Raw genomic sequence first — 115,343 nt, 5'->3', positions numbered from 1 at the left:
CTGCGCGATGTGATCCCGTTCCGCACCACCGAATTGTTGAAGAAGCTCAGCAGCTCAAAACACTAGGTTGTCCCCAGAACCCGCCACGCTCCGCGGGCCAGAAATCGTGCGAAACTTACTTTTCGACCCGTACTTTTCATCTACGTCCAAATCTTGACTTCAAATGAACGCCGGCGCAACACCATTTGTTAAAGGCCAGGCACCCAGGTGCCTGGCCATTATTCGCTGACGTACTTCAAAGTCCGCCCCGGAAGGTACTTGCGCGCCCGGAGTACCAGCAGGATCGATACCAGGCACAACACCGCGAGAAGACCGAGGAAAAGCGCTGGATGCGCCATCGGTCGCCAGAGGGCAAACAGGGTAGGAAACGTAAACCCAATAAAGCAGCACATGTAGAACCGCCCGGTCAGTTTCCCTAGGTCAGCCGGTCCTGCCAGATCCAAGACCTGGCTCAAGCCGGCAACCAGCAAGATGCCGTTCGCGGCCCCGGAGACCACCGACGTAATGGTGCCCACCACGGCAGATCCGGTCAGTGAGAGAACAATCATCAGCAGCAAACCAATCAACGCAACCACCAACCCGCAAATCAACAAGAAAGCGCGTTTCACATCATTAAACCGTCGGATCAACGGCTGAATCCCGGCGCCAACACCCATGGTGATCACCACCGCGACGGTTGAATACAGCAAGCTGGATTGCCCCGGTTGCGCGGTCAGCGCGGGAACCACGGCAAAACCGGTGGCGGCCATCCCGAAGACCCACGGGGCCGCCGGCAGCACCATCTGGTAGAAACGTTTGAGGTTCTGCTCGCTGGTGTGCGCATCCTGTTGAGCTGCACGTTTTGCGGCCTGTTCCCCCACCGGTGCTTCGGTTTGCTGCTCGGTGGTGGTGAACATCAGCACCAGCCAGGCCAGGGCAGCCAGGGCGTGGAGGGCGTAGGCCAGCTCGGGACTTTGGCTCAGCCCCACGATCACCCCGGAGATCGCCGGGCCAATGGCGAATCCCGCCGATGTACACAGCGCCGCCCTGGTCGCGCCCGCCGGCCCGGGACTGAGCAACTTGACCCAGCTGGTCACCGCCACCATGGCCAGACCCATTCCAAGCCCGGAGAAGACGCGCCCCAGATACAATCCCGGTTCAAAAATCCAGCCGTCAATCAGGGTCAGCGACCCGAGAAACGATGAGATCAAGGCCGCCAGGGTAAACGGTTTGCGACCGAACTTGTCTGTCAGCGGACCGCCGAACATCAAGGCGGGAATCATGCCAAGCAGGTAACTGCCCATCACCAGCATCGCTTCGAATTCGCTCAGCGCGCGATGCTGTTGGTACCAGCTGATCAATGACACATACTGATTGGCGCACCAACCGGTCAAAATCAGGCAGATTCCTGGAAGCCACCACGACGTTGTGCGGCGAGTAGTCGTACTGATACTGATTGTTACTTCTCCAGTTCGTGGAAGAGGCCGCGGACACGATCTGCGATTTCGTCGCGGATCATGTTCATCCGTTGCGACCCGGTAATACCGTCTTCGCTCGGCTCGTAGGTGACCCAGCGTTCGGTTTTCACCTGCGGTTCAAAGTGGGGGTTTGCATCCGTGCCAAGGATGATTACCCGGTCAACACTCGCCGCAATCGAGGCATCGATGGCCTTGGGTTCGCCAAGGGACATATCCGCCCCGGCCTCTGCCAGCGAGGCCACCGCTTCGTGGTTGATCGCCGCTCCCGGGTTGGTCCCGGCCGAGTAGCTGATCACTTGGCCCGCAGACACATAATCCATCAGCGCCGCGGCCATCTGCGATTTCCCGGCGTTGCGTGAGCAAATGAAGAGAACCGAAGGTTTAGTCATAAAACCAATTGAACCACCCAAAGCTCGCTTTGGGTGGTTCAATGTTCAACCGTGACGCCGAATGCTCGGTGTTCTCAGAGGCTCAGGTTCTTCCCCGTTTTGATCGTTTCGCCCTTGAAGAAGGCCGGGTGGCGGAAGCGGCTGTAGAGCATGATCAGCACCCCGAGCAGCAGCACACCCACCCCGAGGATGAACACCATGCCAACCCCGCCGATGTTGGATCCCGAACCGTAATCAGGTTGCGTGGATTCAACCGCGGTCACAAAAAACATGACCAGCAAGATGATGCCGCCGACCAGCGGGGCCAAGAACTTGAAGAAGAAGTTCCGGGCGTTGGTGAACAGTTCCGAGCGGAAGTACCAGACACAGGCCAAAGCGGTCAGACCGTAGTAGAAGCAGATCATCAGGCCAAGGGCGGTGATGGTGTCCCACAGCGCGTTTTCCGACAGCAGCCGGGTGATGACGTAAAACGCCGCGGCTGCGGCGGCCGAAACCACGGTGGCCACCGAGGGCGACATGAATCGTGGCGAGATTTTCGCAAAACTGCTTGGCAGGGCCTTGTAGTAGCCCATGGCCAGGAGCGTGCGAGCCGGGGAGACCATGGTGGACTGCAGCGAGGCCGCGGAGGAGGACATGATGGCCAGCGACATCAAGATGGCCAACGGACCCATCACCGGGCCGGCGAGCACCGCGAAAATCGATTCCTGGTTATCCGGGTTGCCAGCTCCCAGGCCGGTGGTTCCCACGCCGGCGAAGTACAGCACCGCGGTGGCCACTGCCAGGTACAGGGCGATGATGATCAGCACCGTCCAGGTCGCGCCGCGGCCCGGGACCTTGTTGGGGTCGGTGGTTTCCTCGTTCATGGTCAGGGTGACGTCCCAGCCCCAGAACACAAAAATCGACAGCGAGATACCGGCGGCGAAAGCCGTGAATGACTCGACACCGGCCGGGTTGAACATTTCCCAGGTGATGGGGGTGCGGTCGAAAGGGGCGTTGGAGGTGAAGGACATGATGGCGAACAGCAGCAGCACACCCACCTGGAATCCCACCAGCACGTACTGGAACACCTTGGTTGCGTTCATGCCGCGGTAGGAAATGTAGGCGGCAATGGCGATGAACACCAAGGTGGTGGGAATGTTGATCCACAGGTTTTTGGTCAGCTCGGCGATCCATTCCTGGCCGGTGAGCTGGGCGATGAGGATGTAGAAGAAGTCCACCGCCACCGCGGCCAGGTTGGAGAGCACAATCACCGTGGCCGCGATCAAGCCCCAGCCGCCCATCCAACCGATCATGGGCCCGAAGGCGCGGGTGGCCCAGGTGAAGGAAGTCCCCGAGTCCGGCATGGCGTTGTTCAGTTCCCGGTAGCCAAGGGCCACCAGCAGCATGGGGATGAAGCCGGCAATCAGGATGGCCGGCAGGCTGGTGCCGACCTCGGCAACGGTCGCGCCGAGCCCGGCGGTGAGTGTGTAGGCCGGGGCAATACAGGAAATACCGATGACGATCAGGCCCATGACACCAACGGTGCCCTTGGAGAGACCCTTTTCATGCAGTCCCGAATCGTTCATTTCGGGAGGGTTATCCCGCCTCAATTCTTGTGACATTGTCAAAAACCTTTGGGAGTGTGCGGCTCACCGTTGAGCCTTGGCGCCTGAGGCCACCCTGAACAACAAGTCAGGTCTGCGGAAGCGCCCTGGACGGTGATTGCGGTTTGGAGGAAATCCAAGGAATACGAATTTTTGATCGGCTTTCTACCGGGTAGATGGCAAGGTGGGAATGACTCCCATGGGCACGTTCAGGTGGCCGAGGATGCGGTGGGCTTTCGGTCCGATAAACAGGCGGCGGCTGGCCGCCAGCCGGGCCGAACCCAGCAGGGCCAGATCGCCGGGCTGCCACGACAACTTGTTGATGGCAGTGTCAATGCTGCCGCCGGCAATCACCTCGATGACTGCCTCGATGCCCAGCTCCTTGACCAGTTCATCAAGGTAGTCACGGATCTGCTGCACATAGGCATCGAGGCCCGCTGCCCCGTCGCCCACCTCGGTGTTCTCCACAAAGGTCGCCACCCGCAGCTTGACCCCGCGTGCGTCGGCAATCCGCGCAGCCAGATCGATCACGTCTCGCGCACCCGGGCGCCCGCCAACAAAGGCGGTCAGACGGGTGATCTGTCCCCCGGCTTCACGAAGGTTCGCCAGCGACGCCGGCGAGGTCATGAAAACCGGAAGCGGCGAGGAGTGCAGCAGCGCATTGGCAATGGCGCCGGGCATGAAGAACCCGCCCACGTGGCGTTTGCGTCCGCCGAGCACAATACCGTGGGCTCCGAACTCTTCTGCGAGTTCGATCAGCCCTTCAGCGATGGAGGACAGCGAGCGCGCCACAACGCTGGCACGGATTCCCTGGGGAACCAGTGCCAGCGCTTCGGCGGCCCAGCGGTCCACCTGGGCGGAGAGGATGGATTCATATCCATGATCCCCGCCCGGGTAGACGGCGCTGAAGGGTGCGGCGGCCGGAAGCACGATGGCGATCTGTACAGATGCCTGAGTAGTCCCGGCCACCACTGCGCTGGCCAATTCAATGGCCTCTGCGCCGCGTTCGTCGGCGGTGTAACCTACGAGCAGTTTCATCGTCTTAGACGGTGATCTTCGAGTCGGCCGAAGCGGTCAGGGTGGCCACTCCGTCGTAGGACTCGTCGTAGGAGGTGCCGTCGAGTTCCGCGAGAATACGGGCCGCGCTGCGTCGTCCCATGCGGACCGCGCCGTCAACGTGCTGGAATCCTTCTCCGGCCAGGTCAGAGGAGCTGAAGTAGATCGGGCCGACTGCATCGTTCTGGGTTGGGCCGAAGCGGTAAAGCCCACCCAGGTCGTAGCTGGTCGCGTACGCGCCGCGGGTCCATTCCTCGGAGCCGAAGTCCGAGAGGTAGAAGACCTTCGGGTCCAGGGTCTTTTCGCCCAGGAACTCGGCCATGGCCTTCAAAACCAGGTCCTTGCGCTCCGCATCGCTCTCAAGCGACCAGACCTTGTCCGCCTCGACATCGGAGATGAAGCCGACCAGGGTGCCGGTCTCTTCTCCGTCAAAGGTGTTGTCGTAGATTTCCTGAACCAGGTGGTTCGGGCCGAAGCAGGTGCCGGACAGGCCCTCTTCACGCCAGAACGGGGTGTCGTAGACCGCGTGAACCTTGATGACCAGGCCCATTGACTGGTGCTGGTGGGTGACCTGCTGCCAGCGTGGCAGCGGCGGGAAGTAGCTGATCCGGCTGTACAGGTTTGGCGGTACCGCCAGCACGACCTTCGCGGCCTTCACGGTGACATCCGCGCCGTGGGCCACCACGCCCTCCTCGCTCCATTCGAGCTTGAGCACCGGGTTGTTCAGGAACAACGAGTCTTCGGGCAGGCGCTTGGAGACCTCGATGGAAACGCCCTGCATGGAGGACTTCATGCGGCGGTCCAGGATGAAGTCCTCGTCCACCAGGTTATCGAAGGAACCGGCGGAGGAGGCCATCAGCACGGCCTGCAGGGCGGAGAAGGTGTGAGCTGGTTTGGTCAGCATGCCGCCGGCGATGAACAGGCCGATGTTGTTGCAGGCGACCTCGTCTGCTGAGTTCTCGCGCAGGAAGTGGTGGAAGGAGATCTTGTCCAGTTCCTCGGCCTGCGGGTGCTCCCACGGCTTGTCCGGATTCATGGCCGCGGCCAGGGTGTTCATGATCTCGATGAGCTTGTTCATCTCGGTGATGGTCGACTGCTCCACCGGGAAATCTTCACCCTCGTACACGATGGCTTCTCCGGCCTCGGTGCGGTAGACGCTCTTGCCCTGCTTGTAGCGCTCGAAGGTTTCAATGCCCAGTTCCTCGATCAGCGAGTACAGGCCGGTCTGATCCGGGCTGATCCACTGGCCGCCGATCTCGATGGTCGCCCCGTCCATGGTGTCGGTCCAGGTGCGGCCGCCCACGCGGTCGCGGGCTTCGAGCACCGCCACGGACTTTCCGGCTTTGGCCAGCTCGTAGGCCGCGGTCAGACCCGAGGGGCCGGCACCGATCACAACAACGTCGCGTTCGAGATGTTTCATGATTGCTCTCCTTGAACAATAAAATGAATTGAGTTCATTTATCTTTCCTATAGCATAGGGTACGAACACGATCTTGTGAAGTAACCCACGTCAACTAGGGGATCATTGATGAGCGAAGCGGCGCCTCGACGCGCGGGCAGGCCACGCAAGGCCATACTCGACCGGGAACGAATCACCCTTCACGCACTGGAGCTGGTCTCCGTCGACGGGTACGAGGCACTGACCATGCAGCGCCTGGCCAAGTCGCTGGGTGTGGCGGCCTCGGCCCTGTACAATCATGTCTCCTCCAAGCAGGACCTGTTGCAATGGATTCAGGAACTTGTCATGACCGAGGTGGACACCTCGGTGTTCGACCGGGAGCCGCTCAGCGAGGCGCTGATTCAGTGGGCTACCAGTTATCGGGACGTTTTCGCGCAACACATCCCGCTCATCCCGGTGATCGCGGTGCTTCCGGTCTCCGATTCGCCGCGCACCCTGAACATGTATGAGCGGGTGGCCCAGTCCTTGCGCACGGCAGAGCTGAGGGATGAAGCAATAGTCCCGACCATCGTCGCCCTTGAATCATTCATCTTCGGTTCCGCCATGGACACGGCCGCGCCGCACGACATCTTCGAGACCCGTAACCACAAGGACGCGACACCGAATTTCACCCAGGCCGTTTCCGACCAGCGTGCCACGGGTTTGAACACCAGCGACGACTCGTTCCAGCGCGGCCTGTATGCACTGGTGGCAGGGCTGCTTGCCACGGGGAGCAAAAATGAGTGAACCGCGCCAGGCCAATGAGCCACACAAAACTCCTTGGGTTAAGCGGGTCACCGGGAAACAGTGGGCCTCACTGGTACTGGTGATCATTGCGCTGGTTTTCATATTGCAGAATCTGCAAATGGCGCGTGTTGAGCTTTTCCTTTTCCACACGGTCGCACCGCTGTGGGCAATCTTGCTGATCACCCTCGCGGCAGGATATGTCATCGGACGGTTCTCCAAACGCCGGGACTAGCCGCCAGCCCTAGTCATCCAGGATCGCCCACTCCCCGACTTCCTCGTTATCCGAGTCGAAAACGTCCTCCTGGGCTCCTGGCACCAACGGATACATGGTGATCTTGGTTGACCAGTCGCGCAGGATCTTTTGCAGCTCCTCCAGCGGTTTCAGCTGCATGTTCTCGGTATCAAAATTAACTTCCAGCACAAAGCGCATGATGCACTCCCCTCAGTCGAGTTGCCGCCATCCTATGCCTTGTATCGCAGAAATACGAGACTTGACAAGGGATTGCAACAAGCTGCGCGACGAGGCCGCGGCGCCGGCGCTCGGAGCGTTAAAAGCAAAACGAGGCCCCTTGAAGGGACCTCGCATGGCACGGTGATGCGTGGGAAGCTACTGCATGGTGCTCATCGTCGCGATGGAATCAAAGGCTTCGGGGCCACCGACCTTGTACAGGGCCAGCAGCAGGCCGCCGAAAATGGTGCCCATCAGCGCGCTGAAACCCAATGAGATCTTGGCCAGCGAGCGGACTTCCTGACGGCTGATGGCGCTTTCGTTATTCAGGTAGCGGGCCGCGCCACGGCTGATGCTTGCGGCAGGCGATTCAGGAACCTGTGCCGCGGGGTACGCGGATTCGATCTGGGAGATGCTTCGAGCCGCGACCGGCACAGCATTCACGGTGTTTGGAGCGGTATCAATATCGCCTCCGCGCAGGAAGGCAACGGTTTCGCGGTGTTTGCGGTTCTGGCGAAACTTAACGATGTTGGAGCCATGTCGTGCCAACAAAATATCTTCGCCCAGTGGGATCGTGCCCATACGTAACCATCGCTCCTATGTAGATTCAAACACCGTACTTCCAGTAAACCCCACGAAATTTTGCCATCCGTTAAATACCCTGCGCTTTGTTCACAAACACACATGCCCCTGTGATGCAAACTGCATATTTTTTATGGTGTCCATCACTCGGCCGCCGCGGCTTCCGACCCCAGCAGACCTCCTGCCTCATGGGCCCCTGAAGCCAATCCGTTTCCCTGCGCCGAGCGGGCAGGGCGCAATCAGCCCGCACCAAAGGGTTGCCCGCATCACATTCAACTTTTCCGAATCGGATTCGGAATAGAACGGTCGCCCGGTGGGTTATGTTTACCGAATCCGATTCGGAAAGGAAATCATGCACACCCCTACCTCTCAAAAACAGCTCCTCGGCCAGCGTTATGGGCGCGCCGCGCAACCAGAGATCCTCTGGAATGACACCGTCGCTCATCTCATTGCGCATCGCTCCGAACGCTCCTTCTTGCCAACTGCAGTGTCAGGTGAAGAAGTAGCTACCCTAGTGGCCGCCGCACAATCGGCATCTTCGTCGTCAAATCAGCATTACTGGAGCGTGATTGCGGTTCGCGATGCCGGAACAAAAGCTAAGCTCGCCAGTTTCACCCAAGGTCCTTCCATGGAAGGCAAAGGGTACGACTTCGTTGCCGATGCACCCCTTGTTTTGCTATGGGTTGCAGATATGTCGCGGAACCTCCAGATCGCAGGCCTCGGCTCCGAAGAAGACCGCATCGTCGACTATTTGGATTCGCTCATCATGGCTTCCGTCGACACTGCACTTGCCGCGCAAAACGCAATGGTCGCCGCACAAGCCATCGGTCTCGGTGGAGTGTTCCTGGGATCGCTGAGGAATCGTTCACAAGAGATTGCAGAACTGATGAATCTGCCCAAACACAGCTACGTAGTCTTCGGGATGGCACTGGGCAGGCCAGATCCGGAGCACAAGGGTTCGATCCGGCCGCGTCCGCCACAACAGGTGGTGCTCCATCAAGAGCAATACATCTCCACTGCGACGGACGAATGGCTCAGTGGATATGAACAGGCTTTCCAAGATTTCCGCACCCATGCCGGATTATGTGAAAAAACTTGGAGCGATTCAGTTAAGACCGCAACGTCAGCACGGTATTTGGACGGTAGGGAAGACCTCCGTGAGACCATTGAATCCCAGGGTTATTCGTTGAAGTAGGCCCGGGATTTACCGCACGATTCTTGGAGTTTAGATGACTAGACCAGCAACACCGATTCTCTCAAAGGACATTATTGCCGATGCTGCTTTAGAGCTCGTGGAGAAAAGCGGTGACTTGCAAATGGTCGCGTTGGCTAAGCATCTAGGTGTTGCTCCCTCGTCCCTCTACACACACGTCCACGGTCGGGCGGAGGTCATCGATCTCGCCCGATCGAGGATTCTCGAAAACATTGACCCGATGCCGCCAGAAGACGACTGGCGTAGCGCAGTCGAGCGGCTGCTTCGCCAGCTCGCAACGCAGTATTCTCGTCACCTGCGGTTGCTTCCACTGATTTTCGCTACCTCGTTTTTTAACGAAAAGGCGATTTCCGTCTACGAGCCGGTGTTCAACTCGCTGCTCAGGGCAGGTTTCCGCCCGGATCAATTACGTCTCATTATCGCTTTGATTGATTTCCAAGCCTTGGGACTAGCACAGGGACTTCCTGAACCGGTCATGACCGAAAACATCAGGGCGAGCCTGCCGGGATACACGGCGTCAGTTGATCATTCCCAGTACTCGCCATCAACTTCTATTGATTTTTCCGTCGAGGTCATTTTGCAAGGACTCGAGGCACGCCTGAAGGCATCAGCCGCGCCCGAGCAAACGATGAAGTCCGTTGAATAACGGACAGCTCAATGCCAGAACCTTTCCCACTCAAAGTCCCCCCAGCCAAAGGGCGGCCCTGCCGCGCCATCTTCGTGATGGAGATCTGTGGTGAGAATCGAAATTTCATCAAGAATTCGTCGTTGAACAGCGATCAAGCGGAGACAGGATTCCTGTCTCCGCTTGATCGCTGTTCTATCGGTAGCTGCAGTTAGGCGGTTTTAATATTCCGCTGCTTGCGTGCGCGTTTGGCCGCACGAATCTGTAGCGTTAGTTCGCTGTTGGTGAGTTCATCGGGTGACGCGATACCGTAGTGTGCTGCTTGCTTCAGCAGTCCCTGACGAATCTCTTCATGGTGTTGACGGTTGTATTTGAGCACCATCACCACGGTGACGATTGCCAGCACTGTCAGGGTGACTAGGGCAGTGAGTATTGTGGCTTCTACGTTCATTGTCTTCTCAACCCCCTTATCTTCTAGTCGAGGACACTTCGCCCGGCGACACCGGCAACCTGCCGTGTTCATTTCGAACTTGTCGAACGATGACCCTCGTGGAGAGAAGAACATCAAGTTTAGCAGTTTTATTCGAATAATTGAATCTCCGCACCATCATGGCACGTAGCTACCAACCAATACTCGGTGGCGCAGCAGGCTAGAACTCGCCGGTTCCATGGCTGTGTTCAAACACCAACGATGTCTGGGTGGTTGCCACCGCGGGGTTGGCAGAGAGGTAGTCCAGCACAAATTGGCGCACGTCCGATGAGTTCCGCACCGCAACATGCAAGACAAAATCGTCCACACCACCGAGGAAAAACAGTTGCCGCACTCCTGGTTTGTCACGCATCTCGGTGGCGAAGTTCGCCATCAGATGCCGGGCGCCGGGGCGGATGCGAACGAAGATCAACGCTTCGAGCTCGCGTCCGAGCACTTGCGGGTCAACCTCGATGGTGAACCGGGAAATGACCCCCGAATCACGCAGGGTGTTCAGCCGTGCCAGGCAGGTCGAGGCGGCGATGCCCAACTCTTCGGCCAGCGAGTTATTGGTCCGGCGGGAGTTTTTGGAGAGCAGCTCAAGCAGCTTGCGGTCCAGCTCGTCAAGCTGTGCACCCTGGCGGCCCGAAGTGTTGGTGCCGTTAAGCATTTTTTGCACACCTGCTTTCAACGATGTGTGATCCTGTGTTGTTCTGCGGTAGGGGGCGGTGTGGCCCTATTCCCGAGCACCGGTTTCCGATGCCTCGATCCAGTTGCGGCGTTTGCGCACCCGGATCACGATCACTGCAACCACAATAATCAGCACAATCCCGGCAACCAGCCACGGCCAGTCCAACGCCAGCCAGGCGTAGAACACGGCCAGGCCGATCGTGGTGTAGAGCAGGGCCCACGCCAACGCGCCCAGTGCGACCGCCGGCAGATAGCGCCGCACCGGCATGCGGCTGATCCCGGCCGAGGCATTGACCGCCGATTGGATGCCTACGGTCAAGAAGCTCAGCGGAACCGCCAGCATTCCCCAACGGGCGATAAACCGTTGCGCCCGTTGATATACCGGGCCGTGCAGATGGCGTTCGAAGCGGGTGTGCTCCACGCCCTTGGCCACTCCGCGGCCAACCCAATAGGTCGCATTGCCGCGGGCAAAAGCCAAGCAGAAAAAGAACACGAAGGTGATCGCGAAGGGCGCATCATTGGTGAGCCATGAAATTGCATCGGACATGATTACGGGACACTCTTTATCTGACGAACCAGCGCGGCGCCAACCAAGCTGATGACGGCTGAAATGATGAATAGGGTTGGGTAGCCGCCGAACCAGGTCACCGACAACCAGGCGATCAAGGGTGCAACCACCTGGGGCAGCGAATTGGCAATGTTGATCATGCCCAGATCCTTGCCGCGCGAGTCGGCATGAGGCAGCACCTGGGTCAGCAAGGCGAAGTCCACGGCCAGGTAGGCGCCGAACCCGATGCCCAGCAACACCGCGGCAATGACGGCCACGGGGAAGGTGGATGCGAAGGTCAGCACCCCGGCGGCGGCTGCCACAATCACGGAGGAGATGATCACGTACTTTTTGCGTTTGCCGTCGCGATCCGAGAGCTTCCCGGACACCACAGAGGAGAAAATAACGCAGAAGGCGTAGACCGCCGTCAGCACCAGCACACCTTGTGCCGGGTCTGGATGGCCCAGCTCATCCTGGAGGAAAAACAGCAGATACACCAGGCACAGCTGGCAGCCCAGATACAGCATAAAGCGGGTCAGCCACGCCCAACCGAAGTCCTTGTATTTCACCGGGTTGATCCAGAAGCTCTTGACGAACTCCCCGAGTTTCAAGGGTTCCAGCGCTCCCTTGGGCAACGGAACATCCTGGCGCATCATGACGTACGGGATGGAACACAGGGCCACCGCGACAGCCACGATGGCGTAACCGAACACCAGGTTTTCGGCCGCATACATCCCGATGACCGCACCGATCAGCGAGCCGCAGGTTTGCCCCAGGGCCACCAACCCGCCAACCACACCACGCTGTTCAACCGGGACCTTGTCCGGAATGGCGGCGAAGATCGCCGCCAGGGCCGCGTTGCCGGCGGCCTGCATCAGCGCCCATCCAAGCACCAGCATGCTGACGGTTTGGGCGCTGGACATCAACAGCAGGGCCAGGGCACCGGTGATGGTGCCGCAGAAAACCCAGGGGATGCGCCGGCCGAATCTGGAGGTGCTCCGGTCGCTGAGCGCACCGAACAGCGGATTGGCCACCAGCGAGACCGCGGCCCCCACCCCGGTGACCAGGGAGAGGATGGCGTTTTTCTGGCTCGCATCAAGCTGCTGGGCATGCAGTCCCAACAACACCTGAATCGGTGCAAAAAAACCGACGTTGATCCCGATGTGCACAATCACCAACGCGGTGATCCACGCGACGCCTACCCGGCGGGTAGGAACCTGCAATGCTTCCGGGACACGGCCCTGGGCTCCGGTACTCATGGTGTTGGACGCCCTAACTCGCGTGGCCCGATCTGTGGATCTTCCATCTGATTAATACTCGGACTCACCCCGCGGCTGATGAGTTTGCGCACCGCCTTGGACATCAATCCCCCGTCAACCATGGACGCGGCAACCAGTGCGCCGGTAGCATCCAGGCCAAAAACGGTTTGAATTTTGCCCCGGCGGTTGTGCCGCTTGATCACACTGGACACGGCGGAAAAATCTCCCACGGTTTCCACATGGGAATCATGGCGGTCGGACCAGAACCAGGGAACCGAGCGGGCCGGTGCGGTGGTGCTCAGGATTGTTGCCGCGGCAATGGCCGCATCCTCCATGGCCGCTTCCCAATGGACCGCGCGCGCTTGTCCGTCGTGGCGTGCCGCGTCGCCCAGCGCCAGCACCTGCCGGTGGCTGAGTGAACGCTGGCCGGCGTCGACAAGGATTCCGTTCTCAACGGCCAGGCCTGCGTGTTCGGCGAGCGCCGTATCCGCATCCACACCGATGGCCGCAACGATGATTTCCGCTTCGATCCGTTGGCCGGAAACCACGGCGTGGTTGGGGCCAAGCTCGCTGACAGTACCGGTGAGGGTTCGCACTCCGTGGGCTGCGTGCTCGGCGTGCAGCTGGCGGGCCAGGTCATCGCCCAGAACGTGGGCCAAGGGGGCCTCGGAGGAGGCCACCAGGGTGACCTGGGCACCCTGCATGCGGGCTGTGGAGGCGAATTCGGCACCCACCAGTCCGGCGCCGATGATCAAAACCCGCTGCCCGAACATTCCCGAGTCCAGCTCGTTGGACAGGTACTGGGCGTCGGCGGCGGTGTGCAGGCTGCGCGCGTACTGCGCCCCGGGGCACTGGAGGGTGCGCGGGATGGTGCCGGTGGCAAGGACCACCCAGTCGTCCTCGGCCTGCGGGATCACCAGTTCGGTGAGGTGTTCTTGCACCAGGTTGATGCCGTGTTCGCGGTACCAGGACAGGGGTGCGAAGGGTTCGGCCTGCAGTGATTTGCTCAGCGGAGGGCGGTCGTAGGGAAGGCCCTGGGCATCGCTGATGCTGATGGTTCCCGAGTAGTTTTTGCTGACCAGTTCGCGGGCCAGGGTGTAACCGGCGACTCCGGCCCCGATGATGTGTACGGAAGGCATTTAGATATCGAGTTCCAGGTTTCCGTCAACCACCGTGACGGTGTAGGTGCGGGCGTCCTTGGTGGCTGGCATGCACAGCACCTTGCCGGTGCGCAGGTCGAAGCTGGAGGAATGCAGGGGGCACTCGACCTCGCAGCCGTCGATCCACCCGTCGGAGAGTGACGCGACCTCATGGGTGCATTCATCTTGCAACGCATAAAAGTTACCGTCTTCGGCGTGGAACACCGCAATATCTTCGGCTGCTCCGCTGTCTTTTGCCTCAACTAGCAGGGCTTCGCCCTCGGCCAACGTATCCGCCGGGCCAACTTGATAACTCACGGTAACTCCTCTAAAGCTTCACTACCTCTAGACCTATCTTGTCATTGATCGATACCGTGCGCATTTTCGGCCCCTGCCGCGGTAACCAGTTCCCACAGCGGATGATCCGGTTGCAGCGTGCTCAGGGCCTGGACCCCGTCAAGGCCGGTTCCCGCGGCCGGAACCGGTTCGGCTGCCGGGTGCAGACCTTTCAGTGAACGCGAGAACGCGGTGTGAAGCATCTGGTTTCCGAATACCCCGCCGAGGGCCGCGACCCGGTGCGGGCTGCCGTCCTGTGAAGCCACCCGTTGCAGGGCCGTGGACACCGAGTGCGCCAATTCTTCCCCGGCGGCCTGGCTGATCTGTGCCGCCACCTGGTCGCTCTGGGCCAGCCGGGCGACGGCCTGGGCAAAGGAGGCCACGGTTGCGACAGCGGTGGGAGATGACTGAAGCAGGATGTAGGCCTGTTCCAGATCCGGCCAGGTTCCCCGAACCACCTGGCTCAGAGCGGTGGCAGGTCCACGCCCGTCATGGGCACGCATGACCGCTTCCAGGGCGTGCCGCCCGATCCAATAACCGCTGCCGGCATCTCCCATGATGTGGCCCCAGCCATCCACCCGCGCCACCGTGCCGGTTCCCACGGCCAGTGTCACCACCCCGGTGCCGGCGGCAACCACCGCGCCCAGGCTCTGCCGCAAGGCGCCGAGATACGAGGTGACCGAATCGTGGGCCAGCACCACCCGATGCACACCTGTTCCTTGAAGGAGCCTGAGCAGTGCCTGCGGATCGTTTTCGGCTTGGGTGAGACCGGAGACCCCGCAGGCTACAACTCGCGCGGTGAATCCTGCGGATTCTTGGACTTCACGGATCACCGTATTCAGTTGGGGTAATAACGCTTGGTGGGTGCGCACTCCGGGTACGGCAATTTCCCGGGGGTCTTCTCCGGGAGTGATGAGTCGGATTTTGATTCCGCTCTGCCCACAGTCAAGAGCCATGGTGGGCATATTCATGAGGTTCCCCCGCAGTCCGTGTTGGTGATTTGTCCTTCATCACCCAGCGTACCGAGCTTCGGGCCGCCACTGACCAGCATGGGGTGCGGCTGCCTAGGAAATCAGCAGCCGGATGATCAGCACCAGCGAGCCGAGGATCGAGACCCCCAGCGCCGCGTAACGCAGGCGCCTGGCATCCATGAATTTGTTGATCCAGCGCGAGAGGAAAAATCCGGCCACTACCACCGGGCTCATCCACAGCAGGGTAGTTAGCATCTGGGCGGAAACCTGTCCGGCCAACGCCAGCAACAGGACCGAGATCACCGAACCCACCAGGAAAAAGGCGCTCATGGTGCCGCGTACCCGGGCTGGTTCCTGCCCCTGCCAGATGATCGCCATGGGCGCCCCACCGGTTGCGGTGGCGGTGCCCATGATTCCTGACAGGGCGCCGGCGGTCACCAAGGCCCGGCGGTGCGGAACCGGCCGCCACCCGATAAAGGAGGCGGCAATTCCGGCCAGCACGCTCAAGGCCACCGCCCAGGTCAACGCGGTCAGCGGCAGGAGCACCACTAGCCAGGTGCCGATCATGCTCCCGGGAATCCGGCCCAGCAACGCCCAGCTGGCGCCTTTGACATCCACGCTGGCCCGCTCCCGCAGGGTGACCAGCAATCCAATCAGCGCGCCCAGACAAATGATGAAGGCCGGCAGCAGGGAAGGTTCCAGGATTCCAACCACCGGCGCCGCCACCAGACCTGCACCGAATCCAATGGATCCTTGCAGCCCGGCGGCGGCGAACAGGGTGACCGCCAAGATCACGTACTCGGCGGGCCCCATATTACGAACCGGCCGGAACGAGTCCAGCTTCCTGCGGATTAGCCACCGGGAAGTGGCATTCGGCGACCTGCTGGCCCGGGGTCAACCCGATGCCCGGCATTCCGATATTGATCGCCCCGGAGGCTTCGCGGACATGTTTTTCGGGGCGTTGCGCCGAACAGATCGGTTGCGCCTTCCAGCAGCGGGTCCGGAACCGGCAGCCGGAGGGCGGATCCAACGGCGAGGGCAGTTCCCCGGCCAGCACAATCCGTTCGGCCGGGCGTTTGGAGGCATCCAGCTTCGGAGAGGCAGACATCAGCGACGCCGTGTACGGATGCAACGGCGAATCAAACACCTGTTCGGTGGTGCCGGTTTCGATGATCCGTCCCAGATACATCACCGCCACCTTGTCGGTCACGTGGCGCACCACGGACAGATCGTGGGAGATGAAGATGTAGGACACCCCCAGTTGCTGCTGCAGCTCGTTGAGCAGGTTCAGCACCTGGGCCTGGACCGAAAGGTCCAGCGCGGAGACCGGCTCGTCCAGGATGATCAAATCCGGGTTCAGCGCCAAGGCTCGGGCGATGCCGATACGCTGGCGCTGCCCGCCGGAGAATTCCTGCGGGGACTTGGCCGCATCCGTACGCCGCAACCCCACCAGGTCCATCAGTTCGCCCAGCCGCTGGTTGCGCGCGGCCGCCCCGGGATACAGATCCTTGTGGGTGGCGAACGGTTCGGTGATGATCTGCCCGGCGGTCATGCGGGCGTTCAGTGAGGCAAACGGGTCCTGGAACACCATCTGCACCCGGCGGCGCCATTTGAGCAGCTCCCGGCCCTTGAGTCCAAAGGGGTCCTGACCGTCAAAGGAAACGGTGCCGGAATCCGGGGTTTCAAGCATCATCAGGGTGCGGGCGAGGGTCGATTTGCCGCAACCTGACTCGCCAACCAGCCCCAGGGTCTGGCCGCGTTCAACGCTGAGGTTGATTCCGTCCAGGGCCTTGAGCTGCCGGCCGCCGGCCACGTGGAAGGTTTTGGAAACGTCCTTCACTTCCAGGACGTGATCCACCGGTGTTTCGGTATTCGTGAGGGTGCTCATCACCGTTTACGCTCCTTCCGAGAGTACGTGCGCGCCGGTGCGGGTTGTGTTGTCTGATTGTTGGGTGCCACCCGGGTTTTCGATCGAGGCGGCAAGGCTGGTCAGCGGGAAATGGCAGGCGGCTTGCTGCCCGTCGGCGGTGGTGCGCAGCGCCGGGCGTTCATCCCGGCACTTCTGCGCGGCGAATGGGCACCGTTCCTGGTACACGCAGCCAGCAGGGATCTTCGACAGCTCCGGCGGCGAGCCTGGAATCGAGGAGAGCTCGGTGCCGCGGTGCGCATCGGTGGGAACCGAGTCCAGCAACCCCTTGGTGTAGGGGTGGGTGGGGTTGGCGAAAACCTGTTCCACGGTGCCTTGCTCCACCACGTTGCCGGCATACATCACGCACACGTCATCGGATTCCTCGGCCACCACCGCCAGGTCGTGGGTAATGAGCACCACGGCCATGTCCGCTTCTTCACGCAGTTTGGCCAGCAGGTCCATGATCTGGGCCTGCACCGTGACGTCCAGTGCGGTAGTTGGTTCGTCGGCAATCAGCAGCCGCGGGGATAAGGCCACCGCCATGGCGATCAGGATACGCTGGCGCATGCCGCCGGAGAATTGGTGGGGGTAGGAATTCACGCGGGTCTCCGGTTCGGGGATCCCCACCCGGCGCATCAGGTCGATGGCCTGCGCCTTTGCCTGTTTTTTGTTCATGCCCCGGTGGATGCGGAATGCCTCACCGAGTTGGGTGCCGATCGTGTAGACCGGGTTCAGGGCGGTCAGCGCGTCCTGGAACACCATGCCCAGTCCCGGTCCGGCCACCGCACGGCGTTGTTTGTCAGACATCTGGTTCAGGTCCTGGCCCTGCAGGATTGCTTCTCCCCCGGCGACGTGCGCCACCGAATCCAGCAATCCGGCAATCGCCTTGGCGGTCATCGATTTGCCGCACCCCGACTCGCCCAACAGGGCCAGGGTGCGCCCGGCCCGCGCGGTGAATCCGACCTGGGAGACAACCCGCACCACACCGCGTGGGGTGCGGATGTCGACGTCGAGATTTTTGACTTCCAGCACCGGGGTTGCGGTGCTGGCGCTCTTTTCAATCGTTGACTGGCTCATGATCCTACTTCGCGTCCTTGATGCTGCTCTTCTTCATCGATTTCACGGCTTTTTTGTCCACCGTCAGGCGCCAGCGCTGGGCCGGGTCGGTGGCAATTCGCATCCAGGCGGCCAGCACGTTCGCGGCGACCGCGGTCAGCACAATGGCCAGGCCCGGAAGGATCGACAACCACCAGGCGGTCTGCAGGTACTGGCGCCCCTGGGCGACCATCAGGCCCCAGGAAACGTCTGGCGGCTGAATACCGATTCCCAAAAATGAGAGGGAAGACTCGGCCAGCATCACAAAACAGAATTCCAAGGTGGCCAGGGTCAGCAGTGTGGGAATCACCACCGGCACCACGTGCCGGGCAATGATCAGCGTCGGTTTGGTTCCGAAGGTGCGGGCCGCGTCGACAAAGGTGCGTGACTGCAGTTCGGCCGACTCGGCCCGGGCGGTACGCAGGTAGACCGGGATGCGGGTGATCGCCAGGATCAACACGATGTTCGCCGCGGATGGGGAGAACACAAACAGCACGACCACTGCCAGCAGCAGCGAGGGGAAGGACATGATGATGTCCGCAATGCGCATGGAGACCGTTTCGCGCCGGCCCCGGTGGTATCCGGCCCAGACACCCCACAGGGAGCCAATGACCATGGCGACCAGTACCGCGGGAACCGCCACCAGCAGCGTGGTCCGGGTGGCAACCACAATGCGGGCGAGCATCGAGCGGCCCAACGCGTCGGACCCCAGGATGTACTGCCAGCCGTTGGCCGGGTCGAACGGCGCCTTGTTCATGAACATCAGGTCTTGTTTCACCGCGACCTCGCCCATGAGCATCGGGCCGAAGATCGCCACCAGCACCACAAAACTCAGGAAAATCGCCGCCACGGTGGCGAACTTGTCGCGCAGCAGCATCTTGAACATCGATGGTTTGCCTGCCCGCAGCGCCTTGCGCGCCTCGGCCTTGGACGGCAGCTGCGTGCCCGTCGGAGCCTTGCTCAGTGTAGTTTCACTCATTCTTGCTCAGCCCCTTTCCTAGACCCCGGCCGGTGCGGTGGCGCCGGCCTGCTCGGTGGTTTCACCACTGGTGGTGTTGGTTTTCGTTTCTGCCCTGGCCTTGCGGCGCTTACGTTTGCCGGCCGAGGGACGCACCCGCGGATCGAGCAGTGCGTACAGCAGGTCGATGATGATGTTGAGGATGAAGATGGCGACCGCGGTGACAAAAACGCAGGCCTGCAGGACCGCGAAGTCCCGCTGCAGGATCGAGTCGATCATCAGCTTGCCGATGCCCGGCCACCCGAAGATCGATTCGACCACCACCGCGCCGTTGACCAGGCCCACGGTCAAATCGCCGGCCACGGTCAGCGCCGGGGCGGCCGCATTGCGCAGGGCGTGCTTGCTGATCACCCGGTACTGGGTGGCGCCCTTGGCCCGGGCCAGCTTGATGTACGGCTCGGACAGGGCCGAGACCATGGCACCGCGGATCACCTGGACCAGGGTGCCAAAGGGCCGCATCACCAGCGTGGCAATGGGCAAGACCCAGGCGCCAGCCCCCATCACGCCGGAGGTCGGAACCCAACCCAGGGTGATGGCGAAAACCCAGATTCCCACAATCGCCAGCCAGAAGTCCGGGATCGAGGCGGCAATCATTGAGACGAAGGAAGCGAACCGGTCCAGCAGGCCGTTGGGCTTCAGGGCCGCAATCGAACCGACAATAATGGCCAAGATGATCGCGATGATCATGGTGAAAGCGGCCAATTGGAGGGTGGCAGGGAAAGCACGCAGTGCCATGACTGCCGCATCTTCGCCGGTACGCATTGAGGTACCGAAGTCCAGATGCAGGATTCCGCCGAAGTAGTTGAACATCTGGACCCAGATCGGCTGGTCCAATCCATTACGCGCCGCGAAGTCGGCACGCATCTGCTCGGTGGCGTTCAGTGGAAGGTACAGGGATGAGGGGTCACCGGTCATTCGCGCCAGCGCGAATACCCCGATGATCACGACAAACAGCGGAATGGCAGAGGAGAGGATTCTCTTACGAAGATAAATCAGCATGGAACTACGTGCTTTCCTTGTGTGTGGTTGGTCAGCTCGGTTGCTGCTAACTACTGGCCGACAGGGGTGACTTCTGCCAGGCGAAGCTCATCGCCGGAGGAGGAGTTCGGCGCATAGTTCACGGCCTTGGAGATGCCCATCATGCCGGTCTGGTGGCTGATGTGGGCGAACTGAACGAGGTTCTCGTTCTGGTACGCGAAGATCTCTTCGTAGTCCTTCTGGCGTTCCTCACCGGTAGCGGCCCCGGCCTCCTCGATCTTCTTGTCCATCTCCTCGCTGCCGAAGGCCGACTGGGCACCGTTGGTGGTCATGTACTGATCCACGGTGAAGGCCGCATCACCGGCCTGGTTGCCGTGCTGGATCATCACCATCAGCGCGTTGTCGGTCTCCGGGAATGGGCGCACCTGGTACTTGAGCTGCTGGCTGGTTTCCAGCATTTTCAGATCCACGGTCAGCCCGATGTCGGTCAGGTTCTGCTGGATCACCTGGGCGAGTTCCTGGATGCGTGGGAACTGCGCGGTACGCACCACGAACTCGATGGGAGCTGAGACATCTGCGCCGTCGGCCTTGGCCTCTTCAACCAGCGCCTTGGCCTTGTCCATGTTGAATTCCCAGATCGGCAACGACTCGTTGTGGCCGACAACGCCTTCCGGGACCAGCTGCGAGGCAACCTTGTCGCGCCCGCCGTAGAGCGAATTGACGATGGTTTCCTGGTCGATGGCGTAGTTGACGGCCTGGCGGATGCGCACATCATCCAGTGGTGCCGCATTGTTGTGCATCCGCAGGGCAACGGTCTCATTGTTCGGGTAGGAGACACCGAGCTCGCCGATGTTGTCTTCCGGGCTCAGGCCGGTGGCGATGTCTGCCTCGCCGGCGGTGATCATCGAGGCACGGACACTTGCCTCCGAACGCCACTGGTAGTTGGCCTTCGGGAAGGCCGGCTGCTCATCCCAGTAGTCCGGGAAGGCGGCCAGGTCGATGGACTGGCCCGCGGTCCAGGTCTCGATCTTGTAGGGGCCGGTGCCGATTGGCTCGCGGACCTTTTCGGTGGCACTGGTCTCGGCCGGGACAACTTCGAGGAAGGACAGTCGCAGCGGGAGGATCGGGTCCTTCTTCACGGAGGTGACACTCACGGTGTGCTCGTCCACGACCTTGACATCCAGGTCGTCATCGCCGAAGACGTAGCCTTCGACGTCGCAGCCGATCTTCGAGTTCACTGCACGGTCAATGGTGACCTTGGCGTCCTCGGCGGTGAAGTCCGAGCCGTCGTGGAACTTCACGCCCTCGCGCAGCTTCAGGGTGTAGGTTTTCTCGTCCTCGGTGCTCCATTCGGTGGCCAGCTTGGGCTCCAGTTCGCCGCTGGTGGGGTTGCGCTCAATCAGCGGCTCGGTGATGGTGGAGCGGATGACGATGCCGGTGGAAGTCAGGTTGGAGTCGCAGGCTTCCAGCGTCGGCGGTTCCTGCTGCAGCACCAGCCGCAGGGTGTCACCGGCCACGGGGGTTCCGCCTTCTGCTTCACCGGAGTTGGCCACAGAACAGCCGGACAGTGCGGTGGTTCCCAGCAACGCGCCCGCTGCGACAGCAAGGGAGATTTTGCGGGCTGGTCGAGAAATTCGTGGTGTCTTGAACATCGTTGTTTCCTTCGCGTTGCGAGTGTGGTTGCGCGGCTTGTGTGATCGGCGCCACTGCCTTGTTCGTCTTCAAAATCATTGATCACCAGAATTTGAGGGTCAAGGCGAAAGCAGCCCATGACGCAACCGGCCAATCCGAGTGACACCGATCACACCCTATGGATTGCCTGTGACTCCCCCGACATTTCGCACCTAAATCAAAACCAATACTGAAACAGCATTGATCCATCTAATCTGCATGTTGGACTGGATCAGTGGGTTTTCCCTACGATGCACTTATGAGCATTGACACCCAGATCACCGGTGACCAGATCCTGCGCGTTGGACCGGTCAACCCAGCAGTCGCGGCCATCTTGGCCGACGAATTCCAGACGGCCATCCTCCCAGCGGCCGATGAACGCGATGCCTGGCTGGCAGAAAACGGAGCGGACATCCGCGTTGCGGTGTGTTCCGGCAAGATCGGCATCGATACCGAGCTGATGAAAAAACTGCCAAACCTTGAAGCCATCATCAACTTCGGGGTAGGCTACGACGCCACCGACGTCTCCCAGGCCACCGAGCGCAACATCCCGCTGAGCAACACCCCGGATGTGCTCACGGACTGTGTCGCTGATACCGCCTTGGGCCTCTACCTGGACACCCTGCGCGGCTTGAGCTCGGCCGAGCGCTTCGTCCGTGCCGGCACCTGGGCCAGCGGCCAGAACTTCCGTTTGGCCACCCGCGCCAGCGGCCGCAAGGTTGGCATCCTGGGCCTTGGCCGCATTGGCCAGGCTATAGCGGACCGCCTCGAAGGTTTCGGCTGCGAGATCCACTACCACTCGCGGAACCAAAAGGACGGGGTGGCCTACCAGTACCACGGCTCGGCCGCAGAGCTCGCCGAAGCTACCGAGGTGCTGATCGTCGCGGCGGCCGGCGGCCCGGAATCGGCTGGCCTGGTGAACGCCGAGGTCATCAAAGCGGTTGGTCCCAACGGGTTTATCATCAACATTGCCCGTGGTTCGGTCATCGACGAACCAGCCCTGGTCAAGGCCCTGCAGGAGGGACACATTGCGGGCGCTGGCCTGGACGTTTTCGCCAAGGAGCCGCAGGTTCCAGCCGAGCTGCTGGAGCTGGAGAACGTGGTCTTGCTGCCGCATCTGGGTTCGGGGACCGTGGAAACCCGCGCAGACATGACCGAGCTGACCATCAATAACCTGCGCTCCTACCTCAAGGACCGCACCCTGGTCACCCCCATTTCCTGACTTCACCAACAACTAATACACCGCAGTCCACCATGTTTGGCGGCCTGCGGTGTATTTGTTCGTGGCTCGTTGCCTGGATGACTTACCAGTGGAGTTTCAGTGCGGCTCCAGCCTCTCGGCGCACGGTGGCGAGGTCTTCTGGCGACTCATTGAGGGTGTCTGAAAAATGCGGCATCTGCTCACGCAGCGCCTGGAGCCATGAATCGATACGCCGCGGGAATGATTCGGCGAGCAAATCCAGAACCACACTGACGGATGCCGAGGCGCCCGGGGAGGCGCCGAGCACCGCGGCCAAGGTTTTCTCGGAATTCAGCACCACCTCGGTGCCGAACCCCGCGATCAGTCCGCGACCATCGACTTGTTTGGCCACTTGGACTCGTTGTCCCGCGGTGATCAGCTCCCAGTCATCCGGGTTGACCTCGGGCAGAAAAACCTTCAGATCCCTGATCCTGCTGGCCGGAGTACGCAGCAGTTCGCCAATGAAAAAACGGAGCATTTCGGTGCCGTTTTTAGCCGCGCCCAGCAAGGTGGTGAGGTTTTTGCTGGTCACCGACCCCGGCAGGTCCCAGAGTTTCCCGGACTTCATGAATCGCGGCGAGAACGCCCCAAACGGACCGAACATCAGATATTCCTTGCCATCCATGACCCTCAGATCAAGGTGCGGCACCGACAGCGGAGGCGCCCCCGGCGCCGGATGGCTGTAGGCCTTGGCGCGGTGCCGGGCAACCAGTTCGGGATTGGCGGTGCGCAGGAATTGGCCACTGATCGGGAAGCCGCCCATCTCACTGGTTTCGCAGATTCCCGCTTGCTGGAGCAGCGGCAGCGTTCCCCCGCCGGCTGCGGCAAAAACAAAACCCGCCGTGATCACCTGGCCGGTTGAAAGCAGCACACGCCAATGTCCGGAAGGCAGACGCTTTAGCTTTTTCACCTTCACCCCCAGGCGAACCGAGGCGCCATGATTCTGCGCATCGGCCAGCAGCCGTTGGCTCAGGATTCCGTAATCCACATCGGTGCCGAGTGCGCTTCGGGTTGCGGCGAGTCCGGTGAAGTCGGCACGCCCCTGAAACATTGCAGGCAGCCAGCTCTTCAAGGTGGCCGGGTCTGCGCTGAATTCCATGTCGGCAAACAACGCATGTGCACTGAGGGCCGTATGGCGCGCCTTGAGAAATTCCACCCATTCCTCGGTATGGGCGTAGGAGCAGTGCGGCACACTGCGAATGAAATCGCCGGGATTCCCCACCCGGCCGGAAGCGGCCATGCGAGCCCAGTACTGGGCGGAGACCAAAAACTGTTCGTGGATTTTCAGCGCCGAGGCCGGATCCACCGTGCCGTCGGCGGCTGCCGGGGTGTAGTTGAATTCGCACAGTCCCGCATGCCCGGTGCCGGCGTTGTTCCAGCCATAGGAACTTTCAAGGCCTGCCTCATCCAGTGCGTCCACCACCTGGATGTCCCAGTCCGGTTCCAGCTCTGCCAGCAGGGAGGCGGTGGTTGAGCCAATGATTCCGGCGCCAATCACCAGCACATCAACTAATCGTTCAGTACCGTTTGAGGGCATGGGAACAGCGGATCCTTTCGATAAGTTATCCGAATTTTTTCGGACTGGCCCCCGACTCGCGCTCCAGGCGCTTGATGGAGTTTGCCAGGTGCAGCCGCATGCAGGAGGAGGCCACCATTTGGTCCCCCGCGGCGATGGCTTCACGGATGGCTTCGTGCTCGTCGGCCACCTGTTGCAGACGCGGCGAAATCTCGGAGGAGTTCACGTCGAAACGCTGACGCGGCATGGTGATCATGGCCGGGCCGAGCATCTCGATGGCCTGCACAAAGTAGGGATTGCCCGTTGCCTTCGCGATGGCCAAGTGGAATTCATAGTCGCAGCTCATGGTCTGCGACGCGTTGCCCTCCGAGGCGCGAAAAGCCGCCAAGGCGAAGTCCATATCTGCCAGCGCCCCGGGAGGATTCACCCGGGCGGCGGTGGCGGCTGCTTGGGATTCGATGCCGATGCGGTATTCCAGCAGCTGGCGTCGTTCAAGCAGGGTCCGCGGAACCATGCCAGAGGGCGACTCGCTGGGATCTCGCGGTGGGGTTAATGCAAAACTTCCCGCGCCACGGCGGGTGTAGAGCAATCCTTCGGCCTGCAGCCGGAGGATCGCCTCGCGCACCACGGTACGCGAAACCCCATGCTGGGCAATCAGCGTATTCTCGCTGGGCAGCTTGTCCCCCGGCGCGATCTGTCCACTGGAGATCAACTCGCGAAGGAACTCAACCAGTTGTGTAGTCAAGTTCATCTTTGTCTTTTGCATAGCTATAAGAATAAGCGCGGGAACGTCTGCTGAACGTTCCCGCGCTTACTACCGGGGCCTTTAGGCCTTGCCGAACTCTACGGTTTCCAGGGTCCAGGCACGAGCCTGGTCGCTGAGCGTGAAGCCCAGACCCGGACGGTTTGGCAACAGCATGCGGCCGCCTTCGGTTTCCAGACGCTCGTTGAACAGCGGATCCAGCCAGTCGAAGTGCTCCACCCATGGCTCGCGTGGGTAGGTGGCGGCCAGGTGCAGGTGGATTTCCATGGCGAAGTGCGGGGCCAGGTCCAGACCAGCCTGGTCAGCCAGCGTGGCAAGGCGCATGAACTGGGTGATGCCGCCAACACGTGGCGCATCAGGCTGGATGATGTCGCAGGCACGGGCCTCGATCAGGCGTTCGTGCTCGGCAACCGAGGCGAGCATTTCACCGGTGGCGATCGGGGTATCCAGTGCGGCAGCCAGCTGGGCGTGCCCTTCGGCGTCATAGGCATCCAACGGCTCTTCGATCCAGACCAGGTCGAATTCCTCCAGGCGACGGCCCATCCGCAGCGCGGTGGCGCGGTCCCACTGCTGGTTGGCGTCGACCATCAGCGGCACATCCGGTCCGATGTGCTCGCGAACGGCGGCCACACGGCGCAGGTCTTCCTTGCTATCTGGCAGGCCGACCTTGATCTTGATGCCGCCGATTCCCTCTTCGATGGACTGGGTTGCGCGGTCCTTGACCTCTTCGATGGAGGCATTCAGGAAGCCGCCGGAGGTGTTGTAGGTGCGGACCGAGTCGCGGTGCGAGCCGAGCATCTTGGCCAGCGGCAGTCCGGCACGCTTGGCTTTGAGGTCATACAGCGCATTGTCAATGGAGGCCAACGCCTGGGTGGCGACACCCGAACGGCCTACCGAAGCACCGGCCCAGAGCATCTTGGTGTAGAGCTTGGCGATGTCGTTTGGGTCCTCGCCGATGATGGTTTCGCCGATTTCCTTCACGTGTGCGTACTGCGCCGGACCGCCGCCACGCTTGGAGTAGGAGAAGCCCAGGCCTTCGTGGCCCTGCTCGGTGGTGATCTCAGCGAAGAGGAACGCTACTTCGGTCATCGGCTTCTGGCGACCGGTGAAAACCTTCGCGTCCGAAATCGGGGTGGCGAGCGGAAGACGAGCGGTGGAGAACTTGACGTGGCGGATGGCATCCGGGGTGTAGCTCATGGAAGTAGCCCTTCGAGAATGTGATGTGGGTTATGCACTTGGCTTACAACTTATAGTACAAGCTGAATAGTTATCTAACAAGTAGTGTGGCAAAGAAAATAAGAAGTTCACCTCACCTGCCATGATCAGAGGGTAAAAACGCCGTAATATCAAGGAAGTACTGCCATAGGGGCAGAAAATAAGTTCTTCCCTCAAAGGCGCAACTTGTTCCATAAGTTGGCGTCATGGTTCCCAAACAACACCTGTGGCGAGCACCCACACTGATAGGTTGCGCATATGACCCAAACTTCACCAGGCCCTGTTCCGATCAACCGCTATGAAACAGCGGCTGCGTGGAATGAAGTTGATGAATACTTCTCGAATCTGCTGACACCGGAAGATCATGCGCTGGTTGCGGCCCGCGAATCCGGTGCCGAAACGACGATGCCAAACGCTGAAGTCGCACCGAACCAGGGCGCATTGCTCGGGCTGCTGGCACAGATCACCGGGGCACGCCGAGTCTTGGAGTTCGGCACCCAGGCCGGATACTCGACCATCTGGCTTGCCCGGGCCGTTGCCCCAAGGGCAGGTGGTGACCCTTGAACTTGAAAAACAGAATGCGACGTCGCGCGCGCAAACTTCGAGCGGGCCGGAGTCTCAGATCGTATTCAGACGCGTATCGGTCCAGCCATCCAGTCCGCCCGGCAGCTCATCTCAGAAGAGGTCGAGCCATTCGACCTGGTTTTCATCGACGCGGACAAACCCAGCAACCCCGCCTACCTTGACGCGGCATTGGACCTGACTAGATCCGGAGCGGTCATCATTATCGACAATGTTGTGCGCAACGGCGCGGTGACCCGGCAAGACAGCGATGACCCACGGGTGGTTGGCGTGCAAACCGTGACTCGCAACATCGCCGATCACCCGGATCTTGAGGCAACCGCGCTGCAAACCGTCAGGGTCAAGGGCTGGGACGGTTTGATCATCGCAAGGCGCCGCTGACCCTTTGGCCAGGTACGCTCATATACGAAGTAGTCATACCCGAATAAGGTGTTCCCACACGCAGCGCTCCGGGCGATACGCTAGTTGAACGTACACCCCGCCACACAGTAAGCACTTTACGCAAGGCCACCGTTGGTGAAAATGGTCTGCCCGTTGATCCACCGAGCCGGACCGGCGAGGAATGCGACGGTTTCGGCAATATCCTCCGGCGCCCCGATACGCTCCAGCGGTGTCGCTTTCTCAAGAGTGGCAATACTCTGCTCGTCCTTTCCCTCAAGAAATAGCGCGGTGGCGGTAGGGCCGGGCGCTACGGCATTCACCGTGACATCCCTCCCGCGTAGCTCACGGGCGAGAACCAGGGTAAGCCCTTCCACAGCTGCCTTGCTTGCCACGTACGGCCCATAGTTTGGAAATTGGGTACGGGTGACGGTCGTTGAGAAATTGATAATCGCACCACCGGAACGTACCCGACGGGCAGCTTGCTGGGAGACCAGAAACGTGCCTCGGACGTTTGTACGCATCAAGAGGTCGAATGCCTCAAGGTCGTAGTCAGCCACAGGACCGAGAATCATGATCCCCGCGGTATTCACAACGACATCGATGCCACCAAAAAACTGCTCCACGTCGTCAAATAGAGTAGTCATGGCTGTTTCGTCGGCAACATCGCCGCGTACCGCAATTGCGGAGCCACCGGCCACCACGATCTCGTCGGCGAGCTTTTGAGCACTTGCTTGGTTCTCAGAGTAGTGGACCGCCACTGCGAACCCTTCAGCCGCAAGCTTGTGGACAATGGATTTTCCGATACCTCCAGATCCTCCGATAACAAGGGCGACACGGGGTGTAGCGAGAATACTGGTCATGAAGTTTTCCTCAATGTTGTTCAGGCACCTAAATAGATGCGACAGCAGTTAGTTCGATTGGCCTGTTCAGGCATCGTGAATACGATCGAGCCACTCGGCGAAAAGGGCAGACTCTGCGCCAGTGAACAGCCCCATATCAGGAAGACCCGCCAGAAGTGTAGTCGCAGCTACCTGGAATGTGCGCCCTTCACCCATCTCTGCGTCCGCGACAATGCCACGCAAGGTCGCTTCCCGAATAATGTCCGAGACCCCCTGATCGGGGAACTGCGTTGGACGCAGAATCAGCCCCAATGCCAAACCGGTGTTTGCCGCCATGACAACCCTGGCAGCCTCGGACGGAGACACTCGAAGCCTTCCGCACTTGGCAACGCGTGACAGTACACTTTCCAGCAACGCCATTGCTTCTTGCGCTGCCTGCGGCGCAGCGCTCAGTCCGCTGGCAAAAACCAGTTTGTAGGCGTGGGGATGCGCAAGTGCGAACTTGAGGTGGTTGTCCCAACCATCCCGCAGATCCTGCAACGGGTCGCCCGAAGGCACCGCAGCTCGTTTCGGGGCAAGGTATTCCTCCCACACCTTGTCAGCAACGGCGGCCAACAGCCCGTCCTTGTCTCCGAAGTGCCGATAGAGCACCGGCTGCCCAATGCCGGCGGCTTCACAGATCGCTCGTGTGGAAATTTCCCCTGTCAAGGAAGATGCGAGCAACTCCGAGGCCCGCTGAAGGATCATTGATCTGGTTTCCATGTAATCAACGATAACACACACCCGTATCAGCGATACAACTCTTGAATATCATCGATAACATGTTTGTCCTTGGGAGAAAAGAGCCAATGCGGACAAATTCAGCATCATCCTTCACATGGCAGAAAATCTCGTCGAATGGCGCGGGGCCACCCATAGGAGTACAGACGGTCGCATTCAAGGTCCATCGCGACCCGCAAGTGCGATTCCTTGAGAATCAGGTGATCGCTGTCTTCGGATTCGCTAACGCCGGATTCCTAAACGGATCTTCACGACTGCACCAAACCTCAGCGCCTAGCATCCGGTACCAGGCAATTGATTGCCCGAGGTCCAAGTCGTTGCACCCAGCAAGTTGACTCACGCTACAGGCTTGCACGGCAGAGTCGACTAAGCTGGCAAACACCAGTTTGCGCTGCTAATCGCCTGCGCACCCTCGTCTTGGAACCCGGAGCCTACTTTGTTCGAGCACAACGCCCTATCGCTGGTGGAGGTCAAGCTCAAACGGCAGACACGGCGATGGTTCACGTTGGGCCGGAGGCTCAGACGCGAGTGCGTACAACTGGAATTTATGGTTGATGGACTCGCCCTTCAGGATCACGTTCGCAGATGGGACCTCGACGTCCCAGCCACACAGAGCCTTAGTCGGCTAAACGATGTCCACCCATCTGATGCAATTCAACAGATCGATCGGCTACTCGGCGTGATCCCGCACCAGTACGGCGAACGTGCATGGCTGCTCTTTTGCCCGCTCTGCGCTGATGAAGGCTGCGGCGGTCTCACGACAGAACTGACAATTCAGTCGGAGACTGTGAGCTGGTCAAACTTCGGTTGGGACATCAACTATGAACCTGACGAGAAACCCATTAGAACTCATTCCAGCTCCGCCTCCACCTTTGAACGCAGAGACTACGAAGCTGTCCTGGGTGAGGCCCGCGAGCGTTTCAGCCAGCTACTCTAGGACGCAATGAAGATGACTTTTGATGCGGAGGCGTGCGCCGCCTACATTAAACTCAGTGGCCGCTCTGCGACAGTGGAAGATTCTTATCCTTTGGAAGTCTCGCTGCCCGGGATCACTGATGTGATTCTCGATTTTGATGCAGATCGCCACCTGCTGGGGATCGAAATCCTGGGTCGTCTTGGCGACGGTCCGGAGTCGATCCTCGCCGCCCTCTCCAGCGGAAGGCTCGCCGATGCATTGCAGACTGAAAAAATCAGCTGCCCCGCCGCGCTGCGGGAGAATCCCCAAATAAAGATCCACAACATCTAGTGCCGCTGAACAAGGCAACTCCAATCCCTGGCAAGCGCCACCCTGGGCGCAAAAAGACCTCCAGCCGAACACTAACCAGTTCGGGTGGAGGTCTTTTGATGCGTTCAGCTCCATATGGATCTCAACGTGGCGAGATCTCAGGCAACGGTAGCCGCGTTGTGCTTAGCCCACAAAGGTGCTCAGCAGCAGGACACCCAGCAGGCCGAGTACCGCCAGCACGGTGGTGTACGAGGTGCGGACCGCAAGCGCTTGTCCGACGTTGAGGTTGAAGTATTCCTTGAACATCCAGAACCCCGGATCGTTCACGTGGCTGAAGGCCAGGGAACCGCAGGCGGTGGCCAGCACCATCAACTCGGGTGATGCACCGGTCGCAGCCAGCAGCGGAGCGGCGATGCCCGCGGCGGTGGAAACGGCCACCGTAGCCGAGCCCAGTGCGATACGCAGGATGGCTGCAATCAGCCAGGCAAGGATGATCGGGTTCAGGTCCCAGCCGCTTGCCTGATCTGCAATGTAGTCGGCGATACCGGCAGAAACCAGAACCTGCTTGAACGCGCCGCCGGCGCCGATCACCAGGATGATCATGGCCATGGCGCGAGCGCCTTCGCTCATCGACTTGCCCACCTGGGACATGGTGCGATTATGCGCCGGACCAAAGGCGATCGTGGCCACAATCAAGGCAACAAGCAACGCGATTTCCGGTGAACCCACCAGCTTCAACACGTGGTGCAGGGTGTCGTCGCCTTCACCAAGGCTCATCAAGATCACTTCTGCGCCGGCAATCAGCAACACCGGAAGCAGCGCGACGAAGAAGGACATGAATCCCGATGGGAGGTCGCTTTCCTTGAATTCCTTGTCAGCCAGCAGGCCCTGGGGCATTTCTGGATTGATCTTGCGGACAAAGGGCAGTCGCGGCCAGAGCATGGCCATCAGCGCACCGGCTGGCACTGCGATCATCAGGCCGTAGGCCAGGGTCAATCCCACGGATGCTTCATACAGTCCGGCCACTGCGGTGGGGCCGGGGTGAGGAGGCAGGAACGAGTGCATGGTTGACAGCGAGATGGACATCGGCAGGCCAACCCAGAGCAGGTTCACCTTGGTGGCGCGCACCAGGGTGAAGGCCACTGGAACCAGGATCACGAAGGCGACTTCGTAGAACATGGTCACACCGATGAGCATGGAGGAAACGATCATGGCCCACTGGACGCCCTTGGCGCCGAAGACATTCAAGATCTTGCCTGCGATCCGCTGAGCGGCGCCGGCGTCGCCCATGACGCGGCCAATCATCGCTCCCAGACCGATTACGATGGCAGTTCCGCCGAGCTGGCCGCCAACACCGTCCTTGATGACCTCGGGGATCTCCCCGAGCCCGGCAGGTTCTCCGTCAACCGTGAAGTTTCCCGTAGCAACGGCCCAGAATGCCACCAACGCCGAAACGAGCAGCAGTGAGATAAAGCCGTTGAGCTTGAACTTCATCATGAGGACAAGCAGTACAACGACTGAGAGTCCGACGATGACCAAAGGCATGACGCCACTCCGATCTTCTAAAAACTTGGGGTGCCCGTGCTGGGCATTCGGGCACGCATCTGGTTCTCCCAGAGAAGAACAGGCTCCGTGAAGGAATTTGTGCCAGCAATCACGTTAGCCATGCCACAAGTGCCGCGTCCAAGACCACAGGCGCATACAGCAATACCCAAGAGGTATTACGTTTGCGAATATCTTTGCCGCGTGGGTCACAATTCCCCATGCAAACGGGAGTTTTGCGCCACATCCTCCACGCTGGAATACGACTCGTTTGGTGGCATCCTGCAACTAGTGTGAGAAAGCTCACCGCTGATCTGGGTTTATTCCTTGGGGGATGGAGCTTCGCCAAGGATTCGAGCCTCACAGCCCCGCAAGTTTCCTCTGGTCATCAATACCTTTAGCGCATAACGCAAAACCCGCCACAGCCGCCCATGACGGGCGCCTGTGGCGGGTTTTGAGTCGTAACGCGGTGCTCTAGCGCTCCGTTGCCTTCACGGCCAGCACGGGGCGGTCAGCCTGCAGCAGGATACGCTGCGCGTGCGAACCCATGATGAACTTTCCAACCTGGGTGCGGTGGCGCAAACCGATGACGATCAGCGATACGTCATGCTCCTCTGCGATCCGCAGGAATTCCTCGGTGAGGTCATCACGATACGTCGACTCGACGATCTGGCTTTGAATGCCTGCGGCCTTCACCGCGGCATCCACCGCGTTCCAGTCATCCAGGGACGCGGTGTTTTTATCCACCAGTGCGCCTTCGCGTGAGGAGTTGACGATCAACAATTCCTCGTCGCGAAGTTTCGCCTCGGTGATCGCTGCATTCAGCGCGGCCTTGCCTACCGGCGTAGGAACGTAACCAACGATGATACTCATGCTTTTTCCTTTTCAATTGCGACCTGTGCAGCCAGCGACTTCTTTTTGTTTCGGTCAATAGCGCCCTTGAGAACAGGCCACAGGGCCACCAGGACAAATGCCGCAAGCAGGGTTGCAGAGATCGGCCGGGTCAGGAACCCGCCCAGGTCGCCTTCGAGCACCAGCAGCGAACGACGCAGGTTCGATTCAAGCAATCCCCCAAGAACGAAGGCCAGAACCATTGGACCAGGTTCGAATCCAAACTTCTTCATCAGATAACCCAGACCGCCGAACACCACAACCATCAGCACGTCGAAAATCGAGTTGCGAATGGTGTAGGCGCCGAGCATGGTGATCAGGGCCGTAATCGGAGCCAAGATCGCGGCGCGGATACGCAAGATGCGGATAAAGACGCCAACCAGCGGGATCGACATCAGCAGCAACAGGATGTTGCCAATGTACATGGAGTTCACAACACCCCAGAACAGCTCCGGATCCTCGCCGATCAGCTGCGGGCCCGGGGTGATTCCCTGGATCAGCAGCGCACCGAAGATGATCGCCATGGTGCCGTTCGCGGGGATACCCAGCGTCAGCAGCGGAATGAATGAGCTGGTTGCGGCCGCGTTGTTCGCGGTCTCCGGGCCGGCAACACCTTCAATGGCGCCCTTGCCGAAACGCGAGGGATCCTTGGCGACCTTCTTCTCCACCGCATAGGAAACCATGGAGGAGATGGTCGCGCCGCCGCCTGGCAGAATACCGAGGATGAAACCAAGCACCGAGCCACGGCCAATCGCCGGAGCCGCCTGCTTGATGTCCTTGCCCGAAGGCCAGACACGTTTGACCTTGACCGGCGCGTTGGCTGCGCGGTGGCGGTCCTCCAGGTTGTAGAGGATCTCGCCGATGCCGAACAGGCCCATTGCCAACGGGGCGAAATCGATTCCGTCAGCCAGGGAAAGGTTGCCGAAGGTGAAACGTTCGGCACCGGTGAAGATATCGCGCCCCACGGTTGCCAGGAGCAAACCGATCGCGGCGGCGATGATTGCCTTGATCTTCGAGGCCCCGGAAATGGTGGCAACCAGCAAGATGCCAAGCAGCGCCAGCGCCGCGTATTCCGGTGGCCCGAAGTCCAGGGCGAAGCTGGCCACCAGCGGGGCCAGGAAGGTCAGGCCGATGATGGCCACGGTCGCACCGGCAAACGAGCCGATGGCCGCGATGCCCAAGGCGGTTCCGGCCCGGCCTTGTTTGGCCATGACATAGCCGTCGAACACGGTAACCACCGAACTGGCTTCGCCAGGCAGGCGCAGCAGTACCGAGGTGATGGTTCCGCCGTACTGCGCACCGTAGAAAATACCGGCGAGCATGATGATGGCGGTGACAGGTTCAATGCCGTAGGTCAGCGGAAGCAGGATGGCGATGGTGGCAGCCGGGCCGAGGCCTGGCAGCACACCGACCAGCATGCCGATGACCACACCGATCAGGCAGTACAAAAGGTTTGTGGGGTCCAGAACGGTGCCAAAACCATCCAGGACTGGTCCAAAGAAGTCCATAGTTTTTCCTTATTCTTCCGTCGCTAGATCAGGTGCGGAATGCTAGTGCCCAGGGCGACAATGAAGATGAGGTAGAAGAGAACTACGACAAGCAGGGAGTAGATGGTGGCCGAACGCCAGCGTTCGCCGCCCAGCCACCGCATCCACACAAAACACAACAAGAACGCAGGAACCTCGAACCCGACAAGGGGCATCAGGAGCGTCAAGAGGATCAGGGTGCCGAAACCGATCAGCGGGAACCAGCTGAATTTGCTGAATTTCTCGCCGTCTTCCCCGCCCTTGCGGCCAACCGTCAGCTGCACAATGGCCATGACGCCGATGATGACGCTGACGATGAATGGCCACATCCCCGCCTTGGGGGTCTGCGGGGTGCCCAGGTCCAGGTTGATCGACATGATGACGCCGCCGATCGACAGGGCCAAAACCACCAGGCTGGAGGCCATGTTTGCCACGGGGCCGGCCTTTTCCGGAGCTTCGGCTTCCCAGATCTCGGCCAGCTGCTCGGGAGTCATCGCATCGACATCGGTAATATCTGCTGCCTCTGCGCCCGGCTCTGGCTCGGGAGTATCTTGTGTCTCTTTATGTTTCTGCATGGAGCTCACCTACCTTAGTTTTGTTCTCGCGCATACTATTGCGATAGCAGGGAGGCTACTGGCCTGAAACGAGGGAGATTCCCTCTTCTTCAGTCAGTTTTTTGTACTTCGCAGCCAGCTCGGTCCATTCGGCAACAACTTCCTCGCCGGAAATCTCGTGAGTGGTCAGCAGGTTGTTTTTGTTGAAATCCTTGTAGGTGTCGGTCTGGGTGGCCGCGGAGATGGCGTCGGTCAGCTTGGTTTTGGTTTCTTCGCTCAAGCCCTTTGGCACACCTACTGCGCGGAACTGCGAGACCGGCACGTCGTAGCCAAGCTCGGTTGCGGTAGGAACATCTGGCAAGAATTCGTTGCGCTCGGTGGAGAAGACCACCAGCGGGGTCACGGTGCCGGCGTCGATCTGGGGTTTGCCCTCGCCGAGCTGTACCGTGGAGATCTGGACCTGGTCGCCCATGACTGCGGTCAGTGCAGGCGCTCCGGAGTCGAATGGCACCGTGGTGCCCTCGACGTCGGCCTGAGCTAGGATAACTTCCTGGGCCAGCTGCGAGCCGGTGCCAACACCGGTGGTGCCGAACGAGAGCTTCTTGTCGCTCTTCACAACATCTTCAAATGAATTGATGCCAGACTTCTTGCTGGCGATCATGACGTAGTCATCCTGGGAGAGGCCGGCAAGAACATCAACGTCATCAATGCTCATGGCTTCGTCTTCCGAGACTGCCAGCGGGGTAATGGTGAACAGCGAAGCGTTCAGCATCACCAGGTTCTGGCCATCTGCCGGCATTTCAGCAACTTCCTTGGTCGCCAAACCGCCATTGGCGCCCGGCTTGTTCACCACTGGAACAGCAACACCGAGGTCGTCGGCCATTCCTTCGGCCAGCGCGCGGGCGATCAGATCGGTGGAGCCGCCGGGAGCCGCGCCAACGGTGAAGGTCACCGGACCATTGGGAAAATCTCCATCACCGGAGCCTCCGCCAATATTGCCACCGCAAGCGGTGAGTGAAAGTGCCACGGCTACGGCTGGGACAGCCAGCAGCGTGCGACGGAAAGTGCGAGTCTTCATGAGATTCTCCCCTGGGTATTTCGAGTGCGGTGTAGCCGAGGTCATAAGGTGCTGTGAAACGCCTCACTGACACGAGTACTAGACAAGAGTAGAAACGAGATAGGATACATGTCCAAGACCCTATTTGCATGGCATGATGCTTGGAAGGTAAAAGTTGTTTACCCTTGATCAGGCCCGGAGCTTCGTCGCGGTCGCCGAAGAGCTGCATTTCGGTCGCGCCGCCGAGCGCTTGCAGATGACCCAGCCTCCACTGAGCCGCCAAATCCAAAAACTTGAACGAATCGTCGGCGTGGAGCTGCTTGAACGCGACAATCGGCACGTCACCCTCACCGCGGCCGGTGAAGCTTTCCTCTCCGAAGCCCGCCGATTGGTGATCGCCGCGGAGCGCGCCCCGGAGAGCGCGCGCCGCATTGCCAGCGGGCAAATCGGTGCCCTGCGTATTGGCTTCACCGCCGCTACCGGCTTCTCAATGCTCGGTTCCCTGCTGGAGGAAATTGCGCTCAAGATGCCAAATGTTCATCTGGAGCTCACCGAACTTGTCACCAGCGAACAGGTCACCGCGCTGCTGGACGGGGATCTCGACCTGGGTTTGGCCCGCCCTCCCTTTGATGAAAAACTTTTTGATTCAAGCTTGCTGCTCTCCGAGGGCTTGTTTGTCGCGGTGCCTTCCGGGCACCGGCTGGCCGCCCTGCAGCGTGATCTGATCGCCAGCGACCTGGTGGATGAACCACTGATCATGCATTCGCCCACCAAGGCCCGCTACTTCTACGACCTGGTGGTCCGCCAGATTGAGATCGAGCACAAAAACGTGCGGCATACCGTGAGCCAGATCCTGACCATGATCTCCTTGGTGGCCGCCGCGCGCGGGGTGGCGTTTGTCCCGGAAAGCGCCAAGGTGCTGGGTGTCCAGGGAGTGACCTACCTGCGGTTGGTCAGTCCCGTGGAGCACCCGGTGGAGCTGCACGCAATCTGGAATCGGGAATCCCGCAACCCCGCCCTGGCCCGCATGTTGCAGGTGATCAACGCGGATCCATTGCACTAATCCGCGGTGTGAAGATTCACGCTCTCGCTCTGGCTTCGGCGGCTACATGCTTTGATGCCCTCAAGGTATCAATCAATACAACTTAGGGCTTAGACAGGCATAGCTGGTTGGTCCTAACCTTGAGGCATAAGCAACTATCCCCTCCGCCAATTGCGCACAGTGGATCCCTCTGAGCCGCGGGCCAACCAAAGGATTTCTGATGACTAAGTACACCCCATTTGAACTTGCCGCCAAGCTCAAAGACGGCCTCCTGTCCTTCCCGGTCACCGCATTTGATGCAAATCTCCAGGTTGACGAAGCCGCTTACCGCAAGCACCTGGACTGGCAGTCGAGCTTCGATGTGGCCGGCCTGTTCGCAGCCGGCGGCACGGGTGAAGGCTTCTCGCTGACCACCGAGGAATCAAAAAACGTCGTCCGCATGGCAGTTGAAGAGGCAGGCGACCGCGTTCCAGTGCTGGCATCCGCCGGCGGCTCCACCCTGCAGGCAATCGAGCAGGCGAAAAACGCTGAAGAGGTTGGCGCCGAAGGCCTGCTGCTGCTGCCTCCGTACCTGACCGAAAATGATCAGGAAGGCCTGTACCAGCACGTTTCGGCCATCGCCGCGTCCACCAAGGTGGGCATCATCGTGTACAACCGCGCCAACGCCATCTACTCCCCGGACACCGTGGCCCGCCTGGCCGAGAACCACGAGAACTTCATCGGCTTCAAGGACGCCATTGGCGACATCGAGCACAACACCAAGATGTACGCCAAGAACGGCGACCGCCTGTTCTACCTCGGCGGCCTGCCAACCGCAGAGACCTTCGCCCTGCCGCTGCTGCAGCTGGGCATGAGCACCTACTCCTCGGCCATGTACAACTTCGTTCCAGAGTTCGCCCTAGACTTCTACAAGGACGTACGCAACCTGGACCGCGTTGCAGTGAACGAGAAGCTGAACCGTTTTGTCCTTCCTTACCTGGATATCCGCGACCGCGTCAAGGGTTACGGCGTCTCCATCGTCAAGGGCGGCATGAAGGCCATCGGCCGCGACTGCGGTTCGGTACGCACCCCGCTGCAGGACATGTCCGAGCAGGACCTGGCGGACCTGTCGGCACTGATCAAGACCGCAGGGATTGTTCCTGCAGGCGCCAACCTGTAAATCTGCTCGCTACGAAACCATCTTTCCTTCGGACCCGGGAGCACCATTGACCAGCACCACCCAAAACCTGACCGGCCAGTCCATCCTCGCAGGCGTACGCACTGCGGGCAACGGACGCGAAGTCCACGGCTTCAACCCGGCAACCAACCAGCCGCTTGAACCGGCCTACAGCCTGATTGACGAAGCGCAGCTGAAAACTGCCACCGCGGCCGCCGCCGAGGCCTTCGCCTCCTTCCGCCAGCTGGAACCAGCCAAACACGCAGACTTCCTGGACGCCATCGCGGCGAACATCGAAGCAGTGCGCGAAGAACTGGTGGCCCGCGCCATGGCCGAAACCGGCCTGCCAGAAGCTCGCCTGAACGGCGAGACCGGCCGCACCGCCGGCCAGCTGCGTTTGTTCGCAAACGTGGTTCGCACCGGCGACTTCCACGGGGCCCGCATCGACCCGGCCCTGCCGGAGCGCACCCCGTTGCCACGTGTGGACATCCGCCAGCGCAAGGTTCCGATGGGCCCGGTTGCGGTCTTCGGCGCCTCGAACTTCCCGCTGGCTTTCTCCACCGCCGGCGGCGATACCGCCTCGGCACTGGCCGCCGGCTGCCCGGTAGTCTTCAAGGCCCACAACGCCCACCCGGGCACCAGTGAGATTGTCGGCTCCGCCATCACCAAGGCCATCGAGGAATTCGACCTGCACCCAGGGGTTTTCTCCCTGGTCTATGGTCCGGGAGCCTCCATCGGCCAGGCACTGGTCTCCGACCCGGCCATCAAGGCTGTCGGTTTCACCGGTTCACGTTCCGGCGGCGTCGCCCTGATGGAAACCGCCGCCAAGCGTCCAGAGCCAATCCCGGTGTACGCCGAAATGTCCTCGATCAACCCGGTGATCTTCTTTGAAGGCGCACTGGCAGACCCCGAGGCGCAGGCCAAGGCCTACCTGGGTTCGCTGACCGGTTCCTCCGGCCAGCTGTGCACCGCACCGGGACTGGTATTTGTCCCGGTCGGCACGGCAGGCGACGCTTTTGTGGCGGCCATCTCCGGCAACGCACCATCGCACAGCGGACAGACCATGCTGACCGCCGGCATCTACTCCTCGTGGGTGGCCGGTGTCGAAGCACTTGGCGCCCAGGAAGGTGTTGAACTGGTCGGCCAGGGCAGCGCTGGCTCCACCGAGAACGCGCCGGCCCCACGGGTCTTCGCCTCCGGGGTGAAGCAGCTGAACGAGAACCCGGTCCTGCAAGAAGAGATCTTCGGCGCCGCCTCGCTGGTCATCCGCTACGAGTCGGTGGCAGAACTTGGTTCGGCGCTGGCCAAGCTCGAAGGCCAGCTGACCGCAACACTGCAGCTGACCGAAGCAGACTACGCCCAGGCCGCGGGGATCATCCCGACCCTTGAACTGAAGGTTGGACGCATCCTGCTCAACGGCTGGCCAACCGGTGTCGAGGTGGGCCACGCAATGGTTCACGGCGGCCCGTTCCCGGCAACCTCCGCCCCGCAGACCACCTCGGTCGGTTCGCTGGCCATCGAGCGTTTCCTGCGCCCGGTTGCCTACCAGAATTTCCCTGAAGCTCTGCTGCCTAAGCCAATCGCGCAGGCCAACGAGTGGAAATTGAACCGCCTGATCGACGGCACCCTGAGCATCGCAGGAGAGTAAGCGAATGAGCAACCCAACCATTGTTTCGGTCAAGGTCATCCCGGTGGCCGGCCACGACTCCATGCTGCTGAACCTTTCCGGCGCCCATGGACCGTTCTTCACCCGCAACATCGCCATTGTCACCGACTCCGAGGGCCGCACGGGCCTGGGCGAGGTGCCAGGCGGCGAAGCGATCCGTTCAACCATTGAAGAAGCAGGAGCGCTGATTGCCGGCGCTCCGGTAGCAACCTACCGTTCGCTGCTACGCAAGGTGTCCTCCCGTTTCGCTGACCGCGACGCGGGCGGTCGAGGCGCGCAGACCTTTGATCTGCGCACAACAGTGCACGCCGTCACCGCCCTGGAATCCGCGCTCCTAGACCTGCACGGGCAATTCCTGGGCGTGCCGGTGGCCGAACTGCTGGGCGATGGCCAGCAGCGCGACGCGGTGCCGATGCTCGGTTACCTCTTCTACATTGGCAACCCGGACCTGACCGATCTGCCGTACCTGCGCGAACCGCAGGGCGCAGATGACTGGGAGAAGGTACGCCGCGAAGAGGCCATGACCCCCGAGGGCGTGGTCCGCCTGGCCGAAGCCGCACAGGCCCGCTACGGGTTCAAGGACTTCAAGCTCAAGGGCGGCGTGCAGGCAGGCGACCTGGAAGTTGATGCGGTCACCGCCTTGAAGCAGCGTTTCCCCGAAGCCCGCATCACCCTTGACCCCAACGGCGGCTGGCTGCTGGAGGACGCAATCCGCTTGGGCAAGCGGATGAAGGGCATCGTGGCCTACGCGGAGGATCCTTGCGGCCCCGAAGGCCGTTTCTCCGGCCGCGAGGTCATGAGCGAGTTCCGCCGGGCCACCGGCCTGCAGACCGCCACCAACATGATCGCGACCGACTGGCGCGAAATGGCTCACGCGGTGCGCACCAACGCCGTGGACATTCCGCTGGCTGACCCGCACTTCTGGACCATGTCCGGCTCGGTACGCGTGGCGCAGCTGTGCAACGAGTTCGGCCTGACCTGGGGTTCGCACTCGAACAACCACTTCGATATTTCGTTGGCCATGTTCACCCAGGCTGGAGCGGCCGCTCCGGGCGAGATCACCGCGCTGGACACCCACTGGATCTGGCAGGACGGCCAGGATCTGACCGAGAACGCTCCGAAGATCGTGGACGGCGAAGTGAAGGTTCCAGAGGCGGCGGGCCTGGGTGTCACGCTGAACATGGACCGAGTGAACGAAGCACACGAGTTGTACAAGGAACACGGTTTGGGTTCGCGTGATGACGCGGTCTCCATGCAGTACCTGATCCCGGGTTGGACTTTTGATTCCAAGAGCCCTGCCCTTGTGCGATAACTCAAAAAAATAAGTACTAAAAACACATTGCCCAGGGGGCGGTGGATGCCTGCGCGAAGAGCCTGCATCTGCCGTCCCCCTCGGTGTGTTGCAGCACCCTGCGACACCGAGCCGGGCTTTTGCGGCTTGGAGGCCTGATGCAGGGAGTCTTACAGGGATTCGCGGTAGTGATCATCCTGATTGGCATCGGCTTTGGCACGGCGCGGTTCATGCCACGGCAGCGGGAAGCCATTGCCAAGGGCCTAACCCCGCTGATCTACTACATCACCAACCCGGCGCTGATGTTCATCCTGCTCTCCGGCACCGACCTGCACGCGGTCGTAGGGGTGTTCACCCCGATTGCCTTGATCACCGCGGTGGTGACCGGCGGGGTGTACGCGCTGCTCACCAAGGCGTTGTTCAAAACCCCGCTGCAACGTATTCCGGCCGGTGCCATGGCCACCAGCTACGTCAATGCAGGAAACATCGGTGTGCCGCTGGCCCTGTATGCGGTGGGAAGCACCACCCCGGTGGTTTCGGTGCTGGTTGCCCAGCTGCTGATCATCGCCCCGCTGTACATGTGCCTGTTCGCCCTGGTGTCGCGCAAAAACGGTGCCGAAGCCTCGGCGCCGCTGGGCCGCACCATTCTCAAATCCATTGCCAACCCGGTCACCATCGCCACCTTCATTGGCGCGTTGTTCTCCTGGTTCAACATTCAGCTGCCCGAGGTGCTGCACTCCCCCGTGCAAATGCTCGGCGACTCCTCCATCCCGTTGCTGCTCATGGCCTTCGGCATGTCCTTGTACGGCCAGAAGCCCCTGGCGGATAAAGCGCTGCGTGGCGAAGTTTTACTTGGCGCCGGGTTAAAGGTGTTGTTTATGCCCGTTGCGGCGTACCTGCTTGCTAAACTGGTGTTTGGATTACAAGGCACGGATCTACTGGGTGTAGTGATCATGGCTGCTTTGCCCACCGCACAAAATGTGCTGCTTTTTTCCCAGCAGTTCCGGCTCAACCCGGTGGTTCCACGAGAAGTAATCCTGACCAGCACCCTGCTTACCCTGCCGGTGGTTTTGCTGGCCACGTTCTTGCTGACCTAGTCAATTGAGCATGTCATACCCATGTTGTCAATGGCTCGGTGCATAGCTGTTGGCTGCAGCCTAGATTTCAAAGCAATGGGAGAATAATGTACGGCGTCATCGAAGGATTCTTCGGTATCTGGGTCATCATTGGTGTTGGTTACTGGGCAGGTAAAAAGAATCTCTTCGGAGACAATGGGCGTTACATTCTGAACCGGCTCACCTTTTTTATCGCCTCCCCCACGCTGTTGTTCACCACCATTTCCGCCGCTAAACCGCAAGAAGCACTGGGACCCCAGCTGTTTATTGCCGGGATTTCAGCCATGGCAGTTTTTCTGGCCTTCTGGATTTTCTCCAGGCTGGCCTTCAAACGCAGTCCCGGGGAACGAACCATTGGCTCCATGGCCGCCTCCACGGTCAACGCCGGCAACCTGGGGCTTCCCATCGCCATCTACGCGCTGGGAGACATTTCCCTGGCCGCGCCGATTGCACTCTTCCAGATGTCGGTAATGACCCCGCTCTCGCTGGCGCTCATGGAAAAGGCCACGGCCAAGGGTGGAACGAAGTTCACCGGAGTCCTGTGGCGAACCATCAGCAACCCGATGATCATCGCTTCCGTCCTGGGTCTGCTCTGCTCCATCTATCAGTGGCAGCCTCCGCAGATCATCATGACCCCGATAGAGCTCTTGGCCGGCGCCTCGATCCCGGCCATGCTGCTTGGTTTCGGTTTGTCCCTGGTCGGTTCCCGCCCGCTGCAGCGCAGTTCCAAACGGCGCACCGAGGTGTGGGTGGCAACCTTCAGCAAGCTGGTTTTGCATCCGCTGCTGGCCTGGGCCTTGGCCGCGTGGGTCTTCCGCCTGGATTCCACCGGACAATACATCGCCGTCATCATGGCCGCGTTGCCCACCGCGCAGAATATCTTCGTGAATGCAGACCGGTACGAATCGGGAATCACCATTGCCAAGGACACGGTCCTGCTCACCACGGTGCTGGGAATTCCCGCCATGCTTGGTTTCGCGGCGCTGCTGCTCCATCTGGGCTAGACGCCCCGGTAGCTCATGGGGGTATCTGTTCTCGGCTTGCTCCCCTGTGCTGGCAGCCCCAACATCCGCAGAGCAGTAGATCACTCACCATATTTCCGCCGTGCATCACCCGTAAATTATTGGCGCTCCGCGCCATCTCGGATAAGCACTATCCGCTTCACCGGTGTTCCCCGCACAGACAACAACGCAGCTGTTCATTCCCAGATCACTGGGAGGAACAGCTGCGTTGTTGGTTTCATTTAGGTGTGCGGGATGGTGTTCACCGAAACATTTTCCGGAGTCTCATCCGGGTGCGAAGCACGGGTTCCCTAGGTGACTTCACATCCGTTTCGGGTGTTGATCGAGGTACAGACCGACCCGCGAGTTCTCAGTGGCTGTGTGCATGTTCGACCGTGAACACCTTGAGCGCTTCGTTGGTTAGTTCCTGCAGGTACAGCTCTTCATCCGCGGCGCGCAACCAGCGTTGCTCAACCATTTGCTGGACCCGTTGGCGGGCCTGTTCAAGATAGTCAGTGAGTCCACCCGGGTAGAGTTTCTCAATTTCTGAAGGCTCCAATGGTGTCCGCAGCATCTGCAGGTACTGCGGTGTGTAACGTGCTTCGGTGCGGCCGGTGGCGGCCCCGTATCGAGCCAGCGGCACATCCAGCTGGACCGAACGCACCCCGCCACGCGGGTTCCCGAACTCGTCGTACTCAATCTGCTGGGCACGGTTCACACGCAGCTGTGCACCTGGCGGTGGCGGCACCGACTCGCGAACCCAGGAATCCAAATTCTGCATGGCGGCGGCGAAAAGCAAACGAACAGGAACGTCACTGATCTGCAGGTTCGGCTCATATTCACCCACAGCTTCCGAATGGTTGCGATCCTTCAGTTGCTGCCGGTAGGTTCGCGGCGCAGGGACACCGGTATCCCGGTGCGATGCGCCGGCGACCTCATAAAGCCGATGCCTCCCCAACCCCTGATCGATATCCGGGATCTGGGCCCCGTAGTTCGCCTGGCCTTCATTCTGACTCAAAAATTCGATCACCGGCACATCGATTGGCCGCAGTGTGCGCCGAGCGTCACCCAGCGGCGGCACCGGTGTGTGTGAATTGATAGGCAGGTACCCCGGTTGTTGCCACGGGCTGGAGATTCCAATGGCATAACCGTCAATCAACGGTCCACCATCTGCTGCCCTGAACAGGTCGTGGAATCCCTCATTGATATAGGTTCGCTGGAAGCTGCCCAGGAATGACCAGCCTGAACAGAAAATTCGCTCAATTCCAAGGTCGGCTAGGAAGCTTCGCTCCGGCGATCGAAGCAGCTTCGCGGTATCGGCCAGCACCGACCAGCGGATCCCGTCATCTGTTGGCCAGTGCAATGGTGCGTAACGCTGGGAATCAAACCACTTGGTCACCCACGGGCCAGCAATCGGGTTTTCAGCCGTTGACTGGCTACGGCTTTTCGCATCCGTGCCGGTGGCAACAGCGACGAAAGCCGCACCGGTGCTCAGCACCAGGTGTTCCGCCCAGTTCCACTGCACCCCGCCGAGAAACGGGTGCATTCCGGTCAGATGCACCACCCCGTTGAACGCGCCCGCATCGCGTGGACGGACTACGAGGATTCGGGTGGTGTAGGGAATCCCCTCGTGCTCAAGTTCGGGAAGGTCCTGCCCGGAGCGATAAATGGCCCCGAACCCGCTGAGGAAATATTCTTCCTGGACGTAGCCTGCCCTCTCCAGCGCCTGTGCTTGAGCGGTGTCGGGTAAAGCAGCCGGTGAGTACACCTCGTCGCTGCTGTTGAAATCGATCTTTGTGCACTGTGGTGTAACCGTAGTGGTAGTCATTGTTCAAGTCCTTCCAGAATCGGCCCTGCCGTAGGAATCGGCAGGCCGAATGCATCGGTTCAAGTGAATTCCTAAAGGTTCATGAGCGCGCTCAGCGCACCGAAGAGGCAACGATCTGTGTTTCCAACCGAGTCCTGATGAATTCCGAGATCCGTTCACGGACAACAGTGGCATTCAAGGCCTTCGCATCAGTGTTGCTTCCGCGCAATTCCAACACCGGTATCCCGGCTTCTTCGAGGGACCTAGTGATGTATCCGGCGCCGGAAACGTCATCCGCGACGAGGTGCACTACACCATCCACACCATGGCTCAGTGCCTCTTTCAGATACCACTGGTTGGATAACGGCGGTGCATACAGTTGATCGGTGAGCCCCACAAATCTTGCGGCCAAGGCCCGGTGAGGGTCCTGCCCGTTGCGTTCGTAACCGTCGGCGGCGATGGCCAGATACATTGACCAGACAAACGCCGCGCCAAATTCCTGCCGGAAGTGTTCGTACAAATCCAGGTCTCCCCACAGCCCACGTCCGACCCACATCAGCCTCAGCCGCTCGGGCTGCGTCTGCTTCGCTTCGGCGGCCGCTAGCAGCTCGGTGACTTCGCGGTTCAGATTCCGGGCCGCGTCAAGTCCCCATTGGGAGCCGCGATGCCACTGCGGAACCATCACCGCAGAGACCGAATCAGCCAGAGACACCGGGGTTGGTCTCGCTTGGGCTAAAAGGTCGCGGGTGGCCCTGTTGGTGCGCGCTTGGTCGTTGCCCAGCTGCATGATCTGCCGGAACTTGTCTTCATCCCAACGACGCCCGGTCAGGTTTTCCAAGTACTCGATCAGCTGACGTTGTTCGTCCACCAGAAGATCCAGGCGGTCGCTGCCGAATACCGTTTCCCACTGCTCTGGAACCAGCTCCCACCATTGGTCCGGGGCGGGATCTGCGGCAGTCCGCGCGAACCGAAATACCTCGGTCCCCTCGATGTCTTCCCACAGGCCGAACGCCTTGGCGGTTGCGTCTCCCGTGTTTTCAGCCAGTACAACCCGCGGTTGCGGCAGCCCGCCCCACAGTTCTTCCCGCTCTCCGAGCAGGTACGACCCGAACGGCAAGGCATCATATTGCTGGATATTCGTGGGATAACCCAACTCGGCCAACGCATCCAAGGATGCCCCCGCCAGTCGTTTAGCCGAGACAATCGAAGCCCACCACTGGCTCACAATGTAAGGGATACCCATGGTGCGCAAGATTTCATGCGGGGTATCCGCGGTCACCAGGGCGATAGGTTCTCCACGTCGCGCGGCTTCCGCCGTATCCAAAAACCATTGTTTTTGGTACGTGGTGGCCTGTTTTGCCGACTGCAGCCTTGAAGTCAACGGATCTCCTCCTTCAACTGTTGTCCGACATTCAACTCAATTTGTTCCGATCCATGCACGATTCGCAGCTCGACGTCACGCTGTTGGCACACGCTCTGTTGTGCCGGGATGTCCCATGCGGCGGCCTGGTCCCAGGTTTGCAGGACGGCGATGACCTCGCTGACCGGATGGGTGCCAAGCAGCTGGTCCAGGTACTCGGCGCGGTCCGCAGAACTTGAGGTCGCCGAGGCGGCACCCCACCGGGTCACCGCAATCGCTAATTCAAGGTCCCGCTCCGGGGTGTTTCCTCGTGGTTCTGGACGCAGCGAGGTCGCCAACGCCCCGCCCGCGTGGTCTTCACCCACGACGCGACGGCCGGTGGATTCGATACGCTCGTGGACCGCCGAGGTCCAGGTCCGGCTGCCGGTGAGCAGCACCGGCAGGCCCTGGTCAGTTACCGGTTTCCAGCTCATCGCCCGCTGTAGTGCATCATCGAGTGAGCATGAGGAGGCCTGCGCCAGCTCCTCCACAAACTCAGAACCACGGCACTGGCTGGTTTCCCGGGTCAGCTCAAGTGCGTGGTGGATCCGTGCCACCTGGGACCAGGCGTCGGGATGGTATGACGGAGCGATTGAGCAACGTTGCTGATACCACCGTGCCACCGTTTGACGTGCAACGCCCAGCCGACGTTGGTTATACATGTAGGTGCTGGGCCGGTCCAGGTGCAGCAGTTCCAGATAGTGCACCGGCCAGGCCAGCGCATTGTCCTTTTCCAGCATGCGCAACACGTAGTACAGACGCAGGGTGTCCTGGGATTCTCGTGAGACGATCACACCGGTCAGGAAGTCCAAGTCACCATCCAGAATCTGGTCAAGAATCCGCGCGATCTCCGGCGAAGCCGATGCACCCAACAGTTCAATTGAACGCTGCGACGGTTCCTGCCCGTCGGGAAGAATCGTGAAGGGCACCGCCTCAATTTCGTCAACCAAGGCCCTGGGGATATCCGCGCCGACCAGACCGATCACCGGCAGTTGCGCAGCATAGTTCACCGCCCGGTCAATCCGTTCCTGGCTCAGGGTCCGCCACGGCTCCCGGCGCCAGGTCATGATGCGGTCCGCTGGGCCCCGGATGGCACCGCATCACGGTTCAGGAACTCGTTGAGCACGGACTCGGTGTGCTCGCCCAGTCGTGGAGCCTGCCGCCCAAGGGACAGATCAATACTTGACATCACAATTGGCACCCCAGAGCCGAAGACCGGTTCTTCCAGGTTCGGCCCCGCAGACAACTGCACCACCTCACCGCGGGCAAGGACCCGCGGGTCGCGAATTGCTTGGTCGGGAGAGCGTACCGGCGCAACCGGGGCGCCGGCCGCACTGAGTTCGGCAACAGCCTGCTCGGTCGTGCGGACGCTTGCCCAGTCTTGGATGAGTCCGTGCAGTTCGTTTGCGTGCGCCACCCGTGCATCCCGGTTGATGAAACGCTCATCCTGAGCCAGTTCAGGCCGGTTCATCCCGCGGAATACGGAGGCAGCCATGGGGTCTGTTGGCGCACTGAGCGAACAGAAACCATCAAGGGTCTGGAATGTGCCGAAGGGAGCCAGCCGCGGAACAAAGGCTCCGGTCCGCTGCGGAATGCCGAACCGTTCCAAGGCTTCGAATGGCTCGATAGCCACCAAGGAGGTCAACGCACCGAGCATCGACACATCAACCAGTTGCCCTTCCCCGGTCTGCTGACGGTGCAAGACCGCGGTCAACGTCCCGATGACGGCGAAGAGCGGGGCGGCAAGATCCCCCAGGGGAAGGCCAAACCGTACCGGGGCTTCTCCTTCTTCTCCGGCGGTGAACATCACCCCGGATAGCGCTTGGACAATGGCGTCCATGGCCCGCAAGCCGTCGTTGTTGCCGGTACTGCCGAATCCGGTGATCGAGGTGTAGATCAGGTCGGGTTTCACCGATTTCAGTTGCTCGTAGTCCACCCCCAACCGCGAGGTGACCCCGGCGCTGAAGTTCTCCACCACAATATCGGCGTGTTCAACGAGGCCGAGGAATCGAGAATGGTCCTGGGGATCCTTCAGATCCAGCAACACTGATTCCTTGTTGCGGCCCCGGAGCATCATGGACAGGGACATATCCTGCTCGTCTTCGCGCTGAACGGCCAAACCGTGGGAGGTGACATAGGGTGCGTTGTTCCGTGAGCTGTCCCCGCCCGTACCCGGATTTTCAATCTTGATAACCCGTGCACCCAATGAAGCTAACAGCATCGTGGCGTAGGGTCCGGACAATGCGGTGGTCAGATCCAGGATCACGACTCCTGATAATGGGCCGCTCACAGTAGCGTTTGTGGTGTTCATGATGGTTGTTCCTCTGAAACTGTTAAGTCGATGGCTAGATAGTCCTCGACCCAGTGTGTTGTGGTGTCGAATCCCGCTTCCGCGGTGATGTGCTGCAGATACTCAACGACCGGACGTGCGTCGGCTTCATTGCGAAGCGGTCGCGGCACTGCGTCTTGGCCTATCCAGCAAGGGATAAAACCGGCACCCAGTTCACCCTGCTCCGTGATTTCCAACCGCGCGATACCGGTATTCCGGCTTTGCGGATGGAATGCGTAGTTGGGCATCGTGGGGTCGGGGTCGAAACCGAAAAGCTTGCGTCGGCGCTTGGCCCAGGCAATACGTTCGGGTGAGTCCTGTCCGGTGGTGTTCAGTGCATTGGTGACGGTGACGAAGTTCCCCAGCCCGTGATAGATCGGCGCCCCGCGGTACACCTCGATCCCGCGCATGATGTGTGCGTGGTGCGAGATGACTGCCTTGGCTCCGGCATCAATGGCCGCATGGGCCAACTGGATCTCATAATCGGCGACCTCGGCAGGCATGTGGCCGATGCCCTTGTGGAGGGCGACAATCGGAAAATCCACCCGAGCGGCCAGGTCCTTGACGTCTTGGATAAAGGATTTGAGGGCCTTGGGCTCGGCGAAGGTGTAGATGCTCGGTGGACCGCCGGGATTGGCCGAGTCCAGCTCGTAGTGGGTCAGGACGTTGACATGCGCGCAGCCTGCTTTTTTGCTGGTGGCCCAGGAGTCTTTGGGTCCCACGCAGTTGTAGTTCGCTACCCCCAAACTCACCCCGTCCATATCGACGATCGCCGGTTCCTTCGCCTGTTCGAGATTGATCCCGGCACCGGTCACCGCCAGCCCCGCGTCCTGGGCCAAGCGGCGAGTGTCCGTGATTCCCTGAAGACCGCAGTCGTAGATGTGGTTTCCGGCCAGGGTTGCAATGTTGAACCCGGCCAAACCGATCTGTTCAACGTTGTGTTCGGGGGCCGGCGGAGCCGGCACATCGGTGGAGGTCACTTCCGTCGAGGAGGTGTGCGGCACTTCGATCTGGCAAATGCTGATGTCAGCAGCCGCGAACAAGTCCCGGGTTGGTTCGAAGTACTTCGCTACCTCGTTTTCGTCGAGGACCAGGTCCCCCACTGCTAGCACTGTGCGTCGGCGGGTCATACGGTTCCGGCCTCTCCCTGGGCCAGGGACATGGCCTCGTTGCGCAGCGGAAGCGCGGTGCCGGCAAGCTCATCCATGAACAGCTTGATTTCACGGATGAGGCGTTCTGGGCTTTCTTTGGCGATCCAGTGCCCCTCATCCTCGAACAGGACGGTTTTGGCCCCTGGAACCGCGGTACCTGCCAAGACCGAGGAACCCGACGGGATGACCCCGTCACGCATTCCACCCAGGATCAGTACCGGAACGGTGATGGTCCCAAGGACCTCACGCAGCGAATCATTATCGGTTGCTTCCGGGAACGGCATGCCCTGATTGATTTTCTGCTCCAGCGGATCACGTTCAAGTTTTGTGGCCAGCGCCTGTTCAAGGACCTGTTCACGCAGGGTTTCACGCCCCGGCGGGGTGGGGCCGGCAATCTCCAGCATGGCCTCGCGGATGACCTCGACGTTGCCGGGGTTGTCCACAATCTTGCGGCGCCCTTCCGAGGAGTCGGTCACCCCGTAGCGCAGGTGCGGGGTGCCCACCACGGAGAGCAGCGCCTTCAGTCGGTGCCCAAAACGGTGGGCAATGACCCAGCCGATTCCTCCGCCGTGGGAGATGCCGGTGTAGGTGAACTGCGGGATGTTCAGGTGGTCGGCGAGCGCAATAACGTCCTCGGCCCAGCGGTTCAGGTAGCCCTGCGGCGGCGCGGTTTCCAGGCGGCTGGAACGTCCGAAGCCGCGGGTTTGCAGGGTGATGACTCGGTAGTTTGTTGGAGCCTGGGCGAGGCTTGCCGGATAGGTGGGGTGGAAGCCATTGGCCGATGAGATGATGACTTCCTCACCATGGCCGAATTCTTCGTAGTAAAGATCCTGGCCGTCGACGTGAATGGTAGGCATAGGTTAGCTCCTTGTGCTCAGGTGAATCGTGCTGAAGTGGAAAGTACTGTTATTTGGCGCTGGCTAGTGCTTGGCGGCGTGCGCGTCGCAGGGCTTGTTCCTCGGGGTTCGGGACCGGGGAAGCATCAAGCAGCGCGCGGGTGTATTCGTGTTGCGGGTTGGCATAAACGGTTTCGGCTGGCCCGTGTTCAACGATTACCCCGCGGCGCAAGACCACCAGTTCGTCGGAGATGTGCCGGACCACCGACAGGTCATGGGAGATGAACAGCAGGCTCAGCCCCATGCTGCGTTGCAGTTTCGCCAGCAGGTTCATGACTTCGGCTTGGATTGAGAGGTCCAAGGCGGATACCGGTTCATCGCAGACCACAAAGTCAGGTTCACCGATCAGTGCTCGGGCGATGGCGATACGCTGGCGTTGTCCGCCGGAGAACTGCGCCGGGTATCGTTCGGCGGCTTCCGGTGGCAAACCAACACGTTCGAGCATGGCCTTGACGCGTTCTTCCAACTCGGCCTTGGAGATTTTGGTGTGCTGGCGCAGTGGTTCAGCCAAGGTATAGCCAATGGTTTTGGTGATGTCCAAGGATGAGTAGGGATCCTGGAAGATCACCTGGATCCGGCGGCTTAGCTGTTGGCGGTTCTTGCGGCCAAGTCCGGCCAGCTGCGTCCCGTCGAACATCATGGAGCCTTCGGCTGCGGGGACCAGTCCCAGCAGCGCCCTGCCGATGGTCGACTTTCCGGAGCCCGACTCACCGACCAGTCCCAGGGTCTGTCCGCGTTGGATCGTGAAGTTGACGTCTTTGACTACACGCACCTTACGCCGGCCGTTGACATAGTCAATGGATAGGTCACTGACCTCTAACAGAGGTTGTGGGGTGTTCATGACTTGTTCCTCAAGAGTTGGTCTACCTGGATGCAACGGCTGGTGCGTGAGTCTTCAAGCTCGGATTCCACCACTGGCGCGCTCTTGCAGGCTTCGGTGGCCAACGGGCAGCGGGTGCTGAAGTGGCATCCTTGCGGCCAGCGCGACGGCGGCGGGACAACTCCCCCGATGGTTGGCAGTGGCTGGCCCTTGATCGCGTTGTGCGGGTTGGATTCCATCAGCGCATGGGTGTAGGGGTGCATGGGTCGGGCGAACATCTGGCTCACGGTGGCCTTTTCCACCACTTCTCCGGCGTACATCACCACAGCCCGCTGGCAGATATCTGCCACCACGGCCCAGTCATGAGTCACGAACAACAGCGCCATCCCGCGGTCGGCCTGCAGTCCGCGCAGCAGGTCCAGGATTTCTGCCTGGACCGTGACGTCCAGTGCGGTGGTCGGTTCGTCGGCAATCAACAGTTTCGGTTCGCCGGCCAAGGACATCGCAATCACAATTCGCTGGGCCATGCCACCGGAAATCTGGTGCGGGTACAGCTTGGCGACGTGTTGCGGATCGGGAAGTTTCACCGCGCGCAGCAGTTCCAGCACCACCTTGTCCGCTTCCTTGCGGGAGCACTTGCGGTGGGTGCGAACCACCTCGGCGATCTGGAATCCCACCCGGAAGGCAGGGTCCAGAGCAACCATTGGTTCTTGGGAAATCAATCCCATCTCATTGCCGCGCAGGGTGCGGTACTGAGCCGGGGTGTAGTTGGTGATCTCGGTACCCCGGTAGTGCACGGTGCCGGAGATGATACGGCCGTTGTTTCCCAGCAGACCCAGGATTCCCAGTGCCGTCACGGATTTTCCGGATCCCGATTCGCCGACCAGGCCAACGACTTCACCTTCGGCAATATCGAAGCTGGTGTTCTGAACCACGATGGTCTGAACTCCGTCTGCTTCAAAGGCAATGGTGAGGCCGCGTACCGAGAGCAGCTTGGTGGTGTCCGGCGCGTTGACCTTCTGGGCCAGGGGCGCGAGCGCCTTTTTGTTTTTGGTTCCGGCCGGGCGTCCCAAACGTTCGGAGTTCACGTCGCGGATCGCATCACCCAACAGCCCGAAGGCCAGCGTGGCGATGGTGATCAGACCGGCGGTGGGGGCCAGCATCCAGGGGAACTGGCGCATCACGGTGGATGCTTCGGAAACCATTCCGCCCCAGGTGGGCTCCGGTGGTGGCGGGCCGAATCCGAGGAATGCCAGACCGGTCTGCACACCCAAGGCGATTGCACAGAGCATGGAAGCCTGGACAATCACAACACCGGTGGTGCGCGGAAGCACGTGACGGAAAACGATGGCGAGGTTGTTCAGGCCGATCACCCTGGCGGCATCCACGTACAGTTCTTCGCGAACCGAGAGCACGGTCCCGCGGACAACTCGCACCACGGTTCCGGCGGAGAGCACACCATGGGTGATCATGGCAGCCGTCATTGAGTTGCTGAAGATGGCCAGCACACCGAGCGTCACGATGATGCCGGGAATCGCCATCTTGATGTCGATCAGGCGCATGACCAAGGTGTCGAGTTTTCCGCCGGCAAAATAGCCGACCAGCACACCCAGCGGTACACCGATGACCAATGCCGTAATGACAGCCTGCAGGACTCCGAAGAGTGTCAGGGTTCCACCGTACAACAGGCGGGTCAGGATATCCCGGCCCAGCGAGTCGGTGCCCAACCAGTGTGCAGCCGATGGGTTCTGCCGCACCGAGGCCAGGTCTTGAACCAGCGGGTCGTAGGGGCTCAGTGCCGGTCCAATCAGGCACAAGAGGATCAGCACCAGGAGGAATGCCGCCGAGGCAACACCGAGCGGCTTGCGCAGGAAGGCTCGCACGGTAGCGCCGCCCCGGCTGTTTTTGTTGAAGCTCACGAGACACGCACCTTGGGGTTAATGAATCCGTACACAACATCGACCAGCAAGTTCACACCGACAACAATGAGGGTGAAGTAGACCCCGAGGCCCAGCAGAACTGGCATGTCATGCGTCATGGTTGATTGGGTTGCCAGGGAACCAAGCCCCGGCATCACAAAGACGTTTTCGATAAACACGGCACCGGTCAGTGCGCCGACCACACACACGCCAAGCACGGTGGTGGCTGGGATTGCCGCATTCTTCAACACGTGGCGGAAGAGAATTGAGCGTTCGCTGATGCCGTTGGCGCGCAGCACCCGAATGGAGTCCCGGCTGAGGACCTCCAGCGCGGAGTCGCGCATCTGTTTGGCGACCAGGGTGGTGCCTGACAGGCTCATGGCGATCACCGGGAGGGTGAGGGACCAGATCCAGTTTCCAAATCCGTCTTCCAATGACATGTAGCCTGTTGCGGGAAACGCCCGCACCGTCACGGCGAAGAGGGACACCAGAACCACAGCGAAGGCGAAGCTCGGGATAGCCAAACCGAAGAGGGAGAAAGCATCCAGGAATCGGCCAATCCATCCGCCCTTGACCGCGGAGAGCAGGCCAAGCACGGCGCCAACAACGCCGATGACCAGGGTGGAGAGGACCATCAGGGAGACCGTGACCGGCAAACGGTAAACGATCACCGTCACCACGTCCTGGCCGCCGAAGATCGAGGTTCCAAAGTCGCCCCGGATGGCGTCCGTCGCCCAGTTCCAGTACTGCTGATAGAGCGGAAGGTTCAACCCCATCTGTTCACGCAGCGCAGCCAGGCTTTCCGGGGTCGCTTCCTCACCCAGAATTGTCGCGGCCGAGTCTCCAGGCAAGATGGAGGCCAGAACAAACATCACCATCGAGACGATCAGCAGCATCGGCACCGCGAGCAGTAGCCGCTTACCCACATAACGTAACAAGGGTCAGTCCACCTTCGGCTGCCAGGACAGTTCCTTGGTGGGACCGTTCGGGATGCTGGTTGGGTTATTTGCAGTGGTTCCCACATTCGTGACCGCCGGGCCCGCGTATTTCACGTTCATCGCGGTGAAGACCGGGATGACATAGGCAAGATCGTGGTGGGCACGGCTCATGTCTTCGTAGATTGCCAGGCGTTCGGCCTCATCGCTGGTGCGCAGCGACGCTTCGTAGAGGTCCTGGATTTCCTTGTTCACGTACTCAAATGGGTTGCGGTTGCCCGAGGTGAGCATTTCACGCTGCACATTGCCCATGGTGGTTCCGGAGATAGGGAAGATCACCGCTTCATACTTTTTGGTTAATGCTTCGCTGGTGAAGTTCGCGATACCGGTGGTGATCACCTCGAGGTTCACCTTGATCCCAATCTTTTCAATGGCGTCGGCAATGGCCTGCGAACGCATGGTTTGGGAATCAATAGTGTTCTGCGTCAGGATGGTCAGTTCAAATCCGTCAGGGTATCCGGCTTCGGCCAACAGCGATTTGGCTTTGTCCACGTTGTATTCGTAGTCCAGTCCTTCGACCCAGCCCGGGGTGCCTTCGTTCATGATCTGGCCATTGGCCACGGAAAGATCCGGGTGGACCGCATTGGCGATGGCTTCGCGATCAAGCGACATCGCGATCGCCTGGCGCACCTTGGGTTCCTTAAGTGCAGGGTTAACCACACCGTCCATGTCGGCTAGGAACAGGGACCAGTTAAAGAACGGGACGGTATCGATTTCAAGTCCGGCGTCTTTGGCGACGTCGTAGGTGGTTGAGTTTCCGGAGGCGATGTCCACCTGCCCGGTCGTGACCGCGGAGACCACTGCGTTCGGATCGCCGATGACCTTGATGACGACCTTGTCATACAGCTGGGCATCCGGGTTCCAGTAATCGGGGTTGAGGTCGTAGACGTATTCGGAGTCGGGAATCGTTTCGGTACCGCTGAGGATGTAGGGGCCGGCGCCGTAGCTGGTTTTGAGCAGCTCATCCGGGTTGGAGACACCTTCTGGGCTGATGACGTTTCCAACGCGGTATTCCTGCGTCATGGTCAGCGGCGCATCGGGGAACGGGCTGGAGTATTTGACCGTGACACCGGTTTCATCCGAGCTCACTTCTTCGATCGGTCCCACGCGGGCGGACTTGGAGCCGGCGCTTTCCATGAAGTACTCCAACGACTCCTCGACGGAGCTTGGGGTCAGGTCTTCGCCGGTGGAGTACTTGACCCCGTCACGAATCTCCATGCGGAACTCGGTGTTGTCCTTGTCCAGGAACTCCCAACTCTCAGCGAGGTTGGGAACATACTTGCCGTCCCGGTCCAAGTAGATCAGCGGGTCATAGGCGAGCGAGACAAATGCGGTGCTGCCTCCCGTTCCGCCCAGGGTTGGATCCAAACTTGTTGGCGGGCCGGTGAACTGCATGGTGAGCTGCTCTGCTCGACCAGTTTCAGAATCAATCGTTGCGCCCGATACGTCACCGGCGCAGGAAGTCAGTGCAAGTGCAGTGCTAACGAAAAGCGCGGCTAAAACGGTACGGGGTGTACGCCTTGGCTGTGTCATTCTTGCATCCTTGAAAGAAGAAGGAAGTTGAAGAGGAAATGCCACGATTGAAATCTTCAACAATTGAATTTGTGATACGTGACACAAGTGATGTTATCAGGTACCTTGAGAACGTGACAAGACCTACGTCGAAAGGAATTTGCAGTGAATGAAATGACGATCACCGAGATCACTGAACCCGGATATCCCTTGGGCACCGCCTGGCTCCCGGACGAGAGCCAGGGAAGGAATCTCGCCCTGGAAGGGTACATCGAGCAGGAGTACCTGATCACCACCCAAGTCTCCGAATGGCAGTTCTCCAGCGATTTCGAACGCCTCAAAGTGGCAGAACACCCGGTGGCCACCAGGGTATTGATTCGCCGCCCTTCCGACCTCTCACGCAGCAGCGGCGTGGTCTCCTTGGAGCCCCTGCACCCGAATCTCGATCGAGCGAACACCTGGCGCATGTCCCATGACTGGATCACTCGTTCCGGGCACACCTGGGTCGGGGTGACCCAAGAGCCGACCATGGCAAAATACCTTGCCCAGTTGTTCCCCGAGCGATACCGCCAGCTCTCGATTCCCGTATCAAGCGCGGTGTATGACCTCCTGGGACAGGTCTCCCAGTCGCTGCATGCCGGTGCCTTCGGCATTCCGGTCTCGCACGTCATCGTCTCAGGCTGGTCCGCCACGGGAAGCCTCAGCAGGGTGTATCTTCAAGAAGGTTTCCTGAGTGAGTATCGGACGCAAGACAACCGTCCAAGCATCAACGGGGTGTTGATCGGGATTTCCTCGGGCGCCGCGGCAAGGGCAGGATATCCGCCCTTTGAACCGGCTCAAGAGACCTTGCCATTGGATCATCCACGCCGTGTGATCTCTGATTCAGAAGTTCCCGTGTTCGAGGTTCTCTCGGAGTTTGAATCCGAGACGCATTGGCCTGTCCTGCGACCTGATTCCGACACGGCGAAGGGCCTCTACCGGCTCTATCAGGTGGCCGGAACATCTCATGCGAACCTGGATAACACCATCTTGACCAATGACCTTCAATTTCGCGCCGCCGGGCTGGAGGTCAGTGAACGTCGAATTTCGGAGATGGCCTCTGATGGCCAGCTCAGTTCCGTGGCACCGGCACTCTATGACGCATTGGTCCAAAACATTGTCGCCAAGCAGGAACCACCTCTAGGCCTACGGCTTCAGCGCCACGCCACCGATGGACTTGGTGAGCGCACCGCTCCCCTGGCTCTTGACGAGGACTCAAACGCCTTGGGTGGAATTAGAACTCCATGGGTTCATACGCCGCTTGCCACCTACAAACCCCACAGTTCACCCGAGCCGGGATTCTGCACCCCCGGCGAATGGACTCCCCACGCAGATGCGAATCAGGCCGCACGGCTAGTTGGCCATATGATCCCATTGCCTGCCTCGCGCATCCATGAACTCTATCCTGCAGAGCAACAGTATTCCGATCAGTTCGCGCAAGCGGTTCAAGCACTACTCGATGCCGGATATCTCCTCAGCGTTGAGGCGCAGGAATTGCTCGATTCTCGTCACCGACGTTGGGAAGCGGCCATGAGCCGCACACAATCTTCTGCAACGCCAGCACGATAACTACCGCCTGGGCTTGACTGGCCCACCTCCTCCCACCGCGAATTCAGGGCCAGTCAGCCTTTTCCATTCACCCGTTAGGTCCAGTCTTCTTTGCAATCAAGTAACCTGATATAGATCGTTGTTGCTGACTCAAGGAAGAGCACTCATGGACGGATTAACTACCGAGATGGCTATCCCCGCAGATCATATGCCCGCTACGGATCTGCTGTATTACACGATCTCGCGCTTGGAGAAGGCGCTGGGACGCGCGTTCGAAACCATTGCACTGCGGCATGGCTTCTCACAGCCCGAGCTGGTGGCGGCCCTGGTTTTGGCCGAAGGCGTCCCGGTGTCCAACGCGCAACTGGCCCGCCGCACCTTCGTCTCTTCCCAGGCCAGTCATGAGCTCATTACGGTTTTGGTCAACCGTGGGCTGGTTCAGCGCGAGGCTCACGAAACCAACAAACGCATCAAGTTACTGAGCCTGACCGAAGAAGGTTGGAAAGTTGCCAACGCTTGCCAAGCGGACCTACTTGAGGTCGAGCAGCGTGCAACACAGAAGCTAGCACCCAACAATCGCGATGACCTCATCAGGCTCCTGTCGCTCACAGCTGAAACCATCCGCGGCGGCTACTTTGGCGACGAGGAGGCGGAATCCGAGGCGCTGGAACTGCGGGCCAAATTGCGCGAACGGTAAACCCGTCATTTCACTTGCCTGCGCCGCGCCGCGAGCGCCCCGATGATCAGCACCACCACCGCGCCAACCACACACACCGCAGATCCGACGAAAAACGGCATACGCGCTCCGGACACGTCAATGAGCCATCCGGCGAAAAGCGCACCGACGGGGATTGAGCCAAAACTCCCAAGCGTCACTAGAGACATCATTCGGCCAATGGTGGCAGGTGGAACCATGCTCTGCGCTGAGGCATTGATGACACCATGGAATAACCCAATACCCAGCCCCAGCACTGGAGCCATCAACAAGAGGAATAACAAGGTGGGTGCGGCCGCATTCAGCGCCAACGCCACCGCAAACACTGCCAAAGCTGGGGTCAATGTTCTAAACGACAAGGCACGGTACCGTGCAAGGATAAACGCCCCGGCAACCGACCCAATCGCATTGAGTGTGTGGGTAAGCCCTAAATGCTCGGCCCCACCGCCATGGGTCTCGGTCACCAATGCCGTCAGCACGATATTCATGTTCATGGCGGCAATCGTGACCAATGAATTGATGATTAGAAGAATCACCAACAGATGAAAGTTGGGTAGTTCTCGAAAACGGATCTTGATGCGCGGGGCACCTTTTTCCGTTCGGGCAAATAATTCGGCAGGGCGAATCATCAAAAGTGCCGTGACAACCGCAGCGTAGGAGCCGGCATTGATGATCAGGCAGGGAACCGGCCCCAGGGCCGCATAGGCCAGACCCGCCAAACCCGGACCGATAAATCGCGCGGTAGAGGTGTAGGTGCTAGCCAGAACCGTTCCTTGCTTGAGCCTGTCTGGGCCTACGAGTTCATAGATGAAGGTCTGCGCAGCGATTCGCTCAAGTCCCTGAAATGCACCGGCAAATGCCAAGAGCCACAGCAGCGATTGAAGTTCCCAGCTGCCGTCCCCGACCATTGCCACGAGACTCAGTGAAACGGCAACACTACCTGAGGCCGTGGCAAGCAGGATACGACGCACGGGAAACCGGTCAGAGAGCCACCCGGCGAACGGTGAAAGTAGAAAGATCGGAGCGAACTGCGCAATTGTCACCCATGCGAGCGAGGTGGCACTGCCGGTGGACTGCAACACCAGTAGGGAAATAGTCAGATTTTGAAACCACGAGCCAGTATTTGAAATCAACTGCCCAATGAAATAGAGACGAAAGGCCCGAACTCTAAACGGGTTGCCTTGCCGACCACCTTTTTCACGCTGCTGGTTGTGCGTACCCGCACTCTCGGTCTCGTTGATGTTATTGCCGACTTGCTGCCGATCTGGTTGCCCTACGTCCCCGCTCATCACACACCGCCTTGGATCGTTGCTCTCGCACACGTGAACAGCGGGTGCGCTGATTCTTGTCCATCGAAATGGTCAAAAACAGAGAATCAGTAGCTGCTACCCGCTGGTTAGTTGATGGCGATATTCAAATCATCAAGCCACCTTATATAACATCAACCTACCTGATTTTAATGTAATTGTCACGAGGAATTTTTTGGCGAAAGCTCACAACATTGACACCCTCATGCCAATTCTTCGAAGGGATCCCGCCGTTACTGTGCTCCCGGGTCAAAGCGACACGGCACGCAGGAACATTCAATTTCTGCATCTGCACATGTGATTTTTATGTTGGAATTTTTCCTCGGCCAAACCTATCGTTGTCCACATCCGCACAGTTCAATCCGTCATTCTCCCGAGGAAACTACCCGATGTCTCAACTGAACAATTCCGCACTTCTGTCCGATTCCAAAACTCAGCACGATATCGATACGATCACCCGGATCAAGGTTTCCACTGCTGCAGTGCCCCTTGGCCATGACATCAGCGACGCCAAGGTCTTCACCGGACGGCAAAACCCTTTGCGGGAAGTGCCACTGCTTTTTGTGGAAATTGAAACCGCGGATGGCCTGACCGGAATGGGCTTCAGCTACACCATCCGCCATGGTGCCCCCGGACAATATGCTCACGCGTGCGAACTGGCGCCATTGCTGATTGGGGAAGACCCCAACGACATCAGCAGGCTCTGGGACAGGCTCATGTGGGCTGGGGTGTCCGTTGGCCGCAGTGGTACCGCCATCCAAGCTATCGCCGCATTTGATACTGCGTTATGGGATCTCAAGGCTCGGCGAGCGCGACTGCCATTATCGAAACTGATCGGTGCGCATCGCAGCTCGGTACGCTCCTACAACACTTCCGGCGGGTATCTCAATGAATCCGTTGAGGTGATCATCGAAAATGCCAAACGCTCTCTCGAGTCGGGCATCGGCGGCATCAAGATGAAAGTTGGTCTTCCCGACGAGCTGGAGGACCTGCGCCGTGTCAGTGCAGTTCGCGAGGCCTTGGGTCCGGAGGTTCCGCTGATGGTTGATGTGAACCAGCAATGGGATCGAACCACCGCGCGGCGCATGATCCGGGCACTGGACGAGCTCCGCCTGACCTGGATTGAGGAGCCTTTGGATACCTATGACGTTGATGGGCTGGTCCGCCTGACCGATACCTTTGATTCGCCCATCGCCAGCGGAGAAATGCTCAGCTCGGTGCGCGAGCATGAGGTTCTAATCAACGCCGGAGCCGTTGACTTCATCCAGCCCGATGCCCCACGTGTGGGCGGGATCAGCGAATACCTGAAACTTGTCACCCTCGCCGAACGCCACCAGCTGAGCGTCGCACCGCACTTTGTGATGGAATTGCATGTCCATCTGGCGGCAACCACCGGTCAGGATTCATGGGTTGAGCATTTCGACTGGTTGGAGCCGGCATTCAACGAACGAATCGAAATGCGAGAGGGGCACCTGATGGTTCCCACCGGGCACGGACTGGATCTAAGCATTTCGGACCAGGCGCGCAGTTGGACCTTGGCCTCCGCCGAATTCTCCGCGTAGATCATGGCCTCGGCTCGACGAGTTAACTGTGGAAATGTTTCCAGGCCGGGGTTGGCTAAGACTGGTGTTTGTTGAAGCTTGCTAGTGCCCGCGTAGCCATTTCTACCAGTGGATTACGGCTCGCCGGATTCCAGGCGAGATGGTGTTCAATTCGGTTGAGCTGCTCAGCACCGGCTGACAACACAAGAGGTTTAAGCGTGACGCTGGGACTGGTCCAATCGGCAGTTGCCGACGGGACCAGTCCCACGCCGAGTCCTCCGGCAACAAAAGATAGCAGTGCCTGCACCTGCTCCGCGCTTTGAGTGCTTTTCAGCGATACATTCTCCGCTACCGTCAAGCGACTGACGAGGTCATGGAAGTATTGGGCGTTAAGTGGCGAGTACATGATGAAGTCTTCACCTTGCAGTTCGTCCATTCTGATGTCCGGGCGCGCTGCCAAGCGGTGTTGTGTCGGCAGCGCAACCATTAGTTTGTCGGACTTCAGGAGTGCAGTTTGTGCCGCATGCAAGGGCGCAGGAAGTCTGAGTACTGCCAAATCAATTTCTGCGCGCTCCAACAGCCTGGCCTGCTCTGCTGATACATCCTCTCGCAGGACCACTTTGACCCTGGGTAGTACTTCCTTGAGTTCTCGCAGCAGTCCAGGAAGTACTGCTTGAGAGGCAACTGCAGTGTACCCAATGTGCAGTGTCCCAGTACTTCCTTCGGTGAGGTTCTTAACCTCGCTTCTCGCCCTCAAGCAGCGGTCAAGAATGGCGTAGGCGCTGGGTAGAAACAGCTCACCTGCGGGCGTCAGAGTAGTCTGACGAGCGCCACGGTGAAACAACGGGGAACCAAGGTCCTTCTCAAGCAGCTGGATCTGCCGACTGAGCGGGGGCTGAGTCATATGCAGCCGCAGCGCGGCATCACCAAAGTGCTGCTCTTCGGCAACCGCTACAAAAACTTCCAACTGCTTCACCGTGAACATGTTTTTAGCCCCGGTTGTCCTTGATGGCCGGACCTTCAACGGTCTGGATGGATTCCAAAAAGATTTCCTTCAAACGCCGTGCCGCCGGGTTCGCGTTGGTCTCCTCCATGGCGAGGACGATGTCCGACTGATTCATATCCTGAAGCCCCGAGGGACCCACCAACTCTTCAAAGGCCACTGAGTCAGGTGAGTATTCCATGGAACCTGCTGGCACCAAGGAAACACCCAATCCCACGGCTACCAGGGATATGAGGGCCGGGATCTGGCTGGCAATCTGCGTGATGGTCGGCTTGGCTCCTACCGAATCAAAAAGACGCAACACCAGTTCGTGGAAATAGCGCCCTTCCAAGGTTGAGTACATCATCAATGGAAGACCCACCAGTTCTTTGATCAGCACCCCTTTGCCGGTGACCAGATAGTGATCCTTGGGCAGGGCTACCACCAGTCGATCCTTTTTCACCAACGTGGTTTCCACCCCGGCACGGTTGGTGAACGGCCGCAACAGACCCAAATCAAGGGTGCCTTTGCTCAGCCCGTCCAGCTGTTCCACGGAAACCGCCTCGCGAAGCACCAGAGACACCCCGGGCAGCTCTTTGGCTGCCGTGGCCAGGAACTCTGGCAGCACGGCCTGGCCTGCCACCGCGGTGTAGCCGACTACCACTGTTCCAAAGTCGCCGGTGGCCACTCGGGAGACTTCCATGCTGGTTTTGCGGCTCATGTCCACGATGCGCCGGGCGTTGGGCAGCAGCACCTTTCCCGCGGCGGTTAGCTGGACGGTCCGAGAGGTCCGGGTGAACAGTTTGGCCTGCAGTTCGCGTTCGAGTAGCTGGATTTGCCGGCTCAGCGGAGGTTGGGTCATGTTCAACCGTTCGGCGGCTGCACCAAAATGCAGCTCCTCCGCTACAGCGATGAAGGATTCCAATTGCACCAGTGAAAACATCAATGCGCCTTTTGAATTGATTCTTGCGTTTTTTAGCTTGGACAGGTATCGAACTTTCATCATACTGTGATTTGGAACGCAATCTAGAATTGGAGCTTTTTTCATGTCGACTCCCCGTGCCATCATCACCTCGGTTGAAGTCACTCCCGTAGCTTTTGCGGATCCTCCGCTGCTGAACTCAGTCGGTGTGCACGAACCCTATGCCCTGCGCGCCATTGTGGTGGTCCGCACCGATTCCGGACACTACGGGTTGGGTGAGACCTACGGGGACGAGGTGCATGTGGCCCGCCTGAAGCGTGCCGGCGAGTTCCTAGTGGGAACCGATATCTTCAACGTCAACAAGATCGCTGAACGAGTCTCCGCCTCGCTGGCCGAAGACAACGGGCAGGGCGGCCACGGAACCGGCGGCATGGTGACCACCACCTCCCTTGATGACCGTGTGCTCTCCGCCTTCGACGTGGCCGCCTTGGACATCCAGGGCAAGGTGCTCGGCGTCCCGGTCAGCACCCTGCTCGGTGGCGCGATCCGCGACGAGGTCGAATTCAGCGGTTATCTCTTCTACAAATGGGCCGGACACCCAGGCTTCGAGGACGACGAGTGGGGCGCGGCCCTGGACCCGGCCGGAATTGTTGCCCAGGCCCGCAAGATGGTGAACGAATATGGTTTCAAGGCCCTGAAGCTCAAGGGCGGGGTGTTCCCGCCGGATGAGGAAGCCGCAGCCATCGAGGCGCTGCGCGAAGCCTTCCCGGACATGCTGCTGCGTGTAGACCCCAACGGTGTCTGGACCGTGGAAACCGCCGTCCGCATTGGCAAACGACTGGAACCGGTGCTGCAGTACCTCGAAGACCCCTGCCTGTCCATTGAGGACAACGCCGCGGTACGCAAGCAGGTCAACCTGCCCCTGGCCACCAACATGTGCGTGGTGTCCTTCGGGGACCTGCCACCGGCCATCAAGGCCGAGGCAGTGGACGTGGTGCTCTCGGATCACCACTTCTGGGGCGGGCTGAACCGCTCACGCCTGCTGGCCGGAATCGCCGAGACCTTCAACCTGCGGTTGTCCATGCACTCGAACTCCCACCTCGGAATCAGTTTCGCGGCCATGATCCAGCTGGCCAGCGCCACCAAAAACATCGACTACGCATGCGACACCCACTGGCCATGGAAGCTTGAGCAGGATGACGTCATCCGCCCAGGCGTGCTCTCAATTGTTGATGGCAAGGTCAAGGTCCCGGCCAAGCCAGGGCTGGGTGTGGAACTGGATGAGGAGGCACTGGCCCGCATGCACCAGCAGTACCTCGATGCGGGACTCACCAAACGTGATGACACCACCTACATGAAGTCCATCAACCCGGACTACGAGCTGAAAGTCCCACGGTGGTAACCAGCCTGCGGGTTGTTGTCACCGACCCCATTGTTGAACGTCTGGCAGCGGACTTCCAAGCCCACGCCCCACTGCACGTTTGGCATTTCGCCTCCGCACTGCCAGCAGAGCAGCAACGTGCACTGCTGGCCTCCTGCGACGTGCTGGTGTGCTCGAAGCTTTCAGCACAGGACGCCGCCCTGTGCACCGCGAAATACGTGCACATCACCGGGATCGGGGCTGACCGCGTGGCGGTAGCTCAGCTGCCGGACGGCACCGTGGTTTCGCGCACCGGACACCACGAACGGTCAATTGCCGAACACGTGGTGATGGTCTCCATGGTGCACCAGCGCCGGCTGATGGAAACCACCAGCGAACTGCGCTCAGGGATCTGGCGGACGGTGGCAACCACACCGGACACACCAATGAACCCGACCTTCAGCACCCTCACCTTCGGGTTTGTGGGGCTCGGAGGCATTGGCGAGCAGACCCTTGCCCTGTGCTCGGCCTTGGGGGCCCGGAGCGTGGCGGTGCGCCGCACACCCGGCGGAAACCTGCCGGCGGGACTGGACTGGGTCAAGTCGATGGACTCGCTGCCAGAGCTGCTGGCCACCAGCGACGTGGTGGTGCTCGGAGTACCACTGACCAGCGAAACCACCGGCCTGATCGGCACCAACGAGCTTGCGGCCATGCGCCGACACGCACTGCTGGTGAATGTGGCCCGCGGACCGGTGATCGACCAGGAAGCGCTTTTCCACGCTCTGTCCACCGGGGTCATCGGAGGGGCGGCGCTAGATGTCTGGTGGGATGCGCCAACCGGAAGCACCGCGCCGGAGTCGGTGACCCGGTGGGCACAGCTGCCCAACGTCATCGCCACCCCGCACAACTCGGGGCATACCGTAGACACCTTCGGTTCGCGAGTGCGGGAGATTGCGCAGAACATCAACGCCTTCGCCGAAGGCAAGATGCTCAGCAACCAGCTCTAAAACCTTTGAGGGCAGCGGCCGCGGCCGCTGCCCTCAAAAGTTTAAACACCGCCACCCACCGCAGCACAGCTGATCAAAAGCGCAGCCCATTTGGACGTCATGAATCATGAGAAATGAATCATTTGTGGTTAAAGAACGTACCGAATCACAAACGATGCAATTTGCTCTTTAGAATGGTAGCTATGCAAGAAGAACAGCTGATGCAAATGGTTCAAGACGAATTCGCCGGTATCCTATTGCGCGCTCGTCAGATGTTGATTCGCCGTGCCAAGATGATCCACCCCGATCTGCAAGATCCCGGTTACCGAATCCTGGCGGTTGTCATCAAGGAAGCCCCTCAGCAGCAAGGCGCGCTCGCCGAACGACTGCGTCTGGACAAGGCCACCATCTCCCGGTTGATCAACCATTTGGAGTCCTTGAAGCTTGTCACCCGCTCCCCCGACCCACGTGACGGCCGGGCCCAGCTGGTCTCTGCAACACCTGCCGCACGCGAGAAGTGGTTCGCCAGCGGCAGCGTACTGAGCCAAGAGCTACGCCACCACCTGGGTGACTGGGACACCGACGAGCTTAAGAGCTTCAGGGATCAATTGCACCGGCTGAACCACAGCATGGACGAGATCCTCTAATTCACGTGTTTAACGCCGCAAGCCTTGGCTCCGGGTACAGGTAGTATCCCTCAAACCAAGGCTTGCACTGGCACAGTGCCGAAGTATCAATCCATGAGTGCGAGGAAGTCATCCGCGCTCAAGGCACCGGACTGCATCGGGGCAGTTTCCTCACCCAGCACGTCATTAAACAACTGGGTCTTTTTGGCCTGAAGCGCCAGTACCTTGGACTCGATCGTATCCTTGGCCACCAACCGGTACACGTACACCGGTTTGGTCTGCCCGATACGGTGCGCACGGTCAATGGCCTGGGCCTCGGCCGCAGGATTCCACCACGGATCAAGCAGGATGCAGTAGTCGGCCGTGGTCAGGTTGATCCCGAATCCGCCGGACTTCAGCGAGATGAAGAAGACCGGGAAGTCGCCTGCGGTGAACCCATCAATCATGTCTTTTCGTTTGGGTCCGCTGGTTGCACCGTCCAAGTAACCGTGCTCAATACCCAGTTCTTCGGCAATATCCTTGGCTTTACTCAGGAAGCTGGTGAACTGGCTGAAGACCAGAATCTTGTGTCCTTCGGCCACCGCGTCTTCCATGAGCTCACGCAGCATCTCCAGCTTGGCGCTCGGAGCGTTTCCTTCATCCACGAGGGAAGGATCCAATGCCAGCTGACGCAGCAGGGTCAGCGACTGGAGGATCTTGAAGCGGTTGGAATCCACGTCATCATCCACCAGACCCAAAATTTCCTGCCGGACCCGCTGGAAACGACGGTCATAAGCCTTGCGGTGCGCCGGGTCCAGCTCAACTTCCAACACCTGCTCGGTTTTGGCTGGAAGCTCCGGGACCACCTGTTCCTTGGTACGGCGCAGCAAAAATGGACGCAGGCGTTTTTTCAGGCGCTCCAGGCGTTCGGTATCCCCGTCAGAGATCTGCTTCTGATAGTTGTCTTTGAACGCCTTCTGTCCGCCAAGCAGTCCGGGCGCGGCCAAAGAGACCAGCGTCCACAACTCCATCAGGTTGTTTTCCATGGGTGTGCCGGTCACCACCAGCTTGCACGGGACCGACAGCTGGCGAGCCTGTTTGTAGCCCTTGGAGGTGTGGTTTTTCAGCTGCTGAGCCTCATCAAGGATCATGACCGTGAATCCGGCTTGCTCAAACTCTTCAAAAGACAAACGGAAGATGGTGTAGCTGGTGACCACCAGCTGCGCATCCTCGATCTGATCCAGAACGTTCTGGCCAGATTTTTTGGCCGTCGAGGTAATAGATTGAACCCGCATTTCAGGCGCGAAACGGTGAGCCTCATTCACCCAGTTACCCACCACGGAGGTTGGGGCGAGCACCAAAAACTTTTGATCCGGATTTTCGATTCGCGCCTGTTCCAGGGCAGCCAACAACTGCACGGTTTTACCCAAACCCATATCATCGGCAAGCACGCCGCCTAGGGAATGGGTGCGCAGGAAGTTGAGCCAGGAAAGTCCCTGCTCCTGGTACGGGCGCAGCTCGGCTTTAAACGACGAGGGAAGTTCGACCTTCTCCAGCTGTTCCCCGTTGGTCAGTCCTGCCACGGCTTCAAGCCACTGGTTTTCCTGGGCTTCGATAATTCCCAGATTCACCAGTTCCTGCCACCAGTCGATACTCAACTTGTGGATGCGGATGCTGTTGCCCGACACAGAGCCAAGTTCGCCGGCTTCATGAACCAGCTGGCGCAACTGGTGGAATTCCGGCCCGTCAATGGGAATCACGGTCATGTCTTCAAGAACCAAGTACTCGTCTCCCAGCGTGAGTGCCGAGAGAAGGTCAGCGAACGGGACCTTCAGCCCATTGATGGAGACCTCCACCGAGAGGTCAAACCAGTCGCCGGTGCTCTCCCCCGCCTCGATGCTCACCGTGGCTGGTTCTGAATTCAGGGTGTAGTTCGGTACCTCGTCATTTCCCAGCACGTGAATGTCTGGGTGCTCTTCCAGCAGCGGGAGCAGGTACATGATGAATTCGATGGCTTGGGACTTGGTGAGGTTTTGTTCTGGAAAGACCCCGCTCTTGGTCGGCCGGCCCAAAGGCTCATCCCCACCGAGCTTGTCCTGCACTGAAGTGATAATTTCGTGCTCGACCGACTTCTGGCGTGGAGCTTTAGAACCGTAGTACCAGGCGAACCGAAGGTTCATTCCGGACTCGGTGTCAATCATCTGCAACTGGAGTACCGGCCGCGGGACCTCAGGCACCTTGTAGCTATTATCGGCGCTCCGCACCGGCGCGACCTGGCGCAAAGAATCGAGGTACTCCGTTTCGAAGTCTTCAATGTCAGAGGTTGGAACCAGCATGGCTCCCATGCTGAGAAAGTCCCGAATTTCGTGTGCCACGGCGTCCTCGAGTGGAGCCATTGACAGGTCTTTAGCTTTTTCCAGTGGTTTGTCGGAGTACACCACCAGGGAGGGAGGGCTGCCCAAAGCAATCACGTGATCGGCCTCGCCGTGTGGCCCGCGGAAAACACTTTCAATCGTCAACCCGCTCTCGCCACGTCGCAGGTCGAGGAAGGCCGAGCCCTTGAGCTCGGACAAGGAAACCACGTTTCGGTTGTTGGAGTTTCCGTTGACAACCTGAACTCCTGATTCAAGGATCACCTCAAAGGCTTCACGCAGATCCTTGCCCGGCAGCCTATTCAGGCTGACCCACTCGGACGTGTCCCAGACGTGCCCGTACTGGTCGTGCTGTGCGCGTTCGCTGAGCATCACCAGTTCATTGACCGCGCGGCGCTGCGCCTTGGGGAACCGGTCATCAAACATCAGCCCACGCCATGACACCCCGGTTTGCACCCAGGGGCTGCGCGCCCCCTTGCGTGCCGGACGCGCGTTGAGGTGAAGGGTGGGCCGGCCGTAGCTGGTGCCGGCAGTCACCTTCAGGATCAGGCCGAGCGGTTGCTCTTCAATGTCTTCCTCGACGTCATTGTCCCTGGGTCCGGAGGGCAATATTCGTTTGAGTGTGCGGGCCCACTGGGGGGCGGGTTGAGCTTTCCAGGTGTTTTCCGGCTTCACCTCGCTAGAGACGGTAAAACCTCCACCGCTGATTTGTGTTGCCGCCACCAGCATTGCGGCGACGTGCTCACAGGAGTACTCCTCCGGGTGCTCTTCGCAACGGCTGCTGAAGCTGATGTTGGTTCCCTCGATAGACAGCTGCACTATCACCAAAGAGCCTGCGACCCAGCCGGAGATAAAAGAGAGTCCCGGAGTATTGCGTCGTTCGTTGATGGCAACCTGCCCCGCGTTGGCAAGCCGCCAACCTTCGGTAAATTCCGAATCGGTGACCAGGGTCTGTGCGGCAACGGGGGTCAGCTGATATTCCATACACACAACTTCACGGGTAGAGGTCCGCTCCATAACATCGCGGAAATTCACATCCATTCTATCGAGGGAACCGACAGTTCGCCGTGTGACGAATCGTGAAGTTGGCTATTTACCCAGCATGCCGAGAACCGGTAGAAAAGTAACTACTGAATCACGAGTTCCAATCGAATAAGCCCTGGCTGATTGGACGGCAACCCTCTTCGCGTCATTGTGCGGGGTGCTCCAGGTGATGATTCGACGGACCTGAAAGACAGGTTCGTAAGCGATGGCGCCCCTTGCGCCAGAAAGGGGATTTATTCCTCATGTCTAACGCAGCTTCCACTCTTTCCATAGCCGAAGATCGTTCCGCACGCCTGCAGCAGGCCGGTACCGGTTGGGGTGAACGAATCTCAGCAACCGCAGATAATGCCAAACTGACATTCACGGTGCAGGGTGAAGGTTTTGGTTCGGTGGCCAGCAACATCGTTGCCGGGAAGCACACCTTTACCGTGGATGAGCCAGCGGCTTTGGGTGGAGACGACGTTGCCGCCAGCCCTGTTGAATACGCGCTGGGCGCCTTGATCTCATGCCAAGTGGTTGTCTACCGCCTCTACGCCGAGCAGCTGAACATCCAGGTTGACGACGTGAAGATTGTAGCCGAGGGCCACCTTGATGTGCGCGGCCTCTTTGGCATCGATAAAACCGTGCGTCCGGGCTTCACCTCGGTTGATCTCGACGTGCAGATCACCGGCCCGGAGACGGCCGAGCGTTATGACGAACTGCGCCAGGCTGTTGACGCCCACTGCCCGGTCTTGGACTTGTTCGCCAACCCGGTTCCGGTCACCACCGCTGTCACTCTGACCCCGGCGAACTAAAGCTTTCAGCTTCTGCCTCACACCAGGCATCAATGCAATAAAAACCCGGGTGGGCTCTCTTCCCCATGATGAGAGCCCGCCCGGGCGCATTTCCGTGCTCACCGCCCCAACGGCGAGACACGAAACCTTTGGTTAGCGCTTCTCTTCGATGGTGATGCTCCACCCGTCGAAGTTCGCTGCAGTCACGTCAAGGAAATAGGTGCCTGCCGACTTGTGCAGCGCGGTTTCTTCTTCCACCGGCCCGTCAAGCATGACTTCTGGGAGTCCGCCGTCCTTCATCAGGTCGGTTCCCTCGGTCAAGAGGTAGATGGCTCCAATGGCCATGTCTTCGCCACCGGTGAAGCTGTAGGTCATCCGCGCCTCGGCACCGGTCAGTTCAAACACCTTGCTGGACTTGTCGGTTTTGCCGTCAAGGACAATCACTTCCTGCCACGAGGTTTCAGCCTTTTCTTCCTTGGCTGCTGGCTCCTCTTTGGCTTCGGCCGGCGCTGCCTTGCTTTCGGTTTCGCTACCGGTAGCTGGCAACTCAATGGCCGAGGACGACGACGCACCGTCAAAGCCTGCAGTACTCGCGTTGACCATACCGCCGATTCCGCCAATTACCACCAGCACAATGCTGATGATCCAGGCCACCACCTTGTGTTTGGCATAGCCTTCCAGCGGGCGGCGGAACTTGTCCGTCATGCCGCCACTGAGGATGATAATCAGGTCGATCAGGGCCCACAGGCCCAGACCGCCGAAGGTGAACAGTTTCAGCAGGCCGGTACCCACCTTGCCCAGGTAAAAGCGGTCAACGCCGAGGGCGCCCAAGAACAGGGACAGCAACCAGGTTGTCAAGAACGACTTGGGTGGCAGGTACGGAGCAGGGTGCTGAGCCATAGGCGCAGGCTGCATATTGTTGTAGCTCATGATGATTCCTTTGATTTGTGATGATCAATGACGGTATGCGCGCCACTGGGTGTTATTGCTTGACCCAGGTACCGCAGCGCACCGATTCGAAGTCTTGGCCCTTTGAGACAGTCACCGTGGGACGGCCGCCGCCGGGGATGCCGTTGTTGATGATGTCGTCCCCATTGGTCCCGGACTTGAGCACGGCCCAATAGCAGTTGCTGCCTACCGCTTCCTTGGCCCGGTAGGTCCCGGCCTTGATGTCGGTGCCCACCGTCCAGATGCCGTCGCTGACGGAGTTCGCTTCCTGCTCAGCTTCAACGGTGCCAACGGCCTTTTCACGGGCCAGCACCGCAGCTTCGGCTCCGTCAAGCTCTTCGTCGCGTTCATCCAGCGTGGCGGAACGGGAATCAAGGTCTTTGCCCTGTTGCTCCAGCTCGGCCTCTCGGTCCGCAAGACCTGATTTCAGCTCGGTGAGCTCCGCACTGAGCTCGTCACGTTCGGCGAATACTGCCGTGGTGGTGTCCGAGAGCGCCAGATATTCTTCGGATTCCTTGGGATCCGGGATATTCATCCCCCAGAAGACCCCGCCTCCCAAGGCTCCAATGACTAGGACCGAACCCAAGACAAGTCCCCAACGCTTTTTCTTGGTTTTCGGTTCTGCTGGCAGTTCTTCTGGCACCGGGTTCAGTGGCTTGAGCGTACTCATCAGTTTTTCGCCCCTTCAATCAGGATGTTGATTCCGCTGTCCGGGTGGTAAGACCAGCTGGCCTGCAATCCGTCCCAGGTATCTCTTTGGGTTCCGTCCAATGCGCGAGTCCGGCTCATCTTCTGCTGAGTAACCTCGGGGACTCCGAGCTCGTCTAGCATGCACAGGTAGGAAAAGTAGTTGCTGGTTCCAGAGTCAAAGGAGTCCTCGCCCTTGGTGTCCAGCTCAATCGCGGCGCCTCCGTCCATGACGGTGTAGCCTTCGGCATCCATGCTGCAGTTTTCCACGGCCTGGTCAATGACCTTCTGGCTCATGGCCGAGCTGCTCACTCCCCCGCCAGAGGCCGTGACCCCGATCAGCAAGCCTAGAACGGTGCCGGCTGCAAGACCTGCCGAAGCTGGAATGATCCACGACTTCTTGGGACGCTTGCTCAGCATTTCCGGCGGGACGTAAGGTCCCTGCAACTGCGGTTCCACTAGGGCCTCCTGGTGCGAGTGAGTGATGATGTGGACGAAAACGTACCTGCCAGGAGTCGAAATCCGAGGGGGGGTGTTTTCGTCGCGAAACCAGCATGCAACACGACTTCGACATTTTGATACTAACTTGCTGATAATGGGGGTTATCAGCTCATGCGGTTGTCATCTGAAGGCGTTTTATTAGGATTGAGTCATACCGTTCGCGCGTTCCAAAGGAGGCTGTCATGCAGGCACAGGATTTGCTGTCGCTGTCAGACATTGCGCGTCTCGCCCAGGTACAGCGACCGGTAGTCACCATGTGGCGTTCACGCAGTCGCGGGACCGAGACGCCCTTTCCCGAGCCGGCGCATACCACCGGCTCGCAAGACCTCTTCAGGTCAGAAGAGATTGTTTCCTGGTTGCAAGCTACCGGACGCGGCAACAACCCGGAGTTTGATGCAGACGCGGCGGCGTTCTCCAACATTGCACGAGATAACTTCCACCCGGTCACCGCGCTGCTGGTACTCCAGCAGCTCTGGGGCCGGCCATTCCAGGGCCTCAGCGCTGAAGACCTGCTCGATGCGGCCGATGAAATTGACCCGGATGATGAGTTCCTCTATTCGGAACTTGAAGCGACCACCGACCAGTTGGAGTTCCTAGCGGCTTACGTTGATAAGCTCATCGATGCCTCTTATGGGGCACTGCCAGCATTCGAATCACTCGTGACCGACCGATTCCGTGCCAACGAAATCTCGATAAGCCGCACCGCTATCTCTACCGAAGCCCGCCAGCTCGTCGCTCGCTGCGCACTTGAACTAGCGGGCAATGAATTGCTTTTCCATGAAGCCACTCATGGCGGCAGCGACCTGATCCATGAACTCTCACGGTCGCTAAATGAATCTACCGCGGCAATCATCCAGCAACCAGTTGTTTCCGAAATCTCAAGCCCAGCAGATCGGATGACCCTGCGCCGGCTCAAGATGCTTGCCACCGCGAACGATTCATTGAGCATCAGCAAGCCGTTCGGCGGAAACCAGCCGGTCGTGCACCTGGCGCAGTTCCCTTCTCCAGAAGTTTCCTCTACGGATCCCGAAGAGATATTACAAGGAATTGACGACCTTGTTTTGGAGCTTGGTCCAACTCAGGGAGCAGTCATCATTGCGCCGGCAGATGTGTTGATTGACACGATGTCCTCCAAGAAATTGACCAGCATTCGTGGCTCAATCCTTCGTATGGGACGAATTCGAGCCGCCGTTCGACTTCCCCAAGGCCATCTCCTCTATAGGCCGCGCACGGCCTTGGCGCTTTGGGTCATCGGTCCGACCGTAGAGGAAATCCCACTGGCGGAACGCCGCATCATGCTGGCAAACCTCAGCGATCTTGAGTTGGATGAAAATGTCATCTCGGATTTCGCCACAGATGTTGGCGCAAGCCTGATCGGTGATGAGGCGTTACGTACCCGTGCATTCAGGTTTGCCCAATGGGCTCGCACCAGCGTTGTCATTGCGTCCACTGGAAGCTTGATTCCAAGCAAAAAGACTACTCACCCCTCGCGAGTAACCGATTCTTCGGATCTAGCTAAACGGCAGGTTGAGCTGGAACTGGCCCTTGATCATTTGATTTCGGCGGCGTCACGACCACAGCTGAAGATTGAACTTCAGGCACGCAGTGTCAACGACCCGACTTCCCAGCACTTACGCTCGGCGACAACTCCTCTAGGAGACTTGGTGCACCAGGGCACCGTCCGCCTCATCTCGGGTACCCGTTTCACAAAACTTTCGTTAGGCGATGCCAAGCACGAAGGCATCAAAGTCTGGAACCCCACTGATCTGCTTCACGGACAGCCAACGGGCGCGCTTTCCTATTTTGACCTTACCCAGTCATACGAACATGCGCCCCTCACGAAACCCGGGGATGTAATCTTCACTGCCCACGGCAAGCCCAGCGCAATCGTGGACCATCAAGGATCACATGCCGTGAATTATCCGGTCAGGATCCTCAGAATTGATTCCGGCTCTGATTCAGGAATTGTTTCCGAGGTACTCGCGAAGGACATCAATAGTGCGTTCCATCCGCATTGGCGTCGGTGGGACGTTCGCCGGCTGCCTCAAAGCACAGTGGCAGCATTGGAAAGTTCACTGCGCACCATTGAGGAAGAACGACTTGCGGCGGTTCAGCGTATAGGCCAATTAGACGACATCACACACGCGTTGATCAGCGCTTTATTTTCCGGTGAAGCTGAGATAATTGATCCAAACATCAGTATGGAAGGAAGGCCCTAGTGGCACGAGCTAAAAAGGTGGCGGCTGAGGCAGCGCCTAGTACCATGAAGGAACTCAAAGATACTCTTTGGAAAGCCGCAGACAAACTCCGTGGTTCCATGGATGCGTCACAGTACAAGGATGTGATCCTTGGTCTGGTCTTCTTGAAGTATGTTTCTGATGCCTTCGCCGAGCGTCGCGAGCAGTTGGCCGCGGAATTGACAGAAGACGGAATGAGCGAAGATCAGATTGCCATGCTCATTGACGATGTTGATGAGTACACCGGCCGCGGTGTCTTCTGGGTTCCGGAGAACGCACGTTGGAATTACCTGGCTGAAAACGCCAAGGGGCTTCCCTCCATTGAGGGGGCAGCACCTAAGAACATTGGCGAGCTCATTGATGCCGCCATGGATGCAATCATGGGCGCCAATGCCACACTGGCAGGAACCCTGCCACGAATCTTTAACCGTGATTCGGTGGACCAGCGCCGTCTGGGTGAATTAATTGACCTGTTCAACACCGCCCGCTTTACCGGCCAGGGCTCCGGACGTGCCCGTGATCTTTTAGGCGAAGTCTATGAATACTTCCTGGAGAAGTTCGCACGCGCCGAGGGCAAACGAGGCGGAGAGTTCTACACGCCGGCGGGTGTAGTCCGTGTGCTCGTGGAAGTTCTGGAGCCAACCAGCGGCCGCGTCTACGACCCTGCCTGTGGTTCGGGTGGCATGTTTGTGCAGACCGAAAAGTTCCTGGATGCTCACCATGCGGATCGCACAGCGATTTCCGTTTACGGGCAGGAACTGAACGAGCGCACCTGGCGCATGGCCAAGATGAACTTGGCTATCCATGGTCTCAATGCGAACCTGGCTTCTCGTTGGGGCGACACTTTTGCCCGTGACCAGCACCCGGACATGCAAGCCGACTACATCATGGCCAACCCTCCCTTCAATATCAAAGACTGGTCACGCAACGAGTCCGACCCACGTTGGCGTTTCGGTGTCCCGCCGGCAAATAATGCCAACTACGCATGGATCCAACACATTATCTCCAAGCTGGCCCCCGGTGGAACCGCCGGTGTGGTCATGGCCAATGGTTCTATGTCGTCCAACTCGGGTGGTGAAGGCGAAATCCGCGCCCAGCTGGTGGAATCCGATCTGATTTCCTGCATGGTCGCCTTGCCCACCCAACTCTTCCGTTCTACAGCCATCCCCGTGTGTACATGGTTCTTCGCGAAGGACAAAACCACTGGCGAAAGGGGAAGCACCGACCGAATGGGTCAAGTACTCTTTATCGACGCACGTAACTTGGGCTACATGGTGGATCGCGCCGAACGTGCATTGAGCGACAAAGACATCGCCAAGATCGCAGAGACCTATCATGCATGGCGTGGCAGCGCGTCGGCCGCCGGAAAAGAATATGAGGATGAAGCAGGCTTTTGCTATTCGGCCACCTTGGCAGAAATCAAGGATGCCGACTACGCACTGACACCGGGCCGTTACGTTGGTACAGCCGAAATCGAAGACGACGGCCAACCGATCGAAGAGAAGATCGCACGACTTAAGAAAGATTTGTTTGAGCAGCTCGAGGAATCTGAGCGTCTTGCTGCTGTTGTGCGCGAGCAGTTACTGAGGTTGTCTTGATACACGGAACATTGACCGATATTTGTAGCTATGTAGTTGACTGCAAGAACCGAACTGCCCCCGAGGACCCAAATGGTACTCATTTTGCAGTGGGAACTCCGGCAATGCGTGGCAATATCATCAATCTAAATGAAGCCCGACGCATCAACGATGAGGTTTTCGCGGAATGGACAATTCGATTAGCGCCTGAACCTGGTGACCTTCTTTTTGCGAGAGAAGCACCCGTTGGTCCGGTCGTTGAGATTCCTAAAGGTTTAAGCATAGCGCCAGGACAACGCACAATGCTCCTCCGCGCGGATCCAACAAAAGCTGTCAGTCGATTTCTACGTTACTACCTGATTTCTCCCGCTACTCAAGCTCGATTGCATGCGTTGGCCCATGGTTCAACAGTGCCACATTTACGGTTACCGGTTGTGCGGAACTTTGAAGTATCACTTCCTGAATTGCCAGCTCAAAAAGCAATTGCTGAAGTACTCGGGGCACTGGATGACAAAATCGCTGTGAACGACAGAATTGCCAGCACGGCAGAAACACTCGCGCGAACACTGCTCGCGAACCTTCGACCATCAGTTCCGCTGTCGGATATCGTGACTCACGCACGAAATTCGCTGATGCCTGCTAAGCTCGGCACACCAACAATCGCGCATTTCAGTTTGCCAGCATTCGATTCTGACCAACTTCCTGAGTTTTGCCATCCGGACACCATCAAGAGCAACAAATTTCATGTCAAAAATCCCTCAGTCCTAATTTCTAAGTTGAATCCAAGGTTCCCCCGAGTTTGGGATCTCAGTAGTCTTCCGGACGAGCCTGCAGTCACTTCGACTGAGTTCCTGGTGCTGGAACCTCGTCACTCATCAACCTCAGTGCTGTGGGCGATTCTTCGGCAGGAGACCTTCGCAAGAGCTCTTGAGAGCAAGGTGTCTGGCACCTCTGGGAGCCATCAACGCGTAAAGCCATCAGATCTGCTTGCAACTGAAGTTATTGACCCGCGTTCAATAGGCAAAGACGTTCAACTCGCCATTTCATCCCTTTCCGAGACAGCAGTGAATTCCCGGAGTGAAAACAGTGATCTGGCCAAAACACGCGATGTTCTCCTGCCCCAACTAATGTCAGGCAGGCTGCAAGTCAAGGATGCCGAAGTAATCGTTGAATCTGCAATGTAACTGGCAACCGGTTCGTCACCTGAACCGGATGAGTTCTAGTTAGGGGTAGTTTCACAAAGGAAAGGCTAGTGTCATGAATTCGCAAGACGAAACATCTAATTCCGATGAAGTTGTGCGGTTTGCCAGCACACCACCTCCCGCTAGCCTTCCATCATGGTACCCAACACTTTTAGATTCGATCAGCGAGCGAGTTTCTCAGGGTCAACTGCGTGCCCGACTAGCTGTCAACCAAGAATTAATCACTACCTATTGGAACGTCGGCCACGACATTCTGGCTAGACAGTCGGAACAGGGATGGGGCGCCAAAGTCATTGACCGCCTCTCTGCCGACCTTCGCGACCGTTCTCCGGACATCGAGGGATTCTCTCCGCGAAACCTGAAGTACATGCGCTCATTTGCTGAAACGTGGTTCTCGGAAGCAATTGTGCAACAGCCTGTTGCACAATTGCCTTGGGGACATAACCTGATTCTGCTGGATAAACTTGACGACGAATCCACTCGCCTTTGGTACGCGCGCATGGCACTTTCCGAAGGATGGTCTCGCAACCATCTAGTACGCCAGATCGAGACACGGCTGCATGAACGCTCAGGCCAAGCAACCTCAAACTTCAGCACAACCGTGCCTGCATCAGCTTCGGCCATTGTTCAAGCCGCGACAAAGGATCCATATGTCTTCGATTTCTTGGAGATAACCGAATCCCACAATGAACGGGCGCTAGAAGGCCAGTTCTTGCAACACGTAGAGCGTTTTTTGTTGGAGCTTGGACGCGGATTCGCGTTCGTCGGCCGACGACTTCGGTTGGATGTGGCTGGAGACGAGTATTTCCCAGATCTGATCTTCTACAATTTCATCCTTCGCCGCTTCGTGGTGGTCGAGTTGAAGGTAACCAAATTTGATCCCGGTCATCTCGGGCAGCTTGGCATGTATATGAGCGCCGTTGATGATCTGTTATCCCAGCCCGAAGATGAGCCAACCGTCGGGTTGTTACTGTGCAAAACCAAGAATTCGGTTGTCGCCGAGTGGGCTAGCGAAATCAAGGATTCTCTTCCCGAAGAAGTTTCCTGCATCCTCCCCAGTATTGATGAGCTGGAAGCGGAACTTGCAGGTGCTGATGTCACAACAGACGACCGGGCAAGATGAAAACCATAAAACACGAAACTAACCACGAAACTCCGTTGAATCATCGCTTCGAAACTAAGGATTTAGCTCAATGACATTGCAAACCGGCTTCTCCGAAGCGGACCTAGAGGGACTCGTTCTCGACTGGCTTGGTGATGGGTGGAAACCCACCCACGGCCAGGAGATCGCGCCGGGCTCCGGCGAGCGCGAGTCTTGGGACGAACTACTGATTCGTCCACGTTTGCTTGCAGCGTTGCGCCGCTTGAATCCAGGTGTCCCAGAGCAATATCTGCAGCAAGCTTATTCGGAGATTGTGGCTCCTGCATCGCAGGATGCGCTCACGGAGAACCACCGCATTCACAAGATGTTTGTGGACGGTTACCGCCTGTCCTATCTGGAGCCGGACGGAACCGAACAGAATCCCACCCTGCGTCTGCTGAGTACCGAGGAAGCTGATAATGATTGGCTGGCCGTCAGTCAGGTTACCTTAGTGCAGGGTGACTACAATCGCCGCTTCGATGTTGTTTTGTACTGCAACGGCATGCCGGTGAGCATCATGGAACTCAAACGTGCAGGGTCAAAGAGTGCTGATGTTGCCGCCGCGCATGCCCAGCTTCAGACTTATCTGCGTGAATTCCCGCTGGCGTTCCGTTTTTGTGTTTTCACGTTTGCCTCGGACGGGTTGGATGCCAAGTACGGAACCCCGTTTACCCCGCTAAACCATTTCTCCCCGTGGAATGTCAATGATGACGGTATCCCAGTGCCTTCAGACATGATCATTGATGGTGAAGCGGTCTTGTCCATTGAGACGGCTATTGCGGGGTTGTATAACCCAACCCGTTTCCTTCAGCTGCTGCGCTCCTTTACCGCGTTTGATGCCGGGGCCGAAGGGCTGCTCAAACGCATTGCCAAACCGCACCAGTATTTCGCCGTCACCAAGGCGGTCGGGTCCACCATTGATGCGGTACGCACCAATGGCAAGGCCGGCGTGGTTTGGCATACTCAGGGCTCGGGTAAGTCAATGGAAATGGAGCTCTATACCGCGTCTGTGATGCGCCACCCCGCGTTGAAGAACCCGACGGTTGTGGTCATTACTGACCGCAATGAACTCGATGGCCAGCTTTATGCAGGCTTTGCCCGCTCTCAGCTGTTGCCTGATACACCCCAGCAGATCCGTCGCCGTACTCAACTGCGTTCCGAACTCTCCGGTCGGGTCACCGGCGGTATCTACTTCACCACGCTGCAAAAATTCGGTCGTACCAAGGATGAGAAGGACGCCGGCACCGATCATCCGCTGCTCAGCGACCGGAAGAACATCATTGTCATCGTCGACGAGGCGCACCGCAGCCACTACGACGACCTGGACGGATACGCCAGGCACCTGCGTGATGCACTGCCCAATGCCACCCTGATTGCGTTCACCGGTACCCCGATTTCCTTCGAGGACCGCAATACCCAGGATGTCTTTGGCGATTACATCGACGTGTATGACCTTTCCCGCGCCGTGGAGGACGGCGCCACCGTGCCGGTGTACTTCGAACCGCGTCTGATAAAGGTGAAACTCACCGACGGCATGACCCAGGACGACGTAGACAACGCCGCGGATGAAGCCACCGTGGGTCTGGATGACACCGAACGTGCCCGTATTGAACAATCAGTTGCGGTGCTCAATGCCGTGTACGGGGCACCCGAACGCCTTGCCGAACTGGCCCAGGACCTCGTGACGCATTGGGAGCAGCGCAGGAACACCGTCGCACCATTTATTGCAGATACTGACGGTATCCCCACCTTCGGCAAGGCAATGATCGTCGGGGCCACCCGGGAGATCTGTGCCAACCTCTACGCTGCCATCACCGAGCTTCGCCCGGAATGGCATTCAGATGAATTGGACAAGGGCAAGATCAAGGTGGTGTACTCGGGCAACGCCTCGGATGTCCCACCGGTCTCAGATCATGTGCGCCGGGATTCGGCGAACAATGTCATCAAGGAACGCCTCAAGGATCCCGAAGACGAACTGGAATTGGTGATCGTCAAGGACATGATGCTCACCGGATTCGACGCACCTCCCCTCCATACCCTGTACCTGGACCGTCCGCTCAAGGGCGCCCTGCTGATGCAGACCCTTGCCCGGGTGAACCGTACCTTCCGCGGAAAGACCGACGGACTGTTGGTTGCCTACGCTCCGCTGGCTGAAAACCTCGCCAGCGCTCTGGCCGAATACACTGCAGATGACCGCAAGAACAAACCTGTCGGTAAAAACATCGATGACGCAGTGGCGTTGGCCGTCGAGTTGGTGAATCAGCTGCGCACACAATTGGCTGGCCACGACTGGCGAGCCGTGATGGGCAAACCCGGCCCCAAATCTTACCTCAACGCCGTGACCGGTGCGGTGAACTACCTGCGTAATCCTGCCACGGAAGGCAACGCCGGCGGTGAAGAAGGAGCACTGCCCTTGGCCGTACAGTTCCGGGCAACGGCCGGACAGCTGGCACGCGCTTGGGCCCTCTGCACAGGCTCTGGAAAGCTGGAGGAACTGCGCCCGGAGATCCAGGTCTATGAAGAGATCCGAGTATGGATGGCCAAATTTGAAGCCCAGGACCGCCAAGCACGCGGTTTACCTGTTCCCGAGGATATCCAACGCCAACTGGCTCAGCTTATTGCCACAGCCACCGACTCCACCGGCCAGGTCTTGGACATTTATGAAGCCGCCGGCATGCCCAAGCCGTCGCTTGATGACCTCACCCCGGAGTTCATTGCCAAAACTCAAAAGGCACGCAATCCGCAGTTGGCCATTGAAGCACTACGCAAGCTGGTTGCGTCGGAATCGGCCAAGGCAACCCGGAATAACATCATCCGTCAGCGAGCGTTCTCGGATCGCATCACCGAGCTGATGAACAAGTACACCAATCAGCAAATCACCTCAGCCGAGGTCATAGCCTTGCTGGTGGAGTACGCGAAGGAAGCCACCGAGGAAAACAACCGCGGGCAAAAGTTTGATCCACCCATGAATCAGGATGAAATGGCCTTCTATGATGCGGTGGCGTTGAACGAGGCGGCGGTCCGGGAGCAAGGCCCGGACATGTTGGCTGAAATTGCACGCCAGCTGGTGAAGATCATGCGTAGAGATGTTCGCACCGACTGGACTGTTCGAGAAGACGTACGTGCCAAGCTGCGCTCCTCGGTGAAAAGACTGCTGATCCGCAACGGCTATCCACCAGACAAGCAGCCTGAAGCCATTAAGCTCGTAATTGAGCAGATGGAATCCATGGCTCAACGACAGGTCGCCTGATAATTTTCACACCGTATTACCAACTGGAGGACTCATGTACATGCCAGAGCGGTTTCAACAGAATTTCCACCCGGAATACAGTCGACTCGATCACGAATCGTTGCTCAAAACTCTTCTTGAACTAGATCCTGCATACTCCGCATCGAGTATGCGGGAACGGACCCGTCCACAGCTCATCAGTTTGATCCAAGAAGCCGAACGCTTCGCAAACCTGGAGCCTAGCGATATGCCTCAGCCTGACTCATTCGTTCCGCTTCCGCGATTGGCTTTCCAAAACTATGAACTGCCCAAGACCTTGGAACCAGGGCAGGGGATGTATTACTGCTGGGAAGACAAGGATTCCGTGATCGATGCGGCAATTTCCCTGGCGAAGGGAGATGTCAGTACCCGGGAATGGAACCTAGGTGAAGACGTTCCCGAAGGCTCGTTGCTGCTCACCGTGTTGGGGACTACTCCCCCGTTGGTGACCGCATTGGAAACTGTGACCACTGTGACCGAGGAAAAGGTTTACGTAGAGCAGGTTGCCGTCTTCGCAGATCCGGTTTCCCTGTACGAGATTGAATCGTTGATCGACTCTGGTTTGCCTCGTTCGTCAAAACCGCTGAGCATCCAGATTGGCAAGCGTGTTTTGAAGGCACTGGCGAAAATGCTCAAGAACCCCACGCCAGTGGTGATCAGCGCCGGACAGTGCCAGGACGGGGCCGACCCATACGATAATGATGCCGTGCACGTACTGGCACTGCTTCAGCGCGATTATGACGACATTCCGTTATGTGATGGGTGCGGACGTGACGTCGATTCCGAGACAGCAGTTCATTTCTTCCGACCCAATGGTGAGAATCTGAGCTGGGAAATCCAAGACCACGTTGAAGATGCAGGACTGCTTTGCGTCGATTGCCATACGGTGGTTCACGGGCCAACCAAAGCTCGACTTCGAAAGCTTGTTGGCGCAGGGCCGTCATGCCCTGAATGCGGCCATGGAAATCCGCGCGAGGCTCTGTGGGGTGAACCTTCAATAATTCCTAACGACAAGTACGCGGTGATGGGGTGTGTTCTACCACCGGAGCCTCTGGCCGAATGGGTTTGCCGCAACTGCGACACCCCGTATGCAGTTGTTGCTCACCCAGAAAATCTGTATTTCGGCGGGCTCCGCCAATCCATGAGCGATACCCATGAGCCAGAAACAACCTGATGGCATCTAATGAGGTCCCCCAAGAATAAACGTGTGATTGCGCGCCTGCGGTAATCGGCCGGCATCATTCGATTCTCTGCACACTGAGCTGCCACAACGAAGAGAGCCAAGACCTGTCGGTGTATACGCTAACGCCGGCATGAAGTCGGTAGTTCATACTGTCTTCATGCCGGCGTAGTCCGTGTCATCTGCCAAGTTCTCACCGTTTGCTCGTCAATTCAACGTCGCAAGTCCAGCATCCGCATTGGGCCTTCAGCCGGTTTTCCCAAGATCTCCCGCTGCTGATCATCACGTTGGCTAAGCGTGTTTCATGGCCAAACGAGCGTTGCGGCGTATCCGCTGCAGTGAAGGATCCGGTACCGGTGCAGCGGCGACTAGTTTCTTGGTATATGGATTCTGCGGGCTATCGCATACTGCGGCGCTCAGCCCTTCCTCCACGATGCGCCCTTGTTCCAGCACGATGACTCGATCCGCGAATGTACGCACTACCGCGAGGTCGTGTGTAATAAACAAATACGAAACGTTGAGTCCGTCTTGCAGCTCGCGCAACAGCTCCAAAACGGCGGCTTGGGTCGATACGTCGAGTGCGCTCGTTGGTTCATCGCACACAACAAGTTTCGGTTCCAATGCCAACGCTCGTGCAATGGCAATTCGCTGTCGCTGGCCACCCGAAAAATTGCCTGGGTATCGGCTAATCGTGTCCTTTGGCATGTGCACTCGATCAAGCAATTCAGCGACCCGCCGTTGGGCCTGAACACGGGTGAATTTTCCTGATGCTTCCAATGGTTCGACAAGTATCTGACCGATGGTCAACCCGGGGTTCAAAGAACCGTAAGGGTTTTGGAAAATGACCTGAAGGTCACCCGACAGTTTCCGCCGTTCTTTCTTTTTGAGGGCCAGCAGGTCCTGGCCCTGGAACTGAATTTTCCCGCTGGCCGCAGGCGTCAAACCTAAGACAGCCCTACCGATCGACGACTTGCCCGAGCCTGATTCGCCGACCAACGCCAGGGTATGGCCGGCTTCAATCTCAAATCCCACATCGTGAATCACGCGGAGAGCGGGCTTACGCCATCCGGGCCGCTGGTATTCGATGGCAAGGTTCTGAACTGACAAAAGTGGCTCAGTCATGGAGTACTCCTTGAACAAGAGTCGGTGTGTTGGCGATCAGTGTCCTCGTGTATTGCTGTGCGGGCGCATCAAAGATCTGTTCGGTTGTCCCGGACTCGACGATCTCGCCGTCTTTCATCACGTAGATCCGTTCACAGATATCGGCGACCACCCCAAGATCATGAGTCACCAGAACAATTGACATCTGTTCCGTGTCACGCAAATGCCGGAGCAGATCCAGGATTTCCGCCTGAACAGTGACATCCAACGCGGTGGTCGGCTCATCGGCAATCAGCAACCGTGGTTTTCCTGCCAATGCTATGGCAATAACTACACGTTGCAGCATGCCGCCAGACAGCTCGTGCGGGAACTTTCTCATCAGGCCGGCTGGGTCTGGAAGCTGGACCTGAGAAAGTAACTCCAGGCACCGCGCACGAACAACGTCGGTAGATCCTTTGGTGTAAAGCCGAACTACTTCACCCAGCTGGGATCCGATCGTAAATGAAGGATCCAGCGCCACCATTGGTTCTTGCGAGATCAACCCGATTTTTGCGCCGCGTATTTGTTGGAGCTCTCGCTCAGTTTTCCCAACCAACGGTTCGCCATCGATGAAGGCCTGTCCTGAGAGTACTTCTCCGTTGGATGGCAGCAGGCCCAACCAGCTCAACGAGCTGACGCTCTTTCCGCTGCCGGATTCACCGACAAGGCCAACAATTTCTCCTGAAAGAACCTCAAGATTGATGTTCTTGACCGTCGTTTTTGTTTCTCCATCCGTGGTGAATCCGATGGAGTAGTCAACTACGTTCAACCGCGCCTCAGGATTTGATGGAGCGACGTCGCCAATCACAGGTGTTTGTTTACGGAACAACGAAGCGGCTGGTTGTTTGCGGGTTTCCGAAGCCATGTCGCGCAGGCCATCACCCAAGAATCCAAAGGCAAAGGTCATGACCGCGATAATGCCACCGGTGATCAGCAGGAAGAAGCCATGCCCGGACATCACCTCAGCCGCTTCACCAACCATGGAGCCCCAGCTTGGTGCTGGTGGTTTGCTTGCAACCCCCAGGAAACCCAGCCCTGTTTGGACTGCCAGGGCTACACCACTGAAAATCGAAAGTTGCACCAGTACCGGCCCAATGATTCCAGGAACAATATGGCGAGCCATAATTCGAGAATCGGTAAGACCAGAGACTACCGCGGCATCAACATACAGTTCTCCTCTGATCGACAGAACTGCTGCTCTGACCACCCTGGTGAGGTTGGCGGATGCTAGAACACCAAGGGTGATCATGGACGCCGGCTGGCTCTGGCTAAAGACGGCCAGCACCGCGAGGATGATGATGGTGTTAGGCAGCGCCATGAACATGTCCACGACGATGCCGATGATCCTGTCGGTTGCTCCACCGACGTATCCAGCGACAACACCAAGGATTACGCCTACCACCAGGAAAACGGACAGAGCTAGCGCGACGCCCAGCAGGGCTGGTTGTCCGCCGAATAGCAGTCGGCTGTAAATGTCACGCCCGAGGCTATCTGTGCCCAGCCAGTGCTGGCTGTTTGGACTTTGCAATGTCCGGCTCAGATCCTGCTGGAGCGGATCAAAAGGCGCAATCACCGGCGCCAAAGCGACCATCAAAATGACTACAAGGATCAATGCGCTCGGTAGGCTGACAGACAGTGGAAGCTTGAAGCGCTTCCTTGCCGGCGCAACGGTTCCCACATTACTCATGAGACTCTCACCTTCGGATTCAAGACGGTATAGGCCAGATCGACCGCGATGTTGATGAATACCACCAGCAACGTGTACGTCAGGACAACTCCCTGAGTGACGGGCATATCGTGGTTGTTAATGGCGCTGACGGCCAAGGAACCCAACCCGGGCAAGGCAAAGACATTTTCCACAAAAATGGTGCCCGAAATACAATGGATCATCGTCAGGCCAACCATCGTGCTGACGGGAATTCCAGCGTTTCGCAAGGCATGCTTCCATACCAGCGAACCGCGCCCAACACCTGCTGCACGCAGGGTGCGGATGTAGTCCGTATTCAATGACGTCAGCATGCTTTCACGCGTTACTTTGGCGATGGTAGCCACGCCGTTCAGCGATAGGGCTATCCAGGGAAGCACTAGGCACAGCAGCCACGGTGAGAACCCGTAAGCCAGCGGCTCGTACCCCGTTGCAGGAAATAGCGGAATTGTCATCGCAAAGGCCGAAACCAACAGCAGGCCAAGCCAAAAATTCGGAATGGCAAAACCCACCATGGCTAGTCCGTCAAGAGCCTTGCTGAGGGCACCACCACGAACTGCGCTCCACACACCAAGCAGTATTCCAATCACTGCAGCCAGGACCACGGCACCGGCCATGAGCGCCAGGGTAACCGGCAACCGCTGAAGAATACTTGTGGTGACAGGAATGGATGTGAAAATCGAGGTTCCCATGTCGCCGTGCAACAGTCCGGCCAGATAGTCGCCGTACCGGGTAATAAAGGGTTCATCCAGCTGAAGTGACTCTCGAAGCTTCAAATATTCTGATTCTCCGGCGTTCACACCCAACAATGTCCGAGCAGGGTCTCCCGGAACCAACGCTTGCAGGACGAAAGTGACGGCTGAGACCAGAAGGATCAATGGCACAGACATCAACAGCCGTTGGCCTACGGTTTTTAGCATTTCCGCTTCCTTTCTGCGATTAGTTCGTTTGTTCTCACTGGCAGTGTCCGAGTCATTCGCTCACAAGTTCCCAGGTATCAACCGGTGAAAGTTTCGGGGTGTTTCCAAGGAATTCAACGGCGCTGACAACATCGGTGTCATAAAGGAAAATCTCGTCTGCGGAAACCACCGGCAACGTGTAGGCGTTCTCCACCAGCAATTTCATGAACTCTTTCGAGGTCGCGGCTTGGTCCTCCGCGGGCGCCTCGATCAGTTTGTTGTAGGCCTCGTCGATATCCGGATCGTCAACATTGAAGGGATTCAGCACACCACCGGGCAACCAGTTCATCTGCGTGGCCAATACCAGTGGCCGGCCGGACGAGTCCTGCTGGAAGGCCCCATGTTCTTTGGAAACCAGCTTCGATACCCATTCACCGGTATTCGTTGAGGGCTGCAAATCTAGGGTGACACCGACTTTTTTGAGTTGTTCAGACAACGCCTGAACCATCGTGGTGCTTGGTGCTTGTTGGCCCTTATAGGGAACGCTCAGCGTAAAACCATCCGCGTATCCGGCATCGGCCAGTAGTTCCTTGGCCTTCTCTACGTCATACGTGTAGTAGTCGCTGAGTTCATCATCGTAGCCCTGGCTAGAGTCTCCTGGGACCGCTGGCTGGGATTCTGCGCGCCCGTACTCGCCGTACGCGGCAGTGGCAATTGCCGCGCGGTCTACCGCATAGTTGAGCGCTTGGCGCACCCTTGGATCAGCCAATTCCGGCGCCAAGGTTCCATCGCGATCTGCGAAATACAGCCCATTCCAGAACGTCGGCTGGGAAGTTACCCCAATATTTTCGACATCCTTAACTTCACCCATGATCGAGTTGTCGCCCTGCATCACGTCAATCTGACCCGATTTGAGCGCCTGAACCTGTGACGTCAGGTTAGGGATCACGCGGATGGTTACCTTCTCAAAATCCACGTCGTCGTGTTTGTAGTAGTTCGGATTAGCGACAAACACATAGCGGTCACCGCTAATCGTCGCCGCCGTATCCAGAGCGTATGGTCCGGCACCAAAGGTCGATGCGTTCAGGGCATCGGTGTTCTCCAAACCTGCCGGTGAAATCACTCCGCCGCCCATGTACTTTGGAGTCAGCAAAGTAGGCAGCAAAGGATTCGGTTCTGGGCTGGTGATGGTGAAATTTAGATCGTCTTCAACTGCCAGAGTCAGATCCTTGAAATAGACACTCGACGGTCCGGAACCTGTTTTGAAATACTCGATCGAATCAACCACATTCTGCGCGGTCATTGGCGTGCCGTCGGCAAACTTAAGACCTTCTTGCAAAGTGACCTTGATCTGTTTGTTGCTCTCATCCGTAAAATCCCACGACGTTGCCAAGCCGGGAGCTAATTCCCCTGCATCGTCCAACGTCAAGAGCGACGCGTAAGCCAGATCGACGAACCACGCTGAGGCGTTTCCATTGGCCGCAACCGCAGGATCTAGACCGACTGGTTCGCTGCTTACCGCAAGCGTTAGTTCAGCATTGCTTGATGCCTGGGGACTTCCGCCACAGCTTGTCAGGGCAAATAACCCAATGACAGCTGGTGCAAGAAATTTGTGTAGTTTGCTCATGTTGCTTGTCTCCTTTGACCAGCGCTGCTACAGAGCAGCTCGCGAAATAGCTTCGTCAGAAATGATTGGAAGGTGCACCACACACTGCGACTTCCCAACGTGCACCTGCTGCTGGGCTGGCTCGCTCTCATCGCTTTCATACGTGGTTTTCCCGGTGTTCGGGTTTGCATCCCAGCGAGGCCAATTGCTTGAGGTGATGTCTACGCGTAACTTGTGGCCGGGTGCGAAGGTGTATGCGGTTCCCAACAGATCCACAGATATTTGAATTTTCTCCCCTGCTTGAACCAGCTGAGGTTGAGTCCCTCGGTACCGTGCATCCTCGGTGAACATGTTCCGGGCCGATAGCCGTTGGATGCCATCGGCCACAAGAATTGAACGGCCGTCGGGACCCAGGTCGCACAGTTTCACCACGAAATCCGTATCGGGAGCAGAGGTTGATACACAAAGATCAACCGAGAGGTTCCCGAGCACATGCACCTCGGAGTCCAAGACATCGCTGCTGAACGACAAGATATCTTCGCGGGAATCTAACGACGACTGGTCAACCGGCCCAACCCGAAATTCGGGCGGAAGCAATACTGGTCCGCCAAGGGTGGGAACGGGGTTCTTCGGGTCATACTCATAGGTCATGACGTCTTCACGAATGGATTGGTCGATGCTGAGTGTTCCGTCTGGTTGCAAATACCATTCCTGAGTTTTTGATTCTTCTGGCGGGTAAGTTTCGAATCCGAGCCATTGATTACGACCCATCAGGAAAAGTTTCACGGGGTGCTCGGCATCCAGTTTGTTTTCCTCGCCTTTAAGCGTTGCATCGAACCAGTCCACAATCTGTTGAGTCATCGAACCGATGTTTCCAGGAAGAGCGGCCTTGGCTTGTGGCCCGAAGGTGAGGTCGCCTAAACGATCCGAACTCTCACGGTGGGACCAAGGCCCGACGATGAGATGTGGAGATTTTTTGCCTAGACGAGCAGCCGATTCTGCCAGCCCCTGGTACTGCGCCAACGTTGATCCGAGGAAACAGTCGAACCAACCTCCGTAGTTGAGAACTGCGATATCCGTGAGCAGATCATACTTTCCGGCAGTTCGCCCCAATGAACGCCAGGGTTCACCGGGTTCCTGACCAAAAATCCGGCTGACCTCCGAGATGAACCCGTCTTCTACTTCATGGATTTTGGAGAAGGGGCGCAACTCGTAGATCTGCTTGGAGTCGAAAAGCTCCTGGTTGCGAGCATAAAGTCCTACCAGCTCTTCACCTGAAGCATCAGGCTGGGCTCGTCGAAATTCTTCAAAGGCGATGGAGGATTGTCCCCAACCCAGTCGACTGGCAAATTCTTGAGCACCCCCGCGCATGGTGAATCCGTTGAACTGCGAGTGAGATGGAGAGTTGATCGGAATGATCGAACTGATCTCACCCGGAGCTCCTTGAACGGCACTCCACTGTGCTTCAGCCGCGTAGGATGATCCCCACATCCCGACGGTTCCGTTTGATTGCTCAAGAGTACGGGACCAGCGAACCGTATCTGCGCCGTCCTCGATCTCGTTGACCGATGGTTCGAAAACTCCTTCTGAACCGTACCGTCCACGTACATCCTGAAATACCAGGATGTAGCCAGCCTGCACGACATCCATGACATTCACGTCACGCAGTAGCGGCCTGCGGTTCCTGCTGTAGGGATGACGAAGGATGATCACCGGGTAGGTTCCAGCATCTGCTGGTGAATAGACGTCCGCCGCCAACTCGATACCGTCTCGCATCGGTACCCTTACGTCGATTTGTACGTTCACAGTCTTGATGTCCAATGATTCCTCCGAAGGGACGAGTGAAAATGTGCGGTGCGCCACACGACTTTCAATCATGGTATTCTGCAATCATTGAATCTTGCAAGTATTTCACGAACGGAATTTTCCACTCGTTCGTTTGCGACCAAGGGGCTGCCCCGCGCACCGAGACATTTATCTTCGTGGAATACTTAGCTGATAGGGAGGAACGTTGTGAATCATCACCAAGAGAACTTGATGCTCAAAGAAGCCGGCTTAGCTACAGAAGTCGGATTCGTCATTTCGCGCGCAAAAACACAGATCTTGAAACAAGTCGACAAGACCTTAGAAAATTTCGATTTCTCTAAACATCACTACGCAGTGCTCGCTCTCGCCTGCGCCGCCGAGGCACCTTCACAACGCGAAATTGCTACCTACATGCGTTTGGACCCGAGCCGTATGGTGAAGATCCTCGACGAGCTGGAAGAACGAAAACTCGTACGCCGCCAACGTTCAGAACATGACCGGCGTGCGTGGACCATCAATGCAACGGAAGCAGGCCGAAAACTACGGACCGAGGCCGCTGACTCATTGCAACAGCTTAATGACTACCTTCTAGGCCATCTACCAGAGCCGCAACGCGAGCTCCTGATAGGCGCGCTTCTCCACCTGGCTGAAATCGACATTCCGGTACCCCAGGAGCCAGTCAGCGTTCAATAAGCAGTAAGACAAGAGAGCGCCAGCAACCACTCAACGTTGACCGGAGCTCATTTCGCTTAGGCGATGCCTATCGCACGAGAACAACGTCGCACTCCGAATCAAAAAGACCATGCGACCACGCAACATCTGCGATTCCACCCTCGGCCTTTGCCTCGATCCGAGACGGCTCGCACGAAATTCAACTGCAGAGTACTCCAACTTTTATGCCAGATTCTTTGAAAGTGCCTGAACCACGCACCCTCGCATGGCCGCAAAGCGTGCATTTAGCGTAGTGGCCAGTTAAAGACATTCGAGCCGCCCACCAAAAAGGTGAGCGGCTCGAACGTCGGCCGTTTTAGCGGGTCTGTGAATAGAACCAGTTAATATGCTCCTCGAGCAGTTGGGCTGCTCGCTCGCGCTGGTCGGTAGCAAACGCATGATGGATTGCCTTGTGCTGGCGACGCAACGTGCGCACAATCGGCTGCCAGGATTCGTCATCCGGAATCGAGGCGGATACATAGTCGCTGATCGAATTGCGCAGCGACTCCATCATCGATTCAACCACTGCGTTTCCGGCGGTGGACGCCAACAGCACGTGGAACTCCGCATCAATCCGGTGGAACTCGTCTCGTGAAAGCTGCGGGTCATCCATACGCATGATCAGCACCGCGGTTCGGTCAATGACCTGCTGCGCATACACGGTGTCACGCGGATGCATCTGCGCGGCCCAGGTTTCAAGCAGAATTCGTGATTCCACAATCTCACGCACGCTGATTCCCTTGGCCGCCACATGCAAACGCAGTGCTTGGGAGATACCGGCGGAAGGTTCGGAAATGATCACCGCACCGGAGTTCGGCCCCGAACCGGTGGAGGTACGAACAATACCCATCACGTCGAGAATGCGGATTGCGTCGCGTACCGAGGCACGGGAGAGCCCGTGCTTTTCGGCCAAGGCCCTCTCACCGGGGAGCTGGTCGCCCAGCGCGAGGAGCCCTGACCGCAGGTCGTTCTCAATTGACTGAAGAACAACCTGGTACGCGCGCGGAGCTGGATTCACTGACATCAAGACCTCATTTTAGCCTGATTTCAGGCTATGGAAGCATCCAGGAGAGTACCGGCGTGGACTGCAGGTAAACCAAAACACACAGCACCAGCAGCATTCCCACGGACCACCCGGCAACTTTCTTCAGGATGACCGATTCTTTGCCTTCCATCTTGACCGCGGTCGCGGCAATCGCAAGGTTCTGCGGGGAAATCAACTTGCCGACCACACCACCGGAGGTATTGGCGGCCACAAGCAGTGTTGGATCGATTCCGGCATTGATGCCGGCGGTCTGCTGCAGTTTGGCAAACAGTGCGTTGGCTGAGGTATCCGAGCCAGTTACTGCGGTGCCGATCCAGCCCAGGATTGGTGACAGGAAGGCGAATGCCGAACCCGCACCGGCAAGCCAGGTACCAATGGTGATGGTCTGCCCGGACAGGTTCATGACGTAGGCCAGACCCAGGACCGACAGGATGGTCAGGGCGGCGTAACGCATGTTGTACACGGTGCGTCCCACCTCGGACATCCCGCGACCAAAGGTCATTCTGTACTTTCCGCCGCCATCATTCAGCGAATAAACCAACGCAACGATGGTGCCGGTGATCAACAGCAGGGTGCCAGGCGAGGAGAGCCAGGAGAAGTTATAGATGGTTGAGGAGACGGCTTTGCCTTCGGCATCAACCACTACACCGTAAAGACCTGGCCAGCCGGACTTGATGTCGGTGCTGGCAAGCCAGGCAGGAATGTCGATTCCCAGCTTCCACAACTTGGCCACACCGAAGATCACAATGACCAGCAGGTACGGGAACAGCGCCATCCAGGTGTTGGAAGGGTTCAGCTTCTTGCCGTGCTCCATCGGCTGGGCGGCGGCTTCAGGAGTCAATACCCGAACGCGTGCTTCCTCGGCACCCTTCGGGGTCCAGAAACGCAACAGGATCACTGCGGCGGCCAAACCAACCAGCGAGGCAACGATGTCGGTCAGTTCGTAGGAGAAGTACGTGGCGCACAACCACTGCGCCACGGCGAAGGAGAAACCGATGAACAAGGTTGCCGGCAAGGTCTGGCGCATCCCGCGCCAGCCGTCAATCACCAGAACCAGGATGGAGGGAACAAACAACGCCAGGATGGGTGACTGGTGGCCGACCACCGCACCGATTTCCGCTGCGGGGATTCCGGTCAGTGCACCGGCGGTGGTGATGGGAATGGCCACGGCGCCAAAGGCCACCGGTGCGGTATTGGCAATGAGCACGGCGCAGGCCGCGCGCAGCGGTGACAGGCCAAGGGCCAGCAGCATGGTGGCGGTGATGGCCACCGGCGCACCGAATCCGGCCAGGGCTTCAAGCAGTCCGCCGAAGCAGAAGGCAATCAGCACCGCCTGGATACGCACGTCTCCGCCGCCAATGACGTCGAAAACACGGCGCAGGTCTTCAAATCGACCGGAGACCACGGTGACTTGGTAGAGGAAGATCGCCATAACAACGATCCAGACAATCGGGAAGGCACCGAACACCATGCCCATGAGGCCGGAGTTCAGGGCCAATCCCACCGGCATATGCCAGCCAAGGATGGCGACGAGGATTGCAACCGCCAGCGAGCCAAGACCCGCGACGTGAGCTTTGGTTTTGACAACCGCAAGAAGTATGAAAAACGTCAGCAATGGTACGAGTGCGACCAGAGCCGAGATGGCTACGCTGCCAGCTACGGGATCCGTTGAGGGGGTAAACACGGTGTGGGCGTCCTTACTTGTGATGGTCTGACCATACGTGGTCAGACCACCCAGTGTACGACGTGAGAGCTGTCACATCAAATATTGACTATTGCGGAGAAACGGGCATACTATGGTCAGACCACACTTCGAAAGAGTTATTTAGTATGCGGATCGCTCTCTTTGCCACATGCATTGTCGATGCTATGTACCCCGAAACAGCCAAGTCCACGGTGAAAATCCTGGAACGATTGGGCCATGAGGTCATTTTCCCCAAGGCTCAGGCCTGCTGTGGGCAAATGCACATGAACTCCGGATACATGCCAGAGGCCTTGCCAGTGGTTGAAAACCATATCAATGCCTTTGACACCGACGACTACGACGTTGCGGTGGCCCCGTCGGGCTCCTGCGTCGCCTCGGTGAAACACCAGCACCCCTACCTGGCCCAGCGCCTGGGCAAACCAGAACTGAAGGAACGTGCGGTAGCCGTCGGCAAACGCACCTACGAGCTTTCACAGTTGCTGGTTGACGTCCTGGGAATCACCAACGCCGCCGAACAGCTCGGCAGCTACTTCCCCGAGACCATCACCTACCACCCGTCCTGCCACGGCATGCGCTCGCTGAAGCTCGGTGACCGCCAGCTTGACCTGCTCAAGACCGTGGGCGGGGTGACCGTGAACGAACTGCCCGAGGCAGATCAGTGCTGCGGTTTCGGCGGCACCTTCTCCATCAAGAACTCGGATGTCTCCACGGCCATGCTCGAAGACAAGATGAAAAACATCTGCTCCACCGGTGCCTCGGCCTGCTCCGGCGGCGACGCTTCCTGCCTGATGCACATCGGAGGCGGGCTGTCCCGCACCGGCGCCAAACCCAAAACCCTGCACCTCGCCGATATTCTGGCCAGCACCATGGAAGAGACGGTGACCCTGTGACCCAGGTATTCCTCGGCATGCCAGCGGCCGGACTTGGCAACCTCTTTGAGCAAGAGCCATTCCCCAAAGCCGCGCACCGCGAGCTGGGAAACACCCAGCTGCGTAAAAACCTGCGCCACGCGACCCACACGATCCGCGACAAGCGCCTGCGGGTCGTCGGGGAACTCCCGGACTGGGAAGAGCTGCGTGACGCTGGCAGCGCCATCAAGAACTACTCGATGATCAACTTGGAAGAGCGCCTGCTGGAGTTCGAGAAGAACTTCACGGCCCGCGGCGGGGTGGTCCACTGGGCCCGTGACGCTGATGAAGCGAACAAGATCGTCACCGATCTGATCAAGGACACCGGCTCCACCGAGGTGGTCAAGGTCAAGTCCATGGCGACCCAGGAAATCGGCCTCAATGAGCACCTGGAGACCCAGGGTATTGAAGCCTTTGAAACCGACCTCGCGGAACTGATTGTCCAGCTGGGCAACGACAAACCAAGCCACATCCTGGTCCCGGCCATCCACAAAAACCGCACCGAGGTGCGCGACATCTTCCTGAGCGAAATGCCGGTGGTTGACCCGAACCTGACCGATGAGCCGGCCAAGCTGGCCGAGGCCGCCCGCAAGCACCTGCGCAAAAAGTTTTTGGCAGCCAAGGTTGCCATCTCCGGGGCGAACTTCGCGCTGGCTGACACCGGAACCCTGGGTGTGGTGGAGTCCGAGGGCAACGGGCGTATGTGCTTGACCCTTCCCGAAACCCTGATCACCGTGATGGGTATCGAGAAAGTCCTGCCCAAGTGGGAGGACATCGAGGTCTTTATGCAGTTGCTGCCGCGTTCCTCCACCGGTGAGCGGATGAACCCGTACACTTCGCTGTGGACCGGTGTCACCGAAGATGATGGACCGCAGAATGTGCACATCGTGCTGCTGGATAACGGCCGCTCGCGGGTATTGGCCGACAAGTTCGGCCGTTCGGCACTGAACTGCATCCGTTGCTCGGCCTGCATGAACGTGTGCCCGGTCTACGAGCGCACCGGTGGCCATGCCTATGGCTCAACCTACCCGGGTCCCATCGGCGCCATCCTTTCACCGTTGATGACCGGCATCGAAGCAGAGGACAACGGCTCCCTGCCCTATGCGTCTTCGCTGTGCGGCGCCTGCTACGAGGCCTGCCCGGTCAAGATCAACATTCCTGAAATCCTGGTGCACCTGCGCGGGGATGACGTGGATGCGAACCGCGACAAACACAAGATCCCCACCCAGATGGATCTGCTGATGAAGGGCGGTTCCTGGGCCTTGGGCAAGGGCCGGAACCTGGCCCTGCTGGAAAAGGCTCTGCCCGTGGGACGACTGGCCGCCGGCAAGAGTAAAAAGATCAAAAAGCTTCCGGGGATCGCCGCCGGCTGGACCGCCAGCCGCGATATCCCTGCCCCGCCGAATAAGTCATTCCGCGACTGGTGGAGCGACGAAAAGGAATCCAAGTGAGCGCCAAAAACGAAATCCTCGGACGTATTCGTTCGGCCCTGGCCGATGCCCCGGCGGCCGAGGACATCCCGCGTGAATACCGCACCAGCTCTCAGATGAGTGAAGCTGAACTCATCGAGATGCTGGTTGACCGCCTGATCGATTACAAGGCCGGTGTGGACGTCATTGACGCCTCGCAGGTTTCCCAGGTCGTGGCTGCCAAGCTGGGTCAGGCCTCCTCCGTGGTGTACCCGCATGGGCTTGACACCGGATGGTTGTCCTCGCTGCCCAAGGGTATTGCCCGGCATATCGACGAGCCTGGAACCCGCCTGAGTGTTGCCGAACTTGATGCAACCAGCGCCGTGGTGACGTCTTCCGCGGTATCGATCGCCGAGTCCGGCACCATCATCTTGGACGGTGAACTAGATCAGGGGCGCCGTGCCATCTCACTGGTGCCCGACCATCATGTGTGCATCGTGCCGGTCTCCACGATTGTGCAGCTGCTTCCCGAAGCCATGCCTCGTCTGACAGTGACCCGCCCGCTGACCTGGATTTCGGGGCCTTCGGCAACCAGTGATATCGAGCTGGAACGTGTTGAGGGTGTCCACGGCCCACGTGTCCTGGATGTGCTGCTGGTCCGCGGACTGTAATTCCGGCACCGGCAATTCTTGTCTGCATAGAAGGCTCAGCCCCGCACTCCCCCTTCGGGGAAGGTGCGGGGCTGAGCCTTTTGCGGGGTTCCTGGTTGTTATGGATTCCACGCTTGCTGAAGTGATTTTAGGGCTTGCCGACCAGAGCGATCCGGCAGGTTAGCCCAGTGCCACAGCCATCTCGTTTGGCTCGGTCTTCAACTCGACACTGGCAGTCTGCTTGCCGGTTTCCAGGTCCACGGCAAGGACCCGCTTGGTGGCTGGGTCGGCAATGTAGGCGGTCGAGCCGTTCACCGTCATCGCCGGGTGAGGCTCCTGCCAATCCTTGGGGCCCTCCCACGCCTCAATCACCGGGTAGCTATCGGTCAGCTTGCCGGTAGCCGGGTCCAGCACGTGGATCGAACCGTCGGTTCCCAGGATGTAGGCGTTCTCCCCCGGGCCACGCACCACACCGCGCCAGGTGTATTCAACACCGGCTGGCAGCTGCATCACTTGGTACTTGTGGGCTTCGGTATCCAGCAGGGTGACTGCCTTGAGCAGGTAGCCTTCGTCATCCGGGTCGTTTTTGTAGTCTCCCACCACCCACGAGCTGTTTTCAGACACGTAGGCGTTGCCCATCCGTCCGTAGTCGTCCGGGGCGGTGAACTTCTCAAAGTGTCCGTCGTGGTACAGCAAGATGCCGTCCTCGCAGCCAAAAACTACCGACTCATGCGCCGCGGTTCCTTCACCGTGGACTCCTGGGCATTCGTCGCTGATGGCCAGCTGTTTCCCGTCCGCGTCCAGCGCCTTGGCTCCGCTGCGTGATTCAGAGGTTCCCACGGTGGTCAGCAGGGTTCCATCCTCAAGCTTGACCGAAACACCATGGTGCGCGGCTTCTCCCTTGATTACCTGCGTGGCTGGCAGTTCATCGCCGCTGGTAGCCAGGGCGGATGATTCGAAAATGGTGGTGTCTCCGGTGCCGTCATCAAAAAGCACGGTATTACCGGCATGGCGGACCACGTGCCCTGGCGTGGTGGCGCTGAAAGTGATGGGGCGCAGCTGGCCCTGTTCAGTGTCCAGGACTTGGAAGCCCTGCGAGGTGGTGACCATGACGTTTCGCCCGTCGCCGGCGGCGTTGAGCCGGGTGAATTCTTCGGCGCTGAATTCAGAACGGATCGACAGGTCCGTTCCGTCCAGGACAGCGATCCCGTTGGCATAAGACACGGCCAGCGGCGCGGCCTTCGCTGCGGCTTCGGCCGTTGTCGGGTTGGTTTCCTCTCCGGTTGCCGCGGCAGTGCAGCCGGTGGCTGTCAGTGCCAGCACCGCTGCCGTTGCCAGCAGGGGGAATCGGTACGTTGATGATTTTTTCATTGTTCCTTCCGGATGGAGGCTCAATTGCTGAGCCCGTCGGTGATTCGTTGCGCGTTGGTGCGCATCATTTCTAGGTACGTCCCGGCTCCCTGTCCTGGTTCGGACAGGGATTCGGTGAAGAGCGTTTGCACACTCACTTGGGTTCCGGCTTCCGAGGCGAGAGCCTGAATGAGTTTTTCGGGCTGCGAGGTCTCGGCGAAAATGGCCCGCACCCCACTGGATTCAATGGCGTCGGTGAGCTCGCGCAGGTCGGCGGCGCTGGGTGAAGCCAGGGTGCTTCCGCCTGGGATGACCGCTCCGATCAATCGGAAATCATATCGATCCGCCAGGTATCCGAATACGTGATGGTTGGTCACCAGAGCGCGTTTTTGCTCATCGATCTGCGCAAAATCTTCGGCGAGCGCCAAGTCCAGCGCGGTGAGTTCGCCGCGGTACTCCGTCACTGATTGCTGGAGCAGTTCGCTGTTGATTCCCGGCAGGTTTTCCAGCTCTTGGCCTAGGGCCTGGACCACCTGGTCCATGCGTTGCGGGTCGGTCCAGAAGTGCGGGTCTGCCCCTTGGTGGTCTGCCTGGGCCGCGTAGTCCAGCGGCTCAAGGTGATCCATTGCTTCGAATAGTGTGGTGTCCGCGGCGTTGGCTTGCTCCAGGTTGGTGGCAAGTCCTTCTTCCAGGCCGGCCCCGTTGCTGACAATCAGGTCGGCCTGTTGCATCTTTGCGGCCTGCTGGGCGGAAATCCCGAATGAATGCGGGTCGGCGTTGGCTTGCATCAGCACGGTGACTTCCGCTTGGTCACCGGCAATCTGAGTCACCACATCTCCCAGGATGTTAGTGGTCACCACAATCTGTGCCTGGTCGGCCTGGGCCGGGCCCGCACAGCCGGCCAGAACCAGCAACCCGGCCGCGCAGGAGGCGATCAGCTGCACAACCCGCGGAGTTTTATGTTTTTTGGTGCTCATCGTCCGACCTCCTGAACATGCTCAGGGGTGGTGGCTGGGGTCAGCGTCCGTGAAATCCGGGCTTCATCAGCGAAATCAATTTCGTACACGACACCCGACTCCGGGGCGCTGAGATAGGCACGTTCGGCATCAATCATGAGCTGTCCGCCGGAGCCGCCCTCCAGTTCCGCGGTGGAGTAGTTGATTTGCGGGTCTTTGGTGCTCTGTACCAATACCCGGCCAGAATTATCCACAGCGACCACATGCCCGTCGGTATCACCCACGGCGCTGACCTGCTCTACTGCTGTTCCCTTGAAAACCTGGTCCCATTCGCGGGTGCGCACGTTCAATACCCATGCGCCGTCCTTGGTGTCGGCCATGGCGACGGCCGGGCGTCCCTTGCGCTGGTTGAATTGCACCGGGTCATCACCCAGCTGGGCTTGGTCCGGGTAGTCGATCAGCGCAAGCTCCGGGTTTTCCCCGTCCCAGGTGGCGAGCAACGCCCCTTCGGTACAGCCAATGACGGTCCCTGCCGCGGTGGTGGTCCCGGCCCCGGGATTGCTGCAGGTTGTTTCGGTTCCGGGAAGGGATGTGCCATCGGCGTTGTAGTAGCTGAGCGTTCCGGGTTTTCCGGACTCGCCCTGGGCGCTGACCAGTGCGCCATCTCCGAGCGGAACGATACCCCCCTGCTTGGCTCCAACCTCAAGACGGAAGGTTTCGGAGATTTCTCCGCGGGCCAACGCTTCGTTATCCAACAGCACGGCTGCCCCGTCTGTCGGGAAATACACCCCGGTGTGGCCTGCCGTGGACAGCGCCGGATAAGAAACCTTTGCCGGCCCGGCATCGGTCATGGTGCCGATCAGCTGGGGTTCTGCCTTGTAGTAGTGGAAGTGGTCTTCGTGGTCCCAGCTCCACAGTCCGCTGTCCAGGATTTGCAGCCCTTGTGCGGTTTCCGCGAATACGTAACGCCCGTCAGATGAGGTGCTTTTAACCTCGCCGAGCTCCATGAGCTCCGTTGTTTCTTCCGTGAGCAGATCCAGCAGGCCGGCGTTGCCTTGCTGGTCGATGGACAGCAGGTGCAGCGGCGCTTCGGCGACCTGTTGCGCCCCTGCGATTTCTCCGTGTCCGGCCGGCTGTTCCCCCGACGGTGCCGGCGAGGTTGACGTCGGTGTGGCGGCATCTTGCGCGGTACTTGTGGCGGCGCAGGAGGTTAACCCCAAACTCAAGGTGAGGATTGCGATGAGTGGTTTTTTCACGTGAACTTTCTATGACTGAACGGTTGAGACGGAGTGCTGAGCAGATTCCAGCGCGGGACGGGACCGGTTGGTCAGCGCCCGTAGGGCGTGTGATAAACCTGCGCCGAGGATCGCGATAGCTGAGATTGACGCTCCGGCCGCGGTGCCAAGATGCCAGGAAATAGTCAGTCCAATCACCACGGAGAGGATTCCGCACAGGGCGGCGAGGAACATCAAATGTCCAATGCGGACAACCCAGGGACGGGCGGCCATCACCGGGGCGAGCAATAACCCGATCACCAGCAGCGTGCCAACGGCTTGGAATGAGGCAAGCACCGCCAGGCTGACCAGGGCCACCAGCATCTGCTGTGCCAGCGCCGGGCGCAGGCCCAAGGTGGCGGCGATGCGGGTATCAAAGGCAACGGCGACAAATGCGCGGTGGAAACCCACGGCGATGGCCAGCGTCAAAAGCAGTGCGACAACCAGAACCCATAGGTCTGAGACGCCCACACCCAAGATGTCGCCGAAGAGCATGGCGGTCGCGTCGGTGGCGAAACTCCGGGAGTGGGACACGATGATCACCCCCAAGGACAACATTCCGGTGAACACCAACCCGATGCTGGTGTCATATCCCAGGCTGCCCCGACGCTGCAGCGCACCGAGAATCAGCGACATGGCCACGGCGCTCACTCCGGCGCCTACCAGCAGCGGAAGTCCCAACAGTCCGGCCAGCGCCACTCCGGGGAGCATGCCGTGCCCCATGGCTTCGCCGAGGAACGCCATCCCCCGGATGACGACCCAGGTTCCGGCAATGGCACAAATGACGGCGACCAGGCTGCCGCCGAGCAGGGCGCGCAGCATGAAGTCTGTGGTGAAGGGTTCGATAAGCACGAGAAGCACACTATCGTTAATAGGAATCATTATCAATTGATAGGATGGGGGCATGTCTCAATCACTTCCCAAACTCACCGCATCCCACCTGGCCTTCAGCTACGGCGACCGCGCCATCCTCACCGACCTCAGCGTGAAGCTGCACCCCGGGGAGCTCACCGCCATCATCGGCCCCAATGGCTCGGGAAAATCAACACTTTTGGGCCTGCTGGCTGGCTACCTCAAGCCAACCGCGGGCACCCTGGTTCGCTCCGGAACAACAGCGCTTGTACTGCAGCGCCCCAATCCCGCTCCAGGCCTGCTCTTGAGCGCTCGCGATGCGGTGGCCATGGGCTTATGGGGACTTCCCACGCCTCGACGTGAAGCAAACCGCCGAATCACCGAGGCGCTATCCCGGGTCGACCTGCTAGAGAAGGCCCGCAAACCATTTGCAAGCCTCTCCGGAGGCCAGCAACAGCGTGCGCTCCTGGCGCAGGCGCTGGTACGGCAGGCGGATATTTTGTTGCTGGACGAACCAACCACCGGAATCGACGTGCAAAATCAGCAGGTGCTCCAACGCCTGCTGAAAGAAGAAGCTCTGCGTGGAGCCGCTATCGGACTGGTGACCCACAACCCGCAGGCCGCGGCACAGGCCGACGCAGTACTCGATCTGTCGAGCTCAACACCTCAGCTTTGCCACCAGAGCGAGACCCTGAGAATGGATCAAGTGATCTAAACGAAGAGCAGGTCGAGTTTTTGTCGCAATCGACTTGTACAAAATTTCAGTACAGCTCGCGTGACTGAAGCTATGTTAAACATTCAGAAACAGTCAGGTGATCCTCAACTCCGCCTCTGACACAGAGAGCCATCGACCCGTGACATGCCGTCATCCATGGCGACTCTCCATATCCTTTCTGATTACATGGTCTATGGATCACTGCACCCAGGAGGAATAGCGCGTGGATAACGCTGAACCCATAGACTCAAAACCAGCACGGGTTCCGGACTCAGCGCTACGCTTCATCGGTTTCCTCTCGTTCTTCGACCGCTACGGCACCGCGCCGATGTTGTTGATCTTGGCCGCGAGTACCGCACTGTCCCTTGCCGAAGCGGTGGAACTTGTCGCCTTCTACGCGCTGTTCTATGCGGTGGGACAACCTATCTGGGGCTTGCTCAGCGACCGTTTCGGCCGCTTGACCGTGCTGCGTTGCGCCCTGGTGGGCGCGATTCTCGGTGCACTCGCCAGCGTTTTGTTCGCCAGCTACCTGCCGTTGCTGGTGGCTCGCTCCTTCACCGGGCTGATGTTCGGTGCCCTGTACCCCACGTTATTAACCCTGCTTGGAGATACCCGTCAGGGCATTGAGCGCGCTCGCGGCCTGTCCGACCTGCAGATCTATTCATCCTTGGGAACCACGCTGGCCACCTTGGCAGCCGGACTACTGGCCACCTACCTTGATTGGCGTGTGGTGTTCCTGCTTCCCGCCGTGGGTTCCGTGGCAGCATTATTCTCACTGCGACAGTTGCAGGAGGCCCCACGTGGCCGCAGTGGAACAAATTTTCGGGCTGCCCTGCGACCCATGAATCTGGCGCTCTATGCGATTGTTTTTGTCGAGGGTGCATTGCTCATGGGCCTACTGACCTATGTGGTGCCAGCCCTTCAGCAATCAGGGGTGAGCGTTGGCCTCTCCGGCGTTTTGGGCTGCGCCTTCGCCCTGGGTGTCATTCTTGGTGCTCGGCTCATGCGCCGCTTGGTCACCAGATTCACCCGAACGTGGCTGATCGGCATTGGAGCTGCCGCACTCAGCGTTGGCTTCCTTCCCTCAGCCTTTGCGCCCTCGCCCATTTCCTACACGCTCACCGCCTTTGCACTTGGTGCGGCGAACGCCATCATGCATTCCTCCATGCAGGGCTGGGCCACGGACATTGCGCCCGAAGCTCGCGCCACCACGGTGTCGCTTTTTGTTTTTTCGCTGTTCCTCGGTGCTTCGGCAGCCACCTATCTCACCGCTGATTTGGCCGAGCAATCGCAGTATGCGCAGATTTTTGCGTATGGATTATGGCTGAGCCTGATACTGGCAGTTGTTGCCACCACCACCCACCGTCTTTGGCGCAAACGAAATCCGGCCTAACCTCAGCAAATAGACGGCACCCGAAGCGAATTGATACAAAACTTTGCGCGTCATTTCCCCCGAATGTAACGGAAAGTTGCTTGAATGGAATTAATCATCCGCAAATCACGAGAGGAGCCGTCTGATGACGACCCCGAGCAACGAGCCAAACAACCCCTACACCTCGGGCAGCTACGGCTCCGGGCCAGGTAGCGCCGGTCAGCAGCCATATCAGCCACCGCAGTACCAAGGCCAGAATCAGCAGCAGTTCGGCAATCAGCCAGGATACGGTTACCCGATGGTCAACCCCGAAGGTGCCCAGCTGGCCCAGACCTCGATGGTTCTTGGGATCCTCTCCCTCTTTTTTGTCGGGCTCATCCTGGGGCCCATCGCGATCGTGAAGGCCAACAAGGCTGAGCGTGAATTCAACACTTCCGCCACCGTCGGAAAAGTTACCGGCTGGATCGGTACGATCCTCAGCGGCATCACATTCCTGTTTTTTGTTCTTTTCATCATCTTGGGAATCTTTGGCGCCACGGCATCCTCGACCGGGTTTGGCTACTAATCCAGGCGGTCTCCACTAACGCTTTAACAAGAAAACCTCCGAACCGTAACAATAACGGTTCGGAGGTTTTCTTGGTATCGGCCCTCTGCCGCCTTCCCCAAGGCGGTTGTCGGGAAATCTATTCTGCGGTTGGCAGGACGAACGAGGCGTCGATCTCGATCTTTACCTTGTCGCTGACCAGTACACCGCCGGCTTCCAGTGCGGCATTCCAGGTGATGCCGAATTCCTTGCGGGAGATGGTGGTCGAAGCGAAGAAACCTACGCGGGTTGCACCGAATGCGTCTACTGCCTGGCCACCCAGCTCGGTCTCCAGCTCAACCTGCTGGGTCACGCCACGGATGGTCAGGTCGCCAACAACAACAAACTCTCCTGCATCGCCCTTGGTTCCGGTGGACTTGAAGGTCATGGTTGGGAACTGCTCTGCATCGAAGAAGTCGGCGCTCTTCAGGTGGCCATCGCGGTTTGCATCCTTGGTGGAAACCGAAGCGATCTGGATGGTGGCCTCAACCGAAGAATCAGCCAGGCTCTCACCGGTGGTCAGGGTTGCATCGAACTCGGTGAAGCTGCCGCGGACCTTGGAGATGCCTGCGTGGCGGACCGAGAATCCGATCTCGGAGTGCGAAGGATCCAGGTTCCAGGTACCGGCGGTCAGTGGCGAAGTTGCAGCTACAGTCATGATGTTGTCCTTTCGTGAGCATCCAACGAATTAGTTGATGCTTCAATTTGTTTCGTTGATATCAGTATTGCATCAATCAAGTTGAACCGTCAACCACTTTTGCGTGAAATTTCCTCAAACTCCGTCAAATACGGCAAAAATCAACACCTGACTTGCGCTTTTATGCACCAAAAATATTTCAACATGTTTGCTCTCACCATCGAGTTTCGTGATTCACCGGCGGCAGCGTACCCGGCAACCCGGTCCCACGACCTAATCTAGCCATCCGAGGCCCTCATGGCTAGACCTGAAATCCGAGCCAAAAAAGAGGGGCGTCCCGGTCGCAGTTAGTTCCCGGAACGCACCTCTTTGATGGTGTTGGCTATTGACGCCTAAGGACTGGTCACCAAACCTTGGTCCACCATCCATTCAAATGCCACATCTGAAGGTTCACGACCAACAACATCCACTTGGTAGTTCATGTCCATCAAGGCCTCATCGGTTAGCAATGGAGCAATCTGCGCCATGATTTCCTGAGCCTGAGGATATTCGCGGATGAACTCGCCATTAAACGCAGGCGCCGCGTTGTAGCTCGGGAAGTAATCCAGATCGTCTTCCAGGACGGTCAAATCCAGCGCCTTGATGCGTCCGTCCGTGGTGAAAACTTCACCGAGATTGCATGCGCCGTCCGCGGTTGCCTGATAGATGGCACCGACGTCGTAGAGCCCAATGTTGTCTTCTGAGACACCCTTGCCCCGGTCGATGCCGTAATGGGTCAGCATCGGGGTCAACCCATCGCGACGGGAGTTGAACTCCGGGTCAACGCAGAAGGTGAGGTCCGACTTGTCCAGCTCCTTGAGCTGCGAGAGTTTGGTGATACCCAACCGGTCTGCATTTTCTCGGTTCATCGCCAACGCGTAGGTGTTATTCAGCGGGGCAGGATCTCCCCACACAATGTCGTTGGCAACATCCTCATCATGCACGGCCTGCCATTGCTCATCAGCACCGGAGACGGGCTCTTCATGGCCTAGGTAGGTCAGCCATGCGGTCCCGGTGTACTCCCACAAGGCGTTGGCATCTCCAGAGAGCAGGAGCTGGCGAGCAGGCTGGGACCCGGGAACGTTGGTCAAATCAGTGACATCGAATCCCGCAGTCTCCAAGGCGATCACAGCGATCTTGCCGAGCAGCAGCTGCTCGGTGAATGACTTGGATGTGACCGTAGCCGTTGCCCCGTCGGGCAGATCCTTAATGGGCTGGATACTTCCAGGTGCCGCGTCTGGCACGGTACCCGTTGATGGGCTGAGCCCGCAACCGGTTAAACCAATCAGCGCGGCGAAGGACAAAACAAGAAGTTTTGATGATTTTTTCATGACAGTCCCTTCGGTCGGGCAAGCTGTTCAACGAGTCGGCCGACCCAGTCAACGGTCAAGGCCAACAAGGCGACCAACAGCGACCCGGCAATCAGGACCACATTCAGGTTGAGGTTCACCCCGGTGGTGATCAGGATTCCCAGTCCGCCACCGTTGATAAATGTCGCCAGCGTTGCGGTTCCCACCAGCAGCACCAAAGCGGTGCGAATACCAGAGAGCATCACTGGCACGGCCAACGGCAATTCGACTTTAAACAAGACTGCCAGTTGGCTCATGCCGATACCGCGTCCAGCTTCAACCAGGCGTTGATCAACCTGTTGCAGGCCGACGATGGTATTTGAAAGCACCGGCAAGATCGCATAGATCACCAGCGAAACCACTGCGGTGCGCGCACCGAATCCCAGCCAGAAGGCCAGCAGCACAATGACACCGATAGCCGGAGCGGCCTGGCCAAAGTTGGCGATTGCGCGAACCACCGGGGCGGCCTTGCGCAAGGACGGGCGGGTCAGCAAGATCCCCAACGGGATAGCAATCAGCAACACAATCACTGCGGCAATCAGCGTGATCTGCAGATGCTCCAATGTGTATTTCCCGATGGTTCCCGGATCCAGCGTCTGGCGTTCGGTATCGGTCAGGTTCGCCGTCACGAGCCAGATCACCAACACCGCAAACGCCGCCGCGATCCCAGCGAGCTGATAAATCAGCCCCTTGGTCTCTTTGCTCATGCTTTGTCACCACCGGACTCGGCGGGATCAAGCTCGATGTTCACCACGTTGATGGCACCGGAGTTCAGGCCAACCGGAGCCTCATGCCCGGAATCCATCGCGGCATTGGCCGCGGCAATGGCTTCCATGACCGTCTGCACCGTGATGATTCCCTTAAAGACGTCACGTCGCCCGGTCACCAGCGCGTACTCTGCGCTGGCCACCAGCATGGTGTCCAAGGCGTCGTTCAGTGTCGCCTGTTCGCCGACTACCGGCAGGTTCTGATCATAGGTACCGTCAATGATCTCCGCACGCGACAGCTGCCGCCGGTCCAACCGGCGCAGCGGACGACCGCGCGAATCCAGGACCACCGCAAGCTTCCGGCCGGTACCCTGCAACTGCGAGAGGACATCCGAGGCCTTTTTACCCGGTGTTGTTGTCAGGGCATCCACCAGTTCGACCTCGTTCACCCGGGTCAGCGTGAGCTGCTTGAGCCCGGCGCCGGAGCCGATGAAGTTTTCGACGAACTCGCTGGCGGGGTTGGCCAGGATCCGCTCGGGTGAATCGTATTGCTCAAGCTGGGCGCCCTCGTTGAAGATGGCAATCCAGTCCCCCAGCTTCACTGCTTCATCAAAGTCGTGGGTGACGCAGACGATGGTTTTCTGCACCTCTGACTGGATGTTCAGAAGTTCATCCTGCAGGCGCTGGCGGGTGATTGGATCCACCGCGCCAAAGGGTTCGTCCATGAGCAGCACCGGAGGATCCGCGGCCAATGCCCTGGCCACGCCGACACGCTGCTGCTGGCCTCCGGAGAGCTCCTTGGGGAAACGATCCCGGTACAGCTCCGGGTCCAGTGAGACGAGCTCAAGCAGTTCGTCTACGCGGGCGGCGATCTTGGATTTGTCCCAACCAAGCATCTTGGGCACCATCGCGATGTTGGCCGCCACAGTCATATGCGGGAACAGCCCGCCGGCCTGGATCACGTAGCCGATGCGGCGGCGCAGTTCATCGCCGTTCATGGTGGTGACATCTTCACCGTTGATCACGATTTTCCCGCTGGTCGGTTCGATCAGGCGGTTGATCATTTTCAGGGTGGTGGTTTTGCCGCAGCCAGAAGGGCCGACAAACATCACGATTGACCCGGCAGGGATTTCCAGGGTCAGCCCGCCGACGGCAGACTTCTTCTGACCAACATAGGTCTTGGTTACTTCTTCAAGCATGATGGAAGCACCGGAGATGTTGTTTTCCGATGCGGCGAGTGCGGAATTTTTTGAATCAGACACGGATACCTCGCGGGGTAGTCAGTCGGCCAATGCCGAGCAAGATCAGATCAAGAATGAGTGCCAGGATTACGACGCCGACAACTCCGACGACCACTGACTCAAGCGAATTGGCGCCGCCAAGCCGCGACAGTCCGGAGAAAATGAAACCGCCGAGCCCCGGGCCCAGCGCGTAGGAAACCACTGCGGCTACACCCATCACCATTTGAGCGGAGATGCGCACCCCGGTGAGGATGATTGGCCAGGCAATGGGAATTTCAACTGAAAAAAGAGTTTTGAACCGCCCCATTCCAATCCCGCGAGCGGATTCGACGATGGTTGGTTCAATGTTGTTCAGACCCACAATCGCGTTGCGCAAGATGGGCAGGGTGGCGAAAAAGGTCACTACGATGACCGCCGGCGTCACGCCGAAACCGAGAGGCACAATCAACAATCCGATGAGGGCAAAGGATGGAATTGTCAGACCGATGGCGCTGATGCCGTTGGCGATTCCGGCAAGGGTTTTATTGCGATACACCAGCACGGCGATCAACACAGCGATAATTGTCGCCAGAACTAGGCACTGCGCTACAAGCGAGAAGTGCTGCCAGGAGGCGAAAAATATTTGGCGATTGCGCTCGCCAACAAAATCTCCCACATTAAAACCTACTTCACTTTAGTTACGTATCAAGTCGTTAGTTCCGGGGCCAGAGCCCCCAATTTCACTCTAAGTTTATCGCCATCCGGCTGGCATGGCTAATGAGGTTGCCCAAAACGGCTGTTTGACTAGTATGTATTTACGCTTATTTTCAACCATTTTTTTCATTGAAAAGAGCGTGCACCGCAGGCCCAAATGTAGTGAGATAGAAGCATGAAACTAGCTACCCTCCGCCTAGCCAGCGAACCAGGCCACACCACCGCCGCCGTCATCGAAGATGGCCGGGTCTACTACCTGGAAAATCTGGATTCGGTTCAACGGTTTTTACGTCTCAGCGATGAGCTCCAACAAGAGGTGATCGCAAGGGCCTTGGTTGGAGATTCCATCGCGGAGGGTGAAGCAAACTACGCTCCGGTCACCCCCAATCCCAGCAAGGTGTACTGCATTGGACTGAATTACAGGGCGCACGCGGCCGAGGTAGGCCAGGAACCGCCGCAGTATCCGTCGGTCTTCGCAAAATTCGCCTCCACCTTGTGCGGCGCAAACGACAACATTGAGGTTCCACCGGAAGACCACCGCTTGGACTACGAAGCGGAATTGGCGATTATCATCGGCAAACCCGGTCGACGCATCTCAGTTGATGAAGCAGAAAACCACATTGCCGGCTACGCGGTCAGCAGCGACGTGTCACTGCGCGGCTACCAGGGCCGCACCTCGGAATGGCTCCAGGGCAAGGTGTGGGACCACACGACCCCGCTGGGCCCATGGCTGGTCACCGCGGATGAACTGAAGCCCAATGCGCGGATCACCAGTGTTGTCAACGGGGAAACCGTGCAGGACAGCACCATCGACGACCTGATTTTCTCCGCAAAAGAATTAGTCTCCTATCTCTCCGCCATGAACGAGCTGCAGCCTGGGGATGTCATTCTTACCGGAACCCCCGCCGGAGTCGCCCTGGGCCGGCGCAACGACAAGGGCCGCCACCCATGGCTCAAGGACGGAGACGTCCTGGAAACCAGCATTGAAGGCCTAGGCACCTCGCGCGTGATTGTGCGAAACCCCAGCGCGTAAGGATTCCGCATGCCCGCTTGGTTCCACCAACAGGTGGACCCAAGCGGGTTTTTCATACCTGGAATACATTCTTGCTAATGAGAATCATTCGCATGTAAAGTCTGTGGTGTGAACCTTGTAATCCTTACCTCGCTCGAAGCCTCCTGCCGTGATGCCGGACTGCGCCACCTGCAAAAACATCACGCCGAGGCGATTGTCATCTGTTATGACTACCTGGAAGGCCACCGCATCCTGCGCCACGTCGGCGGTACGGCCGCCGCTGAACGCGCCGAGTCGACACTTGAGCATGGCTGCCTCGGGTGCGCCACCAAGTTCGAGATCCTCCCGACGGTTTTGCGCTTGGCTCCGCGGGACACCGAGCGCACCGTCCTGCTTGCCTTGCCTCCAACCTGGCACAGCAATACGGTTCTGGACATCATGATTCCGCACCTGGCCAGCGCCGGCCACCAGGTATCCAGCGTTGCGCTGGCATTCGACCCGGCGAGCTTGGAAGACCAGATGTGGGACCGGCACACCCTCTGGGAGTCCGGTTTCAATGCAATCGAGGAGGACGCCAGAACTCCAGGCGAGTTCCTCCATTTCGAGGCATCACTGGTTGACACCTTGATCCCGGTCGAAGGCTTGAGTGCATCCCTGCTTGGCGAACAGGCAGTTGAACTGAGCCAAGGTTCACCGCAATACCTGCGCGGTGTGGAACTCTCAGGACAGATGGCACCCCACGCCACCTTGTGCGCCCACGACGGCGGAATGGGAACCTATCAGGTCCAAGCTTCCAAACATCGCGCGACTCCAGGTTATGTTCCCCAGCAAAGTAGCTTGTCAAAGCCTATATATGCACCTAAGCCCATATCTTTGAGTTTCAACCGGCCATTTCACGCACAGCGTTTCCGTGAGGCACTTCCGGAACTTGCGCAGTCCTGCACATACCTTCGGGGACGTTTATGGGTTGCCAGCGCCCCAGGGCACCAAATCGCGCTCAGCGGTGCCGGGCCACGTGTCTGGTTGGAATCGGCGGGGCGTTGGGAAAGCCGAACCGCCCAGACGTTGATCGTGGCGGTCGGCTCCGAGCACCAGCACGACGAGCTCAACGAGCTGCTGGCAAGCTGCCAACTATCTGACGCGGAGCTGCTGGGTTCGGTCGCTCCGGGCAACGACTTCTTCTCAGATATCGCCGAAGAAGGAGGTGAAAGGTGAAAGTACGTAATTCCTTACGCGCACTGAAGAAAATGCCAGGCGCCCAAGTGGTCCGTCGACGCGGGAAGGTTTTTGTCATCAACAAAAAGAACCCGCGGATGAAGGCTCGCCAAGGTTGATCCCCGAGCTGCGGTAGGTGCGTGGGCCGATTTCCTTGGAGCGCGCCTACCGTGCGGGCCACAGTTCACCCCGTCGAGCTGGCCAAACGCCGGGAATCATGAACTGGCTACTGCCCCGGTCGCGGCCACCGCTGCATCCGCTGGCTCAGTGTTCCCATGATGATTCCCGGCATCAGCCGCAATGCCGTATTTCGCAGTCCGACGGCCAGGGGATTGGACGCCTGCGCGAGGCGTCCGGCAGTCCGCGAACGGCGCATCAGCTCACTGGTCCGGCGTTGGCGCAGGGACTCATAACGAGCCAGCACACCGGGCACTTCCTTGGCGCCATTGCCCCGCAACAGCAGTACCAAGGTTGCGGCATCTTCCAGCGCCTGCCCTGCCCCCTGGCCCAAATTAGGGGTCATGGCATGAGCAGCATCCCCCAGCAGCACGGTGCGGCCGCGCGTCAGGGAGCTGACGGGTTTGGCGAGATCATAAATGTCATGGCGGAGCACCGCCTGCGCATCGGTGGCCTGCAGGCATTCCTGGATCGGATCATGCCACCCGGTAAATTCGCGGCATACCTGCTCGTGCTCATTTGCGGCGGTGATTCCCGGCGCGGTGCTGAGCGTGCCAAACCAATACACCCGGTCATCCGGTAGCGGGACAATGCCGAAAAGCTGTCCGTGTCCCCATGTCTCCCCGGCTTCGCCCCGAAGATCCACCGGGCGGTTGGTGACCCCACGCCAGGCGGTGTATCCGGCATAGTGAAGCCCCGGATCCAACCCGAGCAGGGTGCGGTTGCGGCTTCGAATGCCGTCAGCCACGATCACCAGATCAAAATCACTCATCGTTTCATCCACGCTCACACGCGGGGAACCATCCTGGGCAATCAGTGCCGACGCACCGAAGTGCAAAGATCCAGGGGCCAGGTGCGCGAGCAGCGTCTGGTGAAGCTCAACGCGGTGTACGCTGCGCAGGCCGGTCATCGACCCTTGCGGCACGGTGAGCAACCACTTGCCTGAGGGGTCTTGTTGCCCGGAGCGCATGGAGGCGATGGCGCCGCTGGAAATGCTTCTGACCGCTTCGCCAAGCCCCAGGACGTCCAGAGCGTCAAATGCGTTGCCAAAGAGTGTCAGCCCGGCGCCAATGGCACTGGGACTGGACTGCCGTTCAAAAACCGTCACCTCGTGGGCGTCGGCCTGCAGCCCGACCGCCACGGCCAGGCCGCCGATTCCGGCGCCAATCACGGCAATACGCATCTTGCGGCTCCTCATTCGCAGCCCTGAAGGGCGGACTGACGGTGCTAGCCCTGCCTGTTGCCCGCAAGGTCATTTTCCTCGCGGGCAACAGCCTGACAAGTCAGATTATGCGTTCCACAGCCCGTAGGAGTCGGCCAGGTCGGCGATCTTCTGTGCACGAGCCAAACGCGGAAGGTAGGAACCGTCGCCCACCGATGCCCCGGCAGCATGCGCTTCCAGCAGCTCCATGGCCCAGGACAGCTCATCTTCGCTCGGTGCCAGGCCGGCGTTGATGCCATCCACGTGATCGGGCGATAGCGAAAGCTTCCCGGTCATACCCATGGACGCAGTCACCAGGGTCTCCTCGGTCACCTTGGCTCCATCGGCACCAGCCGGAGGCGGGCCGTCAATGGCGCCGGGCAGTTTGCCCACGCGGGAAGCGACCACCAGCTTGCCACGGGCGTACGCCAGGGCCAACGGATCATCGGAGACACCGGTGTCCTTGCGGAAGTCGTTCACGCCGAAGGCCAGGCGGAAGGTTCCCGGAGCGGAGGCGATAGCCGTCGCGTTCTCGATGCCGACCGCGGATTCAATCAGCGCCAGCACCGGGGTACCTGCGCGCAAGCGCATCGCGGTGTAGGTGACCTGTTCCGGTTTTTCGGTCATGGCCAGCATGACACCACGCAGGCCCGGTGTTGCGGAGAGGGCGGCCAGGTCCTCACTCCAGTAGTCGGTGTCGATCCCATTCACACGTACCCAGGCGGTCATGCCGTTGGACAGTGCATGGACAACCTTGTCACGTGCTTCTGCCTTTTTGTCATCAGGCACTGCAGCTTCCATGTCGAAGATGACCGAGTCCGCTTCTGACGCTAGCGCCGGAGCGAAGTCTTCATCCTTGGCCGCATTGACCAAGAGCCACGAACGGGACAGTTTTGCCGGAAGAGCCGCTGCTCGACGATTTCGAAATGCCATATCTCTAGACTACTCATGTACACGCTTGTGCTTCCACCGGCGTGAACAGTATTAACGCCAATGTGAGAGAGGACTTTCACAGGGCTGTGACAGCAATTACATATTCATTTGCCAGTTACGGTAATGTCTCTAACTGGGCCGTCATGGCTCGCACCAGAGTCTGATCCTTTCCGTTGGGGAAGCACCGTATGAAAGGGGCAAAAAGTGGCACAAGAGTCCACTGAAGTCTCAAATAGTGGAGAACCGGAGCTCAAACGAGCCCTCTCCAATCGACATATCCAGTTGCTTGCCATCGGTGGCGCGATCGGCACCGGCCTATTCATGGGTTCAGGCAAAACCATTTCCGTCGCCGGCCCGTCGGTCATCCTGGTCTACATGGTCATCGGCTTCATGTTGTACTTCGTGATGCGCGCCATGGGCGAGCTGCTGCTCAGCCGCACCAATTACCGCAACTTCTCCGACTTTGCCGGAGATATCCTGGGCCCGTGGGCCGCCTTCTTCACCGGGTGGACCTACTGGTTCTGCTGGATCGTCACCGGCGTTGCCGACGTGATCGTGATTGCCTCGGTCTACGTCACCTACTGGCTGCCGCTGATCCCGGTCTGGATTCCAGCCCTGATCGTGATCATTGCACTGATCGCTCTGAACCTGCCGTCTGTGCGCGGTTTCGGTGAAACCGAGTTCTGGTTCGCACTGATCAAGATCGTTGCCATTGTGGTCCTGATTGTTGTCGGTCTGGTCTTGATCTTCACCGGGTTCGAACACGACGGTGCCAAGGCATCGTTCCTGAACCTGTTCAACGTGGGTACCGGCTTCTTCGGCGGCGGTGTGATGGGCTTCATCATGGGCTTCCAGATCGCCGTGTTCGCCTTTGTCGGCATCGAGTTGGTTGGTACCGCTGCCGCGGAGACCAAGAACCCGGAGCACAACCTTCCCAAGGCCGTCAACGCGATCCCGGTTCGTGTGCTGCTCTTCTACGTCGGCTCGCTGATCGTGCTGATGTCCGTGATTCCTTGGGACCGTTTCAGCCCAGATGAGTCGCCATTCGTGATGCTGTTCTCGCTGGCCGGTTTGGGCGCCGCGGCGCACCTGGTCAACGCGGTGGTGCTGACCTCCGCCATGTCCTCGGCCAACTCGGGCATCTACTCGACCTCCCGCATGGTCTTCGGCCTGGCTACGGACGGCAACGCTCCGCGTGCTTTCGCCCGTCTCACCGGCCGCCAGGTTCCGCGCAACGCGTTGTTCCTCACCGGTGTGGTGCTGCTCAGCTCGATTGTGCTGCTGGTCTTCGGCCTGGACAAGTCCACCGGCTTCTCGATTGTGACCACCATTTCCTCGCTGTGCTTCATGTTCGTCTGGACGATCATCCTGGTCAGCTACCTGGTCTACCGCAAGCGCCGTCCGCAGGCTCACGACAAGTCGATCTTCAAGATGCCAGGCGGCCTGGTCATGCCATGGATTGTGATGGCATTCTTCGCCTTCCTGCTGTGGGCCTTCACCCAAGATGCGGACACCCGCGCCGGGTTGATCGCGACCCCGATCTGGTTCATCCTGGTTGGCATTGGCTACCTTCTGCTTCGCAAGAACCCGCAGCACGTGAAGCTGCGCAAGGAACACGAAGCAATGGTTGCCCGTGAAAAGCAAGAGGCAACCGAGTACCTGGCAAACAAGTCCCGCGCCTAGTACTCACCGCAAAACCTGAAAGGTCCGCTGCAGCCATGCAGCGGACCTTTCAGGTTTTAATCCTCCGCCAAGCAATTGGCTTTGGTTTGGAGCAGGTGATCCGGGGCTTGCCCTGAGAACTCCCTGATTCGCAAAGCTACGAGCGCTCAAGATTCACGGAGAACTCAATCACTCCCTGATCTTCGACTTTGACGAAACCAAGGTCCGGAGCGTCGATGCCGAAGTCTGCAAAGGTCACCGGAATCTGGCCAACCGCTTGACCGCTCTCCCCGTCGATGACGGCTTCCAGTTCCAGAGTCACCGGCTGGGTAGTTCCGGCCAGGGTGAGTTCACCTTCCACGGGAACCGTGGTGTTGGCCCCTGATTCGCTGAGTGCCGCGATGTCCACCGAATCACCCAGGGTGAACGTGGCCGTGGGAAACTCACCCACGCTCATGGTGGTGTTGTGGAAGTAGTCATCCCGGCGACTTGAGTCGGTGGAGATTGATGCCACGTCCACCGTGATCTCTGCGTCGGTGAGGTTTTCATCCTCGATCGACAGCGTTCCGGAGACCTCTTCGGTGCGGCCGACAACGGTCACATCGGTCCCGTTGAGCACCTCGTCAACTCGGTAGCCGGCAAAGGAGCCGGAGCCGATGTCCCACTGCCCGTCAAGGTCAGCATCCGTTGCGCTCGAGGTTGCGCTGCTGGAAGGTTTTGTTTCAAGTGTTGGAGCCTGCTCGGCTTCCCCGACAATCAGGTCGCGGTAGATGACCGGACCGGCCGTGGCGGCGACGGCGCCAAGGACGATTACGCCAGCGAGTGACGAGCCGATAATGATCTTGGATTTCTTTTTCATGCTGCACTCCCTTGAAACTTCAACTTTCCGTTACCGAGACTAGAGAGCCGAAATTTGTATCAGCTGAGTCGATCCTAGTAGCACTTTGTTAGGTTATTGCTGGAAGGTCTTTTAATCTCTACACAAGTCTGTTAATTTTGGGTCATGAACGATGAACAGATCGAGGC

The 115,343-nt window shown here is 58.9% G+C and carries 104 protein-coding genes, 1 pseudogene and 1 riboswitch (1 of these 106 running past the window's edge); of the genes and pseudogenes, 39 read left to right on the top strand and 66 right to left on the bottom strand.

The window, feature by feature from the left end; all coding sequences use genetic code 11:
• Positions 1–66: the final stretch of an Lrp/AsnC family transcriptional regulator gene (locus ACIOWL_RS08145; RefSeq protein WP_400383437.1), read on the top strand. It extends 423 nt beyond the left edge of the window; 66 of the gene's 489 nt are visible here — the last part of the coding sequence; its start codon lies beyond the left edge, outside the window; its stop codon occupies positions 64–66.
• 152 nt (positions 67–218) lie between these two features.
• On the opposite strand, the gene ACIOWL_RS08140 is transcribed toward ACIOWL_RS08145, so the two are convergent.
• The 5 genes from ACIOWL_RS08140 to ACIOWL_RS08120 all read right to left on the bottom strand — a co-directional run bounded on the left by ACIOWL_RS08140 (position 219) and on the right by ACIOWL_RS08120 (position 5,905).
• Positions 219–1,373 carry an MFS transporter gene (locus ACIOWL_RS08140; RefSeq protein WP_400383436.1) on the bottom strand — a complete coding sequence of 385 codons (1,155 nt, stop codon included), beginning with the start codon at positions 1,371–1,373 and terminating at the stop codon, positions 219–221.
• A 65-nt stretch (positions 1,374–1,438) separates the two neighbouring features.
• Positions 1,439–1,846 carry a low molecular weight phosphatase family protein gene (locus tag ACIOWL_RS08135; protein WP_400383434.1) on the bottom strand — a complete coding sequence of 136 codons (408 nt, stop codon included), beginning with the start codon at positions 1,844–1,846 and terminating at the stop codon, positions 1,439–1,441.
• Between the two features lie 74 nt (positions 1,847–1,920).
• The gene (locus ACIOWL_RS08130) at positions 1,921–3,411 is read right to left on the bottom strand and encodes an APC family permease (protein WP_400383432.1); all 1,491 of its coding nucleotides are present in this window, start codon (positions 3,409–3,411) and stop codon (positions 1,921–1,923) included.
• 183 nt (positions 3,412–3,594) lie between these two features.
• Positions 3,595–4,467: a universal stress protein gene (locus ACIOWL_RS08125; RefSeq protein WP_400383431.1), complete on the bottom strand. Its 873-nt coding sequence runs from the start codon at positions 4,465–4,467 to the stop codon at positions 3,595–3,597.
• Positions 4,468–4,471: 4 nt separating this feature from the next.
• Complete coding sequence (locus ACIOWL_RS08120; RefSeq protein WP_400383429.1) at positions 4,472–5,905, bottom strand: flavin monoamine oxidase family protein; 1,434 nt, start codon at positions 5,903–5,905, stop codon at positions 4,472–4,474.
• Positions 5,906–6,013: 108 nt separating this feature from the next.
• Here ACIOWL_RS08120 and ACIOWL_RS08115 point away from each other — a divergent pair, with 108 nt between their 5' ends.
• Entirely contained in the window at positions 6,014–6,670 is a 657-nt protein-coding gene (locus tag ACIOWL_RS08115) for a TetR/AcrR family transcriptional regulator (protein ID WP_400383427.1), read from the top strand.
• Positions 6,663–6,902 carry a hypothetical protein gene (locus tag ACIOWL_RS08110; protein WP_400383426.1) on the top strand — a complete coding sequence of 80 codons (240 nt, stop codon included), beginning with the start codon at positions 6,663–6,665 and terminating at the stop codon, positions 6,900–6,902. Before ACIOWL_RS08115 ends, ACIOWL_RS08110 begins: the two co-directional genes overlap by 8 nt.
• Before the next feature lie 9 nt (positions 6,903–6,911).
• On the opposite strand, the gene ACIOWL_RS08105 is transcribed toward ACIOWL_RS08110, so the two are convergent.
• Positions 6,912–7,100: a hypothetical protein gene (locus ACIOWL_RS08105; protein WP_047120071.1), complete on the bottom strand. Its 189-nt coding sequence runs from the start codon at positions 7,098–7,100 to the stop codon at positions 6,912–6,914.
• Positions 7,101–7,277: 177 nt separating this feature from the next.
• Positions 7,278–7,700: a hypothetical protein gene (locus ACIOWL_RS08100; protein ID WP_400383424.1), complete on the bottom strand. Its 423-nt coding sequence runs from the start codon at positions 7,698–7,700 to the stop codon at positions 7,278–7,280.
• Between the two features lie 352 nt (positions 7,701–8,052).
• On the opposite strand from ACIOWL_RS08100, the gene ACIOWL_RS08095 reads away from it, so the two are divergent.
• Together ACIOWL_RS08095 and ACIOWL_RS08090 are read left to right on the top strand one after the other, a co-directional pair.
• Complete coding sequence (locus ACIOWL_RS08095) at positions 8,053–8,895, top strand: nitroreductase family protein (protein WP_400383423.1); 843 nt, start codon at positions 8,053–8,055, stop codon at positions 8,893–8,895.
• Positions 8,896–8,929: 34 nt separating this feature from the next.
• Complete coding sequence (locus ACIOWL_RS08090) at positions 8,930–9,559, top strand: TetR/AcrR family transcriptional regulator (protein ID WP_400383421.1); 630 nt, start codon at positions 8,930–8,932, stop codon at positions 9,557–9,559.
• A 190-nt stretch (positions 9,560–9,749) separates the two neighbouring features.
• Here ACIOWL_RS08090 and ACIOWL_RS08085 read toward each other — a convergent pair whose 3' ends face one another.
• The 13 genes from ACIOWL_RS08085 to ACIOWL_RS08025 all read right to left on the bottom strand — a co-directional run bounded on the left by ACIOWL_RS08085 (position 9,750) and on the right by ACIOWL_RS08025 (position 21,601).
• Positions 9,750–9,989, bottom strand: coding sequence for a hypothetical protein (locus tag ACIOWL_RS08085; RefSeq protein WP_400383419.1), 240 nt, complete (start codon positions 9,987–9,989; stop codon positions 9,750–9,752).
• 199 nt (positions 9,990–10,188) lie between these two features.
• Positions 10,189–10,677: an Lrp/AsnC family transcriptional regulator gene (locus ACIOWL_RS08080; RefSeq protein WP_400384236.1), complete on the bottom strand. Its 489-nt coding sequence runs from the start codon at positions 10,675–10,677 to the stop codon at positions 10,189–10,191.
• 66 nt (positions 10,678–10,743) lie between these two features.
• Positions 10,744–11,244, bottom strand: a complete 501-nt coding sequence (locus ACIOWL_RS08075; protein ID WP_400383418.1) for a DedA family protein — start codon at positions 11,242–11,244, stop codon at positions 10,744–10,746.
• A 2-nt stretch (positions 11,245–11,246) separates the two neighbouring features.
• The gene (locus tag ACIOWL_RS08070) at positions 11,247–12,503 is read right to left on the bottom strand and encodes an MFS transporter (protein ID WP_400383416.1); all 1,257 of its coding nucleotides are present in this window, start codon (positions 12,501–12,503) and stop codon (positions 11,247–11,249) included.
• Positions 12,500–13,642 carry an NAD(P)/FAD-dependent oxidoreductase gene (locus ACIOWL_RS08065; protein WP_400383414.1) on the bottom strand — a complete coding sequence of 381 codons (1,143 nt, stop codon included), beginning with the start codon at positions 13,640–13,642 and terminating at the stop codon, positions 12,500–12,502. The genes ACIOWL_RS08070 and ACIOWL_RS08065 overlap by 4 nt, the downstream gene beginning before the upstream one ends.
• Positions 13,643–13,960, bottom strand: coding sequence for a bifunctional 3-phenylpropionate/cinnamic acid dioxygenase ferredoxin subunit (locus ACIOWL_RS08060; protein WP_400383412.1), 318 nt, complete (start codon positions 13,958–13,960; stop codon positions 13,643–13,645).
• A gap of 41 nt (positions 13,961–14,001) precedes the next feature.
• Positions 14,002–14,934: an N-acetylglucosamine kinase gene (locus ACIOWL_RS08055; RefSeq protein WP_400383411.1), complete on the bottom strand. Its 933-nt coding sequence runs from the start codon at positions 14,932–14,934 to the stop codon at positions 14,002–14,004.
• 108 nt (positions 14,935–15,042) lie between these two features.
• A complete protein-coding gene (locus tag ACIOWL_RS08050) occupies positions 15,043–15,762 on the bottom strand; it encodes a sulfite exporter TauE/SafE family protein (protein ID WP_400383410.1) in 720 nt (239 codons plus the stop codon).
• A 1-nt stretch (position 15,763) separates the two neighbouring features.
• Entirely contained in the window at positions 15,764–16,837 is a 1,074-nt protein-coding gene (locus ACIOWL_RS08045; protein ID WP_400383408.1) for an ABC transporter ATP-binding protein, read from the bottom strand.
• 6 nt (positions 16,838–16,843) lie between these two features.
• Positions 16,844–17,935 (bottom strand): ABC transporter ATP-binding protein, encoded by a 1,092-nt coding sequence (locus ACIOWL_RS08040; RefSeq protein ID WP_400383406.1) that lies wholly within the window; start codon positions 17,933–17,935, stop codon positions 16,844–16,846.
• 4 nt (positions 17,936–17,939) lie between these two features.
• The gene (locus ACIOWL_RS08035; protein ID WP_400383404.1) at positions 17,940–18,932 is read right to left on the bottom strand and encodes an ABC transporter permease; all 993 of its coding nucleotides are present in this window, start codon (positions 18,930–18,932) and stop codon (positions 17,940–17,942) included.
• An 18-nt stretch (positions 18,933–18,950) separates the two neighbouring features.
• On the bottom strand, positions 18,951–19,970 hold the full coding sequence (locus ACIOWL_RS08030) for an ABC transporter permease (protein WP_400383402.1): 1,020 nt from the start codon (positions 19,968–19,970) through the stop codon (positions 18,951–18,953).
• 50 nt (positions 19,971–20,020) lie between these two features.
• Positions 20,021–21,601 carry an ABC transporter substrate-binding protein gene (locus tag ACIOWL_RS08025; RefSeq protein WP_400383400.1) on the bottom strand — a complete coding sequence of 527 codons (1,581 nt, stop codon included), beginning with the start codon at positions 21,599–21,601 and terminating at the stop codon, positions 20,021–20,023.
• 278 nt (positions 21,602–21,879) lie between these two features.
• On the opposite strand from ACIOWL_RS08025, the gene ACIOWL_RS08020 reads away from it, so the two are divergent.
• The gene (locus tag ACIOWL_RS08020; protein ID WP_400383398.1) at positions 21,880–22,842 is read left to right on the top strand and encodes a 2-hydroxyacid dehydrogenase; all 963 of its coding nucleotides are present in this window, start codon (positions 21,880–21,882) and stop codon (positions 22,840–22,842) included.
• Between the two features lie 82 nt (positions 22,843–22,924).
• Here the strand turns inward: ACIOWL_RS08020 and ACIOWL_RS08015 are convergent, their stop codons facing one another.
• The 3 genes from ACIOWL_RS08015 to ACIOWL_RS08005 are packed head-to-tail and all read right to left on the bottom strand — an operon-like array spanning position 22,925 to position 26,336.
• Complete coding sequence (locus ACIOWL_RS08015; protein WP_400383397.1) at positions 22,925–24,397, bottom strand: malate:quinone oxidoreductase; 1,473 nt, start codon at positions 24,395–24,397, stop codon at positions 22,925–22,927.
• Positions 24,398–24,422: 25 nt separating this feature from the next.
• The gene (locus ACIOWL_RS08010; protein WP_400383395.1) at positions 24,423–25,142 is read right to left on the bottom strand and encodes a FadR/GntR family transcriptional regulator; all 720 of its coding nucleotides are present in this window, start codon (positions 25,140–25,142) and stop codon (positions 24,423–24,425) included.
• Positions 25,143–25,202: 60 nt separating this feature from the next.
• A complete protein-coding gene (locus ACIOWL_RS08005; protein ID WP_400383393.1) occupies positions 25,203–26,336 on the bottom strand; it encodes a mandelate racemase/muconate lactonizing enzyme family protein in 1,134 nt (377 codons plus the stop codon).
• A gap of 276 nt (positions 26,337–26,612) precedes the next feature.
• On the opposite strand from ACIOWL_RS08005, the pseudogene ACIOWL_RS08000 reads away from it, so the two are divergent.
• Positions 26,613–27,317 (top strand): annotated as a pseudogene (locus ACIOWL_RS08000) (O-methyltransferase).
• A 116-nt stretch (positions 27,318–27,433) separates the two neighbouring features.
• Here ACIOWL_RS08000 and ACIOWL_RS07995 read toward each other — a convergent pair.
• A complete protein-coding gene (locus ACIOWL_RS07995; RefSeq protein ID WP_400383391.1) occupies positions 27,434–28,177 on the bottom strand; it encodes an SDR family oxidoreductase in 744 nt (247 codons plus the stop codon).
• A 66-nt stretch (positions 28,178–28,243) separates the two neighbouring features.
• Entirely contained in the window at positions 28,244–28,918 is a 675-nt protein-coding gene (locus ACIOWL_RS07990; protein ID WP_400383389.1) for a TetR/AcrR family transcriptional regulator, read from the bottom strand.
• Between the two features lie 565 nt (positions 28,919–29,483).
• On the opposite strand from ACIOWL_RS07990, the gene ACIOWL_RS07985 reads away from it, so the two are divergent.
• A complete protein-coding gene (locus ACIOWL_RS07985; protein WP_400383387.1) occupies positions 29,484–29,873 on the top strand; it encodes a hypothetical protein in 390 nt (129 codons plus the stop codon).
• A gap of 12 nt (positions 29,874–29,885) precedes the next feature.
• Positions 29,886–30,182 (top strand): DUF2283 domain-containing protein, encoded by a 297-nt coding sequence (locus tag ACIOWL_RS07980; protein WP_400383385.1) that lies wholly within the window; start codon positions 29,886–29,888, stop codon positions 30,180–30,182.
• A gap of 162 nt (positions 30,183–30,344) precedes the next feature.
• On the opposite strand, the gene ACIOWL_RS07975 is transcribed toward ACIOWL_RS07980, so the two are convergent.
• The 5 genes from ACIOWL_RS07975 to ACIOWL_RS07955 form a co-directional block, all read right to left on the bottom strand.
• On the bottom strand, positions 30,345–31,706 hold the full coding sequence (locus ACIOWL_RS07975) for a gluconate:H+ symporter (RefSeq protein WP_400383383.1): 1,362 nt from the start codon (positions 31,704–31,706) through the stop codon (positions 30,345–30,347).
• A gap of 471 nt (positions 31,707–32,177) precedes the next feature.
• Positions 32,178–32,576, bottom strand: coding sequence for a universal stress protein (locus ACIOWL_RS07970; protein WP_400383381.1), 399 nt, complete (start codon positions 32,574–32,576; stop codon positions 32,178–32,180).
• Positions 32,573–34,102, bottom strand: coding sequence for a tripartite tricarboxylate transporter permease (locus ACIOWL_RS07965; RefSeq protein WP_400383379.1), 1,530 nt, complete (start codon positions 34,100–34,102; stop codon positions 32,573–32,575). The genes ACIOWL_RS07970 and ACIOWL_RS07965 overlap by 4 nt, the downstream gene beginning before the upstream one ends.
• Before the next feature lie 23 nt (positions 34,103–34,125).
• Positions 34,126–34,695: a tripartite tricarboxylate transporter TctB family protein gene (locus ACIOWL_RS07960; protein WP_400383377.1), complete on the bottom strand. Its 570-nt coding sequence runs from the start codon at positions 34,693–34,695 to the stop codon at positions 34,126–34,128.
• Between the two features lie 55 nt (positions 34,696–34,750).
• Complete coding sequence (locus tag ACIOWL_RS07955; RefSeq protein WP_400383375.1) at positions 34,751–35,752, bottom strand: Bug family tripartite tricarboxylate transporter substrate binding protein; 1,002 nt, start codon at positions 35,750–35,752, stop codon at positions 34,751–34,753.
• A 154-nt stretch (positions 35,753–35,906) separates the two neighbouring features.
• On the opposite strand from ACIOWL_RS07955, the gene ACIOWL_RS07950 reads away from it, so the two are divergent.
• The 6 genes from ACIOWL_RS07950 (at position 35,907) to ACIOWL_RS07925 (ending at position 43,005) form a co-directional block, all read left to right on the top strand.
• Positions 35,907–36,794 carry a LysR family transcriptional regulator gene (locus ACIOWL_RS07950; RefSeq protein ID WP_400383373.1) on the top strand — a complete coding sequence of 296 codons (888 nt, stop codon included), beginning with the start codon at positions 35,907–35,909 and terminating at the stop codon, positions 36,792–36,794.
• A gap of 199 nt (positions 36,795–36,993) precedes the next feature.
• Positions 36,994–37,932 carry a 5-dehydro-4-deoxyglucarate dehydratase gene (gene kdgD / locus ACIOWL_RS07945; protein ID WP_400383372.1) on the top strand — a complete coding sequence of 313 codons (939 nt, stop codon included), beginning with the start codon at positions 36,994–36,996 and terminating at the stop codon, positions 37,930–37,932.
• 46 nt (positions 37,933–37,978) lie between these two features.
• Positions 37,979–39,577, top strand: coding sequence for an aldehyde dehydrogenase (NADP(+)) (locus tag ACIOWL_RS07940; RefSeq protein ID WP_400383370.1), 1,599 nt, complete (start codon positions 37,979–37,981; stop codon positions 39,575–39,577).
• 4 nt (positions 39,578–39,581) lie between these two features.
• Entirely contained in the window at positions 39,582–40,907 is a 1,326-nt protein-coding gene (locus tag ACIOWL_RS07935) for an enolase C-terminal domain-like protein (protein ID WP_400383369.1), read from the top strand.
• A 137-nt stretch (positions 40,908–41,044) separates the two neighbouring features.
• A complete protein-coding gene (locus ACIOWL_RS07930; RefSeq protein ID WP_400383367.1) occupies positions 41,045–41,983 on the top strand; it encodes an AEC family transporter in 939 nt (312 codons plus the stop codon).
• 86 nt (positions 41,984–42,069) lie between these two features.
• The gene (locus tag ACIOWL_RS07925) at positions 42,070–43,005 is read left to right on the top strand and encodes an AEC family transporter (protein ID WP_400383366.1); all 936 of its coding nucleotides are present in this window, start codon (positions 42,070–42,072) and stop codon (positions 43,003–43,005) included.
• Between the two features lie 367 nt (positions 43,006–43,372).
• On the opposite strand, the gene ACIOWL_RS07920 is transcribed toward ACIOWL_RS07925, so the two are convergent.
• The 10 genes from ACIOWL_RS07920 to ACIOWL_RS07875 all read right to left on the bottom strand — a co-directional run bounded on the left by ACIOWL_RS07920 (position 43,373) and on the right by ACIOWL_RS07875 (position 55,851).
• Positions 43,373–44,830 (bottom strand): alpha/beta hydrolase domain-containing protein, encoded by a 1,458-nt coding sequence (locus ACIOWL_RS07920; protein ID WP_400383364.1) that lies wholly within the window; start codon positions 44,828–44,830, stop codon positions 43,373–43,375.
• A gap of 91 nt (positions 44,831–44,921) precedes the next feature.
• The gene (locus tag ACIOWL_RS07915; RefSeq protein ID WP_400383362.1) at positions 44,922–46,190 is read right to left on the bottom strand and encodes a 2-hydroxyacyl-CoA dehydratase; all 1,269 of its coding nucleotides are present in this window, start codon (positions 46,188–46,190) and stop codon (positions 44,922–44,924) included.
• Positions 46,187–47,275 (bottom strand): hypothetical protein, encoded by a 1,089-nt coding sequence (locus ACIOWL_RS07910; RefSeq protein WP_400383361.1) that lies wholly within the window; start codon positions 47,273–47,275, stop codon positions 46,187–46,189. Before ACIOWL_RS07910 ends, ACIOWL_RS07915 begins: the two co-directional genes overlap by 4 nt.
• Positions 47,272–48,519: a CaiB/BaiF CoA transferase family protein gene (locus ACIOWL_RS07905; RefSeq protein WP_400383360.1), complete on the bottom strand. Its 1,248-nt coding sequence runs from the start codon at positions 48,517–48,519 to the stop codon at positions 47,272–47,274. The genes ACIOWL_RS07910 and ACIOWL_RS07905 overlap by 4 nt, the downstream gene beginning before the upstream one ends.
• Entirely contained in the window at positions 48,516–49,667 is a 1,152-nt protein-coding gene (locus tag ACIOWL_RS07900) for a CapA family protein (protein ID WP_400383358.1), read from the bottom strand. The genes ACIOWL_RS07905 and ACIOWL_RS07900 overlap by 4 nt, the downstream gene beginning before the upstream one ends.
• Complete coding sequence (locus ACIOWL_RS07895; protein WP_400383357.1) at positions 49,664–50,545, bottom strand: alpha/beta fold hydrolase; 882 nt, start codon at positions 50,543–50,545, stop codon at positions 49,664–49,666. The genes ACIOWL_RS07900 and ACIOWL_RS07895 overlap by 4 nt, the downstream gene beginning before the upstream one ends.
• A gap of 49 nt (positions 50,546–50,594) precedes the next feature.
• On the bottom strand, positions 50,595–51,425 hold the full coding sequence (locus ACIOWL_RS07890) for an ATP-binding cassette domain-containing protein (protein WP_400383355.1): 831 nt from the start codon (positions 51,423–51,425) through the stop codon (positions 50,595–50,597).
• Positions 51,422–53,323 (bottom strand): dipeptide/oligopeptide/nickel ABC transporter permease/ATP-binding protein, encoded by a 1,902-nt coding sequence (locus ACIOWL_RS07885; protein WP_400383353.1) that lies wholly within the window; start codon positions 53,321–53,323, stop codon positions 51,422–51,424. Before ACIOWL_RS07885 ends, ACIOWL_RS07890 begins: the two co-directional genes overlap by 4 nt.
• Positions 53,320–54,249 (bottom strand): ABC transporter permease, encoded by a 930-nt coding sequence (locus ACIOWL_RS07880; protein ID WP_400383351.1) that lies wholly within the window; start codon positions 54,247–54,249, stop codon positions 53,320–53,322. The genes ACIOWL_RS07885 and ACIOWL_RS07880 overlap by 4 nt, the downstream gene beginning before the upstream one ends.
• A gap of 15 nt (positions 54,250–54,264) precedes the next feature.
• Positions 54,265–55,851 (bottom strand): ABC transporter substrate-binding protein, encoded by a 1,587-nt coding sequence (locus ACIOWL_RS07875; RefSeq protein WP_400383349.1) that lies wholly within the window; start codon positions 55,849–55,851, stop codon positions 54,265–54,267.
• Between the two features lie 153 nt (positions 55,852–56,004).
• On the opposite strand from ACIOWL_RS07875, the gene ACIOWL_RS07870 reads away from it, so the two are divergent.
• Positions 56,005–57,438 (top strand): alpha/beta hydrolase domain-containing protein, encoded by a 1,434-nt coding sequence (locus tag ACIOWL_RS07870; protein ID WP_400384233.1) that lies wholly within the window; start codon positions 56,005–56,007, stop codon positions 57,436–57,438.
• A gap of 145 nt (positions 57,439–57,583) precedes the next feature.
• Positions 57,584–58,114 carry a MarR family winged helix-turn-helix transcriptional regulator gene (locus ACIOWL_RS07865; RefSeq protein ID WP_400383348.1) on the top strand — a complete coding sequence of 177 codons (531 nt, stop codon included), beginning with the start codon at positions 57,584–57,586 and terminating at the stop codon, positions 58,112–58,114.
• 5 nt (positions 58,115–58,119) lie between these two features.
• On the opposite strand, the gene ACIOWL_RS07860 is transcribed toward ACIOWL_RS07865, so the two are convergent.
• On the bottom strand, positions 58,120–59,421 hold the full coding sequence (locus ACIOWL_RS07860) for an MFS transporter (protein ID WP_400383346.1): 1,302 nt from the start codon (positions 59,419–59,421) through the stop codon (positions 58,120–58,122).
• Positions 59,422–59,828: 407 nt separating this feature from the next.
• Here ACIOWL_RS07860 and ACIOWL_RS07855 point away from each other — a divergent pair, with 407 nt between their 5' ends.
• On the top strand, positions 59,829–61,001 hold the full coding sequence (locus ACIOWL_RS07855) for a mandelate racemase/muconate lactonizing enzyme family protein (protein ID WP_400383344.1): 1,173 nt from the start codon (positions 59,829–59,831) through the stop codon (positions 60,999–61,001).
• A 55-nt stretch (positions 61,002–61,056) separates the two neighbouring features.
• On the opposite strand, the gene ACIOWL_RS07850 is transcribed toward ACIOWL_RS07855, so the two are convergent.
• Together ACIOWL_RS07850 and ACIOWL_RS07845 are read right to left on the bottom strand one after the other, a co-directional pair.
• Positions 61,057–61,956, bottom strand: a complete 900-nt coding sequence (locus ACIOWL_RS07850; RefSeq protein ID WP_400383342.1) for a LysR family transcriptional regulator — start codon at positions 61,954–61,956, stop codon at positions 61,057–61,059.
• Positions 61,957–61,969: 13 nt separating this feature from the next.
• On the bottom strand, positions 61,970–62,905 hold the full coding sequence (locus ACIOWL_RS07845; RefSeq protein ID WP_400383340.1) for a LysR family transcriptional regulator: 936 nt from the start codon (positions 62,903–62,905) through the stop codon (positions 61,970–61,972).
• A 103-nt stretch (positions 62,906–63,008) separates the two neighbouring features.
• Between ACIOWL_RS07845 and ACIOWL_RS07840 the strand changes: the two genes are divergently transcribed.
• The 3 genes from ACIOWL_RS07840 to ACIOWL_RS07830 all read left to right on the top strand — a co-directional run bounded on the left by ACIOWL_RS07840 (position 63,009) and on the right by ACIOWL_RS07830 (position 65,877).
• A complete protein-coding gene (locus tag ACIOWL_RS07840) occupies positions 63,009–64,286 on the top strand; it encodes a glucarate dehydratase family protein (RefSeq protein WP_400383339.1) in 1,278 nt (425 codons plus the stop codon).
• Positions 64,280–65,251, top strand: coding sequence for a 2-hydroxyacid dehydrogenase (locus ACIOWL_RS07835; RefSeq protein WP_400383337.1), 972 nt, complete (start codon positions 64,280–64,282; stop codon positions 65,249–65,251). Before ACIOWL_RS07840 ends, ACIOWL_RS07835 begins: the two co-directional genes overlap by 7 nt.
• Before the next feature lie 182 nt (positions 65,252–65,433).
• Positions 65,434–65,877, top strand: coding sequence for a MarR family winged helix-turn-helix transcriptional regulator (locus tag ACIOWL_RS07830; protein WP_400383335.1), 444 nt, complete (start codon positions 65,434–65,436; stop codon positions 65,875–65,877).
• 86 nt (positions 65,878–65,963) lie between these two features.
• Here ACIOWL_RS07830 and ACIOWL_RS07825 read toward each other — a convergent pair whose 3' ends face one another.
• On the bottom strand, positions 65,964–69,191 hold the full coding sequence (locus tag ACIOWL_RS07825) for an SNF2-related protein (protein WP_400383333.1): 3,228 nt from the start codon (positions 69,189–69,191) through the stop codon (positions 65,964–65,966).
• A 149-nt stretch (positions 69,192–69,340) separates the two neighbouring features.
• Positions 69,341–69,462, top strand: a riboswitch (SAM riboswitch).
• Positions 69,463–69,493: 31 nt separating this feature from the next.
• On the opposite strand from ACIOWL_RS07825, the gene ACIOWL_RS07820 reads away from it, so the two are divergent.
• Positions 69,494–70,045: an OsmC family protein gene (locus tag ACIOWL_RS07820; RefSeq protein WP_400383331.1), complete on the top strand. Its 552-nt coding sequence runs from the start codon at positions 69,494–69,496 to the stop codon at positions 70,043–70,045.
• Positions 70,046–70,177: 132 nt separating this feature from the next.
• On the opposite strand, the gene ACIOWL_RS07815 is transcribed toward ACIOWL_RS07820, so the two are convergent.
• The 3 genes from ACIOWL_RS07815 to ACIOWL_RS07805 are packed head-to-tail and all read right to left on the bottom strand — an operon-like array spanning position 70,178 to position 72,118.
• On the bottom strand, positions 70,178–70,954 hold the full coding sequence (locus ACIOWL_RS07815) for a TM2 domain-containing protein (protein WP_400383329.1): 777 nt from the start codon (positions 70,952–70,954) through the stop codon (positions 70,178–70,180).
• Positions 70,955–71,006: 52 nt separating this feature from the next.
• On the bottom strand, positions 71,007–71,642 hold the full coding sequence (locus ACIOWL_RS07810; protein ID WP_400383328.1) for a hypothetical protein: 636 nt from the start codon (positions 71,640–71,642) through the stop codon (positions 71,007–71,009).
• Positions 71,642–72,118: a hypothetical protein gene (locus ACIOWL_RS07805; protein ID WP_400383326.1), complete on the bottom strand. Its 477-nt coding sequence runs from the start codon at positions 72,116–72,118 to the stop codon at positions 71,642–71,644. Before ACIOWL_RS07805 ends, ACIOWL_RS07810 begins: the two co-directional genes overlap by 1 nt.
• Before the next feature lie 224 nt (positions 72,119–72,342).
• Here ACIOWL_RS07805 and ACIOWL_RS07800 point away from each other — a divergent pair, with 224 nt between their 5' ends.
• The 6 genes from ACIOWL_RS07800 (at position 72,343) to ACIOWL_RS07775 (ending at position 82,759) form a co-directional block, all read left to right on the top strand.
• Positions 72,343–74,379 (top strand): hypothetical protein, encoded by a 2,037-nt coding sequence (locus ACIOWL_RS07800; protein ID WP_400383324.1) that lies wholly within the window; start codon positions 72,343–72,345, stop codon positions 74,377–74,379.
• Between the two features lie 44 nt (positions 74,380–74,423).
• Complete coding sequence (locus ACIOWL_RS07795; RefSeq protein WP_400383322.1) at positions 74,424–75,995, top strand: type I restriction-modification system subunit M; 1,572 nt, start codon at positions 74,424–74,426, stop codon at positions 75,993–75,995.
• 104 nt (positions 75,996–76,099) lie between these two features.
• Entirely contained in the window at positions 76,100–77,158 is a 1,059-nt protein-coding gene (locus ACIOWL_RS07790) for a restriction endonuclease subunit S (protein WP_400383320.1), read from the top strand.
• Positions 77,159–77,231: 73 nt separating this feature from the next.
• The gene (locus ACIOWL_RS07785) at positions 77,232–78,299 is read left to right on the top strand and encodes a YhcG family protein (protein ID WP_400383318.1); all 1,068 of its coding nucleotides are present in this window, start codon (positions 77,232–77,234) and stop codon (positions 78,297–78,299) included.
• 70 nt (positions 78,300–78,369) lie between these two features.
• Complete coding sequence (locus ACIOWL_RS07780) at positions 78,370–81,567, top strand: type I restriction endonuclease subunit R (protein WP_400383316.1); 3,198 nt, start codon at positions 78,370–78,372, stop codon at positions 81,565–81,567.
• 40 nt (positions 81,568–81,607) lie between these two features.
• The gene (locus ACIOWL_RS07775) at positions 81,608–82,759 is read left to right on the top strand and encodes a hypothetical protein (protein ID WP_400383314.1); all 1,152 of its coding nucleotides are present in this window, start codon (positions 81,608–81,610) and stop codon (positions 82,757–82,759) included.
• A 297-nt stretch (positions 82,760–83,056) separates the two neighbouring features.
• Here the strand turns inward: ACIOWL_RS07775 and ACIOWL_RS07770 are convergent, their stop codons facing one another.
• The 5 genes from ACIOWL_RS07770 to ACIOWL_RS07750 are packed head-to-tail and all read right to left on the bottom strand — an operon-like array spanning position 83,057 to position 89,891.
• Positions 83,057–83,887: an ATP-binding cassette domain-containing protein gene (locus ACIOWL_RS07770; RefSeq protein ID WP_400383312.1), complete on the bottom strand. Its 831-nt coding sequence runs from the start codon at positions 83,885–83,887 to the stop codon at positions 83,057–83,059.
• A complete protein-coding gene (locus tag ACIOWL_RS07765; RefSeq protein ID WP_400383310.1) occupies positions 83,880–85,592 on the bottom strand; it encodes an ATP-binding cassette domain-containing protein in 1,713 nt (570 codons plus the stop codon). Before ACIOWL_RS07765 ends, ACIOWL_RS07770 begins: the two co-directional genes overlap by 8 nt.
• On the bottom strand, positions 85,589–86,530 hold the full coding sequence (locus tag ACIOWL_RS07760; RefSeq protein ID WP_400383309.1) for an ABC transporter permease: 942 nt from the start codon (positions 86,528–86,530) through the stop codon (positions 85,589–85,591). Before ACIOWL_RS07760 ends, ACIOWL_RS07765 begins: the two co-directional genes overlap by 4 nt.
• Before the next feature lie 52 nt (positions 86,531–86,582).
• Positions 86,583–88,136, bottom strand: a complete 1,554-nt coding sequence (locus tag ACIOWL_RS07755; RefSeq protein ID WP_400383307.1) for an ABC transporter substrate-binding protein — start codon at positions 88,134–88,136, stop codon at positions 86,583–86,585.
• 27 nt (positions 88,137–88,163) lie between these two features.
• Positions 88,164–89,891, bottom strand: coding sequence for a CocE/NonD family hydrolase (locus ACIOWL_RS07750; RefSeq protein WP_400383305.1), 1,728 nt, complete (start codon positions 89,889–89,891; stop codon positions 88,164–88,166).
• Between the two features lie 261 nt (positions 89,892–90,152).
• Here ACIOWL_RS07750 and ACIOWL_RS07745 point away from each other — a divergent pair, with 261 nt between their 5' ends.
• The gene (locus ACIOWL_RS07745; RefSeq protein ID WP_400383303.1) at positions 90,153–90,614 is read left to right on the top strand and encodes a MarR family winged helix-turn-helix transcriptional regulator; all 462 of its coding nucleotides are present in this window, start codon (positions 90,153–90,155) and stop codon (positions 90,612–90,614) included.
• Positions 90,615–90,948: 334 nt separating this feature from the next.
• Here the strand turns inward: ACIOWL_RS07745 and ACIOWL_RS07740 are convergent, their stop codons facing one another.
• Positions 90,949–91,656, bottom strand: a complete 708-nt coding sequence (locus ACIOWL_RS07740; RefSeq protein ID WP_400383301.1) for a FadR/GntR family transcriptional regulator — start codon at positions 91,654–91,656, stop codon at positions 90,949–90,951.
• 28 nt (positions 91,657–91,684) lie between these two features.
• A complete protein-coding gene (locus tag ACIOWL_RS07735) occupies positions 91,685–93,361 on the bottom strand; it encodes an L-lactate permease (protein ID WP_400383299.1) in 1,677 nt (558 codons plus the stop codon).
• 146 nt (positions 93,362–93,507) lie between these two features.
• Here ACIOWL_RS07735 and ACIOWL_RS07730 point away from each other — a divergent pair, with 146 nt between their 5' ends.
• The 3 genes from ACIOWL_RS07730 to ACIOWL_RS07720 are packed head-to-tail and all read left to right on the top strand — an operon-like array spanning position 93,508 to position 96,370.
• The gene (locus tag ACIOWL_RS07730; protein ID WP_400383297.1) at positions 93,508–94,272 is read left to right on the top strand and encodes a (Fe-S)-binding protein; all 765 of its coding nucleotides are present in this window, start codon (positions 93,508–93,510) and stop codon (positions 94,270–94,272) included.
• A 17-nt stretch (positions 94,273–94,289) separates the two neighbouring features.
• A complete protein-coding gene (locus ACIOWL_RS07725) occupies positions 94,290–95,741 on the top strand; it encodes a LutB/LldF family L-lactate oxidation iron-sulfur protein (protein WP_400384231.1) in 1,452 nt (483 codons plus the stop codon).
• Positions 95,738–96,370 (top strand): lactate utilization protein C, encoded by a 633-nt coding sequence (locus ACIOWL_RS07720; protein ID WP_400383295.1) that lies wholly within the window; start codon positions 95,738–95,740, stop codon positions 96,368–96,370. The genes ACIOWL_RS07725 and ACIOWL_RS07720 overlap by 4 nt, the downstream gene beginning before the upstream one ends.
• A 159-nt stretch (positions 96,371–96,529) precedes the next feature.
• Here the strand turns inward: ACIOWL_RS07720 and aztD are convergent, their stop codons facing one another.
• From aztD to aztB, 4 genes are read right to left on the bottom strand one after another with little or no spacing between them, the layout of a single operon-like run.
• Positions 96,530–97,720, bottom strand: a complete 1,191-nt coding sequence (gene aztD / locus ACIOWL_RS07715; RefSeq protein WP_400383293.1) for a zinc metallochaperone AztD — start codon at positions 97,718–97,720, stop codon at positions 96,530–96,532.
• Between the two features lie 20 nt (positions 97,721–97,740).
• Positions 97,741–98,676, bottom strand: a complete 936-nt coding sequence (aztC, locus tag ACIOWL_RS07710; protein WP_400383291.1) for a zinc ABC transporter substrate-binding protein AztC — start codon at positions 98,674–98,676, stop codon at positions 97,741–97,743.
• On the bottom strand, positions 98,673–99,911 hold the full coding sequence (locus ACIOWL_RS07705; protein ID WP_400383289.1) for an ABC transporter: 1,239 nt from the start codon (positions 99,909–99,911) through the stop codon (positions 98,673–98,675). The genes aztC and ACIOWL_RS07705 overlap by 4 nt, the downstream gene beginning before the upstream one ends.
• Before the next feature lie 9 nt (positions 99,912–99,920).
• Positions 99,921–100,781: a zinc ABC transporter permease AztB gene (gene aztB / locus ACIOWL_RS07700; RefSeq protein ID WP_400383287.1), complete on the bottom strand. Its 861-nt coding sequence runs from the start codon at positions 100,779–100,781 to the stop codon at positions 99,921–99,923.
• A gap of 52 nt (positions 100,782–100,833) precedes the next feature.
• Here aztB and ACIOWL_RS07695 point away from each other — a divergent pair, with 52 nt between their 5' ends.
• The 3 genes from ACIOWL_RS07695 to ACIOWL_RS07685 all read left to right on the top strand — a co-directional run bounded on the left by ACIOWL_RS07695 (position 100,834) and on the right by ACIOWL_RS07685 (position 103,433).
• Positions 100,834–101,496 carry a metal ABC transporter ATP-binding protein gene (locus ACIOWL_RS07695; protein ID WP_400383285.1) on the top strand — a complete coding sequence of 221 codons (663 nt, stop codon included), beginning with the start codon at positions 100,834–100,836 and terminating at the stop codon, positions 101,494–101,496.
• Positions 101,497–101,719: 223 nt separating this feature from the next.
• A complete protein-coding gene (locus ACIOWL_RS07690; protein WP_400383284.1) occupies positions 101,720–102,889 on the top strand; it encodes an MFS transporter in 1,170 nt (389 codons plus the stop codon).
• A 124-nt stretch (positions 102,890–103,013) separates the two neighbouring features.
• Positions 103,014–103,433, top strand: coding sequence for a hypothetical protein (locus ACIOWL_RS07685; RefSeq protein WP_400383283.1), 420 nt, complete (start codon positions 103,014–103,016; stop codon positions 103,431–103,433).
• Between the two features lie 118 nt (positions 103,434–103,551).
• Here ACIOWL_RS07685 and ACIOWL_RS07680 read toward each other — a convergent pair whose 3' ends face one another.
• The 5 genes from ACIOWL_RS07680 to ACIOWL_RS07660 form a co-directional block, all read right to left on the bottom strand.
• Complete coding sequence (locus tag ACIOWL_RS07680; RefSeq protein WP_400383282.1) at positions 103,552–104,109, bottom strand: YceI family protein; 558 nt, start codon at positions 104,107–104,109, stop codon at positions 103,552–103,554.
• Between the two features lie 371 nt (positions 104,110–104,480).
• Positions 104,481–105,458: a glycine betaine ABC transporter substrate-binding protein gene (locus tag ACIOWL_RS07675; protein WP_400383281.1), complete on the bottom strand. Its 978-nt coding sequence runs from the start codon at positions 105,456–105,458 to the stop codon at positions 104,481–104,483.
• On the bottom strand, positions 105,455–106,183 hold the full coding sequence (locus ACIOWL_RS07670; protein WP_400383280.1) for an ABC transporter permease: 729 nt from the start codon (positions 106,181–106,183) through the stop codon (positions 105,455–105,457). The genes ACIOWL_RS07675 and ACIOWL_RS07670 overlap by 4 nt, the downstream gene beginning before the upstream one ends.
• A complete protein-coding gene (locus ACIOWL_RS07665; RefSeq protein WP_400384228.1) occupies positions 106,180–107,382 on the bottom strand; it encodes an ABC transporter ATP-binding protein in 1,203 nt (400 codons plus the stop codon). Before ACIOWL_RS07665 ends, ACIOWL_RS07670 begins: the two co-directional genes overlap by 4 nt.
• 55 nt (positions 107,383–107,437) lie before the next feature.
• Positions 107,438–108,079: an ABC transporter permease gene (locus ACIOWL_RS07660; protein WP_400383278.1), complete on the bottom strand. Its 642-nt coding sequence runs from the start codon at positions 108,077–108,079 to the stop codon at positions 107,438–107,440.
• Positions 108,080–108,292: 213 nt separating this feature from the next.
• Here ACIOWL_RS07660 and ACIOWL_RS07655 point away from each other — a divergent pair, with 213 nt between their 5' ends.
• The 3 genes from ACIOWL_RS07655 (at position 108,293) to ykgO (ending at position 110,463) form a co-directional block, all read left to right on the top strand.
• Positions 108,293–109,150, top strand: coding sequence for a fumarylacetoacetate hydrolase family protein (locus ACIOWL_RS07655; RefSeq protein WP_400383277.1), 858 nt, complete (start codon positions 108,293–108,295; stop codon positions 109,148–109,150).
• Between the two features lie 108 nt (positions 109,151–109,258).
• Positions 109,259–110,344 (top strand): GTP-binding protein, encoded by a 1,086-nt coding sequence (locus ACIOWL_RS07650; protein ID WP_400383276.1) that lies wholly within the window; start codon positions 109,259–109,261, stop codon positions 110,342–110,344.
• Positions 110,341–110,463, top strand: a complete 123-nt coding sequence (gene ykgO, locus ACIOWL_RS07645) for a type B 50S ribosomal protein L36 (protein ID WP_400383275.1) — start codon at positions 110,341–110,343, stop codon at positions 110,461–110,463. The genes ACIOWL_RS07650 and ykgO overlap by 4 nt, the downstream gene beginning before the upstream one ends.
• A 107-nt stretch (positions 110,464–110,570) precedes the next feature.
• Here ykgO and ACIOWL_RS07640 read toward each other — a convergent pair whose 3' ends face one another.
• Both ACIOWL_RS07640 and ACIOWL_RS07635 read right to left on the bottom strand, forming a co-directional pair.
• Entirely contained in the window at positions 110,571–111,704 is a 1,134-nt protein-coding gene (locus tag ACIOWL_RS07640) for an FAD-dependent monooxygenase (RefSeq protein ID WP_400383273.1), read from the bottom strand.
• 105 nt (positions 111,705–111,809) lie between these two features.
• Positions 111,810–112,655: an HpcH/HpaI aldolase/citrate lyase family protein gene (locus ACIOWL_RS07635; protein ID WP_400383272.1), complete on the bottom strand. Its 846-nt coding sequence runs from the start codon at positions 112,653–112,655 to the stop codon at positions 111,810–111,812.
• 204 nt (positions 112,656–112,859) lie between these two features.
• On the opposite strand from ACIOWL_RS07635, the gene ACIOWL_RS07630 reads away from it, so the two are divergent.
• On the top strand, positions 112,860–114,338 hold the full coding sequence (locus tag ACIOWL_RS07630) for an amino acid permease (RefSeq protein WP_400383270.1): 1,479 nt from the start codon (positions 112,860–112,862) through the stop codon (positions 114,336–114,338).
• Positions 114,339–114,474: 136 nt separating this feature from the next.
• Here ACIOWL_RS07630 and ACIOWL_RS07625 read toward each other — a convergent pair whose 3' ends face one another.
• Entirely contained in the window at positions 114,475–115,176 is a 702-nt protein-coding gene (locus tag ACIOWL_RS07625) for a YceI family protein (protein ID WP_400383268.1), read from the bottom strand.
• Positions 115,177–115,343 lie beyond the last annotated feature (167 nt).

The sequence above is a fragment of the Glutamicibacter sp. NPDC087344 genome (assembly GCF_044744225.1).
Taxonomy (GTDB): domain Bacteria; phylum Actinomycetota; class Actinomycetes; order Actinomycetales; family Micrococcaceae; genus Glutamicibacter.
This window is presented reverse-complemented; position numbering and strand designations above follow the sequence as displayed.

Coding starts and splice junctions, on each gene's coding strand:
- ACIOWL_RS07685 (WP_400383283.1), top strand. CDS start 103,014: ATGACGACCCCGAGCAACGAGCCAAACAACCCCTACACCTCGGGCAGC.
- ACIOWL_RS07820 (WP_400383331.1), top strand. CDS start 69,494: ATGTCTAACGCAGCTTCCACTCTTTCCATAGCCGAAGATCGTTCCGCA.
- ACIOWL_RS08130 (WP_400383432.1), bottom strand. CDS start 3,411: ATGAACGATTCGGGACTGCATGAAAAGGGTCTCTCCAAGGGCACCGTT.
- ACIOWL_RS07985 (WP_400383387.1), top strand. CDS start 29,484: ATGGTTGATGGACTCGCCCTTCAGGATCACGTTCGCAGATGGGACCTC.
- ACIOWL_RS07925 (WP_400383366.1), top strand. CDS start 42,070: ATGTACGGCGTCATCGAAGGATTCTTCGGTATCTGGGTCATCATTGGT.
- ACIOWL_RS07970 (WP_400383381.1), bottom strand. CDS start 32,576: ATGAGTATCATCGTTGGTTACGTTCCTACGCCGGTAGGCAAGGCCGCG.
- ACIOWL_RS07670 (WP_400383280.1), bottom strand. CDS start 106,183: ATGAGCAAAGAGACCAAGGGGCTGATTTATCAGCTCGCTGGGATCGCG.
- ACIOWL_RS07960 (WP_400383377.1), bottom strand. CDS start 34,695: ATGCAGAAACATAAAGAGACACAAGATACTCCCGAGCCAGAGCCGGGC.
- ACIOWL_RS07665 (WP_400384228.1), bottom strand. CDS start 107,382: ATGCTTGAAGAAGTAACCAAGACCTATGTTGGTCAGAAGAAGTCTGCC.
- ACIOWL_RS08065 (WP_400383414.1), bottom strand. CDS start 13,642: ATGCCTTCCGTACACATCATCGGGGCCGGAGTCGCCGGTTACACCCTG.
- ACIOWL_RS07910 (WP_400383361.1), bottom strand. CDS start 47,275: ATGACCTGGCGCCGGGAGCCGTGGCGGACCCTGAGCCAGGAACGGATT.
- ACIOWL_RS07730 (WP_400383297.1), top strand. CDS start 93,508: ATGCGGATCGCTCTCTTTGCCACATGCATTGTCGATGCTATGTACCCC.
- ACIOWL_RS07750 (WP_400383305.1), bottom strand. CDS start 89,891: ATGCGAGACGGTATCGAGTTGGCGGCGGACGTCTATTCACCAGCAGAT.
- ACIOWL_RS07840 (WP_400383339.1), top strand. CDS start 63,009: ATGTCGACTCCCCGTGCCATCATCACCTCGGTTGAAGTCACTCCCGTA.
- ACIOWL_RS08030 (WP_400383402.1), bottom strand. CDS start 19,970: ATGCTGATTTATCTTCGTAAGAGAATCCTCTCCTCTGCCATTCCGCTG.
- ACIOWL_RS07920 (WP_400383364.1), bottom strand. CDS start 44,830: ATGACTACCACTACGGTTACACCACAGTGCACAAAGATCGATTTCAAC.
- ACIOWL_RS07870 (WP_400384233.1), top strand. CDS start 56,005: ATGACGATCACCGAGATCACTGAACCCGGATATCCCTTGGGCACCGCC.
- kdgD (WP_400383372.1), top strand. CDS start 36,994: ATGACTAAGTACACCCCATTTGAACTTGCCGCCAAGCTCAAAGACGGC.
- ACIOWL_RS08090 (WP_400383421.1), top strand. CDS start 8,930: ATGACTAGACCAGCAACACCGATTCTCTCAAAGGACATTATTGCCGAT.
- ACIOWL_RS08055 (WP_400383411.1), bottom strand. CDS start 14,934: ATGGCTCTTGACTGTGGGCAGAGCGGAATCAAAATCCGACTCATCACT.
- ACIOWL_RS07930 (WP_400383367.1), top strand. CDS start 41,045: ATGCAGGGAGTCTTACAGGGATTCGCGGTAGTGATCATCCTGATTGGC.
- ACIOWL_RS07760 (WP_400383309.1), bottom strand. CDS start 86,530: ATGCTAAAAACCGTAGGCCAACGGCTGTTGATGTCTGTGCCATTGATC.
- ACIOWL_RS08035 (WP_400383404.1), bottom strand. CDS start 18,932: ATGAGTGAAACTACACTGAGCAAGGCTCCGACGGGCACGCAGCTGCCG.
- ACIOWL_RS08040 (WP_400383406.1), bottom strand. CDS start 17,935: ATGAGCCAGTCAACGATTGAAAAGAGCGCCAGCACCGCAACCCCGGTG.
- ACIOWL_RS08070 (WP_400383416.1), bottom strand. CDS start 12,503: ATGAGTACCGGAGCCCAGGGCCGTGTCCCGGAAGCATTGCAGGTTCCT.
- ACIOWL_RS07675 (WP_400383281.1), bottom strand. CDS start 105,458: ATGAAAAAATCATCAAAACTTCTTGTTTTGTCCTTCGCCGCGCTGATT.
- ACIOWL_RS07980 (WP_400383385.1), top strand. CDS start 29,886: ATGACTTTTGATGCGGAGGCGTGCGCCGCCTACATTAAACTCAGTGGC.
- ACIOWL_RS07865 (WP_400383348.1), top strand. CDS start 57,584: ATGGACGGATTAACTACCGAGATGGCTATCCCCGCAGATCATATGCCC.
- ACIOWL_RS07695 (WP_400383285.1), top strand. CDS start 100,834: ATGTCTCAATCACTTCCCAAACTCACCGCATCCCACCTGGCCTTCAGC.
- ACIOWL_RS07855 (WP_400383344.1), top strand. CDS start 59,829: ATGTCTCAACTGAACAATTCCGCACTTCTGTCCGATTCCAAAACTCAG.
- ACIOWL_RS07655 (WP_400383277.1), top strand. CDS start 108,293: ATGAAACTAGCTACCCTCCGCCTAGCCAGCGAACCAGGCCACACCACC.
- ACIOWL_RS07875 (WP_400383349.1), bottom strand. CDS start 55,851: ATGACACAGCCAAGGCGTACACCCCGTACCGTTTTAGCCGCGCTTTTC.
- ACIOWL_RS08080 (WP_400384236.1), bottom strand. CDS start 10,677: ATGCTTAACGGCACCAACACTTCGGGCCGCCAGGGTGCACAGCTTGAC.
- ACIOWL_RS07890 (WP_400383355.1), bottom strand. CDS start 51,425: ATGAACACCCCACAACCTCTGTTAGAGGTCAGTGACCTATCCATTGAC.
- ACIOWL_RS08045 (WP_400383408.1), bottom strand. CDS start 16,837: ATGAGCACCCTCACGAATACCGAAACACCGGTGGATCACGTCCTGGAA.
- ACIOWL_RS07905 (WP_400383360.1), bottom strand. CDS start 48,519: ATGAACACCACAAACGCTACTGTGAGCGGCCCATTATCAGGAGTCGTG.
- ACIOWL_RS07800 (WP_400383324.1), top strand. CDS start 72,343: ATGCAGGCACAGGATTTGCTGTCGCTGTCAGACATTGCGCGTCTCGCC.
- ACIOWL_RS08125 (WP_400383431.1), bottom strand. CDS start 4,467: ATGAAACTGCTCGTAGGTTACACCGCCGACGAACGCGGCGCAGAGGCC.
- ACIOWL_RS08020 (WP_400383398.1), top strand. CDS start 21,880: ATGAGCATTGACACCCAGATCACCGGTGACCAGATCCTGCGCGTTGGA.
- ACIOWL_RS08110 (WP_400383426.1), top strand. CDS start 6,663: ATGAGTGAACCGCGCCAGGCCAATGAGCCACACAAAACTCCTTGGGTT.
- ACIOWL_RS07680 (WP_400383282.1), bottom strand. CDS start 104,109: ATGACTGTAGCTGCAACTTCGCCACTGACCGCCGGTACCTGGAACCTG.
- ACIOWL_RS08135 (WP_400383434.1), bottom strand. CDS start 1,846: ATGACTAAACCTTCGGTTCTCTTCATTTGCTCACGCAACGCCGGGAAA.
- ACIOWL_RS07745 (WP_400383303.1), top strand. CDS start 90,153: ATGCTCAAAGAAGCCGGCTTAGCTACAGAAGTCGGATTCGTCATTTCG.
- ACIOWL_RS08025 (WP_400383400.1), bottom strand. CDS start 21,601: ATGTTCAAGACACCACGAATTTCTCGACCAGCCCGCAAAATCTCCCTT.
- ACIOWL_RS07810 (WP_400383328.1), bottom strand. CDS start 71,642: ATGAGTACGCTCAAGCCACTGAACCCGGTGCCAGAAGAACTGCCAGCA.
- ACIOWL_RS08085 (WP_400383419.1), bottom strand. CDS start 9,989: ATGAACGTAGAAGCCACAATACTCACTGCCCTAGTCACCCTGACAGTG.
- ACIOWL_RS07895 (WP_400383357.1), bottom strand. CDS start 50,545: ATGCCTACCATTCACGTCGACGGCCAGGATCTTTACTACGAAGAATTC.
- ACIOWL_RS07770 (WP_400383312.1), bottom strand. CDS start 83,887: ATGACTGAGCCACTTTTGTCAGTTCAGAACCTTGCCATCGAATACCAG.
- ACIOWL_RS08120 (WP_400383429.1), bottom strand. CDS start 5,905: ATGAAACATCTCGAACGCGACGTTGTTGTGATCGGTGCCGGCCCCTCG.
- ACIOWL_RS07975 (WP_400383383.1), bottom strand. CDS start 31,706: ATGCCTTTGGTCATCGTCGGACTCTCAGTCGTTGTACTGCTTGTCCTC.
- ACIOWL_RS07790 (WP_400383320.1), top strand. CDS start 76,100: ATGCGTGGCAATATCATCAATCTAAATGAAGCCCGACGCATCAACGAT.
- ACIOWL_RS08075 (WP_400383418.1), bottom strand. CDS start 11,244: ATGTCCGATGCAATTTCATGGCTCACCAATGATGCGCCCTTCGCGATC.
- ACIOWL_RS08010 (WP_400383395.1), bottom strand. CDS start 25,142: ATGCAAAAGACAAAGATGAACTTGACTACACAACTGGTTGAGTTCCTT.
- ACIOWL_RS07725 (WP_400384231.1), top strand. CDS start 94,290: ATGCCAGCGGCCGGACTTGGCAACCTCTTTGAGCAAGAGCCATTCCCC.
- ACIOWL_RS07815 (WP_400383329.1), bottom strand. CDS start 70,954: ATGAGCTACAACAATATGCAGCCTGCGCCTATGGCTCAGCACCCTGCT.
- aztC (WP_400383291.1), bottom strand. CDS start 98,676: ATGAGCACCAAAAAACATAAAACTCCGCGGGTTGTGCAGCTGATCGCC.
- ACIOWL_RS07785 (WP_400383318.1), top strand. CDS start 77,232: ATGAATTCGCAAGACGAAACATCTAATTCCGATGAAGTTGTGCGGTTT.
- ACIOWL_RS07795 (WP_400383322.1), top strand. CDS start 74,424: ATGAAGGAACTCAAAGATACTCTTTGGAAAGCCGCAGACAAACTCCGT.
- ACIOWL_RS07845 (WP_400383340.1), bottom strand. CDS start 62,905: ATGTTTTCACTGGTGCAATTGGAATCCTTCATCGCTGTAGCGGAGGAG.
- ACIOWL_RS07765 (WP_400383310.1), bottom strand. CDS start 85,592: ATGAGTAATGTGGGAACCGTTGCGCCGGCAAGGAAGCGCTTCAAGCTT.
- ACIOWL_RS07830 (WP_400383335.1), top strand. CDS start 65,434: ATGCAAGAAGAACAGCTGATGCAAATGGTTCAAGACGAATTCGCCGGT.
- ACIOWL_RS08095 (WP_400383423.1), top strand. CDS start 8,053: ATGCACACCCCTACCTCTCAAAAACAGCTCCTCGGCCAGCGTTATGGG.
- ACIOWL_RS08050 (WP_400383410.1), bottom strand. CDS start 15,762: ATGGGGCCCGCCGAGTACGTGATCTTGGCGGTCACCCTGTTCGCCGCC.
- ACIOWL_RS07935 (WP_400383369.1), top strand. CDS start 39,582: ATGAGCAACCCAACCATTGTTTCGGTCAAGGTCATCCCGGTGGCCGGC.
- ACIOWL_RS07965 (WP_400383379.1), bottom strand. CDS start 34,102: ATGGACTTCTTTGGACCAGTCCTGGATGGTTTTGGCACCGTTCTGGAC.
- ACIOWL_RS07635 (WP_400383272.1), bottom strand. CDS start 112,655: ATGGCATTTCGAAATCGTCGAGCAGCGGCTCTTCCGGCAAAACTGTCC.
- ACIOWL_RS08105 (WP_047120071.1), bottom strand. CDS start 7,100: ATGCGCTTTGTGCTGGAAGTTAATTTTGATACCGAGAACATGCAGCTG.
- ACIOWL_RS07825 (WP_400383333.1), bottom strand. CDS start 69,191: ATGGAATATCAGCTGACCCCCGTTGCCGCACAGACCCTGGTCACCGAT.
- aztD (WP_400383293.1), bottom strand. CDS start 97,720: ATGAAAAAATCATCAACGTACCGATTCCCCCTGCTGGCAACGGCAGCG.
- ACIOWL_RS07740 (WP_400383301.1), bottom strand. CDS start 91,656: ATGTCAGTGAATCCAGCTCCGCGCGCGTACCAGGTTGTTCTTCAGTCA.
- ACIOWL_RS07625 (WP_400383268.1), bottom strand. CDS start 115,176: ATGAAAAAGAAATCCAAGATCATTATCGGCTCGTCACTCGCTGGCGTA.
- ACIOWL_RS07775 (WP_400383314.1), top strand. CDS start 81,608: ATGCCAGAGCGGTTTCAACAGAATTTCCACCCGGAATACAGTCGACTC.
- ACIOWL_RS07995 (WP_400383391.1), bottom strand. CDS start 28,177: ATGACCAGTATTCTCGCTACACCCCGTGTCGCCCTTGTTATCGGAGGA.
- ACIOWL_RS07755 (WP_400383307.1), bottom strand. CDS start 88,136: ATGAGCAAACTACACAAATTTCTTGCACCAGCTGTCATTGGGTTATTT.
- ACIOWL_RS08100 (WP_400383424.1), bottom strand. CDS start 7,700: ATGGGCACGATCCCACTGGGCGAAGATATTTTGTTGGCACGACATGGC.
- ACIOWL_RS07780 (WP_400383316.1), top strand. CDS start 78,370: ATGACATTGCAAACCGGCTTCTCCGAAGCGGACCTAGAGGGACTCGTT.
- ACIOWL_RS08015 (WP_400383397.1), bottom strand. CDS start 24,397: ATGCCCTCAAACGGTACTGAACGATTAGTTGATGTGCTGGTGATTGGC.
- ACIOWL_RS07860 (WP_400383346.1), bottom strand. CDS start 59,421: ATGAGCGGGGACGTAGGGCAACCAGATCGGCAGCAAGTCGGCAATAAC.
- ACIOWL_RS07990 (WP_400383389.1), bottom strand. CDS start 28,918: ATGGAAACCAGATCAATGATCCTTCAGCGGGCCTCGGAGTTGCTCGCA.
- ACIOWL_RS07900 (WP_400383358.1), bottom strand. CDS start 49,667: ATGACCCGCCGACGCACAGTGCTAGCAGTGGGGGACCTGGTCCTCGAC.
- ACIOWL_RS07955 (WP_400383375.1), bottom strand. CDS start 35,752: ATGAAGACTCGCACTTTCCGTCGCACGCTGCTGGCTGTCCCAGCCGTA.
- ACIOWL_RS07640 (WP_400383273.1), bottom strand. CDS start 111,704: ATGCGTATTGCCGTGATTGGCGCCGGAATCGGCGGCCTGGCCGTGGCG.
- ACIOWL_RS08115 (WP_400383427.1), top strand. CDS start 6,014: ATGAGCGAAGCGGCGCCTCGACGCGCGGGCAGGCCACGCAAGGCCATA.
- ACIOWL_RS08005 (WP_400383393.1), bottom strand. CDS start 26,336: ATGAGCTACACCCCGGATGCCATCCGCCACGTCAAGTTCTCCACCGCT.